The organism is Pseudomonas sp. H1_A03, assembly GCF_054685145.1.
Genome location: NZ_CP162829.1, coordinates 3,667,492 through 3,781,362, shown reverse-complemented (window position 1 = coordinate 3,781,362; position 113,871 = coordinate 3,667,492). Strand labels below are relative to the sequence as shown.

Sequence of the window (113,871 nt, the reverse complement as noted above, 5' to 3'; positions counted from 1 at the left end):
GGTGTTGAGGTCATGGCCGAACAGCGCCAGCTTCGGCGCAGAGATAGTCCCGGATGAGCCGTAGTTGTAGAACCAGGGGAATTTGACGAACAGCCACTCCAGGAAAAATTGCGCGGCCAGCGTGGTCACCATCAGGTAGAAGCCTTTGATCCGCGAGCTGGGCAAACCGAACAGCAGGCCAACCAAAGCGCTGATAACCCCACCGCCGAGCAAGGCCACCGGCAAGCCCAGCTCCGGCAAGCGCAGCAGGAACCCGTAGGTGGCGAACGCGCCGACAGCCATGAAACCGGCAGCGCCCACCGAGGTTTGCCCGGTGTAGCCGGTGAGCAGGTTCAGGCCCAACCCGGCCAACGACAGCACCAGAAACGGGATCAGAATCGCATTGAGCCAATAATCATTGCCCCACAGCGGCACCACGATAAACGCCAGCGCCAACAGGCCAATCAGGCCCCAGGGGATACGCCGCTGGATCAGCAACAGCGGCGCGGTTTCTTGAGCAACGGGGATCGACATGGTTTCAGACTCGCTCGATGGCGCGCTCGCCAAACAGGCCGGCGGGACGGATATACAGGAAGGCCAGGGCCAATACGTAGGCGAACCACGGCGTGATGCCGCCGCCGATCAGCGGGCCGATGTAGACCTCGGCGAGGTTCTCCGCCGCGCCGACAATCAGCCCGCCGACAATCGCCCCGCCAATCGAGGTAAAACCGCCAATGATCAACACTGGCAGGGCCTTGAGCACCACCAGCGACAGCGAAAACTGCACACCCTGGCGCGCGCCCCACAGCAGCCCGGCGATCAACCCGACAATCCCGGCCACGGCCCAAACGATCTGCCAGATGCGGTTAAGGTTGATGCCGATGGACAGCGCCGCCGTGGTGTCATCCGCCACCGCACGCAGCGACACGCCGATGCGGGTTTTGTTGAACAGCAGCGCCAATACCGTCACCAGCACCACAGCGGCAGCGGCGGCGATCAGGTCGAACTGGCTGAGCATCAGCGGGCCAACGAACAGCGGCACGTCGTCGATGCCCAGGTCCAGCGCGCGCACTTGCGAGCCCATCAAGCCTTGGGCCAGGCCTTCGATGATGAACGACAAGCCCAGCGTCGCCATGAACAGCGTGATCTGCGAGCGGTTCACCAGCGGCCGCAGCACCAGGCGCTCAATCAGCAAGGCGCCGACGATCATCACGATCACCGTGAGCAGCAATGCCAGGGCAAACGGCACGCCCTGCTCATGCAGGCTGACAAAGGTCAGCGCCGCAAACAGCAGCATTGAGCCCTGGGCGAAATTGAACACGCCGCTGGCTTTGTAGATCAGCACGAAGCCGATAGCGACCAGCGAATACAGGGTGCCGGCGAGCAGGCCGCCGAGCAGGGTTTCAAGGAAGAACGTCATCAGTGCACCGCTCCCAGGTAAGCCGCGATCACTTCGGGATTGGCCTGCACTTCGGCGGGCGTGCCGTCGCCGACCTTGCGCCCGTAGTCGAGCACCACCACATGGTCGGACAGGCCCATGACCACGCCCATGTCGTGTTCGATCAACACCACGGTGGTGCCGAGGTCCCGGTTGACGTCGGCGACGAAGCGCGCCATTTCGTGTTTTTCCTCGGCGTTCATCCCGGCCATGGGTTCGTCGAGCAGCAACAGGCTGGGGCCGGCGATCAGCGCCCGGCCCAGCTCCACGCGTTTTTGCAGGCCGTAGGACAGGTTGCCGACCAATACATCGCGATGGGCTTGCAGTTCGAGAAATTCGAGGATGCCTTGGGCACGCAGCCGGAACGCTTCGGCTTCTCGCCGCGCGCGGGGCAGCCCTAAAGCCTGCTCGATAACGCTGCTGCGCATATGCCGCGACAGGCCGGTGAGGATGTTGTCGAGCACGCTCATCTTCTTGAACAGCGCGTTGTTCTGGAAGGTGCGGCCAATGCCCCGCCGCGCGGCACCCAACGGATCGATGCGGTGGAAGTGCTGGTCTTCAAAGACAATCTCGCCGGCATCGAAGCGATAAACGCCATTGAGCACGTTGAGCAACGAGCTTTTACCGGCACCGTTGGGCCCGATCAGCGCGCAGATCTCGCCGCGCACTACGTCGAACGACAACGCATTGATCGCCTTGACGCCCTTGAACGACAGCGAGATATCCCGCACCTGGAGGATGGCTTGGCTCATGCGATGTCCCGTTTGAATTCATCCAGCCACGTCGGCTCGGCTGTGGATTTGAGGGGTTGCCAGATATAGGCCAGGCGCTGGAAGCCGAGCAGTTTGCGCACACGGTTTTTCAGCAGGCGACGCAGGCCACTTTGCGGGTGGGCGATGGCCCAGTCGCACAAGCGCCGACGCCAGGTCCCGTGGGGCGCGAGGCGGCGTTCAATCTCGTCGGCCAGGTACTGCAAACGTATGGGCGACAACAGCAAGCCGGTGGGAGCAATTTCACTGCGATCACGCCGCGCCGAGGCCTGGCTTTCCGGAAAGGCCAGGCCGTGACCGGTGTTGAGCCATTGTTCCAGCACCACGACCAGGCCCCCCTGCCAATGGGTGCCCTCTTCGCTCCACAGCGCGGCCTCGTCGGTGGCTTGCCACCACCGCGTAAGGTGCTGGGCCGGTTCGACCGGACCGAGCAGTTGGGTGAAATCCACTGGGTTGGCGGACTGCCAATGCCGCAGGTGTTGGCGGCCCGGCGCATAAGAATGGGTGGGGTGGATGCGCCACAGGTGTTGCTGCAGCGCCTCGGGCTCCAGGTCATCGTCCAGGGTCAAGACCTGCCCGCCGATGGCCTGCGCCGCGAGCGCCAGCAGCAGCAGGTTCGGCTCGAAAAACCCGCTGAGCGCCAGCCGCGACTGCTCGCTGAAACCCCGCTGGCGCAGGCCGTCGGCCAGGCGCTCCACGTCACGTAATGCATCGATCCAGCGCCTGGCATACCACTGGCCCTGGCGTTTGTGGCGCAGGGCGGTGTGCAACGGTGTGATCTGCGCCCAGTGATGCAGTTGTTCGAGCGCCTTGGACAGGTTGCCGAGCAGTTCGGCGGGCCATTCCAGGGTCAGCGGGCGTTTGAGTTCGTGCACGCTCATAGGCAGATGCTCCTATTGGGTGGTTAAGCGTGCGGTGGTCCGCTGGCTGAAATAGATCAAACAATGAAGATCAAAATGTGGGAGCGGGCTTGCTCGCGAATGCGGTAGGTCAGTCAACATCAATGCTGAATGTCAGTCCGCTTTCGCGAGCAAGTCGAGTCGTCGCACCGCCGCTCCCACATTCGTTTTGTGTACACCCGATAGATTGCGGTAGCCGGCGCCAGGGTGGTTCGCTCCGAGTCGTGGGCCGTCGCCGAACAGCTTCTCGCGCAACGTCCCTTGGGCATATTCGGTCTTATACACACCGCGCCTCTGCAACTCCGGCACCAGCAGGTCGACGGCGTCGATGAAGGTTTCGTGGGTCAGTGCATACGCCAGGTTGAAGCCGTCCACATCGGTTTCTTCGACCCATTCCTGCAGCAAGTCCGCCACGGTTTCCGGGCTGCCGACAAACAACGGGCCAAAGCCGCCGATGCCAACCCAATCAGCCAGTTCGTTCGGCGTCCAGACCTTGTCTGGGTCCGCCGTGGAAAATGCTTCCACCGCCGACTGAATCGCGTTGGTGTGCACATGCTTGAGCGGCTCATCCGGCTTGAACTGGCTGAAGTCGATACCGGTCCAGCCGGAGATCAGCGCCATCGCGCCCTCGTAGCTGACATAGGATTTGTAGTCGTCGAACTTGGCTTTTGCCTGTGCGTCCGTCTCGCCGACGATCACCGTCTGCAGGTTGAAGATCAGGATTTTCTTCGGATCACGCCCGGCTTCGGCGGCACGGCGACGGATATCGGCGACGGTCTTTTTCAGCAGCACTTTGGACGGCGCAGCCACAAATACACATTCCGCCTGTTCGGCGGCGAACTGCTTGCCACGGCTCGACGCACCCGCCTGGTACAGCACCGGCGTGCGCTGCGGCGAGGGTTCACACAGGTGAATGCCGGGCACCTGGAAGTGTTTGCCCACGTGGCGGATCTCGTGGATCTTGCTCGGGTCGCTGAATATCCGCCGCTCGCGGTCGCGCAGCACCGCGCCCTCCTCCCAACTGCCTTCCCAAAGCTTGTAGCAAACCTCGAGGTATTCCTCGGCATAGTCGTAGCGCGCGTCGTGTTCGGTCTGGGCTTTCTGGCCGAGGTTCTTGGCGCCGCTTTCCAGGTAAGAGGTGACGATGTTCCAGCCGATCCGGCCCTTGGTCAGGTGATCAAGTGTGGAGAGACGCCGGGCGAACGGATAAGGATGCTCGAACGACAACGAGGCGGTCAGGCCAAAACCCAAGTGTTCAGTGACCAGCGCCATCGGCGCGATCAGCGACAACGGGTCGTTGACCGGCACCTGGGTAGCCTGGCGAATCGCTGCGTCGCCATTGCCGTTGTACACGTCATAAATGCCCAACACGTCGGCGATAAACAGGCCGTCGAACTTGCCGCGCTCAAGGATTTTGGCGAGGTCGGTCCAGTATTCCAGGTCCTTGTACTGCCACGAGCGATCACGCGGATGCGCCCACAGGCCGGGGGATTGGTGGCCGACGCAGTTCATGTCGAAGGCATTCAAGCGGATTTCACGGGCCATCAAAGCACTCCGTTGAGGTGGTAGTTGCCAACGATTTGGTATTTGAGGCGCAACGGATCATCGAGTGTCGACGGCAGTGCGGTGCGATGGCCGGTGAGTTCAAACTCGGCGTTGCTGGCGGCAATCAGGGCTTCGGCAGCGGCGATCTGCGCTTCGGTGGCGGCAACCGGGCTCGGGTGAGTGTCGGCACGCTCCAGCAACGCGGCGGCGACATCGACGCGGATCTGCAAATCGCCGAAGCGGCTGATCACGTACGGGTCATCGCTTGTCTCGACGTGGTGGCGGGTAGTTTCAAGCAGTTGGCGCGCAAGATTCAGTACGGTCATAGGTCAGGCTCCTCAGTTCCAGGCGTGACGCGCAGGTTTCACGCCGTTGAGCACGAAGTTACCGATCAGGTGGTATTTCCAGCGGACCGGGTCATGCAGGGTGTGGGTGCGCGCGTTGCGCCAGAAGCGGTCAAGGTTGTGCTTGCCGGTGACCGAACGGGTTCCGGCCAGTTCGAAAAGCTTGCTGCTGGCGAGCAAGGCGGTTTCGGCCGACAGCACTTTGGCCTGGGCGACCACCAGCGAGGCGTGGGCCACGCTGTCTTCGCTGGGTTCGGCGAGTGCTTGGTCGACCGCCTTGCCGGCCTTGGCGAGAATCGCTTCGGTGCCGTGCACACGCCATTCGAGGTCGCCGATGGCGGCGATGGTGAACGGGTCTTGCCAGCCGTGATCCTGCTGGCTGTCGATCCACGGGCGCGCCTGGCGTGCGTAGATCTTGGCGTGTTCGAGAGCGCCCAGGGCAATGCCGGTGTCGACGGCGGCCTGGATAATCTGCGAGATCGGGCCGTTGGCGGTGGGCGTGTCGAAGGCCTGGTGGGCGGGGATCACCGCACTGCGCGGCACGGTGACGCCGTCGAGGGTCACACCGCCGCTGGCCGTGGTGCGCTGGCCGAAACCGTCCCAACTGTCGATCACGCTAAGACCCGGCGCATCACGTTCGACGAAGGCGATGAAGGCTTGATCGTTTTCGTTGTTGCCAACGGTGGGCACGATGTGGGCGAACAATGCACCGGTGCAGTAGAACTTCTCGCCATTGATTTGCGCGGTGTCGCCATGGAAGCGAATCTGCGTGTCAAAGGTGCCGGCATTTTTGCTCTTCGCTTCGGAGAAGGCGTTGCCGAAACGGTAGCCGGCCAGGACTTTGCCGAAATAATGACGCTTTTGTTCCTCGGTCGCGGTTTGCAGCAGGATGTCGACCACGCCCAGGTGGTTCTGTGGGATCTGGCCCAGTGAAGGGTCCGCGGCGGAAATCAGTTTGATCACCTCGGCCACGGTCACATAGGACACCTCGGCGCCGCCGTAGGCCTTGGGAATGGTGATACCCCACAGGCCACTGGCTGAAAACGCGTCGAGCTCAGCGATGGGCAGGCGACGCTCGCGGTCGCGCTCGCTGGCGTCGACGGCAAACCGTGCGGCCAGGCGCGTGGCAACCTCGATGGCTTCCGCGTCCGAGCGGATGATATGGGCAGGGTGTTGAGGGTGGGCAGACATGGGCCGACTCCAGGCTCCGATGGGATGCTGGAGTGATTGCAGGAGTCGTGCCTGAATTTAATCGCAAATAAAATCAGCGACTTGCTGTTAAATCAGCGCAGTAGAGCGCGTTTCAAACCAGCAAAGTGTGCATTTACTGTTGCCGGGCGAACAGTTAGATCACCACGGTCCGCACAAAGCACACCGCCACGTCACCCTCGTTGCGATAGCCGTGGGATTGGCGGCTGGCGAACATATAGAACTCACCCGCCACGACGTGTTTTTCTTCGTCGTCGAGGATCAGGGTCAGTGCGCCCTCATACACGAACAGCTGCACGCTCCAGCCATCCGGATCGGGCTCGGGACTGTAGCGATCACCGGGTTCCAGGCGCATCTCCCACAATTCCACTTCGCGCCGGGCATTGGCTTTGGCCAGTAGCACCGCCTTGCTGCCCGGAATCTCACCGGCCCACGCTAGCTCATTGATGCGGCTGTGGTCGGGCGCGTCCGGCGCCTGGATGAGGTCGCTGAAGGCCACGTTTAACGCTTCGGCCACGCGGTCGAGGGTGGACAGGCTAACATTCTTCTCCCCCGCCTCGATCGCCACCAGCATGCGCCGGCTGACTCCGGATTTTTCCGAAAGCGCGGTCTGGCTGAGGTCGGCGGCGTGGCGCAGGCGACGAACGTTCTGGCTGACGTGCTGCAGGACCGAGGCCCGTTGTGGATTTTCTTTGTGCACTATATTGCTCAATGGGTGGGTGTGCGCAGTATACTGCCCAGCGTGCGGCGCATTGTGCGTGCCGCGTTCTCACTGTGCAAGATCAGAGCCGCCATGACTACCTCGACCGCGTCCCCGCGTTTCAACCGCTTCAGCAAAGCCGAATGCATCCTGGTGGTGATCACCATGATCTGGGGCGGCACGTTTTTGCTGGTGCAGCACGCGATGACCGTCAGCGGGCCGATGTTTTTCGTAGGCCTGCGCTTTGCCGCTGCGGCCATTGTGGTGGGCTGCTTTTCCTTGCGTACCCTGCGTGACTTGACCTTGTTCGAATTGAAGGCCGGTGTGTTTATTGGGGTGGCGATCATGTTTGGCTACGGCCTGCAGACCATCGGTTTGCAGACCATCCTGAGCAGCCAGTCGGCGTTTATCACCGCGCTCTATGTGCCCTTCGTGCCACTGCTGCAATGGCTGGTGCTGGGCCGTCGCCCGGGGTTGATGCCGAGCATTGGCATCATGCTGGCGTTTGCCGGCTTGATGCTGCTGACGGGGCCGGCGGGGGCCTCGTTGAATTTCAGTCCCGGTGAAATCGCTACGCTCATCGGCGCCATCGCCATTGCGGCGGAAATCATCCTGATCAGTGCATTCGCGGGGCAAGTGGATGTGCGCCGGGTGACGGTTGTGCAACTGGCCACCGCTTCGCTGCTGTCGTTCCTGATGGTGGTGCCGATGGGCGAAGCGCTGCCGGGGTTTTCGTGGCTACTGCTGTTCAGCGCGGTGGGCCTGGGCTTGACCAGTGCGGTGATTCAGGTCGCGATGAATTGGGCGCAGCAGAGTGTTTCGCCAACGCGGGCGACGTTGATCTATGCCGGTGAGCCGGTGTGGGCGGGCGTGGTGGGGCGGATTGCCGGAGAACGCTTCCCGCCGATTGCGATGCTGGGGGCCGTGTTGATTGTGGCGGCGGTGATTGTGAGTGAGATGAAGACCAAGGGGCAGAAGGCCCTTGAATTGCGGGATGCTCGGGAACAGGAACAGCAGGGGTAAAGCCGAACCCTGTGGTGACTGGGAAATCGCTATCGCGGGCAAGCCCGGCTCCCACAGGGGTAAGCACTTCAAAGCCCACTCCCTCGAAACAATGCGTTATGGGAGTTTTCGGCCTACTTTGTAGGATCCTTACACATCTTGCCGTTTGGTGATCGCGAAAGCGGCACGTATGATGCATCCCAAACTCCCGCAGATTAGAAGCCTATGTCCCTGATAGTTCTACTGCTTCTGCCTTTTATTGGCAGCTGTCTGGCGGCCTTGCTGCCGCACAATGCACGTAACACCGAATCCCTGCTGGCAGGCCTGGTGGCGCTGGTTGGCACCATTCAAGTCGCCCTGCTCTACCCCCAGATCGCCCACGGTGGCGTGATCCGCGAAGAATTCATGTGGTTGCCCAGCCTTGGGCTGAACTTCGTGCTGCGCATGGATGGGTTTGCCTGGCTGTTCTCGATGCTGGTGCTCGGCATCGGCTCGCTGGTGTCGCTGTATGCGCGTTACTACATGTCGCCGGATGATCCGGTGCCGCGCTTTTTCGCGTTTTTCCTGGCCTTCATGGGCGCCATGCTCGGGCTGGTGATTTCCGGCAACCTGATCCAGATCGTGTTTTTCTGGGAACTGACCAGCCTGTTCTCGTTCCTGCTGATCGGCTATTGGCACCACCGTGCCGATGCCAGGCGCGGCGCGTATATGGCGCTGATGGTCACCGGCGCCGGCGGCTTGTGCCTGCTGGCGGGCGTGATGTTGCTGGGGCATATCGTCGGCAGCTATGACCTGGACCTGGTATTGGCGGCGGGCGATCAGATTCGCGCGCATTCGCTGTACCCGGTCATGCTGGCCCTGGTGTTGATCGGTGCCCTGAGCAAAAGCGCGCAGTTCCCGTTCCACTTCTGGCTGCCCCACGCGATGGCGGCTCCCACGCCGGTGTCGGCGTACCTGCATTCGGCGACGATGGTGAAAGCCGGCGTGTTCCTGCTGGCCCGCCTGTGGCCGTCGCTGTCCGGCAGCGAAGAATGGTTCTATATCGTCGGCGGCGCCGGCGCCCTCACCCTCCTCCTCGGCGCTTACTGCGCCATGTTCCAGAATGATCTCAAGGGCCTGCTGGCCTACTCCACCATCAGCCACCTCGGGCTGATCACCTTATTGCTGGGCCTTAACAGCCCGCTGGCCGCCGTCGCGGCGGTGTTCCATATTCTCAATCATGCGACCTTCAAGGCGTCGCTGTTCATGGCGGCGGGCATCATCGACCACGAAAGCGGCACGCGGGATATCCGCAAGCTCAGCGGGCTGGTGCGATTGATCCCGTTTACCGCGACCCTGGCGATGGTGGCCAGTGCGTCCATGGCCGGCGTGCCGTTACTCAATGGCTTCCTGTCCAAAGAGATGTTCTTCGCCGAAACCGTCTTTATCTCCTCGACTCAATGGGTGGAATTCGCCCTGCCGTTGATCGCGACCATCGCCGGTACGTTCAGCGTGGCCTATGCCCTGCGCTTTACCGTGGATGTGTTCTTCGGCCCGACCGCGACAGACCTGCCGCACATCCCTCACGAGCCGCCGCGCTGGATGCGCGCCCCGGTTGAGCTGCTGGTGTTTACTTGCCTGCTGGTGGGGATTTTCCCGGCCCAGGTCGTCGGCTCTATCCTCGCTGCCGCCGCCTTGCCCGTGGTGGGCGGTGTGCTGCCGGAGTACAGCCTCGCGATCTGGCACGGCTGGAACGCGCCGATGATCATGAGCCTGGTGGCCATGTCCGGGGGGGTGGTGCTTTACCTGCTACTGCGCAAGCAACTCAAGTTGGGCCGCTTCAAATACCCGCCCGTCATCAGCTACTTCAATGGCAAGCGCGGCTTTGAGCGCTGCCTGGTGGTGATGATGCGCGGCGTGCGCAAGATCGAAAAACGCATCAGCACCAAGCGCCTGCAGACCCAGCTGTTTCTGCTGGTGCTGGTGGCGGTCATCGGCGGCATGATCCCGATGATCAACAGTGGCCTCAGTTGGGGCGACCGGCCGAAAATCCCGGGCTCCATCGTGTTTGTGACCCTGTGGCTGCTGGCGATCGCCTGCGCCCTCGGTGCCGCCTGGCAAGCCAAGTATCACCGGCTGGCGGCCCTGACCATGGTCAGCGTGTGCGGCCTGATGACCTGCGTCACCTTTGTGTGGTTCTCGGCGCCGGACCTGGCGTTGACCCAACTGGTGGTCGAAGTGGTCACCACGGTGCTGATCCTGCTGGGGCTGCGCTGGTTGCCACGGCGGATCGAAGAAGTGTCGCCACTGCCCAGTTCGCTGCGCAAGGCACGCATCCGTCGTCTGCGTGACTTCCTATTGTCCACCGTTGTCGGCGGCGGCATGGCATTGCTGTCCTATGCGATGCTGACGCGCCAGACGCCCAACGATATCTCCTCGTTCTACCTGAGCCGCGCCCTGCCCGAAGGCGGCGGCAGCAATGTGGTCAATGTGATGCTGGTGGACTTCCGTGGCTTCGATACCCTCGGCGAAATCACTGTGCTCGGCGCCGTGGCGCTGACCGTGTACGCCCTGCTGCGGCGCTTCCGCCCGTCCAGGGAAAGCATGCAGCTGCCCGCGCAACAGCGCCAACTCGCGCCGGACGTGGCCACCGACCTGGTCAACCCGCGCCAGGCCAGCGATACCGCCCTGGGCTTCATGATGGTGCCGGCGGTGCTGGTGCGCCTGCTATTGCCGATTGCGCTGGTGGTGTCGTTCTACCTGTTCATGCGCGGCCATAACCAGCCGGGCGGCGGGTTTGTCGCCGGGTTGGTGATGTCGGTGGCGTTTATCCTGCAATACATGGTCGCCGGAACGCAGTGGGTGGAGGCGCAGATGAGCCTGCGGCCGATGCGCTGGATGGGCTTCGGCCTGCTCGCCGCGACCTTGACGGGCCTGGGCGCATTGTTTGCCGGGTACCCGTTCCTCACCACGCACACCTGGCATTTCAGCTTGCCGGTGCTGGGCGATATTCATGTCGCCAGCGCGCTGTTCTTCGACGTCGGCGTGTACGCCATGGTCGTCGGTTCGACGCTGCTGATGCTCACTGCCCTCGGTCACCAGTCGGTGCGAGCGCATAAACCGAGCAACCAGGCCAAGGTCGTTGCTGCAACAGAAGGAGCCGCCTGATGGAAGAAGTCATCGCAATTGCCATTGGAGTCCTGGCCGCTTCCGGCGTCTGGCTGATCCTGCGGCCACGGACGTTCCAGGTGGTGATGGGCCTGTGCCTGCTGTCGTATGGGGTCAACCTGTTCATTTTCAGCATGGGCAGCCTGTTTATCGGTAAAGAGCCGATCATCAAGGACGGCGTGCCGCAGGACCTGCTCAACTACACCGACCCGCTGCCCCAGGCGCTGGTGCTCACGGCGATCGTGATCAGCTTCGCCATGACCGCGCTGTTTCTGGTGGTGCTGCTGGCCTCGCGTGGCCTGACCGGTACTGACCATGTTGACGGCCGGGAGCCCAAGGAATGAATTGGGTCAACCAACTGATCGTCGCACCGATCCTGCTGCCATTGCTCACCGCCGCGCTGATGCTGATGCTGGGTGAAAAACGTCGCCCGCTGAAGGCGCAGATCAACCTGGTGTCGAGCATGCTTGGCCTGGGCGTTGCCATTCTGCTGCTGTACTGGACGCAAAAAGGCGGCCCCGGCTCGATCGGCGTGTACCTGCCGGGCAACTGGCAAGTGCCGTTTGGCATCGTGCTGGTGGTGGACCAACTGTCGGCGCTGATGCTGGTGCTCACCGGGATCATCGGCGTGAGCGCGCTGCTGTTCGCCATGGCCCGCTGGGACCGTGCGGGCACCAGTTTCCATGCACTGTTCCAGATCCAGATGATGGGGTTGTATGGTGCGTTTCTCACCGCCGACCTGTTCAACCTGTTCGTGTTCTTCGAAGTGTTGCTGGCGGCGTCTTACGGTTTGATGCTGCACGGTTCCGGCCGCGCGCGGGTGTCGTCGGGGCTGCATTACATCGCAATCAACCTGCTGGCGTCGTCGCTGTTTCTGATTGGCGCGGCGATGATCTATGGCGTCACCGGCACGCTGAACTTCGCCGACCTGGCGCTGAAAATCCCGCTGGTGCCGGAAGCCGATCGCGGCCTGCTGCATGCCGGTGCGGCGATCCTCGCCACCGCGTTCCTGGCCAAGGCCGGCATGTGGCCGCTGAACTTCTGGCTGGCCCCGGCCTACTCCTCGGCCAGTGCGCCGGTGGCGGCGATGTTTGCGATCATGACCAAGGTTGGCGTGTACACCGTGCTGCGCCTGTGCACCCTGCTGTTCTCCGGCCAGGCCGGTGCGTCAGCGCTGTTTGGCGGCGACTGGCTGGTGTATGGCGGCATGGCGACCATCATCTGCGCGGCGCTGGCGATGGTGGCGGCGCAGCGTCTAGAGCGCATGGCCAGCCTGAGCATTCTGGTGTCAGCCGGCATTCTGCTGTCGGCGGTAGGCTTCGCCCAGCCGAGCCTGACTGCTGGCGCGCTGTTCTATCTGGTCAGCTCCACCTTGGCGTTAAGCGCGCTGTTCCTGCTGGCTGAGCTGATCGAGCGTTCGCGTTCGGCCAACGATTTGCCGCTGGACGAAGAAATCGATGCGCTGCCCAAGGCCATGGAATCCCTGCATCCGCGCCCCGGCGTCAACCTGGATGATGAGCAGAAAGCCGTCGTCGGCCAGGTGATTCCGTGGACCATGGCGTTCCTCGGCTTGAGTTTTGTCGCCTGCGCGCTGCTGATTATCGGCATGCCGCCGTTGTCCGGGTTTATCGGCAAGCTCAGCTTGTTGAGTGCGCTGGTCAATCCGCTGGGCCTGGGCGTCAGTGTCGACGAGCCAATCCGTCCCGCTGCCTGGGGCCTTGTGGCGCTGTTGATCCTCTCCGGCCTGGCTTCGCTGATCGCCTTTGCGCGCCTGGGCATCCAGCGCTTCTGGACCCCCGAAGAGCGCCCCTCACCGCTGCTGCGTCGCTACGAGTGCGTGCCGATCTTCTTTCTGCTCGGCCTTAGCATCCTGCTGACCTTCAAGGCCGAACCGCTGATGCGCTACACCCAGGCCACCGCCGCCAGCCTGAACAACCCGGAACGCTACGTGATGGCCGTCATGGCAACACGTCCCGTCCCCAGCCCTGAAGCCAAGACAGCCGCGTTGGAGGTGCAGCCATGAAGCGCCTGTTCCCTGCCCCGTGGCTGTCCCTGGCCCTGTGGCTGCTGTGGCTGGTGCTGAACGTGTCACTCAGCGCTGGCAACCTGCTGCTGGGTGCCGCACTGGGCTTTCTTGCACCGCTGTTGATGGCACCGCTGCGCCCGCTGCCGATTCGCATCCGCCGCCCGGGTGTGATCATTCGCCTGTTTTTCCGGGTGGGTCGCGATGTAATCATCTCCAACCTGCAAGTGGCCTGGGGCGTATTGATCTGTGGTTCACGCCCGCCGCGTTCGCGCTTTATCAAGATCCCCCTGGACCTGCGCGACGCCAACGGCCTGGCCGCGCTGTCGATGATCACCACGGTGGTGCCCGGCACCATCTGGTCGGAACTGGCGCTGGACCGCAGCATCCTCCTGCTGCACGTGTTTGACCTCGAGGACGAAGCGTCGTTTATCGAGCACTTCAAGACCACCTACGAGCGGCCCCTGATGGAGATCTTCGAATGAGCGCCCTGCTCTCCAACGCGATCCTGTTCAGCCTGTTCCTGTTCTCCCTGGCCATGGTGCTGCCCCTGGTGCGCCTGTTCAAAGGCCCGTCGGCACAAGACCGGGTATTGGCGCTGGACTACCTGTACATCCTGGCCATGCTAATGATGCTGGTGCTGGGCATTCGTTATGCCAGTGACACCTACTTTGAAGCGGCGCTGCTGATTGCGCTGTTTGGCTTCGTGGGCTCGTTTGCCCTGGCGAAATTCCTGCTGCGTGGGGAGGTGATTGAATGATGCCGTTATGGATGGAAGCGGTGGTCGCGGTGCTGCTGGTGTTGAGCAGTGTGTTTGCATTGATTGGCGCGATTGGATTACTGCGGATGAAGGACTTTTTTCAACGCATGCACCCACCGGCACTGGCTTCGACATTAGGCGCGTGGTGTGTAGCATTGGCGTCGATTATCTACTTTTCGGTGCTCAAATCCGGGCCGGTGTTGCACGGGTGGTTGATTCCGATTTTGTTGTCGATCACGGTGCCGGTGACCACATTGCTATTGGCCCGCACCGGACTGTTCCGCAAGCGCATGGCCGGTGACGACGTCCCCGCCGAGGTCAGCAGCCGCCGCTGATCCCTCAAGTGGGCAGCGTAAAAATGTGGGAGCTGGCTGGCCTGCGATTGCGGTGGGTCAGTCAACATTTTCGGTGACTGACACGCCCTCATCGCAGGCAAGCCAGCTCCCACATTTGAATGGGTGCCAGGCGCGAGATCGGATGTGTGCCGGGGACGTCTTTCGGACATCAGGAAAAGGAATTCCCATTATGGATATCAAGTGTTCCGTGTTTATCGCCGCGAGCGTTGACGGTTTTATCGCCCGGCCAGATGGCGATATCGAGTGGCTGCACCGGCCGGAATATGAGCTGGCAGCGTTGAACGGCCTGACGTATGAAAGCTACATCGCGACGGTTGATGCGCTGGTGATGGGCCGCAAAACCCTGGAAAAAGTCCAGTCGTTTGCGGAGTGGCCCTATGAGGGTATGCCGGTCATCGCCCTTTCTCACCAGGCCGTAGAAATCCCGACGTATTTGCAGGGCAAGGTCGAGGTGATGTCCCTGGACCCAATCGCGCTGGTGGCACAGTTAGCCGAACGCGGCATGAAGCATCTCTATATCGATGGTGGCCAAACGATCCAGGCGTTTCTAGACTCAGGGCTGATCAACGAGCTGATCATTACGCGTATTCCGGTGCTGCTGGGGCAAGGGATTCCATTTTTCAGCCAGGTCGGCAACGAGCATGATCTTCGCCATATCGGCACGTATGTGTCGGAGAATGGATTTGTTCAGAGTCGGTACGAAGTCACTGACAAGCGCTGATGCTCAGGCATCAGCTCCCGGAAATTTCCGACAGCGTTCTAAGGTTGCCCCTCGGAAGATGACGCCCTAATCTTCGGTGGTCGCTGAAAACTCAGCGACCGGGTTTCGCAGCCCGGTTAAACTCTAGACGCACAGCGTCCACCTCAAGATAGCGGGCGCTTTTTTATGCCTGATGTTATGGCGGCTGTGCGCGGGATACCTTCGGGTATGCCGGGTGCCTAGAGTCCCGGTCTGCGAACCTGCGTACAGCTGCCACCCCGGTATCGTTTCGCAGCGATGGGTGGTGGCTCCAATACTCTAGGAGCTTCGTCATGATCAAAGACAGTCCGAATCCGCCGTCAGACTCAGCCGCGTTTCATACTGCGGCTCATCGAGCAATCAACCACTATCTGAACCCACCTGAGAAACCAGAGCCTTCTACTGAGGACCATAGTTTATTTACCGTACGCGAAGGATTAGACGTCGAGACGCTGCTGGTCAACGCGTCGGAGGATCTTGCCTCGGTTCAAGCGCTGGCAAGCCATTTGGCTTTTGAGATCGACGGCAATCCTCGCAGCGTGGCCTTGGGAATGTGTCGGATGCTGGAGGGGATCCAGCTAATGGTGGATAAAACACTAAGCCTCAAAGACCATCCAACTCACACATAAATCTGAAATTGAAGAGTTCGCAAAGTGGGCACGGTAAAAAATGTGGGAGCTGGCTTGCCTGCGATTACGGTGGGTCAGTCAACATCTTCGATGACTGACACTCCCTCATCGCAGCATAAGTATCTACACATCTTCAAAGTGAAATTGCGTAGCAGCTGTCGAGCCCTGGCGAGGCTGCGTCAGGGGTGTGTCAGACAGCCCGCAAACGCAGCCTCGCCGGGGCTCGACAGCTGCTACGCAGAGGGCTCCCTCAAGATGTGTAGATACCTATGCTCATCGCAGGCAAGCCAGCTCCCACAGTGGATCGAGTGAAACGTTAAACAGTGTGCAAAAAAACGCCCCGAACCAGTCGGGGCGTTTTTGTTCAGCGTTTACCGATCAGGCCTGATCAGCCAACCGCCACGTCGTCCCACCCTTGCCGTCTTCCAACACCACACCCATCGCGGTCAGTTGGTCACGGATACGGTCGGACTCCGCCCAGTCTTTATTGGTACGAGCAGCCAGACGCGCCTGGATCAGCGCATCCACTTCAGCCGCATCCACACGCCCTTCGGCGCCGGCTTGCAGGAAGTCATCGGCTTCCATCTGCAACACGCCCAGCACGCTGGCCAGCTCTTTCAAGCGTGCCGCTAGACCCGCCGCCGCGTCGAGATCGCTCTCGCGCAGGCGGTTGATCTCACGCACCATCTCGAACAACACGGCGCAGGCTTCCGGGGTGCCGAAGTCGTCGTTCATGACTTCGGTGAAGCGGGCCACAAAGGCTTCGCCGCCAGCCGGCGCCACGGCGGGCAGGCCTTTCAACGCGTGGTAGAAACGTTCCAGGGCGCCTTTGGCGTCCTTGAGGTTGTCTTCCGAGTAGTTGATGGCGCTGCGGTAATGGCTCGACACCAGCAGGTAACGCACGACTTCCGGGTGGTACTTTTCCAGCACGTCGCGAATGGTGAAGAAGTTGTTCAAGGACTTGGACATCTTCTCGCCATTGATGCGGATCATGCCGCAGTGCATCCAGGCGTTGGCGTAGGTCTTGCCGGTGGCGGCTTCGCTCTGGGCGATTTCGTTTTCGTGGTGCGGGAACTCGAGGTCGCTGCCGCCGCCATGAATGTCGAAAGTTTCGCCAAGGCAGCAGGTGGACATCACCGAGCATTCGATGTGCCAGCCCGGACGCCCGGCGCCCCACGGCGACTCCCAGCTCGGCTCGCCGGGCTTGGTGCCTTTCCACAGCACGAAGTCGAGCGGGTCTTGCTTGGCTTCGTCGACTTCGATGCGGGCGCCGATGCGCAGGTCTTCGATTTTCTTGCGCGACAGCTTGCCGTAACCCATGAACTTGGCGACGCGGTAGTACACGTCGCCATTGCCTGGGGCGTAGGCGTACCCCTTGTCGATCAGGGTCTGGATCATCGCGTGCATGCCCGGAATGTGGTCCGTGGCGCGCGGCTCCATGTCCGGCTTGAGGATGTTGAGGCGCGCCTCATCCTCGTGCATCGCGGCGATCATGCGCTCGGTCAGCGCGTCGAACGACTCGCCGTTTTCATTGGCGCGGTTGATGATCTTGTCGTCGATGTCGGTGATGTTGCGCACGTACGTCAAGTCGTAGCCGCTGAAACGCAACCAGCGGGTCACCAGGTCGAAGGCAACCATGCTGCGGCCGTGGCCGATGTGGCAGTAGTCGTACACGGTCATGCCGCACACGTACATGCGCACCTTGTTGCCATCCAGCGGTTTGAAGACTTCTTTGGTCTTGCTGAGTGTGTTGTAGATCGTTAGCACGACATTTCCTTCTTTCTACGCAAAGCCGCCAAAGGCTTCACTGGCCCCACGAATCACGCAAGGTCACGGTACGGTTGAATACCGGCTGACCGGGTTTCGAGTCCTTGATATCCGCGCAGAAGTAACCTTCGCGCTCGAACTGGAAACGGTCTTCCGGCTGTGCGTCGGCCAACGAGGGCTCCGCACGACAACCCGTGAGTACTTGCAGGGAGTCAGGGTTGATGTTGTCGAGGAAACTCGCGCTGTCTTCGGCCTTTTCAGGGTTCGGCGAGCGGAACAGACGATCGTACAAGCGCACTTCGCACTCGATGCTGGCAGCCGCCGGCACCCAGTGGACCACGCCCTTGACCTTGCGGCCTTCAGGGTTCTTGCCGAGGGTTTCCGGGTCGTACGAGCAACGCAGTTCGACGATGTTGCCATCGGCGTCCTTGATCGCTTCATCGGCACGGATCACGTAGCTGCCACGCAGGCGCACTTCGCCGTTTGGCTCCAGGCGCTTGTAGCCTTTTGGCGGTTCTTCCATGAAGTCATCGCGGTCGATGTAGATTTCACGGGCGAACGGCAGCTTGCGCACGCCGAGTTCTTCTTTTTGCGGATGACGCGGCAGTTCGAGGTGCTCGACTTTGTCTTCCGGGTAGTTGGTGATCACGACTTTCAACGGACGCAGCACACACATGGCGCGCGGGGCGTTCGCGTCGAGGTCCTGGCGGATGCTGAATTCGAGCATGCCGAAGTCAACCACGCCGTCGGAACGGTTGGTGCCGACCATGTCGCAGAAGTTGCGGATCGACGCAGGCGTGTAGCCACGACGGCGGAAGCCCGACAGCGTCGACATGCGCGGGTCATCCCAGCCATGCACGTGCTTTTCATCGACCAGTTGCTTGAGCTTGCGCTTGCTGGTGATGGTGTAGTTCAGGTTCAGGCGGCTGAATTCGTACTGACGCGGGTGCGCCGGTACCGGCAGGCTGTCGAGGAACCACTCATACAATGGGCGATGGCTTTCGAACTCCAGGGTGCAGATGGAGTGGGTGATGCCTTCGATGGCGTCGGACTGACCGTGGGTGAAGTCGTAGTTGGGGTAGATGCACCACTTGTCACCGGTCTGATGGTGATGGGCATGGCGGATGCGGTACATGATCGGGTCGCGCAGGTTCATGTTCGGCGAGGCCATGTCGATCTTGGCACGCAGTACGCGAGCGCCGTCCGGGAACTCACCGGCGCGCATGCGGGCGAACCAGTCGAGGTTCTCTTCCACCGAACGGTCGCGGAACGGGCTGTTCTTGCCCGGTTCGGTCAGGGTGCCACGGTATTCCTTGGCTTGCTCCGGGGTCAGGTCGTCAACGTAGGCCTTGCCGGCCTTGATCAGCTCGACCGCCCAGTCAAACAACTGGTCGAAATACTTGGACGCATAGCGCACTTCACCGGACCACTCGAAACCCAGCCACTTGATGTCGCTTTCGATGGCGTCGATGTATTCCTGGTCTTCCTTGGCCGGGTTGGTGTCGTCGAAACGCAGGTGCGTGACGCCACCGAACTCCTGGGCCAGGCCGAAGTTCACACAGATCGACTTGGCGTGACCGATGTGCAGGTAGCCGTTGGGCTCTGGCGGGAAGCGGGTGACGATCTGCGTGTGCTTGCCCGAATCCAGGTCCGCCTGGATGATCGGGCGCAGGAAATTGACCGGGACGGCAGGTCCGGCCTTGGCATTCGAGGTAGGGTCGACAGTGGGCTTGCTCATAGGATCCTTGAACAGACAAGTACGTGGCCGGGCTAGGCCGACAAAACAAAGGCGATATCATAGCCGATGCTGTCAAGCACCTGACAGAGAAGCACTGAAAACGGCTGCATTTATTGCATAGGCGGTAAAAAACCACCTCGAAATTCCTGCAAGGCACGCTAAACTGCGCGTCTTGGCCGCAATTTCGCCATACCGGTCGTGGTGCCCAGGCACCCAAACCCACGAATTCCCTGAAAAGAGTAGTGAACATGACTCAAGTCAAACTGACCACCAACCACGGTGACATCGTCATCGAGCTGAACGCCGAGAAAGCCCCGATCACGGTCGCCAACTTCATCGAGTACGTTAAAGCCGGCCACTACGAAAACACCGTTTTCCACCGTGTCATCGGCAACTTCATGGTCCAGGGCGGCGGTTTCGAACCTGGCATGAAAGAAAAGAAAGACAAGCGCCCAAGCATCCAGAACGAAGCGGACAACGGCCTTTCCAACGACAAGTACACCGTCGCCATGGCCCGCACCATGGAGCCGCATTCGGCCTCCGCGCAGTTCTTCATCAACGTGGCCGACAACGCGTTCCTGAACCACAGCGGCAAGAACGTGCAGGGCTGGGGCTACGCGGTATTCGGCAAAGTGACCGAAGGCCAGGACGTCGTTGACAAGATCAAAGGCGTGCAGACCACCAGCAAAGCAGGTCACCAGGACGTGCCGGTAGAAGACGTTATCGTCGAGAAAGCCGAGATCGTTGGGTGATATTGCTGATTTCAGACTTGCATCTGGAAGAGGAGCGCCCGGACATCACCCGGGCGTTTCTGGATCTGCTCCATGGCCGCGCCCGTGGCGCCCAGGCGTTGTACATTCTGGGGGACTTCTTTGAAGCCTGGATTGGCGACGATGGGATGACACCGTTCCAGCGCTCGATTTGCGCAGCCCTGCGCGAGCTAAGCGACAGCGGCACCCCGATTTTTATCATGCATGGCAATCGCGACTTCCTGATCGGCAAGGCGTTCTGCACAGCAGCCGGTACCACCTTGCTCAAGGACCCGAGTGTCGTGCAGCTCCATGGCGAACCTGTGCTGTTGATGCACGGCGACAGCCTGTGCACCCGCGACGTCGGCTATATGAAGCTGCGGCGCATCCTGCGTAACCCGATTGTGCTGTTTATCCTGCGCCACCTGCCGTTGCGCACCCGGCACAAGCTGGCGCGCAAGCTGCGCAGTGAAAGCCGTGCGCAGACGCGCATGAAGGCCAACGATATTGTGGATGTGACGCCCGAAGAAGTGCCGCGGGTGATGCAGCAATTTGGCGTGCGCACCCTGGTCCACGGCCATACTCACCGCCCCGCCATTCACAAGTTGCAGATTGGTGAACAGGCGGCCAAGCGTATTGTGCTGGGGGATTGGGATAAGCAAGGGTGGGCGTTGCAGGTGGATGAGCACGGGTTTCAATTGACGGCGTTTGATTTTGTGAACCCGCAATTGGCGTTGCCCGGCGCCTGAACCGACTGCACCTGGCTGGCTTTTTGTAGTGAGCGAGCTTGCCTCGCGCGGGCAAGCCCGCTCACTACAAAACGCCGAACTAGTGGCCTGAGGCTTCCGACCCAGCCTTGGCGCCAAACGGCGGCTTGGCCAACCACACCAGCAACATCAACCCCATGAACATCCACCCCAGCAACGTGAAGTAATCCACGGTGGACATCATGTACGCCTGGCTGGTGAGGATCTGGTCCAGTTGCGCATACGCCTTGTGACCTGCCCCACCCAGCGCCTGCAACGCATCGCGGGTCGCCGAGTCGTAGGTGGTCATGTTTTCGCTCATGTACGCATGGTGCTGGTCCGCCCGGCGAATCCAGATCCAGGTGGTCAGCGAGGCCGCAAAGCTGCCGCCCAGGGTCCGCAGGAACGTCGCCAGGCCCGCACCGTCGGCAATCTGGTTGGGCGGCAGGTCGGACATCAGGATGCTCAAGGTCGGCATGAAGAACAGCGCCACGCCGATGCCCATGAACAGCTGCACCATCGCGATGTGCGTGAAGTCCACCTCATTGGTGAAACCCGCACGCATAAAGCAGCTCAAGCCAATCGCCAGGAACGCCAGGCCTGCCAGCAGGCGCAGGTCGAACTTGTGCGCGTATTTGCCGACAAACGGCGACATCAGCACCGGCAGGATGCCGATCGGCGCCACCGCCAGGCCCGCCCACGTGGCCGTGTAGCCCATCTGGGTCTGCAACCATTGCGGCAGGATCAGGTTGATGCCGAAGAAGCCTGCGTAACCCAGGATCAACACGATGGTGCCGATGCGGAAGTTGCGGTAGGCGAACAGCCGCAGATTCACCACCGGGTGCTTGTCGGTCATCTCCCAGATGATGAACACCGCCAGGGCAATCACCGAAATCGCGGCACCAATGATGATGAAGTTGGATTCAAACCAATCCAGGTCATTGCCCTTGTCGAGGATGATCTGCAAGGCGCCAACCCCCACGATCAGGCTCAGCAGCCCCACGTAGTCCATGGGTTGGTAGCTGGTCTCCACCGGGCGTTTCTTCAGTTGCGAACGCACCACCATCACCGCAAAGATGCCGATGGGCACGTTGATAAAGAAGATCCACGGCCAGCTGTAGCTGTCGGTGATCCAGCCGCCGAGGATGGGACCGGCAATCGGCGCCACCACCGTGACCATCGCCAATAACGCCAGGGCCATGCCGCGCCTCGCCGGTGGGTAGACCGCGATCAGTAGCGTCTGCGTCATCGGGTACAGCGGCCCGGCCACCAGGCCTTGCACGACCCGAAAGGCGATCAGCTCGGGCATCGAGGTGGAAATACCACAGAGGAACGACGCCAGCACAAACAGCATCGTCGCCCACAAAAACAGCTTCACCTCGCCAAACCGGCGGCTCAGCCAACCGGTGAGTGGCAACGCGATGGCGTTGCTCACCGCAAACGAGGTGATGACCCAGGTGCCCTGCTCCGAACTCACGCCGAGGTTGCCGGAAATAGTCGGCAGCGCCACGTTGGCGATGGTGGTGTCGAGCACCTGCATAAAGGTCGCCAGCGACAGGCCAATAGTGGCCATCAACAGGCTGGGTGGCGTGAAGGAGGCGTTATTGCTCATCAGCGTTGCGCAGCCTTGGGCGCGGCGGTGCTGTTGTCATGGATCAACTGGTTGATCATGGCGTCCGCCTCGGCCAATTGGCGGTCATACACATTGGTGGTGAACGACGCCTTTTGCGGCGCCTGTTGCGCCAGGACCGGGCCGCTCTGGTCGTGCAGGTCCACATTGACCACGGTGCTCAAGCCCACGCGCAGCGGGTGTTTGGCCAACTCGTCGGCGTTGATGTGGATGCGCACCGGCACCCGTTGCACGATCTTGATCCAGTTACCGGTGGCGTTCTGCGCCGGCAGCAGGGCAAATGCGCTGCCGGTACCGGCGCCAAGGCTGTCCACGGTACCACTGTACTTTACGTCACTGCCGTAAATGTCCGACTCGATGTCCACCGGCTGGCCAATGCGCATATCGCGCAGTTGGGTTTCCTTGAAGTTGGCGTCGATCCACAGCTGGTTGAGTGGGATCACCGCCATCAACGCCGTGCCGGGTTGTACGCGCTGGCCCAGTTGCACGGTGCGCTTGGCCACGTAGCCGGTGACCGGGGCAATCAGGGTGCTGCGTGCATTGGTCAAGTACGCCTGGCGCAATTGCGCGGCGGCGGCCTGCACGTCCGGGTGGGACGAGATCACGGTGTCATCCACCAGCGCGTTGCTGGTCTTGAGTTGCTGCTCAAGGTTGGTCAGGGCGTTTTTCGCCGCCGTCAGGCTGTCACGGGCGTGGGACAGTTCTTCCTGGGAAATCGCCCCGCCCTGGGCCAGGGTTTTACGGCGGTTGAAGTTGTCCTGGGCCGTTTGCACATCGGCTTTCTGCGCATTGACCTGGGCCTTCATGCCGTCGACGTTGCTGTACAAACCACGCACCTGACGCACCGTGCGGGCCAGGTTGGCCTGGGCGCTTTGCAGGCCGACGGCCGCGTCGTTCGGGTCGAAGTTGATCAGCACCTGGCCTTCATGGACCAAATCGCCATCGTCGGCGCCGATGCTCACCACGGTACCGGTCACCAGCGGGGTGATTTCCACCACGTTGCCGTTCACATAGGCGTCGTCGGTGCTTTCGTTGAAGCGGCCGTAGAGCTCATACCAGCCCCACACGCCGACGATACCGAGGATGACGATCAGTGCCAGGCCGATCAGCATCACTTTGCGTTTGCGTGGGTTGTTGTCCTTGGTTTGTTCAGTTGCGGTGTTGCTGTCGGCAGTGGCCATGACAAATACCTCAAATTATTCCGAGCGGGTGGCTGGGGTGGTCGCGGCCACATTGTTGGCCTCGTATCCGCCACCCAGGGCCTGCATCAATTGAATCGACAGATCGATCTGCGCAGCATTCAGGCTCGCCAACTGACGCTGGGCCTGCAGCAACTGCTGCTCGATGCTGAGCACATCCAGGTAGTTACCGATGCCGGAGCTGTAGCGTTGAACGCCGGTGTCGTAGGACTGCTGGGCAATGTCCGCGGCGTGTTGCTGGGCCTGGATCTGCCGGCCGGTGTCGCGCAGTTGCGAAAGGGTGTTGCCGATATCACCGAGGGCTTGCACCAGGGTTTTGTTGTACTGGGCCACGGCCAGGTCGTAGTCGGCGTCGCGGGCATCCAGGTCGGCGCGCAGGCGGCCGCCGTCGAAGATCGGCAGCGAGATCGTCGGCGCGATATTGAAGAAGCGGCTGGCCGAACCAAACATCGCGTCCCCCAGCAACGACTCGGCCCCGGCGCTCGCGCTCAGGTTGAGGTTGGGGTAGAAGCGGGTTTTGCTCGCGTCGATATTCTTGCCCGCCGCCTCGACACGCCAGCGCGCGGCGATCAGGTCCGGGCGACGGCCCAGCAGTTCAGCCGGCAGCACTGAAGGCACGGCGACTGCGCTGGGCTTCAGCACGTTGGGACGGGCCAGCTCGTTGCCACGGTCCGGGCCTTTGCCGAGCAACACCCCCAGGGCGATTTTTGCGCTCTGCAGTTGTTTTTCCGCATCGATCAGTTGCGACTGGGAGCTGGCTTCCAGGCTTTCGGTTTGTTGGTACTGGTACTGGCTGTCAATGCCCGAGTCCAGGCGGCGTTTGCTCAGGTCAAGCATCTGCCGGGTGCGTTTGAGGTCGTCATTGGCCAGGTCACGCACGATATGCGCCTGGCCCAAGTCGCTGTAGGCCTTGGCGACGTTGGCGGCCAGGGTCAGGCGCGCGGCCTGTTGATCAACCTGGGCGGCGCGTGCCTCGCCCAGCGCGGCTTCCCAGGCAGCGCGCTGGCCGCCCCAGAGGTCGAAGTTGTAGTTGAAGCTGGCACCGATGTTGCGCACGGTCGAATAGGCATCGCCTTCGCCGCGAGGGTCCTGGTCTTTGGCCAGGCGCGAGCGGCTCACACCGGCGCTGGCATCCAGGGTCGGCATGCGCTCGGCATTGGCGGCGTAGGCGGCGGCTTCGGCCTGATGGGCACGGGCGCTGGCGACTTGCATGTCGGGGCTGTTTTGCAGGGCTTCCTGGATCAGGCCGTCGAGCTGCGGGTCGCCAAGGCTTTTCCACCAGTCGGCGCTGGGCCAGGCGGCACTCGACAAGGCCACGCCACTCAAGGACTTGCCGGTTTGCAGGGTATTGGCGTCAAGGCGCTTGCCCTGGGTGTCGAGGCCGCTGTAATTGGCGCAACCGGCCATGCTCATGGCCACCAGCACCAGGCAAAGGGCGCGTGTGTTCATTGGTTACCTACCCGCTGGATAGTGATCGGATCACCTGCAGCTATCAGAATTTTCTTGAGGATCTTTTCCAGGGTTTCCAACTCACCCGGCTCCAGTGCGCCGGCCAACTGGTTCAACGCATCGGCGCCGATGAACGGCAGCATGTCTGCCAGGCGCTGGCCGTCCGGGGTGAGCACCAGCTGCACTTGGCGTCGATCCAGCTCTGAACGCTTGCGGCCCAGGAGCCCCTTATGCTCCAGGCGGTCGAGCATGCGCGTCATTGAACCGCTGTCCAGAGACAGGTGGCGGCACAGCTCAGCCGGGGTGTCGACGCCAAACTGAGCCATGATGATCAACACCTTGAACTGCGCGGCGGTGATGCCGTGGGGTTCCATGTGGGTGTCGATGATGCGGTCTTTGAGGATTGCGGCACGCCCAAGCAAAAGCCCGAGGTGGCAGTTGTGGAAGTTATCCGGGGTGAAGTGTTTCATCGGAAGTCACCTTATTACTGCCTAGGCAGTGAATGTGTGACGAGATATTACTGCTTAGGCAGCGAATGTCAAATGGAATAGTTAGCTTGCTTTGTAATTACGCGACGAGTGGTTTGGAAGGCAGACACAATGTGGGAGCCAGCGCACACATAAGCCAGCTCCCACCGTTTTGAACAGTGCCGGGTTTTAGAAATCGCGTTTGTAGAAGATATCCAACGAACTGGCCACACCACTCGCCACCTCCAGGTACACCTTCTTGCTCAACAAATAGCGCAAGGCGATGGTACTGGCCGGTTCGAACACCCCTACCCCGTAACGCAGGCTGAGCTTTTCGGTGATTTTGCCGCTGGCGACCACGGCGGTGTTGTTGCCGCTGCCCTGGGTATCCAGGTCGAAATCCTGGATGCCCAACTTGGTGGCAAGGTCCGAGGTCACCCCGGCGCTGCCCATCAACCCCAGGCCCAACGCCGCCTGGGCAAGCATGTTGTTGTCTTCACCGGTGGAGCTCAGCGGACGGCCCAGCACCAGGTAGGACAGCGCCTGTTCCTGGCTCATGGCCGGTTCGGAGAAGATTTGCGTGGTGGGCTGCTCGGCGCTGCCGCTCAGGCGGATACCGGCGATGACATCGTCGGTCTTGCGGATCGCTTCGACATCGAGATACGGCTGGTCCAACGGACCGGCGAACAGCAGCCGTGCACGCCGCACATCGAGCCGCTGCCCGTAGGCGCGGTAGCGGCCATCGTTGAGCCACAGCTCGCCACGGGTGTCGAGGTTGTCGCCGATGTGCACCTGGCCCTGCACCTTGGCGGTGAGGCCAAAGCCCGAGAAGTTGAGCTTGTCTTCACCCACCACCACGTTGATGTCCATGGCCATCGCCATCGGCGGCTTGCCCTCTTCGGTCTGGCTGCCCACGATCACGGTGTCATCCGAGACCTTCACGGTGGACGGTGGCAACTCGCGCACGATGATATCGCCTCGCGGGATGTGCACGTTGCCGGCGACGGCGAGCTTGTCATTCTTGAGGGTGATTTTCAGGTCGGGCGCCACTTCCAGCACGGCATAAGGTTCAACCGTGACCGGTAACTGCGAGCCTTGCAGGCTGAGGTCCACCACCAGGGCCTGGCCCCAGTCGATCTGCCCTTTGAGGCTGCCCTGCCCGGCTTTGCCGCTGCGCCAGCCGCCGTTGAGCTGCACGCTTTCACCGGCGATCAGCGCCTGCACGTTCAGGCCTTCCAGACTAATGGGCAGTTCCGGACCGGAAATCTCACCGCCCACCAGGTTCACGCTGCCGTTGACCAGAGGTGCCAACAAGCCACCGGAGATGCGCCCGTTGCCATTGAGCTTGCCGCTGAGGGTTTCCACCATCGGCACAAACGGCCGCGCCACCGCGAGGTCCAGGCCGGCAAGGGTGAACGTGCCCGTGATCGGTTTGTTCTTCGGCAACGGGTTGATCTGCGCTTGCACCATCAGCTCGCCGAGCTTGCCGCCACGGAAGTCCAGCTGGGTGTCGATACGCTTGGGGTTGAGCGTGGTTTCCAGCTTCAGCGTGTCATAGGGGAAATCCAGCCACTGGTCCTTGTCCTTGACGCGCAAGGTGCCACCGCTGGCGTCAACCGAAACCACGCCTTTGGGGCCGCTGTCCGGCAGATCGAGCTGCAGGTCGGCGTTGAGCTTGCCCTTCCAGGCGAAATCCTTGGGCAAAAACGCCGCCAGGCTGTCGATGGGAAATTGCTTGAGGTGGTAGCGCAACTTTGGCTCGGGCATCAGCCGCTGGTCTTCGCCGCACAGGCTGGCAGGGCCGGAGACCCAGCAGTGTGCGGCAAACGTCAGCTTGCCATCGGCCATGCGTTCGATCTTCGCTGGTGCTTGCAGCTTCCAGTCCTGGCCGCCCGCTTGCACATCACCACTGGCGAGGCGCCCGCGCCAATTGCCTTTGTCGAGGTTGCCATCCAACGCCAGGGCCAGCTTGACCAAGGGGCCGGCCAGGTCCAGTTGGACCTTCTGGTTCTTGATATCGCCCTGGGCGCTGGCCGTCAGGGTGCCGACCTGAGTGTCACCGCTTTGAATGCCGCTGCCCTTGAGGTCGATCCTGGCGCGCTGGGCGTTATCGAGGCTGGCGTCGAGGGTAAGACTTTGCAGGCGATTGTCGGCGAACGCCAATTGCTGGCCTTTGAGGCCGAGCTTGCCTTGGGGGGCCTTGAGGCTGCCGGCCACGTCGAGTCGGCCATTAACCTGCCCGCGCAACTGCGGCCACAGCTGGGCCAGGCGCGCCAGCTTGATATCGATCTGCCCAGCCAGGCGTTGTTGCAGGCTGCCGCTGCCGTTGATGCGGTTGTCGCCCAGGCGGATATCCAGGTTGGCCAGGGTCCACTGCTCGCCCGCGCCTTCGGCCTTGGCCGCCAGCACGGCAGTTTGCCCGCGCAGGCGACCCTTGAGGTCGAGGTCGGCATTCAGCTTGAGCTGCTCGTTCTTGAACTCGCCCTTGCTGCGCAGGGGGCCGGCCAGGGTGCCGGGCAGTTCAGCAACCCAGTACGCCGGGTTCAGGGCCGACAGGTCGAGCGCGGTGTCCCAGGCGATGCCGTCAGCGAATTGCAGGTTCAAGTGGCCTTCGGCCTTGCCTTGGCCGGCGGTGAGTTTCAGCTCGGGCAGGAAGACTTGCTTGAGGTCGCCACTGAACGGCGTGACCACATTGAACTTGCCCGCCGGGCCGTCGAGGTCGGCCTTGAGGTTGCCCAGGTAGTTACCGTCTTTGTAGGAGACCTCACCGTTAAAGGTACGCAGTGCGACTTGCGGCTCGTCGATAACCGGATAGAGACGATGCCAAGGGAAGTCCAGCCAGTCGATCCTGGCGTCGGCGCTGAAGCCTTGTTGCCAATCCAGTTGGGCCGTCAGCTTGAGGCTTTGCTTGTCTCCGGCATTCAGGTCCAGGCCGGCGATCTGCGCGCCCTTGGCGTCAACCCGGCCTTGCAGCAGCACATCCACCGGGCCTTTTTCCGCAGGGAGCACGGCCTTGCCCAACAATTGGTAGCCGCGCTGCAAGTCACCTTTAGCGGTGAGATCGAGTTTGTTGAGTTGCAAGGTGTCCGGTAGATCGGCGCTGGGCTTGAAACCGTCGGCGGTGATGTGCAATTGGGCCGGGAGGTTTTCTGCCAAGGGTTGCAGTTCGCCCGTGAGCTTGGCTGGCAGATAGCCGCTGCTGTCTGCATCAAGCTTGAGCGTCTTTAACAAATCCCCATCAATCTTCAACGCCACCGCCCAAGGTGCACCACCTGGCGCATACGGCAGGCTTACATTCCCAGTCGCGGTCAGCGGCCAATCGCCGGTGGGTTGCAGCAAACCGGCCAGGTCCAGTACCAGATCATCGCGTTGCAGGTGCACAGAGTCGATCTGCAGGCCGGCAGCCGTCCAATGCGCCGCCAATTGCAGGCCCTTGAGTTCTTCGCTGCCGTTGAACAGCAGGCGACCGACGCGAACGTCGCCCAACTGGATCGCTACCGGCAGTTTCAGGTCGGGTAACTGGATCGGACCGCTGCTTTCCTCAGTGCCCGGCGGAAATTGCAGGCTGACCTGGTCCACGTCCAACCGATTGATGCACACCGTCATGCGCAACAGGCAGGCGGGCGACCAATCCACGGTCGGTGCCTGGAGTTCGACGCGGCTGCTGTCTTGCTGCCACAGCAGATGGTCGGCGCTCCACTGGCCGCCCAAATGCCCCTGGAAATTCTCTACGCTCAAACCCGGTACGCGGGCCAACGCCCAGCGGCTGCCGGCCTGGGTGCCGAGTAACGCCCACAGCGCCAATAACAGCACGGCGAGGATGGCAACCACGGCCAGCCCCGCTCTTTTCACACCACGCATCACAGCTCAGGCCCCATGGAAAAGTGCAATCGAACGCCGCCCGGATCTTCGAGGGCGTGGGCCAGGTCAAGGCGGATCGGGCCGACCGGCGAGACCCAGCGGATACCGACGCCGACGCCGGTTTTCAGGCTGGGCAGGTCCAGGGAATTGAACGAGTTGCCCTGGTCGATAAACGTCGCGATCCGCCATTTCTCGGCGATGGAATATTGATACTCGGCGCTGAGGGCAACCATGTAGCGGCCACCGATGCGGTCGCCGCGGTCGTTCTCGGGCGACAGCGTCTGGTACTCATAACCGCGCACGCTCTGGTCACCACCGGCAAAAAAGCGCAACGACGGCGGCACCGATTTGTAACCGTTGGTGGCACTGCCGCCGACCTGGGCGCGGGCCAGAAAGCGGTGGTTGTCCCACAAGGTGGTCAGGCCCTTGACCATGGCCGTGCCGTAAAGCAGGTTGGTGTCGGAGCCCAAGCCCTCTTTGGCGACCTTGGTGTCGAATTGCAGGCGGTAGCCGTGGTGCGGGTCAATGCGGTTGTCGCTGCGCAGGTAGGAGTAGCTGATCCCCGGCATCACCAGGTTACTCAAGCCGGAGTCGTTGCCCAGGCGATATTCTTCACGCTGATACTTGAGCGAGATCACCCGGGTCCAGCCGCTGGGCAACTTGCTATGCCACTCGGGGCCAAGGGTGAGCAATTTACTCACGGTGTCGGTGTTGGCGATTTCTTCGTTCTGATAGCCACCGGCGAAGCGCAGTTTGTCGGTGAGAGGGGGGTCGAGCGGAATGTCGTACCACAGGCCGACGTTCTGTCGCGGCGCCGACAGCTCGGCTTCCCAGCCATAGCTATGGCCCTGGGGGTTGACCCAGTGACGGGTCCAGTTGGCTTTGCCGCGCGGGCCAACGTCGGTGGAAAAACCAAGGCCCAGCCCCATGGTGCGGGGCTTGCGGGTCTCCAGGCGCACAGCCACCGGGATGATGTCATCCGTCGAGGCGGCCGGCGCAGCGTCCACGCGCACGCCTTCGAAAAAGCCGCTGGCTTGCAGGTTCTGGTTGAGTTCGGCGATCAATTCGGAATCGTAGGGCGTGCCGCTTTTGAACGGCACCATGCGTTGCAGCAGCTCTTCGTCAAACGGCGTGTCGCCGGCAAAGCTCACCTTGCCCAAGGTGTAGCGCGGGCCGCTGTCATAGATGAGTTCAATATCGGCGACGCCCGCCTGCGGGTCCACCGACAGCTTCTGTTTGGTAAAACGCCCGCTGAAGAAACCGTAGCGCGAGGCCTGGTTCTGGATCAGCCGCTTGGCATCTTCGTAATGGCCGTGGTTGAGCACGGCGCCGGATTTGAGGTCGTCGCTGACGGGCACGCGAAAGGCCTTGAGGTCTGCGGCTTGGCCGTCGACCCGTATGGTCACGTCTCGCAAATGCACCGGCTCGCCGGGGTCGATGGTGAGGATCAGGCGCGGGTTCTTGCCGCCCTTCACATCACTTTCGATCTGTGGCTGATAGAAGCCCAGGGCCTGGGCTGCTTTTCGCGCCTGCTCCTCGGCGCCACGGCTGAACCGCAGCAAGGCCTCTTCATCACGATCGCCCACCCCGCCGATGTAGCCTTCGATGTTGGCTTTCAACGCATCGTTTGAGGGCTTGATCCGCACGTCCAGTTCGCTTTGCGCCAACGCGCCGCAGCTTGTGAACAGCAGAATCAAGCCGCTGGTAAATCTTCCTGGAAACTTCATAGGCGCGGATGCTACACGAGCTGGAGAGCACTTTAGAACTCGGAAAATTCTGAAAAATTCTGCATCAAGCCGTTGCAGCATGTGACGACTGCGGGTTGGGATGAAAAAACACGTGCTCCACGACAGGTCCTACAGCGACTTCACCGATCTCTTCATACCCCTGGCGCTTATAGAAATCCAAGTAGCGCGAATTGCCGGTGTCCAGCACCACACCGGATGAGTGCGGGTCGTCGGCACACCAGTTGTGCACCGCCTCAAGCAACTGCTCGCCGTAGTGTTTGCCCTGGAATTGCGGGTGAATACCCAGCAGCGGCAGCACATGCACCGACTCGCTTGGCAGGCACGCCAGCACCGCATGGTGGTAGTCGAGGTAACGCCGCGTGCCGCGCACGCCGGTGCTCAGCCACATACGGATTTGCCAGGCCCAGCTCTCGGTAATCCCCAGGCGCCGCTGCGGGGGAGCGATCAGGGCGATGCCGATGAGCCGGTCATTGACGAACAGGCCGATGGCCGGAAGCTTCTGGAAGAAATGCTGCTTGACCAGTTCGCGCACGGTGGCGCGCACTCGCTGCTCATAACCTGAACGTTCCGCTTCAAAGATATAGGCAAATGTTGGCTCATGCCGATAGGCCTGGTACAGCAGGGAACGGGCCTCACGGGAATAGCCGCTGTTGAGCAAGCGGATTTCGCCAATGGCGGTCGAAGTGTCTGGCATACAGTGAATCTCCCTGGGCACCGCTCAGAAGGCGGCGTTCTTATGGGTACGAACCCACGCAGCACGAGTCGTTCCCAGACATTAGCAGCGCAACTGCCCTACCGCCACGCTGGCCCCCGTCCGACTTGTCGGCTAGCATCGCCCTTTTGCCAGGACTGGACTGCCGACCATGAAAATCGTCTCCTTCAATATCAACGGGCTGCGCGCCCGCCCTCATCAGCTGGCGGCGCTGATCGAGAAGCACCAGCCGGATGTGATCGGCCTGCAGGAAACCAAAGTCCACGACGACCAGTTCCCGTTGGCCGAAGTGCAAGCTCTTGGCTATCACGTGTACTACCACGGGCAAAAAGGCCATTACGGTGTGGCGCTGCTCTCGCGCCTGCCGGCGTTGAGCCTGCACAAGGGTTTTGCCACCGACGAAGAAGACGCCCAGCGCCGGTTTATCTGGGGCACCTTCGCCGACGAAAACGGCCAACCGGTCACCATCATGAATGGCTACTTCCCTCAAGGCGAAAGCCGCGACCACCCGACCAAGTTCCCGGCCAAGCAACGCTTCTATGAAGACTTGCAACAGTTGCTGGAAAGCCAGTTCCGCAATGACCAGGCGCTGGTAGTGATGGGCGACGTGAATATTTCCCCGGAAGACTGCGACATCGGCATCGGCGCCGACAACGCCAAGCGCTGGCTCAAGACCGGCAAGTGCAGTTTCCTGCCCGAAGAACGCGAATGGATGGCCCGCCTGAAGAACTGGGGCCTGGTCGACAGCTTCCGCCACCTCAACCCGGACGTGGCCGACCGCTTCAGCTGGTTCGACTACCGCAGCCGTGGGTTTGAAGATGAGCCCAAGCGCGGGCTGCGCATCGACGTGATCCTGGCGTCCAATGGCTTGCTGCCAAGGGTCAAGGATGCGGGCGTGGATTACGATCTGCGCGGGCTGGAGAAGCCGTCCGACCATGCGCCGATCTGGCTTGAATTGAGCTGACACCCCCCTTCAACGTGGGAGCTGGCTTGCCTGCTCCCACAACTGGACCCCTGGCTTATCAGTCATATTTCTGCAACCGGCCTGACTTATTCTCGCGGCACTCCCTTTGGCTTAAGAAGGTGCCGGCATGATGCTGCGCGTTCTGTTTCTGCTGGCACTCTTTCCTCTCTACGCTGCTTCCGCCCCCCTACCCGCTCCCGATCAAGGCCCTGCATTACGCATCCAGGGTTCCAATACCATTGGCGCGGCGCTGGGGCCCGCGCTGGCCAAGGGGTTGATGGAACATCAGGGCCTGCAGGCGGTGCGCATTGAACCGGCGCAAGGTGCCAATGAACAGCGCGTGACCGGCAAGACGCGCCAAGGCAAGACCGTGTCGATCGAGGTCGCTGCCCACGGCTCCAGCACCGGTTTCATGGCGCTGAAAAAAGCCACGGCCGACCTGGCAGCCTCGTCCCGTCCGATCAAGGACAGCGAACTGGTCGACCTCGAACCCCTCGGCGACCTGAAAAGCCCCGAAGCCGAACAGGTGATCGCCATCGACGGGCTGGCCATCATCCTCAACCCGCGAAACCCGTTGAACACCCTGAATACCGAGCAACTGGCGCAGATCTTCAATGGCGAAATCAGCACGTGGGAAGCATTAGGCGGCATCGGCGGGCCGATTCATTTGTATGCGCGCGATGATCAGTCCGGCACCTACGACACCTTCAAGGAACTGGTGCTGCGCTTGCGTGGCAAGCCGCTCGGCGCAGGTGCCAAACGCTTCGAGTCCAGCGAACAGCTGTCCGACGCGGTCAGCCAGGACCCTCAGGGCATCGGTTTTATCGGCCTGCCTTATGTGCGTCAGGCGAAGGCGGTGGCGATTGTGGATGGCGACTCGCACCCCATGTTGCCGCTGAACAGCCTGATTGCCACCGAGGATTACCCGCTGTCGCGACGGTTGTTTTTCTACCTGCCGCCATCGGGTCATAACCCGTGGGCCAAGGCACTGGTGGACTTTACCCAGAGCAGCAAGGGCCAGGCGATTGTGGCGGCCAACGGGTTTATCGCGCAGCAGGTACAGGCGATCGCCGTCGAGCCGCGCGCGTCGATGCCCGAGGACTATCAGGCCATCGCGCGTGACGCTCAGCGTTTGACCGTGAATTTTCGCTTCGAAGAAGGCAGTGCCAGCCTGGACAACAAGGCGCGCCAGGATTTGCAACGGGTGGTGGCGTATCTGAAAAGCCACGACAAGCTGGATAAGCAGGTGACATTGGTGGGGTTTGGTGATGCCAAGAATGACCCGCAACGGGCGGCGTTGTTATCTAAGTTGAGGGCGATGGCGGTGCGTCGGGAGCTGGTGAAGAACGGTGTGGTATTGCGCGATATTCGTGGGTTTGGGGCACAGATGCCGGTGGCCGCAAATACGGCGGATGAAGGCAGGATCAAGAATCGGCGGGTGGAGGTTTGGGTGTACTGAACCTTGGGTTTTGGGTTGTTCAGACTGGCCTCATCGCGGGCAAGCCCGGCTCCCACATTAGACCGTGTTCTCCTTAAAAACTCGGTCTAATGTGGGAGCCGGGCTTGCTCGCGAATGCAGGCGACGCGGTGTTACTGCCCGCTGCGCATCAACTCTTTAGGCACATACTTGCCAATCTCAAACTTGCCAATCGCGGCGCGGTGCACTTCATCCGGCCCATCCGCCAATCGCAGCGTACGTTGCATGGCGTACATATAGGCCAGCGGGAAGTCGTTGGAGACGCCCGCGCCGCCGTGGATCTGGATCGCACGGTCAATCACCTTCAATGCCACATTCGGCGCGACCACTTTGATCTGGGCGATTTCACTTTTCGCGACCTTGTTGCCCACAGTGTCCATCATGTACGCCGCCTTCAAGGTCAGCAGGCGCGCCATGTCGATCTCCATGCGTGAGTCGGCGATCTTGTCGATATTGCCGCCCAAACGGGCCAGCGGCTTGCCGAACGCGGTGCGGCTGACGGAGCGTTTGCACATCAACTCCAGTGCACGCTCAGCCATGCCGACGGAGCGCATGCAGTGGTGGATACGGCCTGGGCCAAGGCGGCCTTGGGCAATCTCAAAACCACGGCCTTCGCCGAGCAGCACGTTTTCATAGGGCACGCGCACATTGTCGAACAGCACTTCAGCATGCCCATGGGGCGCGTCGTCGTAGCCGAACACTGGCAGCGGGCGCACGATCTTCACGCCGGGGGTGTCCACCGGCACCAGGATCATCGAGTGCTGCTGATGGCGCGGCGCATCCGGGTTGCTCAGGCCCATGAAGATCAGGATCTTGCAGCGCGGGTCGCAGGCGCCGGAGGTCCACCATTTCTTGCCGTTGATCACCCATTCGTCGCCCTGGCGCTCGGCGCGGGCAGCCATGTTGGTGGCGTCCGAAGACGCTACGTCCGGTTCGGTCATGGCGAAGGCTGAGCGAATTTCACCACGCAGCAGCGGCGCCAACCAGCGTTGTTTTTGCGCTTCGTTGGCGTAGCGCACCAACACTTCCATATTGCCGGTATCAGGGGCGGAGCAGTTGAACGGCTCCGGGCCCAACAGTGAGCGACCCATGATTTCGGCCAGCGGCGCGTATTCAAGGTTGGTGAGGCCAGCGCCCAGTTCGGATTCCGGCAGGAACAGGTTCCACAGGCCTTCGGCTTTGGCGCGGGCTTTCAGCTCTTCCATGATTGCCGTGGGCTGCCAGCGATCACCTTCGCTGACCTGGCGTTCGAACACCGGCTCGGCCGGGTAAACGTAAGCATCCATGAATGCAGTGACGCGTTCACGCAGTTCCTGAACCTTGGGCGAATAGGCGAAATCCATGAGCAGCTCCCTTCTCTGAGAGGTTGTTTAGGTCATGCAATCGATGCTAGAACAGCGTTGATAATTTACCTAGCCTATTCTCGGCGTGTATTAACATTCATCACCGATATATGATCGGCCTATCGGCACCCTAACAATAAGAGCGCAACCCAATGAATCTGAGCAAGGTCGACCTCAACCTGTTTATCGTCTTTGACGCGATCTACACCGAAGCCAACCTGACCCGCGCCGGGCAGATTGTCGGCATCACCCAACCGGCGGTGTCCAACGCTCTGGCACGCCTGCGCGAGACCTTCAACGACCCGCTGTTCGTGCGTACTGCCCAAGGCATGGTGCCCACGCCGATGGCGCAGAACATCATCGGCCCCGTGCGTAATGCATTGTCGTTGCTGCGGGTGTCGGTGCAGGAAAGCCGGATTTTCAACCCGCAGCAGGCGGCCAAGACCTACCGCATCAGCATGACCGACCTCACCGAGGCGGTGATTCTGCCGCCGCTGTTCCAGCGCTTGCGCCGCCTGGCGCCGACGGTGGTGATCGAGAGTTTCCTGTCCAAACGCCGCGAGACCACCAAGGAATTGGCCGCCGGGCGCCTGGACTTTGCCGTGGATGCGCCGCTCAACACCGACCCGCAGGTGCGCCACGTCAAGCTGATGGAAGACCGCTATGTGTGCGCCATGCGCAAGGGTCATCCCATGGCTGGCAAAGACAAGCTGACGCTGGATGACTACCTGGCGCTGACCCACATCCATATCTCCAGCCGCCGCAACGGCTTGGGCCACGTTGACCTGGCACTGGGCAAAATGGGCATCCAGCGCAAGATCGCCCTGCGCTCCCAGCACTACCTGATGGCCTCGCAAGTGTTGCAGCAGACCGACATGGTCATGACCGTGCCCGAACGCTTCGCCCGCCGCCACGAACTGCACTGGTTCAACCTTCCGGTCAACGATGTGCCGCCGGTCGAAACCCACCTGTACTGGCACGAAAGCACCGATCAAGACCCGGCGAACCGTTGGATGCGCGAGCAGATGATCGAGTTGTGCCAGCAGGTGACGGCCCATGAGAAGAAGTTGGATGGAAAACAATCCTGACTGTAGTGAGCGGGCTTGCCCCGCGCTGGGTGGCGAAGCCGCCCTAGACGAGACACCACCGAGTCCCAGATACACCCAGGTCGCCCGGTTTGGGGCGGCTTCGCCACCCAGCGCGGGGCAAGCCCGCTCACTACAAGAGCGCGCCCCTTGACGTTAACGTCAAGCAGCCATTAGCTTAGCGCCCAAGACATCTTCTCGGGCACACCCATGAGCACGACCTACAGCATCTCCGACCTCGCCCGCGAGCTCGACATCACCACACGCGCCATTCGCTTCTACGAAGAACAAGGCCTGCTGGCCCCGGAACGCCGGGGCCAGGAGCGCATCTACTCGGCGCGCGACAAGGTCAGCCTCAAGCTGATCCTGCGTGGCAAGCGCATCGGTTTTTCCCTGGCCGAATGCCGCGAACTGATCGAGCTCTACGACCCCTCCGGCGGCAACCACATCCAACTCAACAGCATGCTGGCCAAGATCGCCGAGCGCCGTGAACAGTTGGAACAGCAACTGCTGGATATCGAACAAATGAAGCTGGAGCTGGACACCGCCGAAGAGCGCTGCACCCAGGCCCTGGCCCACACCATGAGCCAGGTTGGCCATTGATCAGAAGGTAACTGCCATGTCCCTCCCCTTACACGTACGCCTGGTGGAAGTCGGCCCGCGCGACGGTTTGCAGAACGAAGCCCAACCCATCAGCGTGGCGGACAAGGTTCAACTGGTGGACGCCCTCAGCGCTGCGGGCTTGAGCTATATCGAGGTCGGCAGTTTTGTATCGCCCAAATGGGTGCCGCAGATGGCCGGTTCTGCCGAGGTGTTTGCACAGATTCAGCGTAAAGCTGGCGTGACCTATGGTGCCCTGGCGCCGAACCTGCGTGGTTTTGAAGACGCGTTGGCGGCCGGCGTCAAGGAAGTAGCGGTGTTTGCGGCGGCGTCCGAGGCGTTCTCCCAGCGCAATATCAACTGCTCCATCAACGAAAGCCTGGAACGCTTCGCGCCGATCATGGCCGCGGCCAAGCAACATGGGATCAGCGTGCGTGGTTATGTCTCGTGCGTGCTGGGTTGCCCGTATGAGGGCGAGATAGCGCCGGAACAGGTGGCGATGGTCGCACGCGAGTTGTATGCCATGGGCTGCTATGAAGTGTCCCTGGGCGACACCATCGGCACTGGTACGGCGGGCGCGACGCGGCGATTGTTCGAGGTGGTCGGCGCCCAGGTGCCACGAGAAAAGTTGGCCGGGCACTTCCATGACACCTATGGCCAGGCCGTTGCGAATATCTACGCCAGCCTGTTGGAAGGGATCACCGTGTTCGACAGCTCTATCGCGGGCCTTGGCGGCTGCCCCTATGCCAAAGGCGCCAGCGGTAACGTTGCCACCGAAGATGTGGTGTACCTGCTCAACGGATTGGGCATCGAGACCGGTATAGACCTGGAGGCGTTGATTCGTGCGGGCCAGCAAATCAGCAACGTGCTGGGCCGACCGACAGGGTCGCGCGTGGCCAAGGCACGCAACGCCAGTTGAGTAGCGTAGCCGTGACAATGTGTTACCGCACACCTACACAACGAGTAACACGGGAACATATTTTGTCGTATTTGCCGTAGGCCACCTTCCACAAAAAAAATCAAACCATTGATTTTAAAGGGATTTACAAAGTTGGCACGGCTTCTGCTATCTCTATGGCATAACAAGAATAAAAAGCGCCAAACCTAATAAAAATAAGACGAAACGACTCTGACATAACAAAAACAACACGGCAGAGACGCAGCTAACAGATTTTTTTGGAGAAGATGTGCTTTGCAGGGTACGGCGTGCCGAAACCCGCAACCGGTTAGAGAAAAATAAAACTACCTCAGGTAGCTACCCACTGGTTGGATCGATAACGAAGAAGCAGATCAGCGCTCAAAAAAATACGTTTGCTCTTGACCCCGAATGGGGGTCGCCAAAAACAGCGGTAAAGGGTAACGGTTGCCAAAAACAACAATAGACCGCCCCTCAATAATAAAAAAAGAGCACGCAACGACAAATTAAAGGGGACCCTAGGGTCCCCTTTGTGCTTTCTGCACCGTGCGATTACAGGGCGGTCCCACCTGAGGCCGCGAAGTTGTTGAACACTCGCCGCGTCAAGGTGTGCAGCGTTCGTTGTTCCAGCGCCTGCCGCTCAGCCCCTAGCTGCTTGAGTTCACGCTCAAAAAACACGCTTTGCATCGAACCGTTCACCAGGATTTGATCCCTGCGCATACTCAACAGGCGCGCCAACCGGTCGACTGCCTCATCATGTTTTGTCTGCCACAGTGCTTTTGTGGCTGGATCTACAGCGGCGTCTTGCTCGCCTTGCAAATCCGAAATATCGAACAGCGCAGTGCTCTTTTCGTCTATCAGAACCAGGTCCGGCTTCATTAACGCCTCAAGTTCCTGAGGGTATCGGGTGCGCAGGTGCTTATCCCAGAACAGGCGCCCGATAAAAAAGTCCGCCTCTTTAGCCGCATTGCGCATTTCTCTTTGCACCTCTGCGCCCGCATTATCGATATCCGTTTGACTCACAGCGGCCTGTTGCGCAAACAACATGTCCCGGGATTGGACCGGCAAATCCAGCGATACCGCAAGCCGGGTGCGATAAGCCAGAATGACTTCAACCTGCTCGGTAAACCCGGGTCCTCTCGCCGCGACATCCCGTTCGGCAATGGCGTCTACCAACGCTAGACGAAACAACTTTCTGCCCGTGGATACCAAGGCGCCCTCTTCGCTCTCAACGCCTGCCAACTCGAGTGCCCTCGCCCCCAGCAATTCACTCTCAAGATTCATGAATTCGACCGAACTGCCGTCGCCACAGGTGACTCGATCATCGGCAGCTGCAAATAACGACGCTCGGATAGCCTGGCTTTCGCTTGCGGCCTCGAGCATGTTCCACACGCGCTGCGCCAGTACCGGGCGCGTCACATCACTGCTGAATTCCGCGCTGCGAGTAGTATCGGACACCACGGTAAAAAAAGCGGCTGACTCAGGATGGGCCCTGAGTTCGTCCCAGATCCCGCCGCGCCGGGCTGATTCGCTGGCCGACAACGCTCCCAGCCACAAGCCGCGCGCTTCGTCGACCGTGATGTGCTCCCCCAAATGCGCCGCGTTGAAAGGCTCACCCAGCCGCGCCAGGGTAGCCGCCGACAATGGATTGTCGTGCACGATGATGCGGTCCGGATGCTGATAAGCGTATTCAGGTAACGTCGTGATCCGATTGGTGTGCAGATCGACGCGGGCCAGTTGAGGTAGTTGTTCGGCGCCGATAGGAAAGGTCTCCGTGCCGGTATCCGAAAGATAAAGCTGGTTCAAATTGCGCAGGCGGCGTAGGTCGGCCTGCCATCCCAGGCGACGATTATCGCTGAGATTCAGAATCTTCAGGCTCTGCATTCTCTCCAGACGCAGGCGGCTCGATTCGGTCAGCTGGATATCGTTTCCACTCAAATAGAGTTTAGTCAGCCCGGACCCGCCATTAGCGAAATCTGGCAGTTGCGTCAGGTTGTTCTCTCGCATGTCCAGCCAGCGCAAGCCGCCGAATGCGTTCAGAAAAGGCAGTGAGCTGTCTGAAAGCGCCATTCGACGTAGAACCAGACTGCCCACGTGATCCATATTTGCGGTTATCGCAGGCAATTCGCCAATCACTTCATGCGACAAGTCCAGTACATGGCCGATCGGCGTCTGATCCCCAGCCAATGCCTGCGCAGAACTTCTACGCCAGGCAGCCTTGATGGTGCCCGACACTCTGCGCCTGGCGCTTGCATAACCCGATCCGCCCTCCTGCTGCCAACGGGCCAGCGCCGTGTCCAAGTCTGCAAGCTCAGCTTCGAGTTGGGTCAACTTCGCCAGAAGTACTGCGTCGCCAGCGCCTTGAAGGTCGAGCATGACCTCGACCTCTGCCATGGACTTCGACGGGTACAGCGACATTGCTTTCATCGTACAAACAGACGGACGCTCGCCAGCGCCGCCCACCGGGCTGAGTGGATACCCTATGCGCCCGTCAGCCAGACGCATGGGTGATTTGAAACCGGGTTTGATTGTTTTCAAGCCAAGTGCGCGCCGGCTCGCCAGCTCGCTCAGCGGCTGTTGCGCAATCTGCATCTTCAAGCGTTGGGCAGCCCTATTGAATTCGGCCCACCCTGTGAACTTGCCACTGCTTGCCATCCAGAGCGCGTTAAAGAACGCGCCTTCATCACTGCGCCAGTACTCTGCTTTTTCCGGGCCGCTGCAGAGTTTCCACTCCTTCAGGTCGGTATGGATAAGACGCAGTTGCCTGGGCGCGCTCGTATCGCCCACCCGGTCCAGCAGAGGACCATCGTAAGCGCCCTCGCGTAGCTCAACAGACACCCCTTCCAGAAGTCCGGGCAGCGAGGCCATCTTGTGCAAGGCCAGCCGTACGACGTCCAACGTGAATTGGTTGTCGAACAGAAGATCAGCGTGTGCCCGCATGACTCGCGCCTTCTGCCAGTAAACACGCGCTTCCTCGGCCAGGCGTAAAGGCAAACGTGACCCGGCCTGCATGCTTGTCAGTTCCTGACTAGTGGCATGGCTGACTATTTCTTCGGCGGCCAGTTTAGGCAGACCCGGAAAGTCGCGCTGGATCAGTTTTACATTCGCGTCACTGGATACATCACCGGCTGATATCTCCCGGTTGAACAGCTTGACTTTGGTGCTATAGGCCGCCTCAAGCAAGCAATCCCGGTACCTCACCACCCTCGCATAATGTGTACGCAAATACTGCATCAGCGGATCAGTATCTCCATCGTCACGTTCTTCGATCGCGGAGGACGAAGTCTCGGATGAAACGTCTCGGGTCCTTAGGAACAGCGTTGATACAGCCTCTTGCGTCATCTTTTTTTCGCCCAATAAGTGGCGAATTTCGGGCTCCGTCAACTGCTCCCTGAATGACGAAAAGAGGCGGCCACTTTTCAGTTCCTCATGCCCAAGCGTGACGACCGAGGACGAATCACTCGGAACAGCTGAACACCACACCTGATTGCCCTCAGCATCCAGCGCCACCAACACGCGCGACTCGGGCCACATCCCACACTCGAGCAACAACTGGACTTGTGTGAACCAATCGACCTGGCTAAAAAACCAAGGGTCTGAGTGGCTCAACCGATCAATAAATGACTGGTATTTAGCGGCGCATTCAAACCGCCGCAGCATATCTTTGAGGAGTGGCGCAGGCGGCCGGTGCTCGATGAACACCCGACGCAACTCGTCATCTGTGACGCCACTGATCGCCCTCGCCTGCTCGAGCTGACTATCGCTAAGGTGATCGACCGTATGCCCCATGCGACGCAACAGGGTTTGGCGATCCCACGTCAACGGTTGTTCGAACTCATGCACCCAAGCACCTTCGCCGTTATGTCGCACACGTGGCGCATAGCGGGTATCACCCTCAGGGTGCACAAACCTGAATTCGTTATCGGTACCGCTGGCTTTGACCTTGTAATGACCCCCCCCCTTTGCCGGCAAGTAGAGACCTGCTTCGTGCACATAGAGCCCTAGCGCGTTTGGCCGTTGTCCGTCGGGCAACGCAATTTGATGCAGATATGACCTCGGCTGGAAATCATACAAACGCGGTCGCCCTCCGAGTTCCACATGCACCAGCCGCTTGATGAACGCCGTATTTTTCGCTGTCTCCAACACTTTGGGCAGCGCCAGCCCCGCCAGATTGAAACCCACCGCCGAAAAATGTGCCCAAACCGCTTGGGCATCGTCCTGGGACCAGGCATCAATCCCTTCACCTACCTCGTAGAGCACTTGCGCGGCGGCAACGACCAGCATCACCTCTCCCAGGAAAGGCACCACGAAAGAGGCAAGATTGAGAATATCCAGCGCTTTGCTGCCGAACGACCAGAGCCAGGCTTTGTAAACCCGATCGTCGACATCCTGGGTGGACACCACACTGGTGCGGGCATTGCTCATGATCAGCCGTATGCGCTGCATCGCGCAGTCCATCCAGACGTCTCGCCACGGCGACGCATAGGTTCCCTGACGATGGATCCGGCTTTTTTGCGCCGGGGCAAAATCCTGATCGTGGGCGTATACCGCCCCCGGATCCAGCAGTGTCTTCAACTGTGTAAAAAAACCATCCTGATCGGCAAGTGGCACGAACTGGCTGAAGAATGTGCGGTATTCGACATGACACAAACGCGTCGTCAGCTCGTCGGTAAAGGCCGCAACATGGTCATAGACCTTGAGTGGATGGAGTGGATCGCCGGGAATGTATACCAGGCATGGTCGGGGCACGAGCTCTGCACTCCTCACATTTGTCCGCCACACCACCGGACCGATGACCAGGATGTTCTCGATCACAAAATTGAGTAACCGCAACGGCGAAACCTTCACCACTTCGCCGTCCCATTTGCGGTCTGCCTGATCTATTAACAGATCGTTGATCAACTGGTGGTGAGCAGCGCCGATGTCCCCCTTCATCAAGGCAATCTCAGCGGCCAGTTTCAACTGGTTCCGATGGCTGGTAATCAGGCTGCTGTAAAGCTTGCCAATTCCCGCCGGCGTGGTGGTGGTCCGAATATGATTGTTGAGAAAGGTGCGCACGTACTCGTAGTAGGAGCTCCCCAGATCGAGTTCCCGACACAGTTTGGCGAACTCATGAGGCTTGATACGCACTGGGAGTGACTGGACGTTACCTGGCGAATGAAGCTTGTCGCTTGGATATTGGTAAAAGTTGTAATAGGTGATCAAGTGGCAGTCCTGGCAAACCGGATCACTTGCCTCTTGCGAGGTGAAGTTGTTCAGCGCAGCCTCCAGCAAGCTGATGCCTTTGTAAAAATAGAATTGCGGGGCCAATGTGCTGGCGTGGGAAATCGAGACTTCTCTGGGGGCGGACTCGCATTCCAGCTGGGTCAGCTTGCGGGCATAAAACGCTTTTCTGGTATCCAACCTCTGCCCGAACGTTTTCTCGATCGCTGCCACCAACAACGGCTCGGCGTACTCTGCCGGTCCCTTCAGTTCACTGAACATCTGATCGAGTTGGTTCAAGGACGTCCTGCTGCGTGAGTGGATCGTGCTCATGCGATCGCGCGCAGCCGCCGGGGCCTTTTTGTACCAATCCGGGATGTTCAGTGCCAACGAGGCCAGTTCGGTTTTGCGCTGATCCAGCGCATCGGTGTACCAGTCAGGTGTGTTGTCCTTGATAAGCCGTCCATGTGGACTGTGCTCGTCCTGAAGAGGGCGCGTCGGGGGATCAATCGTGCGGTGTGTCATCGGTATGGCCGTCAAGTGGCGAAGTCGTGCGCCACTTTAGGCACCGCGCTGGCGCGCGCAGCAGTAGACATGCACCCCGCTTCAGGCGTCGTCGCGCAACTCCTCGATGCTGATCTCGCGCATGCGGAATTTCTGAACCTTGCCCGTGACCGTCATTGGAAACTCCTCCACGATCTTGAAATGCTTGGGCGTCTTGAAATGCGCGATGCGCCCCTTGCACCAGGTGTGCAGTTCCAATTCATTGGCCACATGGCCTGGATGAAACTTGACCCAGGCCACGATGGCTTCACCGTAACGCTCATCCGGAATACCGATCACTTGCACATCCGCCACCGCCGGATGGGTGAAGAAAAACTCCTCCAACTCACGCGGGTACACGTTCTCTCCACCGCGAATGATCATGTCCTTGTTGCGCCCGGCGATGCACACGTAGCCGTGGGCGTCCATGCTCGCCAGGTCGCCGGTGTGCATCCAGCCGGCGTCATCAATGGCTTCGCGGGTGGCGTCGGGGTTGTTCCAGTAGCCAAGCATCACGCTGTAGCCACGGGTGCATAACTCGCCGATTTCACCGCGCGCGACGGTATTGCCGTCAGCGTCGATGATCTTGTTTTCCAGCTGCGGCTGGGTGCGGCCGACCGTGGTGACGCGACGCTCCAGGTCATCATCCGCGCCGGTTTGCAGGGACACCGGGCTGGTTTCGGTCATGCCGTAGGCAATCTGCACCTCACTCATGTGCATCTCGTTGATGACCCGGCGCATCACTTCGATGGGGCACGTCGCACCGGCCATGATGCCGGTGCGCAAGGTAGACAGCTCGAAGTCGCCGAGACGTGGGTGATCGAGCATGCTGATAAACATGGTCGGCACGCCGTACAAGCCGGTGGCGCGCTCTTCGGCGACGGCAGTGAGGGTCAGCAGCGGGTCGAAGCCGTCATTGGGGTAGATCATGGTGGTGCCGTGGGTGATGCAGCCCAGGTTGCCCATCACCATGCCAAAGCAGTGATACAGCGGCACCGGGATCACCAGGCGATCCTGCGCGGTTAAACCCAGGCTTTCGCCGACCATATAGCCGTTATTGAGGATATTGTGATGACTGAGGGTCGCGCCCTTGGGGAAGCCGGTGGTGCCGGAGGTGTACTGGATATTCACGGCTTGGTCGAAGTGCAGGCTGGCCTGGCGGTTGTGCAATTGTTCGGGCGCGATGCCAGCGCCGAGCGCGGCCAACTGCGACCAGGGCAGGAATCCCGTGGGCGGACTGGGGTCGAGGCTGATGATGCCGCGCAGCTCGGGCTTCAATTCCTGGAGCATCGCGTGGTAATCGGACGTCTTGAACGACCCGGCGCATACCAGCCACTGGCAACCGGACTGCTTGAGCACGTACTCCAATTCACTGCTGCGGTACGCCGGATTGATATTGACCAGAATCACACCCAACTTGGCACTGGCGATCTGGCTGATACACCACTCGGCGCAATTGGGTGCCCAGATACCCAGGCGATCACCGATCTGCATGCCCAGTGCGAGGAATGCGCGGGCATGTAAATCCACGGCGTGGGCCAGTTGCTGCCAGGTGTAGCGCTGCTGTTGATGGCGCACCACCAGAGCCTCGCCATCGGGAAACTGTGCAACGGTGCGATCAAAGGCCTGGCCAATCGTCATGGCCAGCAAGGTCTTGTCCTGAACGCCACGGCTGTAGCTCTGATTCGATTGATCCATAACGACCCCTGTTGTCTTTTTTGTAGGTTGACGTAAACGTAAACTACGATTGACAGCGCCTTAACGCAAGCTTACGTTAACGTAAAGGTGAGCGCCCTTCCCTGGCGCGCCATCCACACAAAAACAAAGCTCACATTAAGGTGCCTGTCCATGAGTTACCCGTCCCTGAACTTCGCCCTCGGTGAAACCATCGACATGCTGCGCGACCAGGTGCAGTCGTTCGTGGGCAAGGAAATCGCGCCCCGTGCGGCACAGATCGATATCGACAACCTGTTCCCCGCCGACCTGTGGCGCAAGTTCGGCGACATGGGCCTGCTAGGCATTACTGTGCCGGAAGAGTACGGCGGCGCCGGCCTGGGTTACCTGGCGCACGTGGTGGCCATGGAAGAAATCAGCCGCGGTTCGGCGTCGGTGGCCTTGTCCTATGGCGCGCACTCCAACCTGTGCGTGAACCAGATCAACCGCAACGGCAGCCATGAACAAAAACTCAAGTACCTGCCCAAACTCATCAGCGGCGAACACGTCGGCGCGTTAGCCATGAGTGAGCCGAACGCCGGCTCCGATGTGGTCTCGATGAAACTGCGCGCGGACAAGCACGGCGATCATTACGTGCTCAACGGCAGCAAGACCTGGATCACCAACGGCCCCGACGCCAGCACCTACGTGATCTACGCCAAGACCGACCTGGAAAAAGGTGCCCACGGCATCACCGCGTTTATCGTCGAGCGCGATTGGAAAGGCTTCAGCCGCAGCAACAAGTTCGACAAGCTGGGCATGCGCGGCTCCAACACCTGCGAACTGTTTTTCGATGACGTGGAAGTGCCCGAAGAGAACATCCTCGGTGTACTCAATGGCGGCGTGAAAGTGCTGATGAGCGGCCTGGACTACGAACGCGTGGTGCTCTCCGGTGGCCCCACCGGGATCATGCAGGCCTGCATGGACCTCATCGTGCCTTACATCCACGACCGCAAGCAGTTTGGCCAGAGCATCGGCGAATTCCAACTGATCCAGGGCAAGGTCGCCGACATGTACACCCAACTCAACGCCAGCCGCGCCTATCTCTACGCGGTAGCCCAAGCCTGCGAACGTGGCGAAACCACGCGCAAGGATGCGGCCGGGGTGATCCTCTACAGCGCCGAACGCGCCACACAAATGGCCCTCGATGCGATCCAGATTCTCGGTGGCAACGGCTACATCAACGAATTCCCTGCCGGGCGGCTGTTGCGCGATGCCAAGCTGTACGAAATCGGCGCCGGTACCAGTGAGATCCGCCGGATGCTGATCGGTCGCGAACTCTTCAACGAAACCCGCTGAAGGAGCGCACCATGGCCACCTTGCACACCCAGCTCAACCCACGCTCGGCGGAGTTCGCCGCCAACAGCGCGGCGATGCGCCAACAGGTCGACGCCCTGCACAGCCTGCTCGCCGATGTGCAGCAAGGCGGCGGCGCCAAGGCTCAGGAGCGGCACACGTCGCGCGGCAAATTGCTGCCACGCGAGCGCATCAACCGTCTTCTCGACCCAGGCTCGCCGTTTCTTGAGCTCAGCCAATTGGCCGCTTATCAGGTGTATGGCGAAGATGTGCCCGCCGCTGGCGTGATTGCCGGGATCGGCCGCGTGGAAGGCGTCGAATGCATGATCGTCGCCAATGATGCCACCGTGAAAGGTGGCTCCTACTACCCCCTCACTGTAAAAAAGCACCTGCGTGCACAGACTATCGCCGAGCAGAATCGCCTGCCGTGCATTTACCTGGTGGACTCCGGCGGCGCCAACCTGCCACGTCAGGATGAAGTGTTTCCGGACCGCGAGCACTTCGGGCGGATCTTCTTCAACCAAGCCAATATGAGTGCCCAAGGCATCCCGCAGATTGCCGTGGTGATGGGCTCATGCACCGCCGGCGGTGCTTATGTGCCGGCGATGGCGGACGAGGCAATCATGGTGCGCAACCAGGCGACGATATTCCTCGCCGGACCGCCTTTAGTGAAGGCTGCCACCGGTGAAGTCGTCAGCGCCGAAGACCTCGGCGGTGCCGATGTGCACTGCAAGATCTCTGGTGTGGCCGACCACTACGCCGACAGCGATGAACACGCCCTGGCGCTGGCCCGACGCAGCGTGTCCAACCTCAACTGGCGTAAGCAGGGCGAACTGTTGCAGCGCCCGCCCGTAGCACCGCTGTACAGCTGCGAAGAGCTCTACGGTGTGATTCCGGCCGACGCCAAGCAACCCTTTGACGTGCGCGAAGTGATCGCACGGCTGGTCGACGGCTCAGTGTTCGATGAGTTCAAAGCATTGTTTGGTACCACGCTGGTGTGCGGCTTTGCGCACCTGCACGGCTACCCGATGGCGATCCTGGCCAACAACGGGATTCTGTTTGCCGAAGCAGCGCAAAAAGGCGCGCACTTTATCGAGTTGGCCTGTCAGCGCGGCATTCCCCTGCTGTTCCTGCAGAACATCACCGGCTTTATGGTCGGGCAGAAATACGAAGCTGGCGGCATTGCCAAACACGGCGCCAAGCTGGTCACCGCAGTGGCCTGCGCCAAGGTGCCGAAGTTCACAGTGATCATCGGTGGCAGCTTTGGTGCCGGTAACTATGGTATGTGCGGCCGTGCCTATGACCCGCGTTTCTTGTGGATGTGGCCGAATGCACGCATTGGCGTGATGGGGGCCGAACAGGCGGCCGGCGTGCTGGTGCAGGTTAAACGTGAGCAGGCTGAACGCGCGGGCGTTGCTTTCAGCGCCGAAGAAGAAGCCGCGATCAAGCAGCCAATCCTCGACCAGTACGAAAGCCAGGGCCACCCCTACTATTCCAGCGCGCGCCTGTGGGACGACGGTGTCATCGACCCGTTGCAGACCCGTGACGTGCTGGCCCTGGCCTTGTCCGCCTCGCTGAACGCCCCCATCGAGCCGAGCCGCTTCGGCGTGTTTCGCATGTAAATGGAGCTGCACCCATGAGCGATTTCAATACCCTCGAACTGATCACCGACAGCCGTGGCTTTGCCACGCTGTGGCTCAGTCGTGAAGCCAAGAACAACGCGTTCAACGCCGAGATGATCCGCGAACTGATCATCGCCCTCGACCAGGTGCAAGGCGATCCGTCCTTGCGCTTTTTAGTCCTGCGCGGACGCGGCAAGCACTTCAGTGCCGGCGCAGACCTGGCCTGGATGCAGCAATCGGCCGAACTGGATTACCACACCAACCTGGACGACGCCCGCGAACTGGCGGAGCTGATGTACAACCTGGCCAAGCTGAAAATCCCGACACTGGCGGTGGTACAAGGCGCGGCCTACGGCGGCGCACTGGGCCTGATCAGTTGCTGCGACATGGCGATTGGCGCGGACGATGCGCAGTTCTGCCTGTCGGAAGTGCGCATTGGTTTGGCACCGGCGGTGATCAGCCCGTTTGTGGTGCAGGCCATTGGTGAACGCGCGGCGCGGCGCTATGCGCTGACCGCCGAACGCTTCGGCGGCCAGCGTGCACGGGAGATCGGTTTGTTGGCGGAGAGCTACCCAATCGACACGCTGGACCAGCAGGTGGAACAGTGGGTCGCCAACCTGCTGCAAAACAGCCCGGCGGCGATGCGTGCCAGCAAAGACTTGCTGCGCGAAGTCGGCAACGGCGCCCTCACTCCGGCCCTGCGTCGCTATTGCGAAAATGCGATTGCGCGCATTCGCGTCAGCGCCGAGGGCCAGGAAGGTTTGCGCGCCTTCCTGCAAAAACGTCCACCGAGCTGGCAGCCACAGGAGCCGCGTTCATGAGCCCACTCACGACCCTGCTGGTCGCCAATCGTGGCGAGATCGCTTGCCGCGTGATGCGCACCGCCAAGGCCATGGGCCTGAAAACCGTGGCCGTACACAGCGCCACCGACCGCGATGCACGCCACAGCCGTGAGGCCGATATCCGTGTCGACCTGGGCGGTAGCAAAGCCACCGACAGTTACCTGCAAATCGATAAACTGATCGCCGCCGCCCAGGCCAGTGGTGCCCAGGCAATTCATCCGGGCTATGGTTTTCTGTCGGAGAACGCCGGGTTTGCCCGTGCGATCGAAGCCGCCGGCTTGATCTTCCTCGGGCCGCCCGCCTCGGCCATCGACGCCATGGGCAGCAAATCGGCCGCCAAGGCGCTGATGGAAACCGCCGGCGTGCCGCTGGTACCGGGTTATCACGGCGAGGCCCAGGACCTGGAAACCTTCCGCGCGGCCTGCGAGCGTATCGGCTATCCGGTGCTGCTCAAGGCCACGGCCGGTGGCGGTGGCAAAGGCATGAAGGTGGTCGAGGATGTCAGCCAATTGGCCGAAGCCCTCGCCTCTGCACAGCGTGAGGCGCTGTCGTCCTTCGGCAACGGGCAGATGCTGGTGGAAAAATACCTGCTCAAGCCGCGTCACGTGGAGATCCAGGTGTTTGCCGATCAGCATGGGCACTGCCTGTACCTCAATGAACGCGATTGTTCGATCCAGCGGCGCCACCAAAAGGTTGTCGAGGAGGCGCCGGCACCTGGGTTGACTGCTGAACAACGCAAGGCTATGGGCGAAGCCGCCGTGCGTGCGGCCCAGGCCATCGGGTATGTCGGCGCAGGTACCGTGGAGTTTTTGCTGGACGCTCGCGGTGAGTTTTTCTTCATGGAGATGAACACGCGGCTGCAGGTGGAGCATCCGGTGACCGAGGCGATTACCGGCCTCGACCTGGTGGCCTGGCAGATTCGTGTCGCCCAGGGCGAGGCGCTGCCTATCACTCAGGAACAGGTGCCGCTGATCGGCCATGCGATCGAAGTACGACTGTATGCCGAGGACCCGGCCAATGATTTCCTGCCCGCCACCGGGCACCTGACGCTGTACCGCGAATCCGCGCCGGGCGCTGGCCGCCGCGTGGACAGCGGTGTCGAGCAAGGCGATAGCGTGTCGCCCTACTACGACCCGATGCTGGGCAAGCTGATTGCCTGGGGCGAGGACCGTGAACAGGCGCGCCTGCGCTTGCTGGGCATGCTGGATGAGTTTGCCGTGGGTGGCCTGAAGACCAACCTGGGCTTTTTGCGGCGCATTATCGGGCATCCGGCGTTTGCGGCAGCCGAGTTGGATACCGGCTTTATTCCGCGCTATCAGGATGAGTTGCTGCCGATACCTGGCGAACTGAGCAATGAGTTCTGGCAGGCAGCGGGCGCGGCGTTCATACAGACCTTGCCGGCCGGTGACGGGCCTTGGGCAGATAAGCGAGGCTTTCGTACCGGTTTACCTGCCGAGGTTTCGCTGCATTTGAGCTGCAATGGTCAGGATCGGCTGGTGACACTGGCTGCCGATACCGCGCAAATGCGCGGCGAACAGTTGTTGATCGAGCACCAGGGCGTGCGCCGTAGCCATCTGGCTGTACGCCACGACCGTACGGTGTACCTGCGTTGGGACGGCGAGATGCATACCGTCAGCCTGTTTGACCCGATTGCAGCGGTCGACGCCAGCGGCGCTCATCAAGGTGGCCTTACGGCGCCGATGAACGGCAGCATAGTGCGCGTGCTGGTGCAGATCGGGGACAACGTGGAGGCCGGCACGCAACTGGTGGTACTGGAGGCAATGAAGATGGAACACAGCATCCGCGCGCCCGAGGCTGGAGTGGTCAAGGCGCTGTTCTGCCAGGAAGGCGAAATGGTTGCCGAAGGTTGCGCGTTGGTGGAGCTGGAAACAGCGGGCTAGAACTTTGCCGTGGCCTGCACAACGACGCCGAGAATGCGGCAATCGCCGGTGAACTGCCGTTTCGGATAAGTGGGATTGAGCGGTACCAGATAGAGCTGGCCGCTCTCTTCAAGCAACTGACGGAAGGTCGCCTGGGGGCTCTCGGCCCATTGGGCGACCACCAGCTTGCCGGGCTCGGCGGCAATGGCCGGATCGACCAGAATCATCATGCCCGCACTCACGCTGAGCCCGCTGGGTGCCGTCATGGCATCGCCTGTAACCGGCAGCCAAAAGGCATCGCCGTGGGCATGATAATCCGTCAACTCGAAACGGGCGGTGCCATAAGGCGTTCGCTCTTCGCGGATTTCGCACAGCCCTTTCCAATCGCTGACCGGATAGCGGAAATACGGGTTGTAGTTTTTCTCCAGTGGCACTTCATCGGCCCGCTCGCGAATGTCCAGCGCGACCTCCAGATACCCCAGGCCCAACGCCGCCAATACCCGGTTCATGTCCGCCAGGCTGGGTGCACGGCGCTTGTTGAGCCAATGGCCCACGCCGCCCTGGGACATGCCCAAGCGTTCAGCCAACTCACCTTGCGTGACCTTGCGGTCTTCCATGTTGGCCTTGACCAACGCGATCCAGTTATCCATGGGGCTGACAATACGTCACGTAGTTTTCAGGGCAATAAACAGTTTGTAGTAATCCATAAAACGACATAAATACGATACGTACTATCATCGGACATAAGGTTTTCGACATCCACCCAGAGTACCGCCCCTTATGACGACAAGCCCGCTTATCCTGCCTGAAATCCCGGAAGACAACGAATTGCACGATCTGCGCAGCAGCGGTGCCGCCAAGCGTGCGTTGGACTTTTACTTGAAAGAAGATATGTCGGCATCAACCCCTGACGAGGCCTTGTTCGCCATCAATCCAGGCATCAGCCAGGAGGAAGCCCTGGTGCACGCCTCGGAGCTGTTGCGCAGCGCCGCGGCAACGGCCTATGAATCAGCGAGCAGCCATCAGGGCAGTCATCGTGACATGGCGTTTTCAGTGGTGTATTTGATCGATATGGCGAAGGCGATGGTGGAGCGATCATTGCAGGTGCCAGAGGCTCAAGCGAACAAATAACTGGCGCTTAGAAAAAATATTTCTATCCCACGGATAAAAACATTTGACTTGCAAATGATAATGATTATTATTGGACCTAGCTGATCGCGAGATCAGTCGATAGACCAAGGGACCTTAGGTCGGACTCTTGGAATATCTCCTCATCAGGCTAATCACGGTTTTTGACCCGGCTCTTTGGCCGGGTCTTTTTTTTGCCAGTTTCCCTGGCGTGGCTTCAGGCTAATGAAGACTGTGTGCTACTTGATGGTGCGCATGGTAGCAAAAGACCATCGCCAAAAGAAAGCCAGCGGGTAGCTCCAGCCCACATCTTTGCGAATTAGCGCTTGAGAATCAATCTCATAGATTCTAAGCTGCCGCGGCGTCAAGGACGACGCCCCCTCCCTCTCGCAACAATTTTGCATCCGGTCTTTACCAGACTCCTGTGTAATATAGCCGCCACAACACTCATACTCAGGCAACCAGACTATGACCGTGGCCTTGACCTCCATCAAAATCAGCACCGACTTCGACAGTGGCAATATCCAGGTACTGGATGCCCACGATGCCTATCAGTTGTTGCTGGCAATCAAACCCGATACCTGCAGCGCGCATTACCAGTGGTTCCACTTCAAGGCCGAAGGCATGCATGTGGGCCACACCCATACCTTTCGCCTGAGCAACGCGGGACAGTCCTCCTACCCCAACGCATGGAGCGGCTACAACGCCGTGGCGTCCTACGACCACATCAATTGGTTTAGGGTACCTTCGCGATTTGATGGGGAAATCCTGCATATCAGCCTCGAGACCCGCGAAAAACATGCCTGGTTCGCCTATTTCGAACCCTATAGCCGCGAGCGTCATGACTGGCTGATCGAACAGGCCCTGAACCGCACGGGCACCCAATTGCTGGCCACCGGTAAAAGTGTTGAAGGCCGTGATATCCAACTGCTACGGCGGGGTAAAGGGGGCGAAGGCCGGCGCAACATCTGGATCATCGCTCAACAGCACCCCGGCGAGCACATGGCCGAATGGTTTATGGAAGGCATCATCGAACGCCTGCAACAGGACGGCGACGATGAGATGAAAAAGCTGCTGAAAGTCGCCGACCTGTACCTCGTGCCCAACATGAACCCGGACGGCGCCTTCCACGGCCACCTGCGCACCAACGCCATGGGCCAGGACCTCAACCGCGCCTGGCAGAGCGCCAGCCAAGAGAACAGCCCGGAAGTACTGTTCGTGCAGCAACAAATGGAAAAGTACGGCGTTGACCTGTTCCTCGATATCCACGGCGACGAGGAAATCCCCTACGTCTTCACCGCTGGCTGTGAAGGCAACCCCGGCTATACCCCGCGCATCGAAACGCTGGAAGAACATTTCCGCAGCCACTTGAGTGGCCTGACCCGCGACTTCCAGACCACCTTCGGCTACACCCGCGACCTGCCGGGAGAAGCCAACATGAGCCTGGCCTGCAACGCGGTAGGCGAGCAATACGACTGCCTGTCCCTGACCCTTGAAATGCCCTTCAAGGACAACGACGACGCCCCCAACCCGCACACCGGTTGGTCAGGTAAACGCTCGATGCAGTTGGGCAAGGATGTATTGAGCACCGTGGCCTATATCGTCGACGAGCTGCGTTAAACCGACTCGGCGGGCACCCGCCGACAATCCTCGGGCCCCAGCAAGCGTCCATCCGCGGAGCGCAATTCCAGCGCTCGCAGCGGCTCACCCTGGGCGCGGTCTACCATCACCGAATGCGCCTCGCCTGCCCCGTAGAAAAACCCTTCCCCCCACTGCCGTAACCCGATGATCACGTTGAACAGGCCTTGACCCTTTTCCGTGAGGGCGTACTCCTGATACGCACTACCATCCGACGCCGGCACGACCTCCAGCACGCCATGGGCCACCAGGCTGCGCAAGCGCGCGGACAAAATATTCTTGGCCATCCCCAAGCTGCGCTGGAATTCACCAAAGCGACGGCTGCCATCAAACGCGTCGCGAATGATCAGCAACGACCAGCCATCGCCTATGGCATCCAACGAACGCGCCACCGGGCATTCGGCATTTTCAAAACGGGTGAGCTTGACCATCAGGCTGCCTGAACTCGACTAACAATGTAGTTGCAATATAAAACTGGAATCCTTACCGTACAACTGGTTTCATTTTAAAACCAGAAAAGGATAAGCCGCATGTCGTCATCCCCCTTGAGCGGCGCCGTGGTATCGCTGTTCGCCATCGCCTGTGGCCTGTCGGTGGCCAACGTCTACTACGCACAGCCGCTGCTCGACGCCATGGCCGAGACCTTTGCCATGGACCACGCCACCGTTGGCATCATCATCGCCCTCACCCAGATAGGTTATGGCGTAGGACTGTTGCTGCTGGTGCCTCTCGGGGATCTACTCAACCGACGCAAACTGATCGTCACCCAATTGCTGCTTTCCACGCTCGCCGTGCTGGTGGTGGCGTTGTCTTCCAACAGTTTCTGGCTGCTGGCCGGCATGGCGCTCACCGGGCTGCTGGCCGTTATCGCCCAGGTGCTGGTGGCATTGGCGGCCCATCTGGCGTCGCCTGAACAGCGCGGGCACGTGGTCGGACTGGTTACCAGCGGTATCGTGGTCGGGTTGCTGCTGGCGCGCTCGGTTTCAGGCGCCATGGCTGACCTCGCGGGTTGGCGTTCGGTGTACCTGCTATCGGCGGGCCTGACGTTATTGATGGCGATCCTACTGTGGCGAGTGCTGCCACGCACCGAGCAACCGCAGGCGACCGGCACCTATGGCGCGTTGATCCGCTCGGTTTTCAGCTTGTTCAAAGAGGAAAAAGTCTTGCGTGACCGCGCCGTGCTGGCGATGCTGATTTTCGCCGCCGGCACCGTTCTGTGGACGCCATTGGTACTGCCCTTGAGCGCCCCACCGCTGTCGCTTTCGCACACGCAGATCGGCCTCTTCGGGCTCGCCGGTGCCGCCGGAGCCCTGGGTGCTGCGCACGCCGGACGCCTGGCCGACAAGGGCTTCGCCCAATGGGTCAGCGGCACGGCACTGCTGCTCATGCTGCTCTCCTGGGTTGCCATCGGTTTTACCCAATCGTCGCTGTGGGCATTGTCGCTGGGGGTGATTGTATTCGACCTGGGCTTGCAGGCCGTGCACGTCACCAGCCAAAGCCTGATCTATGCGGTACGCCCCGATGCACAGAGTCGGCTGGTGGCGGGTTACATGGTGTTTTACTCAGTGGGCAGTGCGGTGGGATCGGTCAGTGCCACGGCGATGTATGCCTGGGCCGGGTGGATCGGGGTGTGCGGCCTGGGCGCGGCGATCAACCTGCTGGCGTTGATCTACTGGCTGGCCACACTGCCCCCGAAACCGGTCTCAGTCTTTACTGCCGGTCATGCTTTGCAGCACGCCGTCACGGCGAATCAGCCCATGGAACAGCGCCGCCGCCAGGTGCAACAACACGGTGAGGAATAGCAGATAGGCCAGGAACCCATGCGCCTTGCGCAGCACCGCAAACAAAGGCGCATTTGCCCCCACCAGCGCCGGCAACTGCACTGAACTGCTGAGCATCACCGGGTCGCCCGCCGCCGAAATCATCGCCCAGCCCAGCAGCGGCAACACCAGCATCAAGGCATACAGCACCACGTGAGACGCCTTGGCCGCCAACACTTGCCACAGCGGCAAGTCGGCGGGCAACGGCGGTTGGCGCGTGGAGAAGCGCACCACCAGCCGCACGATCACCAGCGCCAGAATCGCGATCCCCAGCGGCTTGTGCAGGTGGATCAACCATTCATGCCGCTCCGAGACCGAGGCCGCCAGGCCCGCCCCGATAAACAGCATGGCGATGACCATCAGCGCCATCAACCAGTGCAGCAGGCGCGCCAGGGGAGCGAAAAACCGTGGTTGAGCATTCATGGCTTCGACTCCTGAGGGGCACTGTGCAACGGGCTGACTTCACCGGCGCGGCGCAGGTACGAGCTGGCGTACGCCGCCGAACGTGCCGCCAGCAAAGGATCATTGGAGGCTTCGATGCCGCTGGGCAGAATCAGCGGGTCGAAGTTGATGTCGCGGCAATCGCCATCGGCCTGAGCCTGGCTGCTTTGCAGCACCAGGGTGCCGGCGTTGATGACTTTATGCTCGCCGGTCCAGGCTTTGCTTGCATCGTCCAAAGGATCGCCGGGGTTGGCCAGGGTCATGTTCAACTGCCAGCGCAGCGGCCCGACAGCGAGGCGCTGTACCAAGTCCTTTTCCAGGAAATCGCTGCCGGCAGGCGCAGTATCACCCGCTGCATCCTGACTCTGCGGCACTACGCCCCAACGCACGGCCTGGCGCTTGCCATCGGCCCCCACCAGGTAGAACGCGTTGATGCCGTTGTAGGTTTCGGTCGCGTAACTGGCCGAAGGCTTGGCGGTCTTGACCCACGCCAGGAACGGTGCAGTCTCGGGATGGGCGGCAAAGAACGCCGGCATGCCCGCCGGGTCCGGTTTGCCGGTGGAAGGCTGCGGCGCACCGGCCTTGAGCAGTTGGTAGAACGCCTCAGGCGTGCCCACCGGGAACACCGGCATGCTGTTCATGCCGGTGCGCCACTGCTGGCCGTTGGCCTGGCTGAATTGCACGGCAAAACTGCGGATCGGCACACTGCTGTCCGGTGCATAGGGGTTGCCGCTGGGCAACGCAAATCGGCCAATCAGTGGGGTCTTGGCCTCGTTGAACACCTGGGCGCTGGAATAGGCACGCGCCTCGGGGCTGCTCTCGAAATACCCGGCCACGCACACGCCCTTGGCATGGTTACGCCGGAAGCCAGGGTGGACACCGTTGTTGGTTTCCAGGGCATTGACCAGGGTTTTCGGACGCAGGCGCTGTGGGTCGAGGGTGCCATTGACGTAGGCAAATGCCCCCGCCACAACCGCAACCACAGCTCCGATCCCCGCCAGGCGCGCGATCAGGCTCGCCGTGCTCAAGGGGGGACGGGGCGGTGATGAGTGATCTACCATGAAGAAACTCCAGGGCCCAAGGCCGTAGGGGTGAACATAAGGTCGGAGCATTAAGACGAACGCCGATCGGCTCTATTCCCTGGCCTTGGATTTATTTCCCCGCAAGGGGGAATAACCTTCATCGCCGCACGTCTCTCTAGTCCCAGCGTAGTGAACAGCCAGCTCCCCATGCATGAACTCGACGAACCGTTACGTGAACTCATCCCCAGGCTGCGGCGTTTTGCCGTGTCCCTGACGCGTAACGCCAGCAGCGCCGACGACTTGGTACAGTCAACCCTGGAGCGGGCGATCATCAGTTGGGCCGACAAACGCGTCGAAGGCGACTTGCGCGCCTGGCTGTTCTCGATTCTCTATCGGCAGTTCCTCGACGCCCATCGCCGCACCCGGCGCTACGCTCGCATGCTCGAATTTTTCACCGGACGCGACGATGCGCAGCCGTCGGTCGAACGTACGGTGATCGCCCAGTCAACCCTGCAAGCCTTCGATCAACTCAACACCGAGCAGCGCGCCCTGCTGCTGTGGGTCTCGGTCGAAGGCTTGAGCTACAAGGAGGTCGCCGAAATCCTCGATGTGCCCATCGGCACCGTGATGTCGCGCCTGTCCCGGGCACGCCAAGCCCTGCGTCAACTCAGTGATGGCGAAATTGCCAGCCCTTCCCTGCGGATACTCAAATGATCAGCCTGCCTCCCAGCGAACGCGATTTGCATGCCTACGTCGATCACCAACTGCTGGAAAGTGATCGCCGTGTCCTGGAAACCTATCTGGCGGCCCATCCGGACGTCGCAGCCCAGGTCCACGCCTGGCAGCACGACGCGCAATTGCTGCGCGCCGCGTTGGGCGGTGCCCTGCAACAGCCGGCTAACCCGGACCTGGACCCGGCACTGATTCGCCAGCGCATCAAGCGCCAATCGCGCCGCCATTTCGCTACGGCAGCCATGCTATTGATCGCCGTCAGCCTCGGTGGCCTGGGTGGCTGGCACGCCCGTGAAGCCACTCAGCCTCCCCTGTTGCCGATGGCCGATGCGATGCAAGCCTTCCGCCTGTTTGCGCAGGACGGCATCATGCCCGCCGACTACAAAGTCCAGGGCAACGGCACGATGCAGGCTTGGCTCGACCGCTACTTCAACCAGGCCCACCGCCTGCCCGACTTGAGCGCGTCCGGGTTCACGCCGGTCAGCGGACGCTTGCTCACCACGGAACAAGGCGCCGCCGCCATGGTGCTCTACGAAGACCCGCAAGGGCGGCGCATCAGTTTCTACATCCGCCCGCCGGGCCCGGATAACGGTTTCCTGCCCAGTGGCAGCCGCCGCGCCGATGGCTTGCAGGCCCAATACTGGTCCGGTGCCGGATACAACTACGCGGTGGTCAGCCCCGTGGACCAGCCTACCCCGCAGATGCTGAAGTTCTAGAAGCCCACGTCCAGCATTGGTCAAATCGCGGCGGGCGCCCTAAAGTAAGCGAACACTGAAATACAGAGTGACTTGCATTGGCCGTGCTTCCCCTTATCCGTCGCCTCCTCGGTAAAAGAACCGACAGCCTCGACGACTCACCCATCCCTGCATTTTTTCAGCAAAAAGCCGAGCAACAGGGCTTTACCCTGAGCACCGGTCAAACCCGCGCCATTGCTGCGCTGGCCCGTGAAACCCAGCACCTGCTGGCCGGCCAGCCCACCCGCAGCCTGTATTTGCACGGGCCGGTGGGGCGCGGCAAAAGCTGGCTGCTGGATGGTTTTTTTCAGGCGTTGCCGATTACCGAGAAGCAACGTGTGCACTTCCATGACTTTTTTGCCCAACTGCATCGCGGCATGTTCAAGCATCGCGGGCAAGACGATGCCCTGGCCTTGACCCTGGATGAACTGCTGACGGACTGCCGGGTGCTGTGTTTCGACGAATTCCACGTCCACGACATCGGCGATGCCATGCTGATATCGCGGCTGTTCAAGGCGCTGTTCGGACGCGGTGTGCTGGTGCTGGTAACGTCCAACTATGCGCCGCAAGACTTGCTACCCAACCCCCTGTATCACGAGCGTTTCAAGCCGGTGATCGACCTGATCGCCGCGCGTATGGAGGTGCTGGAAGTCAGCTCGCCCCAGGATTTTCGCAGCCTGCCCCAGACTCGGAGCGCGCAACGCTTTACCAGCGGTCACTATGTCTGGCCGGGGACCGCGAGCCAGCGCGAAGCACTCGGTTTGCCTCCTGTAAACTGCACGCCTCAGCCCTTGCCCGTCGGCACTCGAACCTTGATATGTCGCCGCCATACAGGCCGCTCCATTGCCTTCACCTTCAACGACCTGTGCGAACAGTTGACGGCAGTGATGGACTACTTGCTGCTGTGCCAGGACTACGATTACTGGGTCATCGACGGCTTGCCACCACTGGCGGAGTGCCCGATTGCCGTGCAGCAGCGATTCATCAACCTGGTGGACGTACTCTACGACCGGGACAAGCAACTGATTCTGATCGGCGAGCAGCCCCTCAACATTGCCTTGGGTGGCCAAGCCATCGACCTCGCCCGCACCGCCAGCCGTCTCGGACAATTGCAACAGGCCAGCCCGCAACGCTCGCGCGACCCGGTATCATGAACGCCATTCACGCCCCCTTGCCGAGTGACTGCGCCGTTCATGAATACCCTCGCCCAACTCAAGGCCGGCCAACTGGCCGGTATCACACGGCTGGACCTGTCCTGCGGACTGGCCGAATTCCCCCAGGAAATTTTCGAACTGGCCGACTCGCTGGAGATCCTCAACCTCAGCGGTAACGCCCTGAGCAGCCTGCCCGACGACCTGCACCGCCTGCCTCACCTGCGCGTGCTGTTTTGCTCGAATAACCTCTTTACTGAACTGCCAGCCTGCCTGGGCGAGTGCACCAGACTGAGCATGATCGGCTTCAAGGCCAACCAGATCCGCCACGTGCCTGCCGCCGCGTTACCGCCGTTGTTGCGCTGGCTGATCCTGACCGATAACCAGATCAGCGAGCTGCCTGACGAGTTGGGCGAACGGCCATTGCTGCAAAAACTGATGCTGGCCGGCAACCGACTGACGCACCTGCCGGAAAGCCTGACCCACTGCCACAACCTCGAATTGCTGCGTATCGCCTCCAACCGCTTCACCCAGCTGCCGGAATGGCTACTGGCCCTGCCAAGCCTGACCTGGCTGGCCTATGCCGGTAACCCGGTGGAAATGGCGATGGAGGTGGCAGGTGATGACGCCACACCACATATTCCCTGGTCCGAACTGGAACTGGCCGAAGTCCTCGGCGAAGGCGCTTCCGGCGTTATCCGCAAAGCGCTGTGGAAACCGTCAGGCAAACCCGTCGCGGTCAAACTCTATAAAGGCACCATCACCAGCGACGGCTCACCGCTGCACGAAATGCAGGCCTGCATTGCTGCCGGGCTGCACCCCAACCTGATCAAGGTTGAAGGCCGCGTTATCGGCCACCCCGATGACCAGGCCGCACTGGTGATGGACCTGATCGACCCGAGCTACCGCAACCTTGCAGCCCTGCCGAGCCTGGCCTCGTGCACCCGGGATATCTACGAACCGGGCGTGCGCTTTAGCGTTGAAGTGGCCTTGCGCATGGCGCGGGGTATCGCCTCGGTGGGCGCGCATTTGCACCGGCATGGCATTACCCATGGCGATCTGTATGGCCACAACATTTTGTGGAATGAAGCCGGGGATTGTTTGCTCGGGGACTTTGGCGCAGCGTCGTTCCATGCCACGGCGGACACCGTGGAAACCAGAGCGCTGCAACGGATTGAAGTGCGCGCGTTCGGGGTGTTGCTGGGGGAGTTGTTGGAGCGGGTTGAGTCGGGAGTGAACGCGCAGTGGAGGGAGCTGCAAAGAAAGTGCTGTCAACCAGAGGTGATGGCACGGCCTGGCTTCGAGGAAATCGAAGCGCTGCTGAACCAGGGCTAAAACCCAATCCAACTGTGGGAGCTGGCTTGCCTGCGATGAGGTCGTGTCATTCACCTTTCCAGTGACTGATACACCGCCATCGCAGGCAAGCCAGCTCCCACATTTTTTACCGCGTTTTAGCCAGCCAGGCCGACGAACATATCCTGCACGTCATCATGGTTGTCCAGGCCTTCCAGGAAGGCTTCGACTTCAGCCATCTGCTCGGCGCTCAAACCGCTCACCGGGTTTTTCGAGAGGTAACCCAGCTTGGCCGACAACACGGTAAAGCCCTGCTCCGGCAGCGCCTTCTGTACAGCATCCAGGTCGGTGGTTTCGGTGATGAACAGGGTGGTGCCCTCTTCCTCGCCGTCTTCGAAATCCTGGGCCCCGGCTTCAATCGCGGCCATTTCCGGATCGGCGTCCGGGCTGTCCGGCGAGGCTTCGATCAGGCCGACGTGGTTGAAGTCCCAAGCCACGGAGCCGGAGGCGCCCAGTTGGCCCTTGCGGAACGCCACACGGATTTCAGCCACCGTGCGGTTGATGTTGTCGGTCACGCACTCGACGATCAGCGGCACCTGGTGCGGCGCGAACCCTTCGTAGGTCACACGGTGGTATTGCACGGTCTCGCCGAGCAGACCGGCACCTTTCTTGATGGCGCGTTCCAGGGTTTCCTTGGGCATCGAGGCCTTTTTGGCCTGTTCCACCACCAGACGCAGGTGGGCGTTGGTCGCGGTGTCGGCGCCGTTGCGGGCGGCGATGGTGATTTCTTTCACCAGCTTGCCGAAGATCTTGCCCTTGGCATTGGATGCCGCTTCTTTATGTTTGACTTTCCACTGTGCGCCCATGACTCACTCTCTTTTCGTCCATCGCGCCGAAACGTCTACTGGCCGGCGCTTTGGGGGCAGAGTTTATAGCGCAAGAACGCATCGTTCCACCAAAAAACCGTCAGGGTGCCAACTCGAAAAATGCCTGGATCAAGCGCAATGAGCGCCGCCGCTCCATGCAACCAAGCATGTGGCGATTCAGCAGCCCTTCGCCCTGGATCGGCACGGCGCACACGCGCGGGTCCGGGCTGACTTCCATCGACGACACCACGCCTACGCCCAACTCGGCAGCAACGGCCTCGGTCACCGCCTCACGGCTGTCGAGTTCCAGCAGCACCTTGGGCTGTAGACCGGCAGCCAGGCAGGCGTCATCAAAGGTGCGCCGGGTGATGGAGCTGGGCTCGCGCAGCACCATGATCACGTCGTTAAGCTGACCCAGGCGGATACCCTTGGGCAGCGTCGCCCAGGGGTGACTGACAGGCACCAGCGCGCAGATCCGCGACTCGCTCAAAGGTTGCAAATGCAGGCCATTGCGCGGTTCGACCTCGGTAAGTACCGCCACATCCGCATGCTCGGACAACAACGCGGCCAGGGTTTCCTGAGCGTTGCCCAAGCGCAGGTTGACGGTAATCCCAGGGTAACGCGCGCGCAGGCTGGCGATCATCGGCATCACCAGATGCGGGCCGTCCGCCGCCACTTCCAGGCGCCCGGTGAGCAATTGCTGGTTGGCCTCCAGCATCGCCTGCGCTTCATCTACCAGGCCGAAGATCGCCCGCGTGATCGCCGCCAGGCGCGCGCCCTCCTCCGTCACCTCTACCCGACGTGCGGTACGCCGCAGCAACGGGATCTGGTAGTGCTCTTCCAGCGCCTTGATATGCCCGGTTACCGCGGGTTGGCTGATGAACAGCCGCGCCGCCGCACGGGTAAAACTGCCCTCGCGGGCCACGGCATCGAATGCGCGCAATTGAAACAGAGTCATAGCTATCGGCCTCACTGATAGCTCGCATAACAACAAACAATTTGATTGATGACAAGCCAAACTGCAATTTAGTCGCCGTAGCTTCAGCCCCCGATGCCTTGCGAGAATTCGAAATGACCACCGCGCCGATCCTGCTGACCCCTGGCCCCCTGACCACCTCCGCCCGGACCCGTCAGGCAATGATGGTGGACTGGGGTTCATGGGATGACCGTTTCAACCAGCTCACCGCCAGTGCGTGCGAACACTTGCTGGCGATTCTCAACGGCGCCGACACTCACCATTGCGTGCCCTTGCAAGGCAGCGGCACGTTCGCCGTCGAAGCCGCCATCGGCACCCTCGTACCGCGCAATGGCAAGGTGCTGGTGCTGATCAACGGCGCCTATGGCAAGCGCCTGGCCAGGATCTGCGACGTGCTCGGCCGCGATTTCAGCACCTTTGAAACCGCCGAAGACGAACCGACCACCGCCGCCGACGTCGACCGCCTGCTGCAGGCCGACAAGGCCATCACCCACGTCGCGCTGATCCACTGCGAAACCAGCACCGGCATTCTCAACCCACTGCCGGAAATCGCCCAGGTCATTAAAAACCACGGCAAGCGCTTGATCATCGACGCCATGAGCTCCTTTGGTGCGCTGCCGATCAACGCCCATGAAGTGCCGTTCGACGCACTGATTGCCGCCTCCGGCAAATGCCTGGAAGGCGTACCGGGGATGGGGTTTGTCTTCGCCGAAAAAACCGCGTTGGCCGCGGCCCAAGGTAACTGCCACTCCCTGGCGATGGACCTGTTTGACCAGCACAGCTACATGGCCAAGACCGGCCAATGGCGTTTCACCCCGCCGACCCACGTGGTCGCCGCCCTGCACGAAGCGCTGCTGCAATACGTTGAAGAAGGCGGCCTGCCCGCGCGCCATCGACGCTATGCACGCAACTGCCAGGTGCTGCTGGATGGCATGGCCGAACTGGGCCTGCGCAGCTTCCTGCCGGCGGCGATCCAGGCGCCGATCATCGTCACCTTCCATGCTCCGCAAGACCCGCACTATCAATTCAAGGATTTTTACGAGCGGGTCAAGGCGAAGGGTTTCATCCTGTATCCGGGCAAGTTGACCCAGGTGGAAACCTTTCGCGTGGGCTGCATCGGCCATGTCGACGCCACCGACATGCACGCCGCCGTCACCGCCATTGCCGAGGCACTGCAAGCCATGGGCATCACCCTTTCTTCCTTCGGAGCACACGCATGAACTACCAGAACCCCAATGCCCTGCAAGCTGTGATCCTCGACTGGGCCGGCACCGTGGTCGATTTCGGCTCCTTCGCACCCACGCAGATTTTTGTCGAAGCCTTTGCCGAGTTCGATGTGCAAGTCTCCATCGAAGAAGCCCGCGGCCCGATGGGCATGGGCAAGTGGGATCACATCCGCACCCTCTGCGACCAGCCGCAGGTCGCCGAGCGCTACCGCAAGGCGTTCGGCCGCACGCCGACCGATGACGACGTAACCGCCATCTACCAACGCTTCATGCCGTTGCAGATCGAGAAGATCGCCGAACACTCGGCGCTGATTCCCGGTGCCCTCGACACCATCGCACGCCTGCGCGTGCAAGGCATAAAGATCGGTTCCTGCTCCGGCTACCCCAAACAAGTGATGGATAAAGTCGTCGCCCTGGCGGCCACCAACGGTTATATCGCCGACCATGTAGTCGCGACCGATGAAGTGCCCAACGGCCGCCCATGGCCGGCCCAGGCGCTGGCGAATGTGATCGCGCTGGGCATCGATGATGTGGCAGCGTGCGTGAAAGTCGACGACACCGTGCCCGGCATCCTCGAAGGCCGCCGCGCCGGGATGTGGACCGTGGCCCTGACCTGCTCCGGCAACGCACTGGGATTGACCTACGCGCAGTTCCGCGCCCTTGACACCGCCACCCTGGCCAGCGAGCGCAAGCGCGTCGAAGCGATGTTCGAAGGCTCGCGCCCGCACTACCTGATCGACACCATCAACGACCTGCCTTCGGTGATCGCCGACATCAATGCGCGCCTGGCCCGTGGGGAAATGCCGCAGAGCCACTGATAGAGGTCAAAACAACGGCATTTGCGTGGGGCAAAACGCTCAAAATCGGCTTACAGTTAACGCACTGCGTCACCAAAGAACGCAATGTTGTTCCGTGAATAAACTGTACCTGATAAGTGAGGAACCCAGCGATGCCGTGGAAAAACTCCGATACGCGCTACAGCACCATGTCGATCGCGTTGCACTGGTTGATGGTGGTGCTGCTGGCGGTGGTCTACGCCTGCATTGAACTGCGTGGCCAGTTTCCGAAAGGCAGCGGTGCGCGAACGTTGATCGTCGAAATGCACTTTATGTTTGGCCTTACCGTGTTTGTGCTGGTGTGGCTGCGGTTGTTTGCGCGCAGCCTGGGGGTTGCCCCCAAGATCGTGCCGGCACCGCCGCAATGGCAGAGCCTGCTGGCGACGCTGATGCATGTCGCGCTGTACGCGCTAATGATCGGCATGCCGATTGCCGGCTGGCTGATTGTGAGTGCCGAGGGGCATTCGGTGATGTTCTATGGCATGGAGTTGCCGCCGTTGATTGGCGAGAACAAGGACCTCGCCAAGCGGATTGAAGGCTGGCATGTCTGGTTCGGCAAGGTCGGTTATTGGCTGATCGGGCTGCATGCACTGGCGGGGATTGCCCACCATTACGTCCTGCGGGACAACACGGCGTTGCGGATGATGCCGGGGCGGTTTGCCAAGAAAACTGCTGAATGATGGAACGCGATTACGGCATGGGTAGCGTGCTGCGTCGTGCCTGTGACGGTCTGGCAGTCAAATAGGTTGGATCGAGGGTAACCGGTTCAAATGTGGGAGCTGGCTTGCCTGCGAATGCGGTAGGCCAGGTACAGATATGCCAATTGACACCCCTCTTCGCGAGCAAGCCCGCTCCCACAGGGGTTCTGTGTCAGGCATTGAACCCTCGGCGGCCTTGCAGGCCGCCGGTGTGCACGAAGATCAGGCGGGTGCCGGAAGTAAAGCGCCCTGCTTCGATCTGCGCCTTCAAGGCCAGTAACGCCTTGCCGGTGTAGAGCGGCTCCAATGGCAAGCCGCAGGCCCGCTCTGTGGTTTCGATAAACTCGAGCAGCAGCGGATCGACCTTGGCAAAGCCACCTCGGCTGGCGTCCACCAGCTCATACCCACCTTGAACGATAGACTCCACGTTCTGCGCCACACCGTGATCATCCGGCACCGCCATGGCGCCGTGCACCGTGTGTGCACCCGCCTCCGCCAGCACCAGACCGGCCAACGTGGTGCCAGTGCCTGCAGCTAACCACCAAGCGTCGTAACCGGCCCAACCCAACGCGGGCAATTGCGCCCGCACCTGCTCGACCAACACGGAGCAACCCGATGCACCCGCAATACCACCGCCGCCTTCAGGCACGGGATGCAGATGGGGATACTGCTCACGCCACGGCAGCCAAAAGTCCGGTTCATGGCGCGCGCGATAACCGCCATACCCCAGCCAATGCAATTGCATGCCAAATGCCTTCAAGTCGAGGACAGTAGGGGTGTCTTGTGGATGCCCGCGCAGCAGGCCTACGGTGGGGAAGTCAAAGCGCTTGCCGGCGGCGGCTAACGCGTGCAAATGGTTGGAGTAAGCGCCGCCCAGGCTGATGATGCCGCGGGCGTTTTGCGCCTGCGCTAAATGCCCGCTGAGCTTGAACCATTTGTTGCCACTGATCAGCGGGTCGATACAATCCAGGCGCAACACGGCCAGCTCGACACCTTGCAGCCAATCCAGCTGCAAGGGTTCAAGCGGTGCGCGGGGAAGCCAATCGAAGGGGCCCATCGGGACATCTGTATGAAAAACGGGGCGGTAGTCTAACACCGCCCCGTTTGGGTTCTTACAGTTCGGCAGCGAGGCGTGAACCCTGATTGATAGCGCGCTTGGCATCCAGCTCGGCCGCCACATCGGCGCCGCCGATCAGGTGCACGGTCTGGCCCGCCGCGACCAGGCCGTCCTGCAGTTCGCGCAGCGGGTCCTGGCCGGCGCAGATGACGATATTGTCCACCGCCAGCACTTGGGGTTCACCCTCGGCGCCAATGCGGATATGCAGGCCTTCATCGTCGATTTTCAAATACTCGACGCTGTTGAGCATCTGCACCTGCTTGTTCTTCAAACCGGTACGGTGGATCCAGCCGGTAGTCTTGCCCAGGCCGTCGCCCACCTTGGAAGTCTTGCGTTGCAGCAAGAACACTTCACGCGCCGGCGCATGGGGTTGCGGTTTGATACCGGCAACACCACCGCGGGCTTGCAGCTGGGTGTCGATGCCCCACTCTTTCCAGAACGCTTCGCGGTCCAGGCTGGTGGACACACCTTGGTGCACGAGGAATTCCGAGACATCGAAACCGATACCACCGGCGCCGATCACCGCTACGCGCTTGCCTACCGGTTTGCGTTCGAGGATCACATCCAGGTAGCTCAGCACCTTGGCACTCTCGACCCCCGGGATCGCCGGGGTACGCGGCGCGATGCCGGTGGCCAGGATGATCTCGTCATAACCACCCGCCGCCAGTTGCGCCACGTCCACACGGGTATTGAGGCAAAGCTCCACGTGGGTGGTCTGCAATTTGCGCTTGAAGTAGCGCAGGGTTTCGAAGAACTCCTCCTTGCCCGGCACGCGCTTGGCGATATTGAACTGGCCGCCGATCTCGCTGGCGGAGTCAAACAGCGTCACCTGATGGCCGCGCTCCGCAGCCACCGTTGCCGCCGCCAGACCGGCAGGACCGGCACCCACCACGGCGATCTTCTTGATTTGCTTCACGGGCAGGTAGTTGAGCTCAGTCTCATAGCACGCGCGCGGGTTGACCAAACAGGTGGTCAGCTTGCCGCCGAAGGTGTGATCCAGGCAGGCCTGATTGCAGCCGATACAGGTGTTGATTTCATCGGCACGGCCAGCGGCAGCCTTGTTGACGAATTCCGGGTCGGCCAGGAATGGGCGTGCCATGGACACCATGTCGGCATCGCCCTCGGCGAGGATCTGCTCGGCGATTTCCGGGGTGTTGATGCGGTTGGTAGTAATCAGCGGAATCTGCACCGCACCGCGCAGTTTGGCGGTGACTTTGCTGAACGCGCCGCGCGGCACCTTGGTGGCGATGGTCGGGATACGCGCTTCGTGCCAGCCAATCCCGGTGTTGATAAGGGTCGCACCGGCGCCTTCGATGGCCTTGGCCAACTGCACGATTTCTTCCCAGGTGCTGCCGCCCTCCACCAGATCGAGCATCGACAGGCGGAAGATAATGATGAAATTCGGGCCCACGGCCTCACGCACACGGCGCACGATATCCACCGCCAGGCGCATGCGGTTTTCGTAGCTACCGCCCCAGCGGTCGGTGCGATGGTTGGTGTGGGCGGCGAGGAACTGGTTAATGAAGTAGCCTTCGGACCCCATGATTTCCACACCGTCGTACTCGGCGACCTGGGCCAGCAACGAACAGGTGACAAAATCCTGGATCTGCTTTTCGATGCCTTCTTCGTCCAGCTCCTTGGGCTTGAACGGGTTGATCGGCGCCTGGATCGCGCTCGGTGCAACTTGTTTAGGGCTGTAGGCATAACGACCGGCATGGAGGATCTGCATGCAGATCTTGCCGCCCGCCTCATGCACGGCTTTGGTCACGATCTTGTGTTTTTGCGCTTCTTCGTCGGTGGTCAGCTTGGCCGCGCCGGCGTACACCCCGCCTTCGTCATTCGGGCCAATGCCGCCGGTGACCATCAGGCCAACGCCGCCACGGGCGCGCTCGGCAAAATAAGCGGCCATGCGTTCGAAACCGCCGGGTTTTTCTTCAAGGCCCGTGTGCATCGAGCCCATCAGGGTACGGTTACGCAAGGTGGTAAAACCCAGGTCCAACGGGGCCAGCAGGTGCGGGTAGGCAATAGCGGTCATGGTCAAGCTCCACAACGGATCATCACGGGGGCGTGGCGGGCTCATGCGGTCCGCCATCGGTTTATGTCCCACAGACTAAGAGCCGATGGACGCCCGCTCAATGACTGAAACTGACAAGTTATTGATCCAAATGCACAGCGCCCCTTGGCAAGCCGGCCCATGGGCCCTACCCTAGTCGGCGAACCCTGCCATGGGTTTTCACTTGTGATGAGATTATTTGCACTTAAAAATGAAAACCACGTGCCTTGCGAACTCCGGTTTAGAAGATGAAACCAGGGGCAACACCGCAAAAAGGGTGCAATAGTGCCTAAGATATCTTCCACAATAGCTGCTATGCCCAGTTGTCTATACGGCCGGATGTGCAGTAGATCATTTGCTCGTCAAAACCCTGAAGTGCGTCCCGAGCACGGTGGCCCGGAAAAAAAGTGTCACCGGTTACTCAATCGGGGGGTTCGAAGGCGCCAGCGACAGCTTTTATTTATTTCCGACAGACTTTATTTCGTACCTTCACTTCGATCGCTCATAGAGAACTCACAATGGTGCTTTCCCGCAAAACATAATGTTAGTAATGTCGATTTGAACGTCGTAAGAATGCAAATGGGAGATCGCCAATCACCCTTCAAAAATCGCAAGCCGCTTTCTCGTTGCAGACACGATGACACACTGGTGCTGTCCAGGGGTTTCAATGGGAATGGACTCTTCAATGATTTTAGAAAATTAAAGCTGTCTCAAGAAAATTATGGCCGTCGCAGGAGTCAACGAGGGTCACCCACCTCGGCTCCTGTCACGCCTCTGATTCTAACTTCCCACGACCTTCCTGCCTGTCTTGGCGAGCGCCTGATAACGCGAATTCAGAACGACGAATCTTTACGTTCGCATGCTAAACGAAACCCGTTCATCCAAAATCTTGTTCTCGACAAAAAAGTTGCAGAAAGTTTATCACGCTGTAATTGGAGCTCTAGGCAGGTAAAATTAATTTTTGATCATCTCGGCTGGCACGGATGCTTTGGCTTTCAACAGACTACTTCGTCAACATACTAACCATCCCTTGAAAGCTGCTTTTAAGTCAAGATTCAACCATTCATTTTCAGCTCGTGATTACTTATTCATATACGAGAAGCTCGACAGAGCGTCGGAGCAGAGCGCTTACTTCCCTGCCTGCGCCGACGAGGTTCGCCAAAATCTGGGATACACGTATTGGCGTCGCTTTCTTCCTGAGGTTAAAGTGTGGGCTAAGCACAATGTTGAATTGCTGAAGAAATGTCAGTTTTGCGACAAGCCCTTTGCAGAGAGGGGCATGCCGTGAGCGTCATGTGGGCAGGGTGCTCCGGACGCCACCTAGGCGAGGTAAGGCACGTGATGAACCTCGACCCGGGCGCACTGCGTTTGGCACAATTCCTCGTTAAGCTCTGTCGGGCGAATCAGCTTATTTACATAGATGCAGCAGCGGCAGTTATTGAGCAGGAGCTAATCAATAATCGCGCGACCAATCTTGCCGCTCAGAAGGACTTCGCGAATGTGGCTAAGTTTCAGCACTATATTGAACTCTGCCGTCTGGACGATATGGACGAAATGTCGAGACTACCCGAAAACAGAAAGCCCAAGTGAGAGATGCAATCGGGCGGATTGTGATGGCGCTTTATACTTGATATGGCCCTAACTCTTTGTCAATGCTACACGGCTTCTGCGGACTGAGCGGTATCGCGGAACATGTTTTGGATGCGTCGTGCCTGTCTAAGGTATACGAGGGCGCCGAAGAAGCAGCCCTCGCACAGATGCACTTCGTACTGCGCACCCTCGTATGACGCGCCGTAACCTCAGTAGGCCAATAGAACCCCGTACTCGACGTTGCCGCTGTCTAGGCGCATGGAGCAATCGCACACGTCGGTCGCAACGTACGTCGGTGACTACGCCGCCCCCCATGCGGCTCGTGATTTTCATCGGGCAGGCCCTCATCTTCTCGTTTTATGAGATTTGTGAGCCGTGCTCGACTTGACGCCTGAGGCACGACCGGTCAACGGCTGTCGGGTGGGGAGGAGCCACGCCTTGGTTTGCTCTTAGTGCGCTTTCGAGGTTTGCGTTCAGCAGCGGCGAGCACTCTGTCTGGCGCGAGCGCGAGCAGGGCCTTTGGTGCTATCCCGCCAAGCGTCGAATTTTCGGACTGAAACCATGCAGCTATTGACCATGCGTTCATCCTGGCGCTCAGGATTGAGAGCGTCTTATGAAGGCTTTCGATTGGCCGGTAGCCGTTCGTGCCATCCAACCCATAAATAGGGAAGAAATCGACTTTGCCAGGCCGTAGTGAAAAATCCGCCCATCAGCGAGCATCTGATCGGGATCAACGACCACCTCGTGACTGCTGGCGGATGCCAGCTGAAGCCACTGCCCTCGTGAAATCCAGTCCCCGCTCTCGAAGATCCCGGAGCGGATGGTGCCTTGAGCTACACCCTTGTCCAGAAGCGATCGAGGGATTGATTCTGCCGGGAGGAAGCAGTCGATGATGATATCGAGCACCTTTTGTGAATAATCTGCGAGGCGCCACTCAAAGAGCTCGTTGAACATCTGTAAGCCGGCTAAATAGGCCTCGATTGTGCTATCTGAATTGGCTTCAATCGAGATAGTGGCATGCAGAGCTACACTGCCTTCTGATGTACCTGAGGGAGCATGAGGCTCGCGCTGGGTACGAATATGTGCGAATGGTACCGTCATGTTCATCTCCCGGATGGAGCTGTGTGGGCCTTTGCCTGAGTTATGCCGCTTATTGCCAACTGTGGGAAAGAGCCTATCCGCGAGATCACTGGCGTGCCGAGCGTACAAAGCCACTGTGCCTGCCGCTGGCTTCTGACCCGGTACGAATGCACCCACTCGTCCTTGGGTAATTTTCAGTATATTCAGAAATTGTTGACTCACCCTGCCGGCGTCGAAGTGCTCGACCAGCGGCCACGACGGTACAGAAATGCTACTCCAGATTTCGACCACTAGTTCATGTAGCCGTCAGGGCCGAGATGCCGCAGCATCAATTCGACCAGCGAGGTAGAAAATGAAGGGGCGCCGTAAAGTCAGAACAGATAAGTGGCTGATGCAAGATCAGTTCATCAAAGCTGCCAGGGCCACCCTGGCTTCTAAACCCAATGTTGGGCGTTTTATCAACGCTGCGGCACAAGCGGAGGTTGACGAACCTATTGGGATACTCGCTGGCAGTCGAAGGGCTGCTGAGGGATCGTCAAAACGTCATGACGATCAGAAATGACCGCTGCCTCTCTAAGTCCCGTCATTTCTCCGCAACCACAGCCCTAACCAGTCAGAGCTCCCAGCGCGGCGCGAGATATTGGGATCAACCGCTCACCAACCGCGGGCACGCTTGAATATACGTTAAGGCCGCGTCGGTTCGGGTTGCGACAGTTTTGCGTTTCCTCCACGAGAGGCTATAGGCCGCGAAACACGGTACCCTTCCGCAAAATTTTAATTCTCTAAATTCATCGAGGTTGGAAACGTCCGAGCGGCCCGGATGCACGCCTGCACCGGCTGCGACAATTGCATCTGGTCGCCCATCAGGACGATGTTTCGCACAGCCACGCCCATCGCGACCGAATTCGCCACACTTACCCGAGGAGATTTTGCCCTGGCGCTTGAGCACTTTGCCGAGCATGAACCAGAGCCGAGCTGGTTTTTCTACTTGACCGAAGGTGCTCATTGTTCCCACTGGCTATACATCCTCCACCTCATGCAAATCCTAGCAATCCTGCACGTAAACGTGCGCCAGCATGTAGCGCTCAACCTTACCGTTCAAAGCGCTCGCCCTGCTGTACGGCTATGTCGGGGCAATTCCTGTTGTACTGGCGGAATGCAGATCGCACAAGCTGGCGGCCGAACCTGAATTGTGAGACCACTATTCAAGATCGTCCCCTTGGTTGGGATTACTGGGGTCGGAGATGGAATTGAAGTTAATGGCCGCAGGAATGCCAGACGTCCTCGCCATGGCACCTGCCGATGCGTTGAAGCGAGCTCGTCAGTAATACCGCCGGCATCTCTTTGCACTTACCGGATGGCGCGAGCTTAATACATCGCGGCCGACAGGCCGTGATTGATCAAGGCGATCAGGGTGCGCGGCGCCAGTACCGGTGAGAAAAATTCGCATCGGCTACCGCCCCGGTGGCGGTCTCACTCACGCCGCCACTCACCAAACGGCGCGTGTCCATCGATGTAGCGGGTGGCTGACTGAACGTCGCGCCAGCCCACATAATCCATCAGTGCCTTGGTCCCCCAGGCATTGCGGCTGGCCCACGTGGCGAACCCGCGGCGCAGCGAATGGCTGCTGTAGCGTTCGCCGTCGAGACCGTTGCGGGCGAACGCCAGGCGTAACAGACGTGAGATGCTGTTCGGGTTCAGCCCCGTCGCCCGGATATGGCCCCAGCGATCGATCGCCCGGAACACCGGCCCCTGTTCGAAACCGCTCTGCGCCAGCCAATCCTCATAAGCCTGAACCGGACACAAGCGTTTCAACGCCGGCAAGGTGAAGGTCCGGCCACGATGACTGCGATCGGTCTTGCCGCTGCCCAGGAACAGCTCCAGCCCCTGCCCGGCGTCCAGCCGAACATGCTCCACCTGCAAGCGACACAGGTCGTCCGCGCGAAAAGCGCGCCAGAAGCCCATCAGGACCAGGGCCTGATCGCGATAGGCGCGCAGGCGAACACTTGCGTCTTCGCTGTTCCGCTGCGCCTGTAAAGCCTCGATACAAGCCTCCAGCGCATTGAGTTGCAGCGCGCGGGCCTGCTTGACCGGCTGCGGGTGCTCGGCCTGGATCCCGCGCAGGACGTCGCGCACCTGCGGCAGCTTAGTAGGATCGACAAAGCCGTGTTGTTGGTGCCACTGGGCCAGGGCGGCCAGGTGGGTGCGCAGCGTGCCGACCGACAGCTGCTCGGCGTGCCCTGCCAGATAACGCACCACGCTATCACCGGACGCCGGCAGCAGTCCGCCCCACTCCTGTTCATAATGTTCGAGCGCTCGCTGGTAGCGACGCTCGGTGCTCGCTCGGCGCGCCGCCTTGAGATAACGGTCAGTTGCAGAACTCATCTCGCACTTCTCATTGCATACCGCCGCGTGGGCATGAAAGGCGAAAACCGCTTATCACGTTTGAGAATTCAGGATTCTCGAACCCCAGTCTGTCCGATTTCTAGGTGTGGGCGTCACGGTTGTACACGTGTACATCCATACTGCTTGAACGGTACGAAAAAATCGGAGCAAGCCATGGCCCGTTCTGGAATCAACAAAGCGCAGGTTCAGTGCGCGCGCGATGCCTTGCTGGCGCGCGGCTTGGCACCGAGCATTGAGGCGGTGCGGACCGAACTGGGTCACACCGGCTCTAAGACCACCATAAATCGCTACCTGCGTGAGCTGGCGGACGCCGAGCCGCAGCCGCCACGGGTAAGCCTATCCGAGGAACTACAAGCATTCATTCAGAGTGTAGCTGCACGGCTGGCCCGCGAGGCACAGGATAGTGTGGCCGCGGATCGCGCCCGCCTCGAGCGCCAACAGGCGGCCTATCAGCAACAGCGCGCAGTGGACAGTGCGCGCTTTGAGCAATTGCAAATCGCTCATACCGCCCAAGGCGACGAATACCGCGTATTGAGTCAGCGCGAGGTGGAACTCAATAGCCAATTACAGCGCATTGAAGGTGAACGGCAGCGTCTGGAGGAAGCCTGCCGGCAACAGGTACAACTGCTCGAGGAGCGGCTAGGGCAAATCCGATCACTGGAAATGAAGCACCAGCAGGCCCGGGAGGCCATGAGTCACTACCGCGAGCAGCATCAGATCCAGCGTCAGGAAGAGCTGCAACGTCATGCTGAACAGATGGGCCAAGCTCAGATAGAGATGCGTGGTCTGCGCGAGCAACTGACGGTGCGCCAAGAAGAACTGACCCAGTTATATCGGGATCTTGAGCGCACGAATAGTGCGCACGGACACCTCCAACAACAGTTGCGTCAGCTCGAACGTCAAGTGGCCCTCACCCAGCAGCAACGGGTCAGCCAAGATGCCGCTCTGGCCAAGTCTCGCCAGGACGGCGAAACCATGGCGAGTGATCTCGCAGCCCAGCACGAGAAGGCAAAGTATTACCTGTTGGCGCATCGTCAAGATCAGCGGCTGATTCGTGCTCAGGCCAAGCAAATAAACCGTCTGCAGGCTTTCATGCACCTGGCCCAGATTGACCACCCGGGCCCATGAAGGTTTTGAGAAGGGCCATCAGAAGCTGCTCAGCAAGGGGCTATTACAGGTAGCGTACAGAGTAATCTCAGAGAGGCTCAGTGCCACGGATCTTCGAGCTCTCCCCTTCCGCGCATATTCTGATGCAATGTTTGATCGCCAGTCGGCGCAAGCGTGTGCAGTTATTCGCGCTATCGTTATTCTCCTCCTTCCCCGCCCGCTTAATCGACAGAAGTGGAGCACCTCTGCGAAGTAACATCATTAATTCACCCTTCCACGAACCTAGCCAATCAATGAAGACACCGGGCAAATCTCAGCGGAAGACTCCATGAGCTTTTGGATCTACCCCTGCTATTGCTTGCGTAGCTTCACGCCGGAATACTGATGACCGTGCTCGCCAATTTCGCCGATGCGCGCCTGACCCGCATATACAAATCGGCCGGTTTGTCGACGGAAGTGCCCTCCGCCGCCGAACGCAAGGCATCTACGGTGCAAGAACAAGAGCGCTCGCCCAAGTACCACAGCCACACGATACAGTCGTCGGTCCAACCAGATACCCATCCTTGGCGGATAAGACATTCACCTAAACGGATTTGCCCCTGCAGCAGGTAGTCAAAGGACTGTTCACTGTCCAGCCAATATTTGATATCTCCCAACAGCCCTTGATCCACCAGGATCTTGACTGCGCTCCAGAGCGGCACTGCCAGCTTTCTGTCTGAAGGCCGTAGGCACATCAATTCGCAACAAGCCGCGAAGTTCTTGCGTAACCAGCTTCTTTCAAATAGCCATTGTGGAGACTGAGACCGTAGAATCGCCAAGAGTGGAGCTAGGTTATGCCAGTCTGGACAACTGCAGAGCAGAGCGAGCGAGTTCGAGCGAAATATCTCCAGCCCCTCGCCGTCCATGCGCGTGCCGCTGACGATCTCCTCAATGGATCTCTGCCCGCACGAAGGCTTCAACAGCGACCACAGCGATGAATCGAAAACTGCTCGCAGTCCCGAAAATCGCTCATACAGCAGAGTTCGAGAAGGCTCAGAGGCGACGGCCCCGATGAACCGGCGTCTCCACAACCTGAGTAGTTCAGGAGGGGTTGCCTCACCAGGGAGAACGGTCCTGTCCAATGTAGCCTCACAGCCAGCCACTTCCCGAGAATCGCTAGCGCAGCCATACGCCTCGGCGACCGAAATCGAGAACGCGATCGCACGCGCGCGTCTGATCTCGGAGGTATGCAGACGGCTATCCCTCATGAGCAGCCTCCTCTTAGAAACAGGATGGTTAGGCGACTACATCCGCTTGCGATCCGTCCAGCATGTAGCAGCACTACAAATAATGTAGTCCGGCTACACCGCTCTGCAAGCGAGGCCGATACCAGAAAATTTTCAATGGGGCAGATAACACATGCGAATATTTATATATTTATTAACTAATTGATTTTGTTGAAAACAATATCATCTTAATTGATAGATTTTGCATTCTCGATGGTCTGGAGTTCGGCGTAACCATCAGCGACGATAATGTCCAGCACGGGTTAAAAGTTCCCCAATATTCACGCCGATGAAAGTGGCTAGTGCCGGCAACTTCAGCGTCGCGTGGACCGTGGGACGACTTGGCACGTCTCGTGGCCAATGCGTCGGACGTGAAATATGCACGGGCCGCTAGAGCCATGCTGAGGAGTAACCACCATTCATCGGCGTCACGAAATGGCGCCACAACCGGAGCACACGTCAAGCGGGCTCAACAAAGCATAGCGTCAGACGTGAGCATGCTCGCACTAACACCGATAACGACTGGGGCTGCGCTTAAGCATCCCTACCGACGGAGGTCGTGGACATGACGATGCCACATGAGCGCACCAGAACTGTAGTCCAGACGGGGGAATTCTTGGCCGAGCTAGCGCAGGACCAGGCACTTCCCTACCGAGTCCGGCAAAACGCAAAATTCCTGCTGCGTCATTACCCGAGCCGTTTCGTCGTTCTCCTGGCGGGCAGGCTTGAAGAGGAAGGCGGATCGATTCTGGAAATTGCTGGACCGATTTTCAGCTCATCTCTGGAAGCCCCGCCACTAAAAGCAGTGCAATCTGTGATCAATGACGTGACAGCAGTCATTACCTTCAAAGCCCCGGGCAGAGTCATGCAGAAAATTTCAGTCAGGATCACGGACGGGCTCGGCCAGGCGACTCTCGACATCTTGGAACAGGTCATTGACGAGGCCAGGTGCCTGATGTCCCAAGGATCAATTTACAAGACGCCGGAGTCCTCCCTGGCGTTATGGGAGCGTGTAGCGTTGGCGCAAGCACAGATCAATCTGCTGAATAATGGTGACTGGATATCCGACCGCGAGCTGGGCACTTTGGCTGAGCTGCCATCGGAAACTGTCCATCTTCAGGTGGAGAAGTGGAAATCCTCCGGACTGATTTTCTATCTGCGTCATTTGGGCACTGATTATTTCCCTAGATACGTTCTCGATGCCAAGAACTCCTATCGACCTCTCACGGGACTTGCTCCGGTGATCACGGCGCTGATCCCTATCGAGGATAACTGGCGATTGGCCTTCTGGTTCGACACGCCCTGTAGCGCACTCGGTGGTCAGCGCCCTAAAGACCGCATTCAAATTGCCCCGCAGGACGTATTGAAAGCCGCAAAAGCAAAGCGATCGGACAGCGTGCCGGATTGAAGCGGCCAAACTACCTGGCAGCGATCATTCAGGCGCCAAGGCAGTTCATGGGTATGGGAGAGAATTATTCAGGCTTGAAATGCGGTAAGCAACACAAGGAGTGTGGCGGTTACGCCCTCTGAGAGAACTACATGTGGCGGTGAACAGGCCGATTGTTGGACGGCAACGTATTAAAGATGACTGATCTAGGATCAGGAGAATGGTCATGGGCAAGCCAATCGAAGTCAGGAAAGTCGCAGCAAAAAATGGCTATGGCAAACACCTGCTATTTTTTCCTTCACGAAAAACTCACTCGCAGGTCATCTGCCACAGCGTTTTAGAGGCCGATTACTGCGTCTTTCTTGAATACGATCCAAACGTTGTCAGCTACTGCAAGCCTGAGCCGCTGCTGGTCACGGTGAACGGTCGCGAGCGCAAGTATCAGCCAGACTTTTGCATTGAAACCGTGGATCAGACTACCTATACCGAAGTGAAGGTCGATTTCAACGAGCTTTCCACACGGGTCAGATCGAAACTGCAGGCTGCTAAATCTTCGATCGAGGCGCTAGGGAGTGAGCTGATATTCGCAGATATAGACAGTATCCGAGCGGGGACGAAGCTGAGAAATCTGAAGTTCCTATACTTCCACTCCTTCAATGTATCCGCGGACGAATTCGGCGGCTGCCAGCGGCTCCTGTCTGTATTGGACTATCCCGTGTCCCTGCGGGCTCTCCTAAGCCACCCTGCCGAAGTACGTGAACGTGCAATTTATCGAGCGATGTTCGAGCGGTTGGTGGAATACGACCTAGGTGAGCGTCTGACGCTGGACTCGTGCATCGTTGGAGAGCGGCATGCCCTTTAGCAACCCCAAGCCCGGGGCGCAGTACAGGCTGGATGGACAAGTCTACGAGATCATCAGCATCAATGATGACGATATCGCGATGTGCTCGCTCATTCATAAGTACCGCCGATTCATCACACGGATACATTTTGCAGATATGGAGCTGAAGGGCAGACTGGTGCTGCATCGACAGGCCGCCATTGATATCGGTCCCTGCGCTCGATGGACCTCACTGCCTGAACATGAGCAGCAACGAGCTACGCGCAATCGAGCCTATGTGGATGCCTGCCTGACTGAACTGGGTGGCAGCCTTCCTCAGGAAGCCGCAAAAGAGATGATTGCGCAAGTCGCAGCCCGGATCGGCGATCAACATCCACCGGGGGTGTCCAGCGTATGGCGGTGGAAAAGGCGCTATCTCGTCGGTGACCTAGAACCAATTGCTCTCGCTCGACAAAAACCCAGACGACGGCGCAAGAGGCTAGCGGCTGGGGCCGAGGAGTTAATCGACCATTACATCGACACGGTGTACCTCAAACCTGAGCGGCCATCGCTGACACACGCCTACAAGCTGCTTCTGGGTCACATCCTCCACGACAACAAGGAACGCCTTCGCTCCGGAGGCAACCCCCAGAAGCCTCCCTCATACGCCACTTTTCGTCGCAGGGCGCTCGCGATGGATCGTTACTACGTCACATCACGAAGAGAGGGCAAGAAGGCTGCCAGGCGGTTGAACAAGGCTAGCGGGAAGCTGTTCATTGATGATGACCCTTACGCTTGCACCGTTTTTGACAGCCATGATCTCAATGTCATGGTCAAGGATAAAAAGACCGGAACGGTGGGCCGCGCGGTCCTGTCGGCGCATCTGGTTCCGGCCACCAGGGAAGTTTCGGGTTGGGATATCTCGCTCGGAACACCCAGTGCAGAAAAGATGATGCGCGCCACCATCCGGGCAATTCTTGCTAACGGCAAAATGGCCGGCATCGTGTCTGATCACGGTTCGGAAATTTTGAACGTGTGGGGGATTACCACCTTCGACAAACTGGGCATCGATCCGGACTTCGTTCCGGTGGGAGAACCAGACGCTAAATTGATCGAGCGGTTTAACGGTACCGTTAGCGTCGGCTTTTCAAACAACTTGCCGGGCACCACAAAATCCTCGCCGACCGAACGCGGGGATTATGCCTCTGAAGAATACGCCTGCTTGGATCTTGAACAGCTTCGTACATCCTTCGAAATGTGGTTGAAGGCGTATCACAACACTTGGCAGGACGACCTATGCGCGAGCCCTGCGCTGAAAAAAGAACAGCTAAGCACCAGCGCCCTGCCTGCCGAGCGCTATGACGAAGAAGAGCTCAAGCAACACTGCCTGAGCCGATGGGAGTACCGGCTCACGGGTGGCCGTGTCGTCAGCCATCATCTTTCTTGGCACGGCGTAGGCTTGCCCGAAATCAGGCAGCGGCTCAAAAAAATCAGAAAGCGATCGTGCGCTACAACCCCTGCGACTTGGGGAAAGTCTGGGTCGCCCATCCAGACACACCCGAGGACTGGCGCGAGGCGATCGCCGACAGGCCCGAGTATCAAAATGACCTTACTTTGGGTGATCACGAGTTGGTCGTGGCAAAACTGCTGGCGGAGAAGAAAGCTTTTAATACCGACGATGCATTGATTGCCTTGTATGAACTGGCCGACTACATAGAGGACTGCAAAAAAGCCACCAATAAGAAACACAAAACCACCGCATCATCGTCTGTCTTTACTGAGTCGGATGAACGATCAAATACCACAGACATCCGCCAGCCTCGTGACGCCGCTGGACTGAAGGATGAAGAGGATTTTGAGAGCGTATACACCCAACGAGGGGATACCGGTGATGATCCCTGAAACCAGGACTAAGCTGAAAATGTTGGCTAGCCTCACTATCCTACATCCCGGGTACAGTGCAGCACTCGAGACTATCCATCGTGCCATTGATCTAGGCGAAGCAATTGGGGATAGCTGCGGGTCAATCCTGCTGGGGGATCCAGGAACTGGTAAAAGCCGGATTTGCGACCAGCTTATATCAGAATATCCCCGGAAGCATTTTGTCGACCTGGACGGCGACAAGCAGAGAATCATACCGGTTTTTTACTGCAGGGTGCCTAACGACTCTACGGTCAAATCGCTCATGACTAGCGCGCTCAGGGAATTTAGCGACCACAGGGAGTATCGGTCTCACGAAGCTCTTGAGCATTGCCTCTTGCATAATCTCAAGAGTTGCCAGACTCAGTTGGTGATAATGGATGAATGGCAGCACCTCTATCGGACTGAAACGGACAGAGCCATAAAATATGCGGCCGAGTTCGCCAAAACGCTTATGGACGCTTTTGGCCGACCTATTTTATTCGTTGGCGAACAACGGTATGAATATGCCTTCAACTGCCATAGCGCTTTAGCCGATCGCTGCCCCTATAGAGCACACCTCTACCCTTTTACCCTAGCAACACTAGAAAGCCAAAAAATATTTACAAAAATTATCAGGGCCTATGAGCGACTCCTAAGACGAGAGCTAGGGTTTGAAGAGGTGCCGGAGATGACTGACGAAAAGTTGGTCCTCGCATTCTATACAGCCACTGGCGGAAACTTTCGCGGACTCTTCAACATCCTCAAAGAATCCGTCATAACAGCTTTGCGCCGGGACAATAGCATTTTCTCCATGGACGACTTGATCGTTGGATGCGGCGCGGTCGAGGTCAAATCACGGCTTACAACTAAGAACTCTTTTACACTAGGCATTGGCGAGCTTAAAAAAATTATCGCACAAAAGTCCAAAGGTAAGATGCAATGAATCAGCTGAACTATTATCCTTTGCCCAAACCTCAAGAAAGCGCTATATCGCTGATTTTCCGTTGTGCAGCGGGTAATGGTATTTCAACGGCGCACCTGCTTGTGGAAGCGAGCACGGATGGGCGAGCCGTTAAAAAGGCGCGCGCACTGTGGCAAGGCTTTGGCCCATGTGAGCTCCTAACAAGTTATGACGGCCTCTCTAGTGAGGAGGCGGAAGCAATCAGATCATGCTTCTACAGATCCGTACGTCACGATAAGTATCCTTATGTGGAAGTAGCAGGTATAGCCTTCCCATCGCCCCTACTGAGACAGCATCTTGCGCTCTGTCCTGGCTGTGCAAGGGATGGCTACCTGAACCATATGCACATATTTACCTTCAATGAAACCTGTCCAGCTCATGGTGAGCGCTACATAACTCAATGTCCTAATTGCAAAAAACCATTAAACTGGCCCGAACTCAGCGACTATATCTGCCCATGCAAGTTCGATCTGAGAGAAACACCGACAACCGAATTCAACACTCAAACGTCGAGGCTCATCAGCAACGCCGTAGAAGCAAAAAATGAGCATTTCTTTACTCTGCTATTAGCAGCGATCGCTGCCATGCGATTCTTGCATACCGTTGATAATCGTCCTTTGATCATAGATCACTGCGCACGAATAGCCACCGGAAACAAAACCCTATTCTTCCGAGAAATGGATAGAATTCAAGAACATTTTCCCAGCTTGCACAGACGAGCCATTCTGGCGCCGCTCATCCTGAGTGACAATGTGATACTCGGCGAGTATGCCATGGAGTATTTGTTCCGGAGTTCCCAAACTCAGCCTATGAGCCATCCATTTCAGTGCCTATGTGGGCAGTTAAGTTACACTGGAAAGGAGCTGAGCTTTATCCTAAACACCCACAACATTGTTCAAACGAAGGGGCGGGATTTGTCGCTGAATGCTGTGGCCCTTGCCGAAAATGAACCGGCGTCTCAGCAACGCTACCAATGCCATGAATTGTGCAAACTTCTTCATAGCCAGAGGGATCTTCAGTGGGATAATGAGGACCTCCCTGGCGAACCAGGTGAAAGCTTTGATCTGCTCGGTTTAAAGTCGGCTGCAGTTTTCTTGGACACCACCACAAGCATTGTTCGCGCGCTCATCACTTCAGGACTACTGAAAGGTCATTCAGTATCTCATCCCAATGGATGGAGGACTTCACTAGAGTCTCTGCAGAAGTTCGGCCAAAAATACGCGCTGAGATCTGAAATAGTACGCAGGAGTGGTCTCGAAGGTGGGAGCCTGAAAAAGTTACTTACGGGACTTGCCCCCATGTCAATCAACATCACTCGATTTGGAAGCAGGCTACTGATTTACCAGCGAAAGCACCTTTCAGAAGAAATGAGATTGCGACTGGATAAAAAAGACCTCGCTTTTTTGCAGCCGCTGCTACCTGCGGATGGCTTGTTGTCATTTAAAACAGTGGAAAAAAATCTCAATCTCGATACTAAGGATGTCAGGGAACTTCGGGAAGCTGGGATTTTATTGACGGCTCCCTGTATTGGCAACAGGGGGGCGAGAAGCGAACGCTGCACTGCTGAGGGAGTACAGCTCGCAACCGAATGGCGCAAACAGCATCTGTCCGTATCTGAGTTATCAAAAATAACTGGATATAGTACGCGAACTATTCACATGAGATATCTGGATACCGGTGCGATTCCGTTCATTAAGCTTAATGCCTATTTCATGCACGTCGATTCTGCAAAAATTATCGAAAAGCACTTAAACTTGTATATTACTTGGAGCGATCTCTGCTCGATGACGGAAATGGGGGTAGGAGCTTTAAATTCGTTCCTCGAAAAAAAATTACTTATTCCGCTGACACCAGAGCACGCAGATGCTGTCAAGGGACTGATCCTTTTCAAAGCCAATGAGGCCAAGCAGTTTGTTACGGAACATTGTAACAAGAAATTCAGGGAGGTTCGGAGACCCACTCCTCGTTATGTTACCGCGAGACGTCCTGACTTTAAGACCTCTCTGAGTACCCCTGAGCAGCTCGATGTAATCGTTCGCACCTGCTGCTTCTCCCTCCGCTCATAACGTACTGGAAAGGGCTAAGAACGTGCCCTACGGTTCTTGATCATTATCAGTAAGGGACCGGCAAACCCACCTTCCGACCCCGGCCAACCAATAAGGGCAATTGTGTCCGCGTAATTTTATGCGGACACAACTACCCTTAATGTCAGGATCGCCATGCGCCAACGTAATTCCTACACAAAATCCTTCAAGGCCCAAGTCGTCCAGGAATGCCTGCAACCTGGCGTTTCCGTGGCAGCCATCGCGATGAGTCATGGTATCAACGCTAATGTCGTGCGCCGTTGGCTACCGCTTTACCGCGATCAGCCGGTCGCCACCTTGCCAGCGTTCATTCCTTTGAAAGTCGAATCGAAACCAGTAGCTCAAGCGTCGGCGATCATTGAATTACCGATTGGCCAGCAAACGCTTACGGTGAAGTGGCCAATTTACGATCCCGAAGGATGCGCCCGACTCATTCGAGGGCTCACCCAATGATCCGCATCGATGCCATCTGGCTCTCCACCGAACCCATGGACATGCGTGCTGGCACCGACACGGCGTTGGCCACCCAGTATTGCAAAAATGGGGGTGACCATAGATTTTATTGCCTGAGTTTCACTGCAGCCAGGGCAGCCTTTGGGAGCACTAGCTGTTAGGGGAGCGAAGCTGGGCTCCAGCGATTGGGTAGCGGTTGTCTCATATGCTTGTGGCAAGCCACCTAAGGGCGACCTACCAGCGGCCAGATGTCAGCTATCGTTTGAACTCGACTGAGTTTTAGGGGCATCAACACTCGGCTGTTTTTTTGCGATTTCTGACTTTGTCTCTGCGGACTTTTGAGCGGCCAGATAGGCCTGCTGCTGTTCCAAATTTCGTTGTATCAAACGGTCAGCACCGCCTTCAGCGAGCGCGCTAGTGGCACTGATGCTGAGCAGTGAAATAATGGCAAGCTTGCGAAGGTTCATTTTGCATCTCTCTGATAATGGTCATGGAAGCTACTGCTGCCACGCTTCCGTTTGCCATTCTCAGAGGTCGGGATTAACCAGCGATTAATGGGTCCAGTGCTTTCGAATCAATAGCGTGAAAACTTGTGCTACCAGTTAGGCGCCTTTCCGAGACTTGACACCTCCCGCTGCTTTTTCGTTTCCGACCCACCACACCCATTGCTCCGATCTGGGAGTGCTGTGTGAGCCGATTCAATTCCAAAAAACATGCCCCACGGAATCGAGCGCATGGAGTATCTACAGCGCCTGCTCGACAAGATCGACAGGTTCGAATTTTTGATTGCGGGCCTCATTGGGGCCGTAGTTGCGAGCTGGTGGCACAAGGACGACTTGCCCGACTGGCGCGCCTGGATGGTGTTCTTGGTTACGGGTGCTGCCTGCTCGCTGTACCTGACGAGCATGGTCAGCGCCTACCTGAGTGTCACCGAGCCCAAGATCGTCGCCGGGATTGGTTTCCTCCTTGGCATGTTCGGAGGCTCGCTACTGGCAGCAATCAACCGAGCAATCAAAGCCGCTGACCTCTGGGTGCTTTACTTTGAGCAACGTCGCCTGCAGCGTCATGCAGGCTTCTTCACCCTGCTGATTTTCGGCGTCGGTGCGGTGGTGGCGGGGCAGTATTCCGGCTGGAACCTGGGCCTGTCCCAAGGCTTCGGCGGCATGTTTCTGGCCTTGCTGATCATTGCCGTATGTACCTGTTTCGTTACTCGGCGGTGAAGCATCGAGTAATCTCCTATGAGCCCTGGAGCGCTACATCACGTTTGTGCTGCAAACGGCGGGTCAGCATTGCAAGCGTCACGGCCAACGCACCGCATGAGCAGATAACCAGCGCCATTGGCAACGCCGTACCATCGTGAAGCACACCCACCAGCGCGGCCGCTGCTGCCGCCACACTGAACTGCAGGCAACCGAGCAATGCCGACGCGCTGCCCGCACGCGCCCATTGCCCGTTCATGGCGCAGGCTGAGGCATTGGGGGTGATGGAGCCCAGGCAGGCAATGCAGACAAACAAGGGCACCAGCAGGGGCCAGAGCTGTTCGGTGCGCAGACCGGCAATCGCCAACAATGCCAGTGCAGCAGCGAGGTACATCCAGATAACCCGCGACAGCAGGAACGCAGGCCCCTTTTTGCCCACCAACCGGGCATTGAGCTGCGAGACCAGAATGAAACCCGCCGCATTGGTACCGAACAGCCAGCCATAGTGCTCAGGCGGCACTCCGTAGAGCTTGATGAACACGAACGGCGAACCGGCGATGTAAGAAAACATCCCAGCCATGGCGATCCCGCCAGTGAGCGCGTGGCCTAGAAAAATACGATCGCCCAACAAGCGGCGGTACTGCGTCAGTGCGCCTGATAAAGGCTGGCGAGGATGAGTGGCGGGCATGCTTTCCGGCAGGCCCAGCGCCACGGCTATTGAAGCCAGCGCACTGAACGCCGTCAGGCTGATGAAGATCGACTGCCACCCATAGAGGTTGACCAGCAAGCCGCCGAGCATGGGCGCCAGAATCGGCGCCAAGCCCATAACCAGCATTAATTGCGAGAATACTTTGGCCGACTGAACGGCATCGCACCTGTCGCTGACAATGGCTCGGGCAATCACCATCCCCGCACAGCCGCCGAGCGCCTGAACGAAGCGCGCGCCGATCAGCCATTCCAGATTCGGCGCGAAGGCACACGCCAGCGATGCGAGGGTGAACAGCGAAGCCCCGAACAGCAGCGGGACACGTCGGCCGAAGCGATCCGCCACCGCCCCGTAAGCCAGTTGACCGATGGACAAGCCCAGAAAATATGACGCCAGGGTCAACTGGACATGCTTCTCGTCAGTGCCAAACGCGAGGGCAATGGCAGGGAAGCCAGGCAGATAAAAGTCGACGGCCAAGGGGCCGAAGGCGCTCAAGGCACCGAGAATAATGATCGCGCGCAGGTTCATCAGACATCCAGACGATATTCAGAGCAGAGGGGGTACCCAACCCCGCAAAGCCCAGACATGGTATGCACTTAAGTTTAAGTGGACACCAGTTCTAGCCTTTTAAGCGGGTATTTCATGCAGCCAACACGCTATTCCGACTCCAACTCCTTCAAAGCCCAGGTCATTCAGGAGTGTGCCCAATCCAGCGAAATGGAGCTGGATACCGATCAACTCCCGGCACTGGTAGATGACTTGGCCGGACGCATACCATTATCAAGCTCTCCGACACGATATAACTTTAACCTAGGACGGAGACTGAATAGCCGTAAGCGGGCGGCGAACACACCTACCGAACTCCAGCATTAAGGGCGATGGTGTCCGCGTATTTTTTAGCGAACGCGATCACCCTTATCGCTAGGATTTCCATGCGCCAACGTAGCTCTTATCCCAAACCGTTCAAAGCCCAGGTCGTCCAGAAAGCGCAATGCGGCAATCGCAGTGTCTCGACCATCCGGGGTGTGACCGAAATCCTTGACTGAGCAGGCCGCGGATTCCGCGCAGATCAGCAGTCAGCTCAACGCACGGGCCAATCTACAGATGAAGTTGATCGACCAATTCCGCATATAACAAACGGCCGTTGCAGTGAGTGACTCAGGGACGGTAATTTGGCGAACAGTGCATGGTACTCAGCCGCGAAATGGCTGAGTGTCGTCTTGATGGTGATGCCAGGCTGGTTCATATGGCTGGCAATTTTTTCTTATCAGCTAACACGTAGCAGTAAGTCTAATGCAATAGTTGAATCGGCAAATCAATTCGGCTGAGCTTCTCCAAATAGCCTCTGTGCCAAGCCTGGTCAGCATCCGCTGACCAGGAAATGCAACTAAAGCCTGCTTGCTCCCCGTTGCAGTGGGTCGGTCGATAGATGGGCCGACCGACACACCGTGATCCCGGATACTCCGGTACTCACCTGCCCTACCGCGCTCAGTCCTCGAGCGCACGAACGCGCTGCATGCGCTGTTGTTCTACCGGTGCAGCGGCTACCTGGAGCTCAAAGTCGAAATCAATCTGCGCAAAGCGACCTTGCACACCCAACTCCCGCGCCAGCTGTGGATCATCGCTAAAGCGGATTTCGGCGATTAGCTCATCGCGTGTCGCATACGCAAAGTCGTCGTGCAGGTAGGGGTCATCCGACAGATTGATCTGCGTGGTCAGGTGACGATAACCCGGGGCCGAGATAAAGAAATGGATATGCGCCGGCCGCTGCCCATGACGCCCAAGTTGATCAAGCAACTGCTGAGTCGGTCCGGTCGGCGGGCAGCCATAGCCGGACGGCACGATGCTGCGAAAACGGTAATTGCCCTGGGCATCAGTCTCGATGCGCCTGCGCAGATTGAACGCCGATTGGCTGCTGTCGAACCAGGAATACGTGCCGCCGGTGTTGGCCTGCCACACATCGACAATCGCGCCAGCCAGGGGATTGCCGTCGGTGTCGCGCACCTGACCACGCATGAACAGAGGCACAGCGGCATCGGTCCCATCATCGAGCCGTGCTTCGTACTTCGACAGCGGCGCACCGGCCACGTACAGCGGGCCTTCGATAGTACGCGGGGTGCCGCCGGTCTTGCCGGCCTCGACATCGGCGGCGTCCATCAACATGTCCAGGTAATGCTCCAGGCCCAGCCCGGCGACGAGCAGCCCGGCTTCCTGGTTCTTGCCCAGTTCATTGAGGTAGTTGACCGCCTTCCAGAATTCTTCGGGGGTCACCTCCAGGTCTTCGATGATGTTCACTGTGTCGCGCAGAATCCGGTACACCAACGCCTTGGTGCGCGGGTTGCCGACATCGTTAAGGTTGCCGCTCGCCTCTTCAAGGAACTGTTGAGCGTGGTCGGTCTGTGACAGTCGGATGGACATGGTGCGTTCCTCATCTTGTAATTATTGGGTGAATAACAGGCTTAGCGGTCATCTTCATGGATCGACGAAGGGTGCCGGCACAAGGCATTCACTTCGATGGACATATAAGGGAAGAGCGGCAGATGCATCAGCAGGTCGTGCAGGTCTTGCACGCTGTCGACATCAAACACGCTGTAGTTGGCGTAATGTCCGGCGATACGCCACAGGTGGCGCCATTTGCCCTCCTGTTGCAGACGCTGTGCCAGGGCTTTCTCATCGGCCTTGAGGTTGGCCGCGTGCTCGGGGCTCATGTCCAGGGGCAGGTTCACGGTCATTTTTACATGGAACAACATGGCAAGTGCCTCTCAGTGTTTGTCACGACGGAAGAACGCCAGACGCTCCTCATCGAGGGTGAGTCCCAAACCCGGGGCGGTTGAGACATGCAGGTGGAAATCCCGATACACCAGCGGTTCGGCAAGAATGTCCTCGGTCAGCAGCAGCGGGCCGAACAGCTCGGTGTCCCACGCCAGCGTGTTCAGCGTGAGGAAGGCATGCGCCGAAGCCAAGGTGCCGATACCGCCCTCGAGCATCGTGCCGCCGTACAGGGCGATACCCGCCGCCTCTGCTATCGCCGCCGTGCGCAACACCGCACGGGGTCCGCCGTTCTTGGCGATTTTGAGGGCGAACACCGACGCCGCACCTTCACGGGCCAGGTTGAAGGCATCCTCGACACATTCGATGGACTCATCCGCCATGATCGGCGCCGGGCTCGACAGGTTGAGCCGCGCCATACCGCCACGGTTATAGCGAGAAATCGGTTGCTCGATCAGGTCGATACCGTTGTCGCCCAGCACTTTGCACGCGCGCAATGCCACCGCTTCGTCCCACGCCTGGTTAACGTCAACGCGCACACTGGCGCGGTCGCCCAGGGCCTTTTTGATTGCGATCACATGGGCCAGGTCGTGGTCGACTTCACCGGCGCCGATCTTCAATTTGAAGATGCGGTGGCGGCGCAGGTCGAGCATCTTCTGGGCCTCGGCAATGTCCTTTTCGGTGTTGCCGCTGGCCAGGGTCCAGGCCACCGGCAACGCATCGCGCACACGGCCGCCGAGCAGTTCGCTGACCGGCAGGTTCAAGCGTTTGCCCAGCGCATCGAGCAAGGCGCTTTCGACACCGGACTTGGCAAAGGTGTTGCCGCGAATGCTGCGCTCCAGGCGCAACATGGCCGCATTGATATTGCTGGCGTCCTGGCCGATCAGCAGCGGCGCAAAATGGCGATCGATGTTGACCTTGATGCTGTCGGGGCTTTCATTGCCGTAGCTCAGGCCGCCAATGGTGGTGGATTCGCCGATGCCCTCGATGCCATCGGCGCAGCGCACGCGGATGACCACCAGGGTCTGGTTCTGCATCGTGTGCATCGCCAGCTTGTGCGGGCGAATGGTGGGAAGGTCGACGATGATGGTCTCGATCGACTCTATGGCGCAAATGGGCATGGCGATACCTGTTGAGTTCTTTTTAGATTTGATCCGATTCTGTTCCCTATTTTTAAAGGCATCCAATATAGAATGGGTCTCGAACAATACCCCTAGGGTATGAATGGAGTGATTATGGAACTGCGTCACTTGCGCTATTTCCAGGTACTGGGGGCAACCCTGAACTTCACCCGCGCCGCCGAACGCCTGCACATTGCCCAGCCGCCGTTGAGCCGGCAGATACAGCAACTGGAAGATGAGCTGGGGGTGATTCTGCTCGAACGCGGCCGGCCTCTGCGGCTGACTGAGGCCGGGCGGTTTTTCTATGAGCACGCCAATGTGCTGCTGGAACAACTGAACACGGTGTGCGCCAACACCCGGCGCATCGGCCAGGGCGAGAAGACCTGGCTGGGCATCGGCTTTGCGCCTTCGACCCTGTACGGCGTGTTGCCGGAACTGATTCGGCGGTTGCGCACCCACGAGGCGCTGGAGCTGGAATTGGGGCTGTCGGAGATGACCACCCTGCAGCAGGTCGAAGCCCTCAAGGCCGGACGCATCGACGTGGGCTTCGGGCGGATCCGCATCGATGACACAGCCATCGTCCAGCGCGTCCTGGTGGAGGACCGTCTGGTGGCGGTACTGCCCGCCGGCCACCCGTTGCTCGCCGCGCCCGCTACCCTTGCGCAATTGTCCGCCGAGCCGTTTGTGCTGTACCCCGGCAACCCGCGCCCCAGTTATGCCGACCACGTGATCGCGCTGTTCGACGCCCACGGCCTGAGCCTCAAGGTGGCGCAATGGACCAACGAACTGCAGACCGCCATCGGCCTGGTCGGCGCGGGCATGGGCGTAACTCTGGTGCCGGCCTCGGTACAGGTGCTGCACCGCGCGGACATCGGCTACACGCCGGTTGTGGAAGCCACCGCGACCTCGCCGATCATTCTGAGCCGGCGGGTGAATGACCAGTCGCCGGGGCTTACACATTGCCTGCATTTGGTGGAAGAGTTGATCTGAGTTCCTCTGGCCGGGTTTGACTGAACCCGGCTGCCGTTCGCCCCTCCAGCGAACGTGGCATTCAGCAAGCCTTGGAGGCTTCACCCAGGCGGTGATAGGCGCGGTTGAAATAGACCAGGCCCTCGTCCGCACCGCTCTGGCGAATGGTCTGCACCTCGCAGTAGAAAATACTGTGGGAACCCACTTCGTGGACCTGCGCGATCCGGCAGTCGAAGTTCACCAGCGCTTCGAGCATCACCGGCGCGCCGCTTTCCAGGGTGGTCCACCCCGTCACGGCAAAGCGCTCATCCATGCTCAGCGTGCGGTCGGCGAAAGCACCGGACAGGTGCTGATGATCGCCGCACAGGGTGTTCACACACACCACGCCATTGCGCTTGAAATGCTCGTTGGAATGAGAGGAACGGTTCATGCACACCAACAGCGTGGGCGGTGAGTCGGTCACGCTGCAGACCGCCGACGCGGTAAAGCCGAACCGTCCTGCGGCGCCATCGGTGGTGATGACCGACACGGCACCGCCCAGCATGGCCATTGCATTGCGAAAGCTGCCTACATCTATCATGGTCGTTCCCCTTAGATATCCAGCACGAGTTTTTTGGATTTGGCTCGTGAACAGCACACTAGAATTTGGTCATTGCCGGCCTTTTCATCGTCCGTGAGGTACACGTCGCGATGGTCCGGCTCGCCTTCGAGTACGTCGCACAGGCAGGTCCCACACACGCCCTGCTCGCAGGAAATCTCGATCTTGATGCCCACCTGCGCCAGCGCGGCGAGAATGCTCTGCCCTTCGGCCACCTGTACGGTCTTGCCGCTGCGAGCGGCCACCACTTCAAAGCTGCCACCCGAGCTGTCCACGTCCACCTGGAAATATTCCTTGTGGATGTGCGACTCGCTGTAGCCCTGCTCGCGAGCGCCCTGGATCACCCAGTCCATGAAGCCTGCGGGGCCGCAGGTATACAGGTGCACGCCGGCCTCGCCCTTGCCGAGCACCGTGGCCAGGTCGAGCTTCTGCTCCGGCCCTTCGTCATCGAAGTGGGTGAACACCTGCGCGGCAAACGGTGCGCTGGTCAGCTCCGCGAGAAACGCACTGCGCCCACGCTCACGTGCGCAGTAGTGCAGCTCGAAGGTCTGGCCGGTCGCGTGCAACGCATAAGCCATGGCGATCATCGGCGTGACACCGATACCGCCACCCAGCAGCACCGAACGCCGCGCCTCGGGTGCCAGCGGAAACAGGTTGCGCGGTACGCTGATCTGCACCTCGCGGCCTTCGAGCAGGGTGTCGTGCACCCCGACCGAACCGCCGCGCGAGGCCGGATCCTTGAGCACGCCCAGGCGATAAAGGCTCGGGTCGGCAGGGTTGCTGCACAACGAGTACTGGCGCACCAGCCCCGGCCCGATATGGATATCGACGTGCGCACCGGCATCGAACAGCGGCAACGGCGCGCCGTCACGACGGGTCAGGTCCAGGACGACAACGCCGTCCCCTTGCAGCTCGCGCTTGCGCACGACTACGTCCAACAGTTCTTCAGTCATGGCCGTTATTCCATGGAGTTCGCAAAGGCCGCCGTGGCGGCCGCTATCAGTCAGCGCATGAACAGGCCGCCGTTCACGTCCCAGGTCGCCCCGGTGGTGAAATAGGCTTCGGGCCGTGCCAACTGCACAATCAAGTCACCGAGAAAGTCCGCATCGCCCAGGCGCTGCACCGGAATATTGGCCAGCAGGCCCGGCAGGCGTTCGGCCGGAATCGCCGCGCGCACCGCCGCCGATTCGATAGGGCCTGGGGCGATGGCGTTGACCGTGACCCCGCGTGCGGCAAATTCCTTGGCGAAGATCTTGGTCAGCGTGACGATGCCGCCCTTGCTCGCGGCATAATGCGCGCCGGTCGCGGTACCGCCGTTCTGCCCGGCCAGGGAGGCCATGTTGATGATGCGTCCATAACCGGTTTCGGCCATGTGTGAGCCCAGCACTTGGCAGCCGAGGAACACGCTGCGCAGGTTCAGGCCGACCACGGCGTCGAATTCCTCGGGGCTGATCTGCATCAGCGGCGTGGTTTTGGTCACGGCAGCGTTATTGACCACCACGTGCAGGGCGCCGAAACGCGCCAGCACCTGCTCCAGGCCCGCTTCGAAATCGGTCTTGCTGCCGGCATCCAGTTGCAGCGCCAGCGTGTGCTCGCCGGCCGGGTCCAACTGTTTGGCGCAGGCTTGTGCGGCGGCAAGGTTGAGGTCGGTGACCACCACCGAGTACCCCGCCCGGAGCAGGCTGGCGCAGAAATGCTGCCCCAGGCCCTGGCCCGCGCCGGTCACCAATGCGATCTGGCTCATGTCGGCGCTCCTTAAAGGATGTAGCCGATACCGGCGAGGGCATCGTCACTGTTGATAAGGCTGATCACTTTGCGCTGGATCTTGAAGCTCCCCTCGCTGCGGATCAGTTCATAGGTGAGGTCGGCGCTGTAGAACTTCAGGCTTTCCTTGCGGAACTCACGGATGTTCTGCGCGCAGCGCACCGTTACCTGCGTGCCGTCATCGGCCAATACCCGGAACCGCGACTGCATGCGCACGGTGCGCGGTTGCGGGCTGGTGGAGATCGATTCGCCGCCGGTCAGGCGCTGCACCCGCAACTCACGCATATGATGGTCGTCGTAGGCGTAGTTGAGGGTATTTTCGAAGTCGGTTTCCCTGGGGTCGATGGGAATGATGTAAGTGCCCTTCTCGGTCCACATCTTCAACCAGCCCTCGTACTCACCGTGGTCGAGCATGTCGCCTTCCTGCCAGATGAAAGCGGTCACTTCTTGCAGTAATTGCAGGTTCATAAGGTTCTCCACGGATCAGGCCGACATCATCTTCTTCCACTGCTGGTACCCGGCGCGCATGCCGGTCTCGGCACTCACATCGGACACCCGCCCGTCTGCGCTGGCCTGCTCGCCGGGCAGGCCGCGGTTGAGCATGATCCACAGGTCTTCACCGGCGTTGGCGCCCTTCTGTACCCGTTCCCAGGCCTCGGAGTCGTCCGGCGTGCCGAAGCCCATCGGGCCCTGGAAGTGTTCATGCAGGCGCAGGCGGTAACGGTTGGCCGCCGCCGGGCCGCCGTCCATGGTGATGACCGAGTGGTGGATTTCGGTCTCGGTCACCGAGATCGGTTGCAGCACCCGGAAAAACGCCATCGAGCAGGCGACGTTGGGGAACAGGTTGAGGTTGAAACCGGTGCCGCCCACCGCACGCACGATGCGGCGCACCTGTTGCTCTTCGATGCCTTCGTCACGCAGCTCGGCCGCCAGCCCTTCGAAGCGCTCGGGGATCGGTTTGTCCAGGTCGGCCTCGAGGTCGACCAGGTCAGGAATCATCACCATCACGCTGTGTCCGTTGCCCAGGTCCTCGACATAACCGGGGCCCTTGACGAAGTCGAACAGCTCAAGGGTCTGCTCATCCACCGACGACAGAAAGCTCTTGTGCACCAACGGGAAGTGGTAGGCGTCGGTGGTGTTTTCCAGCTGGATTTTCCAGTTGCCCGGGAAGCGGAAACGGTGCTCGCCCGGGACCTTGATGCCATAGCCGGCGCCCTGTTTCATGAACAGGTCCATCCATTTTTTCGCGGCGCCGAGGTAGTCTTCCAGCGGCTCGATGTCGTCCTTGAAGGTGGCGAAGATCATGCCGGCATAACTTTCGATGCGCAGGCTGACCAGCGGCAGCTCGGACTTGTCGATGCAATCGCCGTAGCTTTCCGGGTGCGGAATACCGCGCAACGAGCCATCGAGCGCATAGCCCCAGCCGTGGTACGGGCAGACGAAGCTGTTGGTCTTGCCTTTCTTGTGTTCACACACGGTGGCGCCACGGTGGCGGCAGCGGTTGAGCAGCACGTGCACGTCTTTCTTGCGGTCACGCACCACGATCACCGGCTGCTTGCCGATATAGGTGGTCTTGTAGCTGCCGTTGTCGGGAATCTCGCTGGCGTGGGCGACCCAGATCCAGGTGCTGTAGAAAATCTTTTCCAGCTCGGCGTCGAACAATTGTGCGTCGGTGTACATCGAGGTGTGGACGCGGTCGGCCTGCACCAGGTCGGCGGGGTCGACGTCAAGGTTTACAGCGGGAATCAGCTTGCTCATGGGAATGTCCTCGTCGGCATCAAGTGCGCTGAATAATCAGCTCGCGCCCAACCCGGGCTTCAACCTTGGTGTAGCGCCACAGCTTGTAAGGGCCATCGCCCACCGGCGTGGTACGAAACAGGTTGCAGGCGGCATGCACGGTCTCGATGTCCGGCACGTCGGCCAGCAGGTAAGTGGTCCACGGGAAGCCATCGGAAGGCCCGACCATGCTCTGGTCGTCATCCATGTTGCCCAGCACCTTGACGCCGGCGAGGTCGTGGATACCGTTCCACATTGCACTGAACGCTGCCCACACCTGCAATTGCTCATCGCGCGCGGCATCGAAAAAATTCTGGTTGATGCCCATGCAGAACAGCACGCGCAAGGTCTTTTTATCGCTCATTTTATTTCCTCGACGGTTAGAGGTAGCCAGGCAAAGGCTGTTTGCCGAAGAATATGGCTCCGGCGTTTTGATAGGTGATGTCGCCCATGAATGCGTGCTGGGTCACCACTTGGGCGTCGTTGACACAGCGCGCCAGCGGGCTGTCGTTGTACACGCCGCTCATGCCCGAGAGCATCTGCGCGGTCCGCGCCACATCGGCGGCGACACGGGTGGCATGGGTCGACGACAACCGCAGCAGGTTGGTCGCGGCCACGGGCACCGCATCGCCGGCCAGCACGTAATCCCAGGCGCGGTCGATGGATTCGTAGAAGAACGCACGCGCGGCACGCAGCTCGGCTTCCGCCCGGGCAATGTCGACCTGGGCCAGGGGCCGATCGGCAATCGCCGGGGCGCCGGTCACCGAGACACGCCCGCTGGCCATGTCAGCCAGGGCATCGAGTGCGGCACGCGCCACGCCGAGGCCAACCACCGAGAGCACCTGGGTGGCGAATGACAGCGATGGGTAGCGGAAGAACGGTTCGTCCAGGTTGGGCAGGCCGCCGCGCACGAAGGTCCACGCCTCGCTGACCCGCACATTGTCGGCGACCAGGTCGTGGCTGCCGGTACCCAGCAGGCCGACGGTGTCCCAGGTTTCGTCGATGCGGATCGCACTGCGCGGCATGACTGCAATGCGCGGCAGGCCGAAGGTGTCGCCGCTTTTCGGGGCGATGCCGACACCGACGATGTCAGAGCCCAGGGAACCGCTGGAGTACTTCCAGCGACCACTGACCACAAAACCGCCCTCGACCACTTCAGCCGGTTGCGGCGGAAAGATGCCGCCGGCGAATACCACGTCCGGGCCGTTGGCATACACCTTGGCGATGCTCTCAAGTGGCAATGCCGCGAGGTAGACCGGGCTCATGCCGAAACTGGCAACCCAACCGGCGGAACCATCGGCCTGGGCAATGCGCTCTATCACCTGGCAGAACTCGGCGGGCGAACATTCCAGGCCACCAAAGCGCTTGGGCACCAGTGCCCGGTAAACGCCGTGCTGTTTGAAGGCCTCGATCACGTCCTGGGAAATACGACGCTGACGGTCGAACTCACCGGTGCGGGCACGTTCACGCACATCGACCAGCAAGGCGTCGAAGGCGGGACCACTGGCAAGCGAGCTCACCGTCTCAACCGCTGGTTTTTTAAGCGAGTGCATAGGATTGACTCCGTTGTCAGGAACGGTATTGGGCTGGGCGGGAAGTCGGCGTCGAGGGGGTGCGCGGGACGGAACGAGGGCGATGGATCGGCATAGTGATTACCTTTGTTTTTGTGGGTGCCGTTGGGGTGAATTTGAGCTTTATTACGTGAATTGTCAATTGATTTGTCACGTTTAAAAACAACACTAATCACGTATTAATTTACGTAAATATTGAATGAAATCAATATAACTCATTGTTTTAAATAGAATTATTGTCAATGAATTCAGAATTTTTTTAAAAAAATAAAAATGTAGGAGCGAGTTTGCTCGCGAAAAACCTCAACGATGACGTGTACCACCTGGATAAACGCGGTGTCCGAGAGTTCTTCGCGAGCAAGCTCGCTCCTACAGGGGGTGCTCTGTGCAATTTTTTCAGCGCAGCGGCGAGAACGGCGCCGGCAGATAGACCGTGGAGTGCATCTGCAACAGCTGCGGCGCGGAGTTTTCCGGCGGCCAGGCGCCTTCGGCCACGGCACGGGTGCGCACTTCAAGGCGCTGCTCCAGCGAGCTGTAGGGCCAGATGTGCAGGTAGCGCGGAATCTTCCCGCTGGTGGCGTAGAACGCTCCATACACCTGGGAATAATCCGGCCCGGTGCGCCGATCCACGGCCTTGCCCCAACCGCGCAACGTTGGCATCAGCCCACTGGGCACGAGGTTGTATTCGCGCAACTCATAGAACGGGCCATGAACGCCGGGCGGCAGCGGTTCGACAAAGGCGAAGGCGCTGTAGTCATCCACCTGTTGCTCAAGCAGAAATTCACCAATCGCAAAGCCATCGGACGCCACCAGATAGCGCTGGCGTTCACGTTCACGACACTCGCCATCGTCGAACCCGCGCAGCACCGCGATACGGTTCTGCGAGCCGATTTCCGAGACCCAACAGCCCATCAAATGCACGCCCTCGCCCGTCTCGCGCAAGCTCTGCTCCAGACGCGGCAAGGCTTGCGGCACGGTGCGTACCCGTAAAGTGAAGGTCAACAGTTCGAAGTGTTTCATGGCAGTCTCCAGCGCTACGCGCACGGCACGACCGCCCTTGCCGGGCAGTCCTGGAAATAAAAAAGGGTGGGGTTAATCAGTGCGCGTTATCGCTCACTGAGCGGCAGGCTTGGGTACCGGCAGCTCGGCGTCGCTGTTCCATGCCAGCACCGGGCGACTGAACAGGTTTTCGGTCTGGAAATGCGCCATGCGCCACTGCCCGTCTTCCTCGGCAAAGCGCACGCTCAGGCGCGCAGCGTTGAGATGGGAGGCGCCGCTGGCGAAGGTGGAAGTCTGCAGCATCACCCAACTGCCGCGCACGGCGTCGTCCCGCACCTCAATCAGCTCGCTGGTGAGAAAGTGCACGTTGAGGGCAAAGTGCGCCGGGGCTTTCATGTAGCCGGCGAACATCGCGGCAATGGCTGCGCGCCCGCGATAACCGCCGAAGCTCTGGGCGTACTTGGCGCCCTTGCCCTCCCACACCGCATCCTCGGTGAACAGGCCCGCCAGTTCGTCAAGCGGCGTGCGGGCATCCAGGGCGTCACACAACACCATGTAGCGGTTCATGCAGGCACGGACGCTGTCCTGGACCTCAAAGCGGCGCAGGCGTTGTTCCAGGTCTGCGCGGGGAATGGTTGTACTCATCTCACACCTCATGTCCGGCGTACAGGCGTTCAAGCAGGCGGCCAGCGATGGCCAGCAGTCGTTCATCGGCGCCCTTGGCCGCCACCAGTTGCAGGCCTACCGGCAAGCCTTCGGCGCTGGCCAACGGAATGCTCAACGCCGGGTGCCCCGACAGGTTGAACGGGCGCACGAAAGCGGTCATGCCCAGAACTGCCTGAGTGTCGGTCGCTTCGGCCAGGGTCAAGGGAAAGTCCGGCATGGTTGGCAGCACCAGCACGTCGACCTGCTGCAGTGCGGCATCGACTTCGGCGCTGAACTGCGCGCGCACCTGCTCGGCCTGCGCCAGTGCCGCAGGCGTGGTGTTACCGGCGGCCGCCAGGCGCGCGGCGATGTCGGCGCCGACCTTGCCGGTTTCCAGCAAGTGCCCGCAGGCATCGAAGGTCTCGCGGTTTATCACCACCATGCCGGCCTCATAGGCCGCCTTGAGGCTCGGCAATGTGAGGGTTTCGGTGGGCAGCCGGCTGTCGGCGATGGCAGCGTCGATCACGCGCTGTACCGCTGCGCTGGCCTGCACGCTCACAATGCCCAGGCGCGGCGCGGCCGGTGCAGCTACGGGCTGGAAAGTAGGGTCGATCGCCTGCATAGCCGTGACCAGCATCGGCAGGCTCGCGGCAAACGGGCCGACGCAATCAAGGCTACTGTGCGTTGGCATCACGCCACGGCGGCTGATCCGGCCGAACGTCGGTTTAAAACCGAACACGCCACAACAGCAAGCGGGAATACGTACCGAGCCGCCCGTGTCCGTGCCCAGGGAAAAATCCGCCAGCCCGGCGGCCACGGCGGCGGCTGAACCGCTGGAGGATCCGCCTGGAATACGCCCGGGGAAACGCGGGTTCGGCGCGGTGCCGGCCCAGTGATTGATCCCTGTGGTGCCAAAGGCCAGCTCGTGCAGGCTGGTCTTGGCCACCAGGCGGCAGCCCTTGTCCAGCAGGGCCTGCACCACATCGGCGTGGGCACTGGCCGGCGCCGCGTCGTCCAGTGCGTGGCTCGATGCCCGGGTAGGCAGGCCGGCGATATCGAGGGTGTCCTTGACCATTACGGTCGGCCCATCGCCGCCAAGGGAAAGCTGTTCAATCACCAGGGTCATGTCACGTTACCTTCAGTACGAATTGCGGAATGGGGGCGCCCGATGCGCCCTTTCCTTTTTTCACACTCACCGAATATTACGTGAATTGTCAATTATATTTCTGAATGTCGGCCTGGATCGCACGGTTCAATAACCGTGCCCAATTCACGAGAAAAGTCTATGATTGCTCGCCTCCCTCGACATGAGCACATCATGAGCCCACCAAAAAAACACGCAGGCCGCTACGACCCCGGCAGTGAAGACTTTCACAAAGAAGATTTCCCGTTCTACTGGCTCGCAATGGTGCATGGCCGCTACAGCCAGTACATGGAAAAGGCCCTGAAGAAAATCGGCCTGGACATCCCGCGCTGGCGGGTGCTGTTCATCCTCAAGGAGAACGGCCAGTCGAGTATTTCCGAAATCTCCACCCACGCCATCGCCAAGCTTTCGACCATCACCAAAACGGTGTATCGCATGAAGGAAGACGGCCTGGTGGACACCGCGCCCTGCGAGGACGACGGCCGCGTCACTCAGGTGCGCATCACCGCGCAGGGGCGCGAAGCGATTGAACGCATCCAAGTGGCCACCGGTGATGTGTTCAAGCGCAGTTTCAACGGCATGACCGAAGCACAGATCCAGCGCCTGAACCGCATGCTCGAAACGGTGTTCGACAACCTCGGCGAACCCTAGGCCGGCGGCAACACAGCCTGTCACGCATAACCAACTTTCTGGCAGGCTCGAACAAGCAGCCAGGCTGTGTATCGGCTTTTAATGCAGAGGTCTTTCGAGCGCCCATCGGGCGCGACGAACCCTTCATTGGAGCGCCGCCATGCACATTGCCGTATTGCCCTCAGTCGTTGCTTTCCTGGGCCGTGACCATTCCAATTTCATCGATGGCGCCGTGCACACCAGCGCGTCGACACAACGCATCGGCATCGTCGACCCCGGTACCGGCGAGACCGTCGCGCAGTTGCGTGACGCCCAGGCCGAAGATGTGAACCTGGCAGTCGACAGCGCGGCCAGAGCCTTCAAGGGCGCCTGGGCACAGGTCACGCCCTACCAGCGCGGCGTCCTGCTCAACCGCCTGGCCGATCTGATCGAGGCCAACGGCGAAGAACTGGCACAACTGGAAACCGTGAGTTCCGGCAAATCGATCAACCTGTCGCGGCATATCGAGGTGGGCCAGAGCGCGGTGTTCCTGCGTTACTTCGCCGGCTGGGCCACCAAAATCGGCGGCCAGACCATGACCCCGTCGTTTCCCTCCATGGACGGCGAGCACTACAGCGCCTACACCCTGCGCGAGCCGGTGGGCGTGGTGGCAGCCATCGTGCCTTGGAACTTCTCGTTGATGATCGGCGTGTGGAAACTCGGCGCCGCGCTGACCACCGGCTGCACCGTCGTGCTCAAACCCAGCGAATACACGCCGCTGTCCCTGCTGCGCCTGGCGGAACTGGCGATCGAGGCCGGGATTCCGGCTGGCGTAATCAACGTGGTCAACGGCCGCGGCCAGGTCGGTCAGCAACTGATCGCACACCCGCAGGTACGCAAGGTGTCGTTCACCGGCTCGGTGCCCACCGGCATTGCCGTGGGCAAGGCCGCCATGGGCGCCGACCTGACCCGCGTGACCCTGGAACTGGGCGGCAAGAACGCCGCCGCGCTGCTGGCCGACGCCAACGTGGATGACGCTGTGGCTCGCTTCGTGCAAGCGGCTTATGTGCACCAGGGCCAGGTGTGCGCATCACCCGAGCGCTTGTTCGTGCACCGCTCAATCGTCGAGCAAGTGACGCAAAAGATGGCGGCGATGCTGTCGCAGATGGTCATCGGTTCGCCCCTGGATGAACACGCCCAGTTCGGCCCACTGTCGAACAAGCCGCACTTCGACAAAATCCTCGGCTTTTTCGAGCGTGCCCTGCAGAGCAACCAGGTGGCATGCGGCGCGCGGGCCGTGGACCGCGCCGGTTACTACGTGGAGCCGACGCTGATCGTGGCCACCGGCAAGGACGACCCACTGCTGCACGAGGAAACCTTCGGCCCGGTGGTGTGTGTATTGGCGTTCGATGATGAAGAAGAATTGGTCGAGCTGATGAACGAGAGCCCGTTCGGCCTCACCGCCAGTATCTGGACCAACGACCTGTCCAAGGCCTTGCGCCTGATCCCGCAAATCGAAGCGGGCACGGTGTGGGTCAACATGCACACCTTCGTCGACCCCAGCGTGCCGTTTGGCGGGATGAAGGCATCGGGTGTCGGGCGTGAGTTCGGCAGTGCGTTTATCGACGATTACACCGAGCTGAAATCGGTAATCATCCGCTACTGAACACGCTCTCTGTAGGAGCGAGCTTGCTCGCGAAAAACGTCAACGATAACGCGTGTTTCCTGGCTGAACGCGGCGCCTGTGAATTCTTCGCAGCATTCTAGATGAGAAATGGGTGAGAGCTGGCTTGCCTGCGATAGCGGGCGGCCAGGCAACACTGCATCAATTGAACCACCGCATTCGCGAGCAAGCCCGCTCCCACAGTGGTTTTGTGCTAGATGAGAAAATGGCGAACGCCCACCCTGACTGAACAGCATTAGGGCAATCCGTGGTTCAGTGCCCAAGGCTTCGATAGCGACTCGGGGTCATCCCGGTCTGCTTCTTGAACGTCTTGGAAAAGTGCGCCGAATCAGTAAACCCCCAATAGCTGCCGATATCGGTGATCGAGCGTTGCGCGCAAACCGGATCGCGCAGGTCCTGCGCCGCCTTCAACAGCCGCTCACGCAGGATATAGCGACAGACACTGTCGCCGCTGGCTTCGAACAGCCTGTAAAGCTGGCGGCTGGAAGTGCCCAGTTCCTCGGCCAGCGACGCCGGCGAAAGCCTCGGTGAGTCAAGCCGCTGCCGGATGACGGATTGCACTTCATGCAACTGCCAGCCCGGGGAGTCGGCGCCGACTTGATACTCCAGCACCGATTCAAGCAAGGCCACCAACGCCCTCTGCACGCCATCGCCATCCTGCGGGCAAGACCATTGGGCCAACTCGCCGCCAGCGACCTGCCGCACCAGCGTACAAAGCAGTTGACCACAGACACCGGTGGTCGACAGCTTGCCGAAGCGGCTACGCTCCAGGCCCTTGAACAACTCACGCGGCAGAGGGATCGACACGTGGGAAAACAAGCCGTTGGGGGTCATTTTCACCGCGCCGGAAAAGTCCAGCAACGCCAGGTCACCATGGCGCAGGTCGACCACTCGGTCCCCGAGTTCGATGGCCATTGAGCCTTGCTGTTGCAGCACAAGGAAACAACGCCCCGAGGAATCACGCTCGCCTGAGCGGGCAGCCTTGGCAATCACACTGGCATTGCTGCGAATGTGCGCCACCGCCGTACTGCCCATCAGTGTTTGTTGCATTTCACCGATGAAAAGGCTCTGGCAGTGGTCATAGCGCGTGTCGAAACGACCGCAGGCCGCGTGCACACGCTCGTTCCAGGCCGACAAGGCTTGACCGTTCATGGGTAACCTCCCTGCTCGCTTGCGTCACACACCCGGCATAACGGCGGCGCATGAGACCTGGACACGATTGAACGCCAACCGAGCCCGCAACACCGCCACCCCATAGATGACCAGGACCGCCACCGAACAGGCCCCGGAGAACACCAACACCGCCCAGTAGCCAAACGCCTCGATCAGGAACCCACCCGCGGCCGGCCCGAACGCCGCACCCAGAGACAGGCACAACGCGCCCAGCGCGACGAGCTTGCCCGACAGGTCGAATTCGGCCATGACGCCAAAGGTGTAGGCCAGCACGAAGCTGATCGAGAACAGAAAGCAGATAACCCCGGTCACGTAGCTCGTCAGCGAGGAGAATTGCGCCAGGGCCACCAGGCCCAGCAACTCCGCGAGGATGACCGCCGCCACCGGCAGGAAGCGTCCCATTTTCAGGCCGATCGCCGAGGCGATGAAGCCCCCGCCGGCATTGATTAAAAAGCCCAGCGCCAGGACCAGCCCGATCGTATCCGAGGTCAAGCCGGTCTTTTTGCCCATCAGTTCCAGGAACGCCCACACCGACATAATGCCGGTCAGGAACACCAGGCTGGCCAACAGACTCAACCACACAATGGCGCGGCTTTCAGTGCTGGCTATCCGCACGGCGGCCTCGGACGCATCCAGTTGGCGTTCGCTGCGGCGCGGTACCCAGGGCAGCGGCAGGATTCCCATCGCCACCATGGCCAGGGCGATGGTTATCAACATACCTTCAAAGCCCCACGCCGGCGCCACCGCTACCGGCAGCACGATCAGCAGGAGAGCCCCCGGCACGGTCTCGATACCCAGCTTGAACCCGAACGCACGCTCAGGCTGGGAGCTGTCACCGAAAATCGTCATGGCCAGGGCATACAACGCTCCTGTGCCGGCGCCCGCCAGGGCCATTATCAGCAGCAGCATTTCATAGGACGGGTCGCGCATAACCGTCAGCACCGCGCCCACCACCACAGCCGACGACAGCGCCGAAATGAGCCGCCAGCTGAGCCGGTGGATCCACAGCAGGGACGCCAGCCCGAACGCGCCAAACCCCAGGTTCATGGCCATCGCTAGGTTGCCCAACTGGTGCTCGCCAAGCCCGAAACGTTCGGCAAGCGCACCAAACAGTACGGGGAGCACATTCAATAACAAGGCCCCCGCGCCGGAGACCAGCCCTGCACACACATAGACGGAAGTTCTATCGATCGGATTTATTTTTATAGTTTTCATGTATGTATCCTGGTTTTTGAACAGAGGTTCACATTTGCTTGACGACGGTCCTCACGGCGACCGCCCGGGCAGGCAGGCGGAGGGTCACCCCATAAGCAACCAACGCGCCCAACCCGCAACACCCCACCACCAGGCACATCGGCCATGCGGTGCCATCAGCCAAATGGCTGACCCACAGACTGGCCAGCGCCCCGGTAGCGAATTGCACCGAAATCCCCAGCGCCACGCTCGCGCCGGCCTGGCGTGGAAACAGCGTCATCAGGCTGGCCATGCAGTTGGCGCCGATCAAACCGGTCACACCCATGTACAGCACCATGCAACACACGATGCTCGCCAGCCCGCCCCATCCGGTATAGCCGACCAGCATCATCGCCAGCCCTGCCCCGCTCGCCAGTACCGTGCCCACCCCGAGCATGCGTTGCGGTCCGAAACGGCCCACCCAACGGGCGTTGATGAAGGTCACCAGGATGATGCCGAGGATGTTCAGGGCGAACAATGCGCTGAACACCCGTGGCGAGACGTCGAAGTACACCACGTAGACAAAAGGCGACGCGGTGATAAAGGCGAACATGCCGCCAAACCCCAAGGCCATGCACAGGATCAGCGCCACTGCCCTGGGTTGCCGGGCAATGGCAAGGTACGCCGCGAAGGCCGCCGGCACGGACGCACCGCGCTGCTGCACGGGCAAACTTTCCTTCAGGGTCAAGGCAACCAGCAACAGGCACAGGCTGGACAGGATGAACAACGCCGCGAAGATGGTGCGCCAGCCCTGGATCAGCACCAGCCAGGTGCCGATCATCGGCGCGACCAGGGTCGCCATCATCGTCAGCACGTGCATCCACGACAGCACTTTGGCCGCCTCCACCAGGCCGACCAGATCCCTGGCGACGGCACGGGCCAGCACCAGCGCGCCCGCGCCACCCAAAGCCTGGAAAAAGCGCCAGGCAATCAGTTGCTCGACGCTGCCGGCAAACAGGCAGCCCAGGGTCGCTGCCACGTACAACACCAGGCTGCCGAGCAGCAACGGGCGCCGGCCATAGCGGTCGGACAATGGCCCGTAGCACAGCATGCCCAGGCACAGCCCGGCAAGAAACGCGCTGATGGTGTGCTGCACTTGCGCGGTGCTGGTCCCCAGGTCCTCGGCGATTTGCGGAAAGCTGGGCAGGTAAGTGTCAATCGAAAACGGCCCGAAGGCCGTCAGCGATGAAAGCAGCACGATCAAGCGGGCCCGCGGTTTCATCGAGCAGCAATCGCAAGGCTGTCAAGGAACGCGATGACCAGCCGGTTGAACGTCTCGCCCTGGTCGTCATGCACATAGTGGCTGGCGTCCGCGACTTCGGCGGTGCGCACCAGAGCATTGCTGTCGCGCATGGCTTGCAGCGTCGCCGCCGGCAAGAAATCCGAGCGCGTGCCGCGAATGAACAGAGTCGGGCAATCCAGGGCGCGCACCGCCGGCCACAGGTCGGTCGGCTCGATACTCAGGCGCGCCTCGGCGATGCCTTGCTGATCGTGACGCCAGGTAATCACGCCGGCACTTTCCTTCATCGAGTGTGCCAGCCGGGAAGCCAGGCCCTGCTCCGACAAGCCGGGGCGTGAGGTCTGCCAGAACGCGCGGGCGGCGTCCCAATTGTCGAATTGCAGTGGGGTCTGGTTCATCTCGCGGCGAATGCGCGCGGCGCCGTCACCCTGGATCGAGGAGCCGGGGCCGATGTCTTCGATGATAAGGCCCAACAGGCGGCCCGGGTTTTGCCGTGCGTATTCCAGGGCGTTGGCGCCGCCCAGCGAGTGCCCGAGCAAGACGAAGCGCTGCAGACCGGCGTGGGCGACGAAGTCCTGCAGGTCGTCCACATAGGACTGCGTGTGGTAGCTGGCGGACGGCGCCCAATCGCTCAGGCCGCGACCGCGCTGGTCCAGGGCGTACACGCAGAAGCCCGGGCCGAGCGCCGCAACCAGCGACTCCCAGGTCTGTGCGTAGGCACGCAAGCCGTGCAGCAGGACCAGAGGCACGCCGCTCGGGTTGCCCCAGCGCAGGACATGCAGGTTCAGGCCTGAACGGTTGGTGAAGAAACTACTGACTGAGTGCATAACTTCGCTCCGCTAATCTGCGTAGGAGCGAGCTTGCTCGCGAAAAACTCAAGTGCGCCGCGGTCATACAGACTGCCTGCGTTTTCGTTGACGTTCTTCGCGAGCAAGCTCGCTCCTACAGGGGCATGGGCCTGGATCGGATCAGAAACGATCGAAGCGATACGGGCTCGGATCAATGATCGGGGTGTGCCCGCTGACAATATCGGCCGCCAACTGGCCGGCCGCCGGCGAGGTGCCGAAACCGTGCCCGGAGAAACCGGTGGCCACGGTCAGGCCTGGGATCTGCGCGACCGGGCCGATCACCGGGTTGGAGTCCGGGGTCACGTCGATCGTGCCGGCCCAGGCCTGGGCTATTTTGGCTTGCTCGAACACCGGCCAGGCCGCGATGAGGTTGTTCATCGCGTCGTTATTGAGCTGCGGGTTGGCGGCCGGGTCCTGCACGCGCACGCGTTCGAACGGGCTGACACTGTCGGCCGACCAGCGTCGGGACAAGGCCAGGTCCTTGAAAAAATACCGCCCCAGCGACACATTCAACACACTACGCTGCGCACGGAATTGAGGCATGTATTGCTTGGCCAGCAACAGGTGGTCCAAGGTCAGGAAGGCGTCCAGCTTGCCGCGCTGGGTGATGATGAAACCGCCGTCCTTGTGTTTGCGAAAGGAAAAGTCCGGAGCGCCCACGGCAATTTCAGTGGGGCCTTGCATGGGATGGGTACGCAACACCGAACAGGTCAAGGCCAGGGTCGGCAAGGACACACCGAGGTTGCCCAGGAAGCGCCGCGACCACATGCCACCGGCCAGCAACACCTGGTCGCAGCGGATCTCGCCCTTTTCCGTGACCACGCCGCTGACCTTGCCGGCGGACATCTGCAGCGTACGCACCGCGCACTGTTCGATGATAACCACGCCCAGGGCCATGGCGGCCTTGGCAATCGCGCTGCTGGCCAGGGTCGGTTCGGCACGCGCATCGGACGGCGTATAGATCCCGCCGGCCCACGCGCCCGCCCCGCCCGGTACCCGCTGCGCGATCTCGCTATTGCTCAGCAAGCGCGAATCCAGGGACAGGTGCTCGACCGATTTGAGCCAGCCTTCATGCATCGCCATTTGCGCTTCGTTACGCGCGACGAACATGATGCCCTCTTGCCGGTAGCCCACGTCCGCGCCCACCCGCTCGGGCATCTGCGCCCATAAGCGATCTGCGGCCAGGGCCAGCGGAATATCATAGGCGTGGCGGCTGGTCTTGCGCACCCAGCCAAGGTTGCGTGAGGACTGTTCGCCAGCGATACGGCCTTTTTCCAGCACCACCACCGGGATGTTGCGTTCGGCCAGAGTCAGCGCAGCCGTCAGGCCGATGATTCCGCCGCCAATGATGACGACGGAGGTGGCGGTGGGACATTCGGTGCAGGTATTCACGGGCGCAATAGTCGGGGCCATGGTCAAGACTCGCAAAACAATAAAGGTCGGCCGCGCGGGCGCACGGCTGCGTAGCGGATTACTGCGTCAGGCGAATCACTTCGACCTGCGCCTTGGAGGCGTTGCGGTAAGCCGTCACTTCCAGTTCAACCTTGTAGACCGTCGAGCCCAACGGCGGGCACGTCACGGTACTGGCCGGGTCGACGCCGCGAAACTTCTCGCCGATCAGGGCCATCACCGTCGGCACGTCCTTGGGGTCCTGGATGAACACCCGCGAACACACCACATCGGCCAGGCTGGCATCCACGGCAGCCAGGGCGCTTTCGATGTTGGCGAACACCTGGTGCGTCTGCTCCAGGATATCTTCGGGGATCAGTTTGGTCTGCGGATTACGGCCGGCGGTATTGGACACATAGATCCAGTTGTCCACCACCACCAGGCGCGAATAGCTGGCCTGGTCTTCAAACGGCGAACCGGTCTTGAGCTTGATGATTTTTGTCATGTCGAAGGCCTCGTCAGTTGGGTAAGGAATGGCTCAGCGCAGTACCGGGGTTTCCCACAGGTTCAATTTCACGCCGATGCCTTTTTCGATGGCATTGCGGTACACCACGGTGCCCCACGCCACGTCTTCAACCGGCATGCCGCCGACCGACATGATGATGATCTCTTCATCGTTGCGGCGGCCCTGGGCATCGCCGGCGACTATCTTGCCAATGTCTTCGAGCTCATCGGCCTGCATCTTGCCTTCGGCAATCATGTCCATGAAGCGCACGCCGATTACCGGCACGCAGTGGTGCGCAGGCTTGGGCAGCTCTTCGAACCAGGCTTCGTACAGACCGGTGTTATCGAGCACTTTGCGTACGTCGCCGAGCTCCATGCCTTCATCAAGCGAGCAGGACGCCGGCATTGCCATGAAGCACCCTGGCTTGACCCACTCGCGCTTCACAATTGGGTAGATCGAGGGGTCGCCGGTCTCACCGGAGCTACAATAAGTAACAAGGTCGGAATCACGGACCACTTCTTCGAGGCTGTCGACCACGTTGATCGTGGTGATCTGCGGGTAGGTTTCCTTCACCCAGCCCAGGAAGTCATTCAGGCTTTTCTCACCCCGCCCCTTGATCTTCAAGGTGTCGATCTGCGGGCACACGGCGATAAACGCGGCGAGCGTGGTCTTGCCCATCACGCCCGGGCCGAGCAGACCGACCACTTTCGAGTCCTTGCGGGCCAGGTGGCGCGCGCCAACACCGGGTATCGCACCGGTGCGATACGCCGACAACAGGTTGGCCGACATATGCGCCAACGGGGCGCCGGTGTCAGGGTCATTGAGGGTGAACATCAGGATCGAACGGGGCAGGCCTTTGTCGCGGTTGGCGATGTTGGAGCCATACCATTTGACGCCCGCGGTGCAGAAGCTGCCGCCCAGATAGGCCGGCATCGCCATCATGCGGCGGTCGGCTGTCGGCTTGGGCATGTTCGGGAACGGCGAATCCTTCGGGAACACCACCATTGCGCCGTGGGAATCGTTGTTCGGCCCGGCCATGCGGTAGTCGCCGCTGTAGAGCAGGCCGAACATTTCCTCCATGGTATTAACACAGGCGAGCATGTCAGTGACGCCAGCCCGAATCATGTCCTGCTCGGACAAGTAGATGAAGTCTATGTTTGTAGTACTGGACATTATTATTCTCGACTGAAAGGGATATCGCAGCGGTAGGCGCTGCTCCCACGCTATCGAGGTCGAGTATCGGCGTGCGGTGGGTGACGGTATTGTAAATTTCGGACATCAAGTTTCGAGCGGGCCCTCGGAGTTGGCGTGAAAAATGCGTGAATATTCCCGCATATATCCACCTGAAGGTCCGGTCATGCTCAACCTGTGTTCACCGACCCTGCGGCAGCACACTGCTTACGAACAACCCTGGTTCGTACTCAACTCATCTCGGTATTCGGTCATGCCCTCCGAACACCCGGCGATTTCGCATTTCTACGCCTTCGATGTCGTCCACTCGGCTGACCTGCTGGCGGTGCCGGACGGCTGCGTGGACATCGTGTTCGACTGCGACGCAACGCGTCCCAGCGTGAGGATCTGCGGCACCCCGCTGGAGGCCCAGCGGGTCGAACTGCTGCAGGGCCATCATTATTTCGGCGTGCGCTTTGCGCCGGGGGTGATTCCGGGCTTCATCAATGTGATGGCCGAGGACCTGACCGAACAGGAATGGGACCTGCTGCAAGTGTCGGCGTTCGCCCAGCGCATTTTCGAAAGCATCGTCAACGCCCCGTTGCTGCAGGACCAGATCAAGCTGTTCAACGACTATCTCGCCCCGCGCCTGATGGGCCGTACCTCGAAGCTCACCGCGATGGTCATCCAGCAGACGCTGGCCCATCGCGGCGACCTGCGCATCCAGCACCTGGAAGACCTCAGCGGCTACACCAGCCGTACCATTCACCGCCAGTTCAGCCAGGACACCGGCCTCTCGCCCAAGACGTTCTGCCGGATCATTCGCTGCCAGGCGGCGCTGGAAAGCCTGAATACCCGGCACGATGTATCGTTCTCGGAACTGGCCCTGGACCTGGGCTTTTCCGATCAGTCGCACTTCCTGCGCGACTTCAAGAAGCTGGTCAGTACGACACCCTGCGATTACCAGCGCAAAATGCTGCAGAGCGCCTACAACGAGCGCATCCGCTTCGCCTGAGCGCCCGCCCCCGGGCTGCGAAAAATTAATTCACCTCTCCATCAATTCTCCACAAACCCTTCGCTGAACGTGCATGCTTGCGGTGCATCATTCACGCCGTTGCTGGAAAACAGTGCATGTTTAGCGCATTGACCCGCAACACCGCACATCGAACGAGCAGACCATGACTGAATCACTCCTCGCATCGCCCGCCAACCAGGCGCTGGTGCTGATCGCCGAAGACGAGCCGGAAATCGCCGATATCCTCACGGCCTACCTCAAGCGCGCCGGTTTTCGCACCGCGCATGCGCAGGACGGACGGCGCGCGCTGGAACTGCATCAACAGCTCAAGCCCGACCTGGTGCTGCTCGACGTGATGATGCCCAAGCTGGACGGCTGGATGGTGCTGGCGGAATTGCGTCATCGCGGCAATACACCGGTAATCATGCTGACGGCACACGACCAGGACATGGACAAGCTGATGGGCCTGCGCATCGGCGCGGACGATTACATCGTCAAACCCTTCAACCCGGCGGAAGTCATCGCCAGGATCCAGGCGGTGCTGCGCCGTTGCGGTGACCGCGGCGCCGGCCACAGCGTGGTGCGCGTCGACGCCTTTGAAATCGACATCGACAGCCATGAAGTGAACGTCTACATCGGCACGCGAAAACAGCCGTTGCACCTCACGGTGACCGAATTCAACCTGCTCGCACAGCTGGCCAAGGCACCGCGCCGCGTGTTCAGCCGTGCCGAACTGCTGGTGCTCTGCTCGCCGGAGAGCGACAGCCTGGAACGTACCGTCGACAGCCATATCAGCAAGTTGCGCCGCAAGATCGAAGACCTCGGCCTGCACGGCGTACCAACCAGCATCCGTGGCGTCGGCTACCGGTTCGGGAGCCAGGCATGAGAGTGCCCAACAGTTTGAGCCGGCAGATCATTTTGTCGATGTCGGCTGTGGTCCTGTGCGTGATTGCGCTCGCGGTCGTGGGCTCCTATGTGTTCTACGCCGTGCTCTGGAGCCTGTCGCCGCCCACGCAGCTGGAATTGGAAGCGGATGAATGGCTGCCCAGTGGCGTGGAATGGCTGTGGATGAGCCTGATTACCTGCGTCAGCCTGAGCTTGGGCGTGGCGATGGCGGTCAAGTTGTCCAAGCGCATTCTGATGCCGCTCAATTCGGTGGCAACGAGCCTGCGCAGCCTGGCTGCCGGCGACCTGGATGCACGCGCCGTGGCGCCCGATCTTTCCCTGGGCGAAGCCGCTCTGTTGGTGGATGACTTTAATAGCATGGCGAATCGACTCAAACACATGGCCGAGGAGCAAGCCTTCTGGAATGCCGCCATTGCCCATGAACTGCGCACCCCGCTGACGATCCTGCGCGGCCGCCTGCAGGGGTTGGCCGAGGGCGTTTTCGAGCCGGACACCGCGCAGTTCTACAGCCTGCTCGGCCAGGTCGAAGGCTTGACCCGCCTGGTCGAAGACCTGCGCGTGGTAGGCATGGGCGATAACGGCCACCTGGTCCTGGCACTCAGTGAGGTGGAACTGGCCGACGCACTGGAAGCCGAAGCGCGGCTGTTCGAGCCGAGCTTGAACAGCGCCGGCTTTAGCCTGCAGCTGAACCTGCGCAAGGGCCCCGTCTACTGCGACCCCGGTCGCATCCGCCAGGGCTTGCTGGCGCTGCTCGACAATATTCGCCGGCATGCCACGCCGGGCACTGTCAGCATTGAATTGGGCAGTGACGAGCGCGGTCACTTCCTGAGGGTCGCGGATGAAGGTCCGGGGATCGATGCGGCGTTCGCCGAGCATATTTTCGAGGCGTTCCAGCGTGGCGAGAGTTCACGCTCGCGCGCCCAGGGCGGCAGTGGACTGGGTCTTGCGGTGGTGCGCGCGATAGCCATCGCCCACGGCGGCGCGGTGACGTGTCGAACATTGATAAACAGCGGCACATTGTTTGAACTCAGTTGGCCCGCAGCATCACGTTTCACTGCCCAGACCTGATACCCGCTGAAACAAACCCGCTGTATATGAATACCCACCAAGGTGATGGCATGCGTTTGTGTATTGGCCTGTTCAAGCGGGCAAGAAAATACCGCCACTTTGCCTTACTGGACACACACGGACGTTGTATTGCTTTCATGAGTTGCGAAAGGATTCCCGCCAGGGGCGAATGGATGGAAGTCAGTGAAGTCAATCTCGCCTGGCTCAGCCAAACGCTGCCAGGCCATGAGCGCCGGGACAGAGAATAGCCGCATTGTCGCCTGCTTGGCTCTGATGTTTAACGTTCTCACGTGGATAACTGTTATGCCGACACAGCATTCAGCTCGCAACGCTATCGACCTTAAACAACTGGAAGCGTCACTTTCGCTCTACAAGTTTAAATTGAGAAAGTTGCAACGCTTCTGGATTCCCCTGCAGAAGTACGCCCCGCAAAGTGTCTTGGCGTTATGGTTAATCGGCGTGTGCGTTTCATTAGTGACACTGTCGTACTACCACTGGCTGGTCATCGCCCCGGCTATTTGTATATTGATTACCGCGGAAATCATTGTCGAAGAAGTCCAGATTGATCTGTTACTGATGACCGACGAAGTGCGTTACCTGCTCGACGTCACCCGTGACATTTATCAACGCAACACGTACCCCACAGGCGCCCCATGCCAGCCGTAACGCCGCCGATTCTGCTCGAAGAAAGTAAAAAGCTGGGGCAGCAATCCGCCAGCCAGACCCTCAAGGCTATCGCCAGGGCCTACCCCGGCAAACTGTCCGGCACCTTGTCGCTGGTCGCGCTGGAAAACGCCTTGCTGCTGGCCTATCCGCTGTTCGCCGGGTTTGCCGTCGACTCGATCATTCGTGGCGATGCCGGCAGTGCCGTGTGGTACGCCGCCGTCGTGCTCGGTTTCTGGGTGGTCGGCGCGGCCCGCCGGGCCCTGGATACGCGCACCTTCACGCGCATCTACGCCGACCTTGCGGTACCGGTGATTCTCAACCAGCGCCTGCAACGCCACAGCACCTCCAGGGCAGCGGCGCGCGTGGTGCTGGCGCGGGATTTCGTCGATTTTTTCGAAAAGCACGTACCAACCATCGCCACCGCACTGGTGTCGATCGTCGGCGCGGCGGCGATGCTGCTGGTGATCGAGCCCTGGGTCGGCCTGGCGTGCCTGCTCGCGCTGTTGCTGTGCGTCACGTTCATGCCTGGCTTTGCGCGGCGCAACCAGCGCTTGCACGAGCGCTTGAACAATCGCCTGGAAAAAGAGATCGGCCTGGTGGAAAAAGTCGGCGCACACACCCTGCGCCGTCACTATCACCTGCTGTCGCGCCTGCGCATCGGCTTATCCGACCGCGAGGCCATTGCCTTCCTGTCCATTGGCCTGCTGGCGGCGCTGCTGTTCGTCGTCGCGATTACGCAACTGGCCCTGGCACCGCAGATAAAAGCCGGGCACATCTACGCGGTGATGACCTATTTGTGGACCTTCGTCAGTTGCCTGGACGAAGCGCCCTCGATGATCGATCAACTGGCGCGGCTCAAGGACATCGGCAAACGCGTGGACCCCGGCCTGGACCGATAACTCACGCCGAACCCACATTTGGATTGCAGTGCATCAGATCCTTGGAGCATCAGCAAGACGCCCTGCGCGTTTCCGAAGGCGACTCGCCAAACAGCTCGCGATAATGCGTCGCGAAGTGGCTCAGGTGGAAAAAACCCATGGCCACAGCAATCTCGCCGACGTTTTTTTCGCTCGCGGACGTCGCGATCAGTCGACGGCGCACCGCATTCAGGCGCAAATTGCGCAAGTACTCGACCGGGCGCATGTCGGTCACCGCCTGGAAACTGTTCTGCAAGGTCCTGCGGCTCACGCGCAGTTGCTCGCACAGGTCAAGAATGCTCAACGGGGTAT

101 protein-coding genes and 1 pseudogene (2 of these 102 cut by a window edge) are annotated in these 113,871 nt (G+C 60.1%); 48 read left to right on the top strand and 54 right to left on the bottom strand.

The annotated features are described in order from the left end of the window. The 8 genes from AB4O35_RS17500 to AB4O35_RS17465 form a co-directional block, all read right to left on the bottom strand. Positions 1-513: the beginning of a branched-chain amino acid ABC transporter permease gene (locus AB4O35_RS17500; RefSeq protein ID WP_065873435.1), read on the bottom strand. 537 nt of this gene lie to the left of the window's left edge; 513 of the gene's 1,050 nt are visible here — the first part of the coding sequence; it begins with the start codon at positions 511-513; the stop codon falls past the left edge of the window. Positions 514-517: 4 nt separating this feature from the next. Further along, positions 518-1,399 (bottom strand): branched-chain amino acid ABC transporter permease, encoded by an 882-nt coding sequence (locus tag AB4O35_RS17495; RefSeq protein WP_065873436.1) that lies wholly within the window; start codon positions 1,397-1,399, stop codon positions 518-520. Continuing rightward, positions 1,399-2,169 carry an ABC transporter ATP-binding protein gene (locus AB4O35_RS17490; protein WP_065873437.1) on the bottom strand — a complete coding sequence of 257 codons (771 nt, stop codon included), beginning with the start codon at positions 2,167-2,169 and terminating at the stop codon, positions 1,399-1,401. The genes AB4O35_RS17495 and AB4O35_RS17490 overlap by 1 nt, the downstream gene beginning before the upstream one ends. Continuing rightward, positions 2,166-3,068 (bottom strand): AMP-binding protein, encoded by a 903-nt coding sequence (locus AB4O35_RS17485; protein WP_065946325.1) that lies wholly within the window; start codon positions 3,066-3,068, stop codon positions 2,166-2,168. The genes AB4O35_RS17490 and AB4O35_RS17485 overlap by 4 nt, the downstream gene beginning before the upstream one ends. Positions 3,069-3,200: 132 nt before the next feature. Then, positions 3,201-4,631 (bottom strand): LLM class flavin-dependent oxidoreductase, encoded by a 1,431-nt coding sequence (locus AB4O35_RS17480; RefSeq protein WP_065873439.1) that lies wholly within the window; start codon positions 4,629-4,631, stop codon positions 3,201-3,203. Further along, positions 4,631-4,957: an acyl-CoA dehydrogenase gene (locus tag AB4O35_RS17475; protein ID WP_065873440.1), complete on the bottom strand. Its 327-nt coding sequence runs from the start codon at positions 4,955-4,957 to the stop codon at positions 4,631-4,633. The genes AB4O35_RS17480 and AB4O35_RS17475 overlap by 1 nt, the downstream gene beginning before the upstream one ends. A 12-nt stretch (positions 4,958-4,969) precedes the next feature. Next, positions 4,970-6,166, bottom strand: coding sequence for an SfnB family sulfur acquisition oxidoreductase (locus AB4O35_RS17470; RefSeq protein ID WP_065873441.1), 1,197 nt, complete (start codon positions 6,164-6,166; stop codon positions 4,970-4,972). 154 nt (positions 6,167-6,320) lie between these two features. Further along, positions 6,321-6,884 (bottom strand): helix-turn-helix domain-containing protein, encoded by a 564-nt coding sequence (locus AB4O35_RS17465; RefSeq protein WP_065873442.1) that lies wholly within the window; start codon positions 6,882-6,884, stop codon positions 6,321-6,323. Positions 6,885-6,938: 54 nt separating this feature from the next. Between AB4O35_RS17465 and AB4O35_RS17460 the strand changes: the two genes are divergently transcribed. The 9 genes from AB4O35_RS17460 (at position 6,939) to AB4O35_RS17420 (ending at position 15,540) form a co-directional block, all read left to right on the top strand. Beyond that, positions 6,939-7,907, top strand: coding sequence for a DMT family transporter (locus AB4O35_RS17460; protein WP_371905586.1), 969 nt, complete (start codon positions 6,939-6,941; stop codon positions 7,905-7,907). 204 nt (positions 7,908-8,111) lie between these two features. Then, positions 8,112-11,033, top strand: a complete 2,922-nt coding sequence (locus AB4O35_RS17455) for a monovalent cation/H+ antiporter subunit A (RefSeq protein WP_065890749.1) — start codon at positions 8,112-8,114, stop codon at positions 11,031-11,033. Then, the gene (locus tag AB4O35_RS17450) at positions 11,033-11,377 is read left to right on the top strand and encodes a Na+/H+ antiporter subunit C (RefSeq protein WP_003192163.1); all 345 of its coding nucleotides are present in this window, start codon (positions 11,033-11,035) and stop codon (positions 11,375-11,377) included. The genes AB4O35_RS17455 and AB4O35_RS17450 overlap by 1 nt, the downstream gene beginning before the upstream one ends. Continuing rightward, the gene (locus AB4O35_RS17445) at positions 11,374-13,056 is read left to right on the top strand and encodes a monovalent cation/H+ antiporter subunit D (protein ID WP_065946327.1); all 1,683 of its coding nucleotides are present in this window, start codon (positions 11,374-11,376) and stop codon (positions 13,054-13,056) included. The genes AB4O35_RS17450 and AB4O35_RS17445 overlap by 4 nt, the downstream gene beginning before the upstream one ends. Beyond that, the gene (locus AB4O35_RS17440; RefSeq protein WP_065881838.1) at positions 13,053-13,541 is read left to right on the top strand and encodes a Na+/H+ antiporter subunit E; all 489 of its coding nucleotides are present in this window, start codon (positions 13,053-13,055) and stop codon (positions 13,539-13,541) included. Before AB4O35_RS17445 ends, AB4O35_RS17440 begins: the two co-directional genes overlap by 4 nt. Further along, positions 13,538-13,816 carry a K+/H+ antiporter subunit F gene (locus tag AB4O35_RS17435; RefSeq protein WP_065946328.1) on the top strand — a complete coding sequence of 93 codons (279 nt, stop codon included), beginning with the start codon at positions 13,538-13,540 and terminating at the stop codon, positions 13,814-13,816. Before AB4O35_RS17440 ends, AB4O35_RS17435 begins: the two co-directional genes overlap by 4 nt. Next, positions 13,813-14,151 (top strand): Na+/H+ antiporter subunit G, encoded by a 339-nt coding sequence (locus AB4O35_RS17430; RefSeq protein ID WP_065881836.1) that lies wholly within the window; start codon positions 13,813-13,815, stop codon positions 14,149-14,151. Before AB4O35_RS17435 ends, AB4O35_RS17430 begins: the two co-directional genes overlap by 4 nt. 190 nt (positions 14,152-14,341) lie before the next feature. Then, positions 14,342-14,893: a dihydrofolate reductase family protein gene (locus AB4O35_RS17425; RefSeq protein WP_065946329.1), complete on the top strand. Its 552-nt coding sequence runs from the start codon at positions 14,342-14,344 to the stop codon at positions 14,891-14,893. A gap of 311 nt (positions 14,894-15,204) precedes the next feature. After that, entirely contained in the window at positions 15,205-15,540 is a 336-nt protein-coding gene (locus AB4O35_RS17420) for a DUF6124 family protein (protein WP_065873447.1), read from the top strand. A 378-nt stretch (positions 15,541-15,918) separates the two neighbouring features. Here the strand turns inward: AB4O35_RS17420 and cysS are convergent, their stop codons facing one another. Continuing rightward, positions 15,919-17,307 carry a cysteine--tRNA ligase gene (gene cysS, locus AB4O35_RS17415; RefSeq protein ID WP_065873448.1) on the bottom strand — a complete coding sequence of 463 codons (1,389 nt, stop codon included), beginning with the start codon at positions 17,305-17,307 and terminating at the stop codon, positions 15,919-15,921. Positions 17,308-17,344: 37 nt separating this feature from the next. After that, positions 17,345-19,045 (bottom strand): glutamine--tRNA ligase/YqeY domain fusion protein, encoded by a 1,701-nt coding sequence (locus AB4O35_RS17410; RefSeq protein WP_065881835.1) that lies wholly within the window; start codon positions 19,043-19,045, stop codon positions 17,345-17,347. A gap of 248 nt (positions 19,046-19,293) precedes the next feature. On the opposite strand from AB4O35_RS17410, the gene AB4O35_RS17405 reads away from it, so the two are divergent. Continuing rightward, positions 19,294-19,797 carry a peptidylprolyl isomerase gene (locus AB4O35_RS17405; RefSeq protein ID WP_065873450.1) on the top strand — a complete coding sequence of 168 codons (504 nt, stop codon included), beginning with the start codon at positions 19,294-19,296 and terminating at the stop codon, positions 19,795-19,797. After that, entirely contained in the window at positions 19,794-20,543 is a 750-nt protein-coding gene (gene lpxH, locus AB4O35_RS17400) for a UDP-2,3-diacylglucosamine diphosphatase (protein WP_065946330.1), read from the top strand. Before AB4O35_RS17405 ends, lpxH begins: the two co-directional genes overlap by 4 nt. Positions 20,544-20,622: 79 nt before the next feature. Here lpxH and AB4O35_RS17395 read toward each other — a convergent pair whose 3' ends face one another. The 7 genes from AB4O35_RS17395 to AB4O35_RS17365 all read right to left on the bottom strand — a co-directional run bounded on the left by AB4O35_RS17395 (position 20,623) and on the right by AB4O35_RS17365 (position 31,588). Then, on the bottom strand, positions 20,623-22,152 hold the full coding sequence (locus AB4O35_RS17395; RefSeq protein WP_065946331.1) for a DHA2 family efflux MFS transporter permease subunit: 1,530 nt from the start codon (positions 22,150-22,152) through the stop codon (positions 20,623-20,625). After that, on the bottom strand, positions 22,152-23,351 hold the full coding sequence (locus tag AB4O35_RS17390) for an HlyD family secretion protein (protein ID WP_065873453.1): 1,200 nt from the start codon (positions 23,349-23,351) through the stop codon (positions 22,152-22,154). Before AB4O35_RS17390 ends, AB4O35_RS17395 begins: the two co-directional genes overlap by 1 nt. Before the next feature lie 15 nt (positions 23,352-23,366). Next, positions 23,367-24,818, bottom strand: a complete 1,452-nt coding sequence (locus AB4O35_RS17385; protein WP_065946332.1) for an efflux transporter outer membrane subunit — start codon at positions 24,816-24,818, stop codon at positions 23,367-23,369. After that, positions 24,815-25,288 carry a MarR family winged helix-turn-helix transcriptional regulator gene (locus AB4O35_RS17380; RefSeq protein WP_065881829.1) on the bottom strand — a complete coding sequence of 158 codons (474 nt, stop codon included), beginning with the start codon at positions 25,286-25,288 and terminating at the stop codon, positions 24,815-24,817. The genes AB4O35_RS17385 and AB4O35_RS17380 overlap by 4 nt, the downstream gene beginning before the upstream one ends. 186 nt (positions 25,289-25,474) lie before the next feature. Further along, positions 25,475-29,146, bottom strand: a complete 3,672-nt coding sequence (locus AB4O35_RS17375) for a translocation/assembly module TamB domain-containing protein (RefSeq protein WP_460149146.1) — start codon at positions 29,144-29,146, stop codon at positions 25,475-25,477. After that, entirely contained in the window at positions 29,146-30,873 is a 1,728-nt protein-coding gene (locus AB4O35_RS17370) for an autotransporter assembly complex protein TamA (protein ID WP_065881825.1), read from the bottom strand. Before AB4O35_RS17370 ends, AB4O35_RS17375 begins: the two co-directional genes overlap by 1 nt. A 64-nt stretch (positions 30,874-30,937) precedes the next feature. Then, positions 30,938-31,588 carry a GNAT family N-acetyltransferase gene (locus AB4O35_RS17365; RefSeq protein ID WP_065873458.1) on the bottom strand — a complete coding sequence of 217 codons (651 nt, stop codon included), beginning with the start codon at positions 31,586-31,588 and terminating at the stop codon, positions 30,938-30,940. A gap of 169 nt (positions 31,589-31,757) precedes the next feature. On the opposite strand from AB4O35_RS17365, the gene xthA reads away from it, so the two are divergent. Together xthA and AB4O35_RS17355 are read left to right on the top strand one after the other, a co-directional pair. Next, positions 31,758-32,570 carry an exodeoxyribonuclease III gene (xthA, locus tag AB4O35_RS17360; protein ID WP_065873459.1) on the top strand — a complete coding sequence of 271 codons (813 nt, stop codon included), beginning with the start codon at positions 31,758-31,760 and terminating at the stop codon, positions 32,568-32,570. A gap of 127 nt (positions 32,571-32,697) precedes the next feature. After that, positions 32,698-34,029: a substrate-binding domain-containing protein gene (locus AB4O35_RS17355; RefSeq protein WP_065881823.1), complete on the top strand. Its 1,332-nt coding sequence runs from the start codon at positions 32,698-32,700 to the stop codon at positions 34,027-34,029. A 131-nt stretch (positions 34,030-34,160) separates the two neighbouring features. Here AB4O35_RS17355 and AB4O35_RS17350 read toward each other — a convergent pair whose 3' ends face one another. Continuing rightward, positions 34,161-35,390, bottom strand: coding sequence for an acyl-CoA dehydrogenase (locus AB4O35_RS17350; protein ID WP_065873461.1), 1,230 nt, complete (start codon positions 35,388-35,390; stop codon positions 34,161-34,163). 152 nt (positions 35,391-35,542) lie between these two features. On the opposite strand from AB4O35_RS17350, the gene AB4O35_RS17345 reads away from it, so the two are divergent. The 3 genes from AB4O35_RS17345 (at position 35,543) to AB4O35_RS17335 (ending at position 37,994) form a co-directional block, all read left to right on the top strand. Continuing rightward, positions 35,543-36,478, top strand: a complete 936-nt coding sequence (locus AB4O35_RS17345; RefSeq protein ID WP_065946334.1) for a LysR family transcriptional regulator — start codon at positions 35,543-35,545, stop codon at positions 36,476-36,478. 207 nt (positions 36,479-36,685) lie between these two features. Continuing rightward, complete coding sequence (locus tag AB4O35_RS17340) at positions 36,686-37,078, top strand: MerR family transcriptional regulator (protein WP_065881821.1); 393 nt, start codon at positions 36,686-36,688, stop codon at positions 37,076-37,078. A 16-nt stretch (positions 37,079-37,094) separates the two neighbouring features. Further along, positions 37,095-37,994, top strand: a complete 900-nt coding sequence (locus tag AB4O35_RS17335; protein WP_065882050.1) for a hydroxymethylglutaryl-CoA lyase — start codon at positions 37,095-37,097, stop codon at positions 37,992-37,994. A gap of 549 nt (positions 37,995-38,543) precedes the next feature. Here AB4O35_RS17335 and AB4O35_RS17330 read toward each other — a convergent pair. After that, positions 38,544-43,718, bottom strand: a complete 5,175-nt coding sequence (locus AB4O35_RS17330) for an NEL-type E3 ubiquitin ligase domain-containing protein (RefSeq protein WP_460149144.1) — start codon at positions 43,716-43,718, stop codon at positions 38,544-38,546. Between the two features lie 81 nt (positions 43,719-43,799). Beyond that, positions 43,800-45,434: an AMP-binding protein gene (locus tag AB4O35_RS17325; protein WP_065873464.1), complete on the bottom strand. Its 1,635-nt coding sequence runs from the start codon at positions 45,432-45,434 to the stop codon at positions 43,800-43,802. A gap of 150 nt (positions 45,435-45,584) precedes the next feature. Between AB4O35_RS17325 and AB4O35_RS17320 the strand changes: the two genes are divergently transcribed. From AB4O35_RS17320 to AB4O35_RS17305, 4 genes are read left to right on the top strand one after another with little or no spacing between them, the layout of a single operon-like run. Further along, positions 45,585-46,748: an isovaleryl-CoA dehydrogenase gene (locus tag AB4O35_RS17320; RefSeq protein ID WP_065910974.1), complete on the top strand. Its 1,164-nt coding sequence runs from the start codon at positions 45,585-45,587 to the stop codon at positions 46,746-46,748. Positions 46,749-46,759: 11 nt separating this feature from the next. Beyond that, positions 46,760-48,367, top strand: a complete 1,608-nt coding sequence (locus AB4O35_RS17315; protein WP_065946336.1) for a carboxyl transferase domain-containing protein — start codon at positions 46,760-46,762, stop codon at positions 48,365-48,367. Between the two features lie 14 nt (positions 48,368-48,381). Next, positions 48,382-49,188, top strand: coding sequence for a gamma-carboxygeranoyl-CoA hydratase (locus AB4O35_RS17310; protein ID WP_065873467.1), 807 nt, complete (start codon positions 48,382-48,384; stop codon positions 49,186-49,188). Further along, positions 49,185-51,110 carry an acetyl/propionyl/methylcrotonyl-CoA carboxylase subunit alpha gene (locus AB4O35_RS17305; protein WP_065881811.1) on the top strand — a complete coding sequence of 642 codons (1,926 nt, stop codon included), beginning with the start codon at positions 49,185-49,187 and terminating at the stop codon, positions 51,108-51,110. The genes AB4O35_RS17310 and AB4O35_RS17305 overlap by 4 nt, the downstream gene beginning before the upstream one ends. Here AB4O35_RS17305 and AB4O35_RS17300 read toward each other — a convergent pair. Further along, complete coding sequence (locus AB4O35_RS17300; protein WP_065881809.1) at positions 51,107-51,739, bottom strand: LexA family protein; 633 nt, start codon at positions 51,737-51,739, stop codon at positions 51,107-51,109. The two genes, AB4O35_RS17305 and AB4O35_RS17300, sit on opposite strands and share 4 nt — an antisense overlap. Before the next feature lie 130 nt (positions 51,740-51,869). Between AB4O35_RS17300 and AB4O35_RS17295 the strand changes: the two genes are divergently transcribed. Together AB4O35_RS17295 and AB4O35_RS17290 are read left to right on the top strand one after the other, a co-directional pair. Then, entirely contained in the window at positions 51,870-52,220 is a 351-nt protein-coding gene (locus tag AB4O35_RS17295; protein WP_065910971.1) for a DUF6124 family protein, read from the top strand. A 465-nt stretch (positions 52,221-52,685) separates the two neighbouring features. Further along, a complete protein-coding gene (locus AB4O35_RS17290; RefSeq protein ID WP_065890736.1) occupies positions 52,686-53,837 on the top strand; it encodes a M14 family metallopeptidase in 1,152 nt (383 codons plus the stop codon). Here the strand turns inward: AB4O35_RS17290 and AB4O35_RS17285 are convergent. Beyond that, positions 53,834-54,286 (bottom strand): winged helix-turn-helix transcriptional regulator, encoded by a 453-nt coding sequence (locus AB4O35_RS17285; protein WP_065890735.1) that lies wholly within the window; start codon positions 54,284-54,286, stop codon positions 53,834-53,836. The two genes, AB4O35_RS17290 and AB4O35_RS17285, sit on opposite strands and share 4 nt — an antisense overlap. A gap of 99 nt (positions 54,287-54,385) precedes the next feature. Here AB4O35_RS17285 and AB4O35_RS17280 point away from each other — a divergent pair, with 99 nt between their 5' ends. Continuing rightward, a complete protein-coding gene (locus AB4O35_RS17280) occupies positions 54,386-55,657 on the top strand; it encodes an MFS transporter (RefSeq protein ID WP_065881805.1) in 1,272 nt (423 codons plus the stop codon). Here AB4O35_RS17280 and AB4O35_RS17275 read toward each other — a convergent pair. After that, complete coding sequence (locus AB4O35_RS17275; protein ID WP_083207197.1) at positions 55,559-56,098, bottom strand: cytochrome b; 540 nt, start codon at positions 56,096-56,098, stop codon at positions 55,559-55,561. The two genes, AB4O35_RS17280 and AB4O35_RS17275, sit on opposite strands and share 99 nt — an antisense overlap. Further along, positions 56,095-57,177, bottom strand: a complete 1,083-nt coding sequence (locus AB4O35_RS17270; RefSeq protein WP_065873475.1) for a catalase family peroxidase — start codon at positions 57,175-57,177, stop codon at positions 56,095-56,097. The genes AB4O35_RS17275 and AB4O35_RS17270 overlap by 4 nt, the downstream gene beginning before the upstream one ends. A gap of 168 nt (positions 57,178-57,345) precedes the next feature. On the opposite strand from AB4O35_RS17270, the gene AB4O35_RS17265 reads away from it, so the two are divergent. From AB4O35_RS17265 to AB4O35_RS17250, 4 genes are all read left to right on the top strand, one after another. After that, positions 57,346-57,852 (top strand): sigma-70 family RNA polymerase sigma factor, encoded by a 507-nt coding sequence (locus tag AB4O35_RS17265; protein ID WP_049712599.1) that lies wholly within the window; start codon positions 57,346-57,348, stop codon positions 57,850-57,852. Further along, entirely contained in the window at positions 57,849-58,586 is a 738-nt protein-coding gene (locus tag AB4O35_RS17260; RefSeq protein WP_065873476.1) for an anti-sigma factor family protein, read from the top strand. Before AB4O35_RS17265 ends, AB4O35_RS17260 begins: the two co-directional genes overlap by 4 nt. 77 nt (positions 58,587-58,663) lie before the next feature. Continuing rightward, a complete protein-coding gene (zapE, locus tag AB4O35_RS17255; protein WP_065946338.1) occupies positions 58,664-59,758 on the top strand; it encodes a cell division protein ZapE in 1,095 nt (364 codons plus the stop codon). 39 nt (positions 59,759-59,797) lie between these two features. Further along, positions 59,798-61,090 (top strand): protein kinase, encoded by a 1,293-nt coding sequence (locus tag AB4O35_RS17250; protein WP_065946339.1) that lies wholly within the window; start codon positions 59,798-59,800, stop codon positions 61,088-61,090. 116 nt (positions 61,091-61,206) lie between these two features. Here AB4O35_RS17250 and AB4O35_RS17245 read toward each other — a convergent pair whose 3' ends face one another. Both AB4O35_RS17245 and AB4O35_RS17240 read right to left on the bottom strand, forming a co-directional pair. After that, positions 61,207-61,914: a YebC/PmpR family DNA-binding transcriptional regulator gene (locus AB4O35_RS17245; protein ID WP_049712595.1), complete on the bottom strand. Its 708-nt coding sequence runs from the start codon at positions 61,912-61,914 to the stop codon at positions 61,207-61,209. A gap of 100 nt (positions 61,915-62,014) precedes the next feature. After that, positions 62,015-62,872 (bottom strand): LysR substrate-binding domain-containing protein, encoded by an 858-nt coding sequence (locus tag AB4O35_RS17240; RefSeq protein WP_065946340.1) that lies wholly within the window; start codon positions 62,870-62,872, stop codon positions 62,015-62,017. Between the two features lie 113 nt (positions 62,873-62,985). On the opposite strand from AB4O35_RS17240, the gene AB4O35_RS17235 reads away from it, so the two are divergent. From AB4O35_RS17235 to AB4O35_RS17225, 3 genes are all read left to right on the top strand, one after another. Further along, positions 62,986-64,110, top strand: coding sequence for a 2-aminoethylphosphonate--pyruvate transaminase (locus tag AB4O35_RS17235; RefSeq protein ID WP_065890731.1), 1,125 nt, complete (start codon positions 62,986-62,988; stop codon positions 64,108-64,110). Then, positions 64,107-64,934, top strand: coding sequence for a phosphonoacetaldehyde hydrolase (phnX, locus tag AB4O35_RS17230; protein ID WP_065873481.1), 828 nt, complete (start codon positions 64,107-64,109; stop codon positions 64,932-64,934). Before AB4O35_RS17235 ends, phnX begins: the two co-directional genes overlap by 4 nt. Positions 64,935-65,065: 131 nt before the next feature. After that, positions 65,066-65,632, top strand: a complete 567-nt coding sequence (locus AB4O35_RS17225; protein WP_065946341.1) for a cytochrome b — start codon at positions 65,066-65,068, stop codon at positions 65,630-65,632. Positions 65,633-65,822: 190 nt separating this feature from the next. Here AB4O35_RS17225 and AB4O35_RS17220 read toward each other — a convergent pair whose 3' ends face one another. Both AB4O35_RS17220 and AB4O35_RS17215 read right to left on the bottom strand, forming a co-directional pair. Beyond that, entirely contained in the window at positions 65,823-66,707 is an 885-nt protein-coding gene (locus AB4O35_RS17220) for a 1-aminocyclopropane-1-carboxylate deaminase/D-cysteine desulfhydrase (RefSeq protein ID WP_065873483.1), read from the bottom strand. 55 nt (positions 66,708-66,762) lie between these two features. Then, on the bottom strand, positions 66,763-68,802 hold the full coding sequence (locus AB4O35_RS17215) for an NADPH-dependent 2,4-dienoyl-CoA reductase (protein ID WP_065946351.1): 2,040 nt from the start codon (positions 68,800-68,802) through the stop codon (positions 66,763-66,765). A 1,356-nt stretch (positions 68,803-70,158) separates the two neighbouring features. On the opposite strand from AB4O35_RS17215, the gene AB4O35_RS17210 reads away from it, so the two are divergent. Continuing rightward, on the top strand, positions 70,159-70,410 hold the full coding sequence (locus AB4O35_RS17210; RefSeq protein WP_139114557.1) for a hypothetical protein: 252 nt from the start codon (positions 70,159-70,161) through the stop codon (positions 70,408-70,410). A 594-nt stretch (positions 70,411-71,004) separates the two neighbouring features. On the opposite strand, the gene AB4O35_RS17205 is transcribed toward AB4O35_RS17210, so the two are convergent. Together AB4O35_RS17205 and AB4O35_RS17200 are read right to left on the bottom strand one after the other, a co-directional pair. Continuing rightward, positions 71,005-71,511: a hypothetical protein gene (locus tag AB4O35_RS17205; RefSeq protein WP_175403065.1), complete on the bottom strand. Its 507-nt coding sequence runs from the start codon at positions 71,509-71,511 to the stop codon at positions 71,005-71,007. A 1,452-nt stretch (positions 71,512-72,963) separates the two neighbouring features. After that, positions 72,964-73,875 (bottom strand): site-specific integrase, encoded by a 912-nt coding sequence (locus AB4O35_RS17200; RefSeq protein ID WP_065873485.1) that lies wholly within the window; start codon positions 73,873-73,875, stop codon positions 72,964-72,966. A gap of 174 nt (positions 73,876-74,049) precedes the next feature. Here AB4O35_RS17200 and AB4O35_RS17195 point away from each other — a divergent pair, with 174 nt between their 5' ends. Next, positions 74,050-75,024: a DNA-binding protein gene (locus AB4O35_RS17195; RefSeq protein WP_065873486.1), complete on the top strand. Its 975-nt coding sequence runs from the start codon at positions 74,050-74,052 to the stop codon at positions 75,022-75,024. Positions 75,025-75,371: 347 nt separating this feature from the next. Here the strand turns inward: AB4O35_RS17195 and AB4O35_RS17190 are convergent, their stop codons facing one another. Continuing rightward, a complete protein-coding gene (locus AB4O35_RS17190) occupies positions 75,372-75,704 on the bottom strand; it encodes a hypothetical protein (protein ID WP_139113208.1) in 333 nt (110 codons plus the stop codon). Positions 75,705-76,833: 1,129 nt separating this feature from the next. Between AB4O35_RS17190 and AB4O35_RS17185 the strand changes: the two genes are divergently transcribed. The 7 genes from AB4O35_RS17185 (at position 76,834) to tnpA (ending at position 83,875) form a co-directional block, all read left to right on the top strand. Then, positions 76,834-77,676, top strand: a complete 843-nt coding sequence (locus AB4O35_RS17185; RefSeq protein ID WP_065873488.1) for a BPSL0761 family protein — start codon at positions 76,834-76,836, stop codon at positions 77,674-77,676. Positions 77,677-77,881: 205 nt separating this feature from the next. Further along, entirely contained in the window at positions 77,882-78,517 is a 636-nt protein-coding gene (locus tag AB4O35_RS17180) for a hypothetical protein (protein WP_065873489.1), read from the top strand. Continuing rightward, entirely contained in the window at positions 78,507-80,162 is a 1,656-nt protein-coding gene (locus AB4O35_RS17175; protein ID WP_460149138.1) for a hypothetical protein, read from the top strand. The genes AB4O35_RS17180 and AB4O35_RS17175 overlap by 11 nt, the downstream gene beginning before the upstream one ends. Then, positions 80,111-80,377, top strand: coding sequence for a hypothetical protein (locus tag AB4O35_RS17170; protein WP_460149137.1), 267 nt, complete (start codon positions 80,111-80,113; stop codon positions 80,375-80,377). Before AB4O35_RS17175 ends, AB4O35_RS17170 begins: the two co-directional genes overlap by 52 nt. Further along, positions 80,367-81,320 carry a TniB family NTP-binding protein gene (locus AB4O35_RS17165; RefSeq protein ID WP_065873491.1) on the top strand — a complete coding sequence of 318 codons (954 nt, stop codon included), beginning with the start codon at positions 80,367-80,369 and terminating at the stop codon, positions 81,318-81,320. The genes AB4O35_RS17170 and AB4O35_RS17165 overlap by 11 nt, the downstream gene beginning before the upstream one ends. Then, on the top strand, positions 81,317-83,404 hold the full coding sequence (locus tag AB4O35_RS17160; RefSeq protein ID WP_460149135.1) for a TniQ family protein: 2,088 nt from the start codon (positions 81,317-81,319) through the stop codon (positions 83,402-83,404). The genes AB4O35_RS17165 and AB4O35_RS17160 overlap by 4 nt, the downstream gene beginning before the upstream one ends. A gap of 153 nt (positions 83,405-83,557) precedes the next feature. Next, entirely contained in the window at positions 83,558-83,875 is a 318-nt protein-coding gene (tnpA, locus tag AB4O35_RS17155; RefSeq protein WP_065873493.1) for an IS66-like element accessory protein TnpA, read from the top strand. A 251-nt stretch (positions 83,876-84,126) separates the two neighbouring features. On the opposite strand, the gene AB4O35_RS17150 is transcribed toward tnpA, so the two are convergent. Further along, on the bottom strand, positions 84,127-84,342 hold the full coding sequence (locus AB4O35_RS17150) for a hypothetical protein (RefSeq protein ID WP_065873494.1): 216 nt from the start codon (positions 84,340-84,342) through the stop codon (positions 84,127-84,129). A gap of 267 nt (positions 84,343-84,609) precedes the next feature. Here AB4O35_RS17150 and AB4O35_RS17145 point away from each other — a divergent pair. Continuing rightward, a pseudogene (locus tag AB4O35_RS17145) lies at positions 84,610-84,912 on the top strand (MFS transporter); the annotation flags it as partial. Positions 84,913-85,111: 199 nt separating this feature from the next. Here the strand turns inward: AB4O35_RS17145 and AB4O35_RS17140 are convergent. From AB4O35_RS17140 to AB4O35_RS17125, 4 genes are all read right to left on the bottom strand, one after another. Continuing rightward, positions 85,112-86,308 carry a multidrug effflux MFS transporter gene (locus AB4O35_RS17140; protein ID WP_056858451.1) on the bottom strand — a complete coding sequence of 399 codons (1,197 nt, stop codon included), beginning with the start codon at positions 86,306-86,308 and terminating at the stop codon, positions 85,112-85,114. A 960-nt stretch (positions 86,309-87,268) separates the two neighbouring features. Next, a complete protein-coding gene (catA, locus tag AB4O35_RS17135) occupies positions 87,269-88,198 on the bottom strand; it encodes a catechol 1,2-dioxygenase (protein ID WP_065873495.1) in 930 nt (309 codons plus the stop codon). Between the two features lie 41 nt (positions 88,199-88,239). Next, the gene (gene catC, locus AB4O35_RS17130) at positions 88,240-88,530 is read right to left on the bottom strand and encodes a muconolactone Delta-isomerase (RefSeq protein WP_065873496.1); all 291 of its coding nucleotides are present in this window, start codon (positions 88,528-88,530) and stop codon (positions 88,240-88,242) included. 12 nt (positions 88,531-88,542) lie between these two features. Beyond that, the gene (locus tag AB4O35_RS17125; protein WP_065873497.1) at positions 88,543-89,670 is read right to left on the bottom strand and encodes a muconate cycloisomerase family protein; all 1,128 of its coding nucleotides are present in this window, start codon (positions 89,668-89,670) and stop codon (positions 88,543-88,545) included. Positions 89,671-89,784: 114 nt separating this feature from the next. Between AB4O35_RS17125 and AB4O35_RS17120 the strand changes: the two genes are divergently transcribed. Then, complete coding sequence (locus AB4O35_RS17120; protein ID WP_065873498.1) at positions 89,785-90,660, top strand: LysR family transcriptional regulator; 876 nt, start codon at positions 89,785-89,787, stop codon at positions 90,658-90,660. A 61-nt stretch (positions 90,661-90,721) separates the two neighbouring features. Here the strand turns inward: AB4O35_RS17120 and AB4O35_RS17115 are convergent, their stop codons facing one another. The 10 genes from AB4O35_RS17115 to AB4O35_RS17070 form a co-directional block, all read right to left on the bottom strand. Beyond that, entirely contained in the window at positions 90,722-91,219 is a 498-nt protein-coding gene (locus AB4O35_RS17115; protein WP_003232688.1) for a flavin reductase, read from the bottom strand. 11 nt (positions 91,220-91,230) lie between these two features. Next, a complete protein-coding gene (locus AB4O35_RS17110) occupies positions 91,231-92,190 on the bottom strand; it encodes a PDR/VanB family oxidoreductase (RefSeq protein WP_065873499.1) in 960 nt (319 codons plus the stop codon). Between the two features lie 50 nt (positions 92,191-92,240). Continuing rightward, on the bottom strand, positions 92,241-92,981 hold the full coding sequence (locus tag AB4O35_RS17105) for an SDR family NAD(P)-dependent oxidoreductase (RefSeq protein ID WP_065873500.1): 741 nt from the start codon (positions 92,979-92,981) through the stop codon (positions 92,241-92,243). A gap of 11 nt (positions 92,982-92,992) precedes the next feature. Beyond that, entirely contained in the window at positions 92,993-93,469 is a 477-nt protein-coding gene (locus tag AB4O35_RS17100; RefSeq protein WP_003232693.1) for an aromatic-ring-hydroxylating dioxygenase subunit beta, read from the bottom strand. A 15-nt stretch (positions 93,470-93,484) separates the two neighbouring features. Next, the gene (locus tag AB4O35_RS17095; RefSeq protein WP_065873501.1) at positions 93,485-94,759 is read right to left on the bottom strand and encodes an aromatic ring-hydroxylating oxygenase subunit alpha; all 1,275 of its coding nucleotides are present in this window, start codon (positions 94,757-94,759) and stop codon (positions 93,485-93,487) included. A gap of 19 nt (positions 94,760-94,778) precedes the next feature. After that, positions 94,779-95,141 (bottom strand): hypothetical protein, encoded by a 363-nt coding sequence (locus AB4O35_RS17090; RefSeq protein WP_003232696.1) that lies wholly within the window; start codon positions 95,139-95,141, stop codon positions 94,779-94,781. Positions 95,142-95,157: 16 nt separating this feature from the next. Next, positions 95,158-96,330, bottom strand: coding sequence for an indole-3-acetate monooxygenase (gene iacA / locus AB4O35_RS17085; protein ID WP_065873502.1), 1,173 nt, complete (start codon positions 96,328-96,330; stop codon positions 95,158-95,160). Between the two features lie 414 nt (positions 96,331-96,744). Next, positions 96,745-97,368, bottom strand: a complete 624-nt coding sequence (locus AB4O35_RS17080; protein ID WP_065873503.1) for an NIPSNAP family protein — start codon at positions 97,366-97,368, stop codon at positions 96,745-96,747. A gap of 93 nt (positions 97,369-97,461) precedes the next feature. Then, positions 97,462-97,992, bottom strand: a complete 531-nt coding sequence (locus AB4O35_RS17075; protein ID WP_065873504.1) for a nuclear transport factor 2 family protein — start codon at positions 97,990-97,992, stop codon at positions 97,462-97,464. Between the two features lies 1 nt (position 97,993). After that, positions 97,994-99,118 (bottom strand): amidase, encoded by a 1,125-nt coding sequence (locus tag AB4O35_RS17070; protein WP_065873505.1) that lies wholly within the window; start codon positions 99,116-99,118, stop codon positions 97,994-97,996. Positions 99,119-99,310: 192 nt separating this feature from the next. Between AB4O35_RS17070 and AB4O35_RS17065 the strand changes: the two genes are divergently transcribed. Together AB4O35_RS17065 and AB4O35_RS17060 are read left to right on the top strand one after the other, a co-directional pair. Then, a complete protein-coding gene (locus tag AB4O35_RS17065; protein WP_065873506.1) occupies positions 99,311-99,787 on the top strand; it encodes a MarR family winged helix-turn-helix transcriptional regulator in 477 nt (158 codons plus the stop codon). Positions 99,788-99,926: 139 nt separating this feature from the next. After that, complete coding sequence (locus AB4O35_RS17060) at positions 99,927-101,411, top strand: aldehyde dehydrogenase family protein (protein WP_065873507.1); 1,485 nt, start codon at positions 99,927-99,929, stop codon at positions 101,409-101,411. 270 nt (positions 101,412-101,681) lie between these two features. On the opposite strand, the gene feaR is transcribed toward AB4O35_RS17060, so the two are convergent. The 7 genes from feaR to AB4O35_RS17025 all read right to left on the bottom strand — a co-directional run bounded on the left by feaR (position 101,682) and on the right by AB4O35_RS17025 (position 108,990). After that, positions 101,682-102,581 (bottom strand): transcriptional regulator FeaR, encoded by a 900-nt coding sequence (gene feaR, locus AB4O35_RS17055; protein WP_056858435.1) that lies wholly within the window; start codon positions 102,579-102,581, stop codon positions 101,682-101,684. A 24-nt stretch (positions 102,582-102,605) separates the two neighbouring features. Then, complete coding sequence (locus AB4O35_RS17050; protein WP_256548051.1) at positions 102,606-103,817, bottom strand: MFS transporter; 1,212 nt, start codon at positions 103,815-103,817, stop codon at positions 102,606-102,608. A gap of 28 nt (positions 103,818-103,845) precedes the next feature. Next, on the bottom strand, positions 103,846-105,057 hold the full coding sequence (locus AB4O35_RS17045) for a multidrug effflux MFS transporter (protein ID WP_065873508.1): 1,212 nt from the start codon (positions 105,055-105,057) through the stop codon (positions 103,846-103,848). Continuing rightward, the gene (locus AB4O35_RS17040; RefSeq protein WP_056858433.1) at positions 105,054-105,902 is read right to left on the bottom strand and encodes an alpha/beta fold hydrolase; all 849 of its coding nucleotides are present in this window, start codon (positions 105,900-105,902) and stop codon (positions 105,054-105,056) included. Before AB4O35_RS17040 ends, AB4O35_RS17045 begins: the two co-directional genes overlap by 4 nt. Positions 105,903-106,043: 141 nt before the next feature. Next, positions 106,044-107,336 carry an NAD(P)/FAD-dependent oxidoreductase gene (locus tag AB4O35_RS17035; protein WP_056858432.1) on the bottom strand — a complete coding sequence of 431 codons (1,293 nt, stop codon included), beginning with the start codon at positions 107,334-107,336 and terminating at the stop codon, positions 106,044-106,046. A gap of 58 nt (positions 107,337-107,394) precedes the next feature. Continuing rightward, positions 107,395-107,817, bottom strand: coding sequence for a RidA family protein (locus tag AB4O35_RS17030; protein ID WP_056858431.1), 423 nt, complete (start codon positions 107,815-107,817; stop codon positions 107,395-107,397). 33 nt (positions 107,818-107,850) lie between these two features. Next, entirely contained in the window at positions 107,851-108,990 is a 1,140-nt protein-coding gene (locus AB4O35_RS17025; RefSeq protein WP_056858430.1) for a tyramine oxidase subunit B, read from the bottom strand. A 184-nt stretch (positions 108,991-109,174) separates the two neighbouring features. Between AB4O35_RS17025 and AB4O35_RS17020 the strand changes: the two genes are divergently transcribed. The 5 genes from AB4O35_RS17020 to AB4O35_RS17000 all read left to right on the top strand — a co-directional run bounded on the left by AB4O35_RS17020 (position 109,175) and on the right by AB4O35_RS17000 (position 113,541). Next, entirely contained in the window at positions 109,175-110,002 is an 828-nt protein-coding gene (locus AB4O35_RS17020) for an AraC family transcriptional regulator (RefSeq protein ID WP_056858429.1), read from the top strand. Between the two features lie 163 nt (positions 110,003-110,165). Beyond that, entirely contained in the window at positions 110,166-110,888 is a 723-nt protein-coding gene (locus tag AB4O35_RS17015) for a response regulator (RefSeq protein ID WP_065873509.1), read from the top strand. Continuing rightward, entirely contained in the window at positions 110,885-111,976 is a 1,092-nt protein-coding gene (locus AB4O35_RS17010) for an ATP-binding protein (RefSeq protein WP_056858427.1), read from the top strand. The genes AB4O35_RS17015 and AB4O35_RS17010 overlap by 4 nt, the downstream gene beginning before the upstream one ends. Before the next feature lie 183 nt (positions 111,977-112,159). Next, positions 112,160-112,642: a hypothetical protein gene (locus AB4O35_RS17005; protein ID WP_329606454.1), complete on the top strand. Its 483-nt coding sequence runs from the start codon at positions 112,160-112,162 to the stop codon at positions 112,640-112,642. Beyond that, on the top strand, positions 112,630-113,541 hold the full coding sequence (locus AB4O35_RS17000; protein ID WP_056858426.1) for an ABC transporter six-transmembrane domain-containing protein: 912 nt from the start codon (positions 112,630-112,632) through the stop codon (positions 113,539-113,541). Before AB4O35_RS17005 ends, AB4O35_RS17000 begins: the two co-directional genes overlap by 13 nt. Positions 113,542-113,590: 49 nt before the next feature. On the opposite strand, the gene AB4O35_RS16995 is transcribed toward AB4O35_RS17000, so the two are convergent. Next, positions 113,591-113,871 carry the end of a helix-turn-helix domain-containing protein gene (locus tag AB4O35_RS16995; protein WP_065882047.1) on the bottom strand. The gene runs 661 nt beyond the window's last position, so 281 of the gene's 942 nt are visible here — the last part of the coding sequence; its start codon lies off the right edge, out of view — the gene reads right to left on this strand; the stop codon is at positions 113,591-113,593.

Excerpts from the sequence above, each read along its gene's own strand:
- AB4O35_RS17495 (WP_065873436.1), bottom strand. The coding sequence starts at position 1,399 with ATGACGTTCTTCCTTGAAACCCTGCTCGGCGGCCTGCTCGCCGGCACC.
- AB4O35_RS17490 (WP_065873437.1), bottom strand. The coding sequence starts at position 2,169 with ATGAGCCAAGCCATCCTCCAGGTGCGGGATATCTCGCTGTCGTTCAAG.
- AB4O35_RS17485 (WP_065946325.1), bottom strand. The coding sequence starts at position 3,068 with ATGAGCGTGCACGAACTCAAACGCCCGCTGACCCTGGAATGGCCCGCC.
- AB4O35_RS17480 (WP_065873439.1), bottom strand. The coding sequence starts at position 4,631 with ATGGCCCGTGAAATCCGCTTGAATGCCTTCGACATGAACTGCGTCGGC.
- AB4O35_RS17475 (WP_065873440.1), bottom strand. The coding sequence starts at position 4,957 with ATGACCGTACTGAATCTTGCGCGCCAACTGCTTGAAACTACCCGCCAC.
- AB4O35_RS17470 (WP_065873441.1), bottom strand. The coding sequence starts at position 6,166 with ATGTCTGCCCACCCTCAACACCCTGCCCATATCATCCGCTCGGACGCG.
- AB4O35_RS17455 (WP_065890749.1), top strand. The coding sequence starts at position 8,112 with ATGTCCCTGATAGTTCTACTGCTTCTGCCTTTTATTGGCAGCTGTCTG.
- AB4O35_RS17450 (WP_003192163.1), top strand. The coding sequence starts at position 11,033 with ATGGAAGAAGTCATCGCAATTGCCATTGGAGTCCTGGCCGCTTCCGGC.
- AB4O35_RS17445 (WP_065946327.1), top strand. The coding sequence starts at position 11,374 with ATGAATTGGGTCAACCAACTGATCGTCGCACCGATCCTGCTGCCATTG.
- AB4O35_RS17440 (WP_065881838.1), top strand. The coding sequence starts at position 13,053 with ATGAAGCGCCTGTTCCCTGCCCCGTGGCTGTCCCTGGCCCTGTGGCTG.
- AB4O35_RS17435 (WP_065946328.1), top strand. The coding sequence starts at position 13,538 with ATGAGCGCCCTGCTCTCCAACGCGATCCTGTTCAGCCTGTTCCTGTTC.
- AB4O35_RS17430 (WP_065881836.1), top strand. The coding sequence starts at position 13,813 with ATGATGCCGTTATGGATGGAAGCGGTGGTCGCGGTGCTGCTGGTGTTG.
- AB4O35_RS17425 (WP_065946329.1), top strand. The coding sequence starts at position 14,342 with ATGGATATCAAGTGTTCCGTGTTTATCGCCGCGAGCGTTGACGGTTTT.
- AB4O35_RS17420 (WP_065873447.1), top strand. The coding sequence starts at position 15,205 with ATGATCAAAGACAGTCCGAATCCGCCGTCAGACTCAGCCGCGTTTCAT.
- AB4O35_RS17410 (WP_065881835.1), bottom strand. The coding sequence starts at position 19,045 with ATGAGCAAGCCCACTGTCGACCCTACCTCGAATGCCAAGGCCGGACCT.
- AB4O35_RS17405 (WP_065873450.1), top strand. The coding sequence starts at position 19,294 with ATGACTCAAGTCAAACTGACCACCAACCACGGTGACATCGTCATCGAG.
- AB4O35_RS17395 (WP_065946331.1), bottom strand. The coding sequence starts at position 22,152 with ATGAGCAATAACGCCTCCTTCACGCCACCCAGCCTGTTGATGGCCACT.
- AB4O35_RS17390 (WP_065873453.1), bottom strand. The coding sequence starts at position 23,351 with ATGGCCACTGCCGACAGCAACACCGCAACTGAACAAACCAAGGACAAC.
- AB4O35_RS17385 (WP_065946332.1), bottom strand. The coding sequence starts at position 24,818 with ATGAACACACGCGCCCTTTGCCTGGTGCTGGTGGCCATGAGCATGGCC.
- AB4O35_RS17380 (WP_065881829.1), bottom strand. The coding sequence starts at position 25,288 with ATGAAACACTTCACCCCGGATAACTTCCACAACTGCCACCTCGGGCTT.
- AB4O35_RS17375 (WP_460149146.1), bottom strand. The coding sequence starts at position 29,146 with ATGCGTGGTGTGAAAAGAGCGGGGCTGGCCGTGGTTGCCATCCTCGCC.
- AB4O35_RS17370 (WP_065881825.1), bottom strand. The coding sequence starts at position 30,873 with ATGAAGTTTCCAGGAAGATTTACCAGCGGCTTGATTCTGCTGTTCACA.
- AB4O35_RS17365 (WP_065873458.1), bottom strand. The coding sequence starts at position 31,588 with ATGCCAGACACTTCGACCGCCATTGGCGAAATCCGCTTGCTCAACAGC.
- xthA (WP_065873459.1), top strand. The coding sequence starts at position 31,758 with ATGAAAATCGTCTCCTTCAATATCAACGGGCTGCGCGCCCGCCCTCAT.
- AB4O35_RS17355 (WP_065881823.1), top strand. The coding sequence starts at position 32,698 with ATGATGCTGCGCGTTCTGTTTCTGCTGGCACTCTTTCCTCTCTACGCT.
- AB4O35_RS17350 (WP_065873461.1), bottom strand. The coding sequence starts at position 35,390 with ATGGATTTCGCCTATTCGCCCAAGGTTCAGGAACTGCGTGAACGCGTC.
- AB4O35_RS17345 (WP_065946334.1), top strand. The coding sequence starts at position 35,543 with ATGAATCTGAGCAAGGTCGACCTCAACCTGTTTATCGTCTTTGACGCG.
- AB4O35_RS17340 (WP_065881821.1), top strand. The coding sequence starts at position 36,686 with ATGAGCACGACCTACAGCATCTCCGACCTCGCCCGCGAGCTCGACATC.
- AB4O35_RS17335 (WP_065882050.1), top strand. The coding sequence starts at position 37,095 with ATGTCCCTCCCCTTACACGTACGCCTGGTGGAAGTCGGCCCGCGCGAC.
- AB4O35_RS17330 (WP_460149144.1), bottom strand. The coding sequence starts at position 43,718 with ATGACACACCGCACGATTGATCCCCCGACGCGCCCTCTTCAGGACGAG.
- AB4O35_RS17325 (WP_065873464.1), bottom strand. The coding sequence starts at position 45,434 with ATGGATCAATCGAATCAGAGCTACAGCCGTGGCGTTCAGGACAAGACC.
- AB4O35_RS17320 (WP_065910974.1), top strand. The coding sequence starts at position 45,585 with ATGAGTTACCCGTCCCTGAACTTCGCCCTCGGTGAAACCATCGACATG.
- AB4O35_RS17315 (WP_065946336.1), top strand. The coding sequence starts at position 46,760 with ATGGCCACCTTGCACACCCAGCTCAACCCACGCTCGGCGGAGTTCGCC.
- AB4O35_RS17310 (WP_065873467.1), top strand. The coding sequence starts at position 48,382 with ATGAGCGATTTCAATACCCTCGAACTGATCACCGACAGCCGTGGCTTT.
- AB4O35_RS17305 (WP_065881811.1), top strand. The coding sequence starts at position 49,185 with ATGAGCCCACTCACGACCCTGCTGGTCGCCAATCGTGGCGAGATCGCT.
- AB4O35_RS17300 (WP_065881809.1), bottom strand. The coding sequence starts at position 51,739 with ATGGATAACTGGATCGCGTTGGTCAAGGCCAACATGGAAGACCGCAAG.
- AB4O35_RS17295 (WP_065910971.1), top strand. The coding sequence starts at position 51,870 with ATGACGACAAGCCCGCTTATCCTGCCTGAAATCCCGGAAGACAACGAA.
- AB4O35_RS17290 (WP_065890736.1), top strand. The coding sequence starts at position 52,686 with ATGACCGTGGCCTTGACCTCCATCAAAATCAGCACCGACTTCGACAGT.
- AB4O35_RS17285 (WP_065890735.1), bottom strand. The coding sequence starts at position 54,286 with ATGGTCAAGCTCACCCGTTTTGAAAATGCCGAATGCCCGGTGGCGCGT.
- AB4O35_RS17280 (WP_065881805.1), top strand. The coding sequence starts at position 54,386 with ATGTCGTCATCCCCCTTGAGCGGCGCCGTGGTATCGCTGTTCGCCATC.
- AB4O35_RS17275 (WP_083207197.1), bottom strand. The coding sequence starts at position 56,098 with ATGAATGCTCAACCACGGTTTTTCGCTCCCCTGGCGCGCCTGCTGCAC.
- AB4O35_RS17270 (WP_065873475.1), bottom strand. The coding sequence starts at position 57,177 with ATGGTAGATCACTCATCACCGCCCCGTCCCCCCTTGAGCACGGCGAGC.
- AB4O35_RS17265 (WP_049712599.1), top strand. The coding sequence starts at position 57,346 with ATGCATGAACTCGACGAACCGTTACGTGAACTCATCCCCAGGCTGCGG.
- AB4O35_RS17260 (WP_065873476.1), top strand. The coding sequence starts at position 57,849 with ATGATCAGCCTGCCTCCCAGCGAACGCGATTTGCATGCCTACGTCGAT.
- AB4O35_RS17250 (WP_065946339.1), top strand. The coding sequence starts at position 59,798 with ATGAATACCCTCGCCCAACTCAAGGCCGGCCAACTGGCCGGTATCACA.
- AB4O35_RS17245 (WP_049712595.1), bottom strand. The coding sequence starts at position 61,914 with ATGGGCGCACAGTGGAAAGTCAAACATAAAGAAGCGGCATCCAATGCC.
- AB4O35_RS17240 (WP_065946340.1), bottom strand. The coding sequence starts at position 62,872 with ATGACTCTGTTTCAATTGCGCGCATTCGATGCCGTGGCCCGCGAGGGC.
- AB4O35_RS17235 (WP_065890731.1), top strand. The coding sequence starts at position 62,986 with ATGACCACCGCGCCGATCCTGCTGACCCCTGGCCCCCTGACCACCTCC.
- phnX (WP_065873481.1), top strand. The coding sequence starts at position 64,107 with ATGAACTACCAGAACCCCAATGCCCTGCAAGCTGTGATCCTCGACTGG.
- AB4O35_RS17225 (WP_065946341.1), top strand. The coding sequence starts at position 65,066 with ATGCCGTGGAAAAACTCCGATACGCGCTACAGCACCATGTCGATCGCG.
- AB4O35_RS17220 (WP_065873483.1), bottom strand. The coding sequence starts at position 66,707 with ATGGGCCCCTTCGATTGGCTTCCCCGCGCACCGCTTGAACCCTTGCAG.
- AB4O35_RS17215 (WP_065946351.1), bottom strand. The coding sequence starts at position 68,802 with ATGACCGCTATTGCCTACCCGCACCTGCTGGCCCCGTTGGACCTGGGT.
- AB4O35_RS17205 (WP_175403065.1), bottom strand. The coding sequence starts at position 71,511 with ATGACGGTACCATTCGCACATATTCGTACCCAGCGCGAGCCTCATGCT.
- AB4O35_RS17200 (WP_065873485.1), bottom strand. The coding sequence starts at position 73,875 with ATGAGTTCTGCAACTGACCGTTATCTCAAGGCGGCGCGCCGAGCGAGC.
- AB4O35_RS17195 (WP_065873486.1), top strand. The coding sequence starts at position 74,050 with ATGGCCCGTTCTGGAATCAACAAAGCGCAGGTTCAGTGCGCGCGCGAT.
- AB4O35_RS17185 (WP_065873488.1), top strand. The coding sequence starts at position 76,834 with ATGACGATGCCACATGAGCGCACCAGAACTGTAGTCCAGACGGGGGAA.
- AB4O35_RS17180 (WP_065873489.1), top strand. The coding sequence starts at position 77,882 with ATGGGCAAGCCAATCGAAGTCAGGAAAGTCGCAGCAAAAAATGGCTAT.
- AB4O35_RS17175 (WP_460149138.1), top strand. The coding sequence starts at position 78,507 with ATGCCCTTTAGCAACCCCAAGCCCGGGGCGCAGTACAGGCTGGATGGA.
- AB4O35_RS17165 (WP_065873491.1), top strand. The coding sequence starts at position 80,367 with ATGATCCCTGAAACCAGGACTAAGCTGAAAATGTTGGCTAGCCTCACT.
- AB4O35_RS17160 (WP_460149135.1), top strand. The coding sequence starts at position 81,317 with ATGAATCAGCTGAACTATTATCCTTTGCCCAAACCTCAAGAAAGCGCT.
- tnpA (WP_065873493.1), top strand. The coding sequence starts at position 83,558 with ATGCGCCAACGTAATTCCTACACAAAATCCTTCAAGGCCCAAGTCGTC.
- AB4O35_RS17150 (WP_065873494.1), bottom strand. The coding sequence starts at position 84,342 with ATGAACCTTCGCAAGCTTGCCATTATTTCACTGCTCAGCATCAGTGCC.
- AB4O35_RS17140 (WP_056858451.1), bottom strand. The coding sequence starts at position 86,308 with ATGAACCTGCGCGCGATCATTATTCTCGGTGCCTTGAGCGCCTTCGGC.
- catA (WP_065873495.1), bottom strand. The coding sequence starts at position 88,198 with ATGTCCATCCGACTGTCACAGACCGACCACGCTCAACAGTTCCTTGAA.
- catC (WP_065873496.1), bottom strand. The coding sequence starts at position 88,530 with ATGTTGTTCCATGTAAAAATGACCGTGAACCTGCCCCTGGACATGAGC.
- AB4O35_RS17125 (WP_065873497.1), bottom strand. The coding sequence starts at position 89,670 with ATGCCCATTTGCGCCATAGAGTCGATCGAGACCATCATCGTCGACCTT.
- AB4O35_RS17120 (WP_065873498.1), top strand. The coding sequence starts at position 89,785 with ATGGAACTGCGTCACTTGCGCTATTTCCAGGTACTGGGGGCAACCCTG.
- AB4O35_RS17115 (WP_003232688.1), bottom strand. The coding sequence starts at position 91,219 with ATGATAGATGTAGGCAGCTTTCGCAATGCAATGGCCATGCTGGGCGGT.
- AB4O35_RS17110 (WP_065873499.1), bottom strand. The coding sequence starts at position 92,190 with ATGACTGAAGAACTGTTGGACGTAGTCGTGCGCAAGCGCGAGCTGCAA.
- AB4O35_RS17105 (WP_065873500.1), bottom strand. The coding sequence starts at position 92,981 with ATGAGCCAGATCGCATTGGTGACCGGCGCGGGCCAGGGCCTGGGGCAG.
- AB4O35_RS17100 (WP_003232693.1), bottom strand. The coding sequence starts at position 93,469 with ATGAACCTGCAATTACTGCAAGAAGTGACCGCTTTCATCTGGCAGGAA.
- AB4O35_RS17095 (WP_065873501.1), bottom strand. The coding sequence starts at position 94,759 with ATGAGCAAGCTGATTCCCGCTGTAAACCTTGACGTCGACCCCGCCGAC.
- AB4O35_RS17090 (WP_003232696.1), bottom strand. The coding sequence starts at position 95,141 with ATGAGCGATAAAAAGACCTTGCGCGTGCTGTTCTGCATGGGCATCAAC.
- iacA (WP_065873502.1), bottom strand. The coding sequence starts at position 96,330 with ATGCACTCGCTTAAAAAACCAGCGGTTGAGACGGTGAGCTCGCTTGCC.
- AB4O35_RS17080 (WP_065873503.1), bottom strand. The coding sequence starts at position 97,368 with ATGAAACACTTCGAACTGTTGACCTTCACTTTACGGGTACGCACCGTG.
- AB4O35_RS17075 (WP_065873504.1), bottom strand. The coding sequence starts at position 97,992 with ATGAGTACAACCATTCCCCGCGCAGACCTGGAACAACGCCTGCGCCGC.
- AB4O35_RS17070 (WP_065873505.1), bottom strand. The coding sequence starts at position 99,118 with ATGACCCTGGTGATTGAACAGCTTTCCCTTGGCGGCGATGGGCCGACC.
- AB4O35_RS17065 (WP_065873506.1), top strand. The coding sequence starts at position 99,311 with ATGAGCCCACCAAAAAAACACGCAGGCCGCTACGACCCCGGCAGTGAA.
- AB4O35_RS17060 (WP_065873507.1), top strand. The coding sequence starts at position 99,927 with ATGCACATTGCCGTATTGCCCTCAGTCGTTGCTTTCCTGGGCCGTGAC.
- feaR (WP_056858435.1), bottom strand. The coding sequence starts at position 102,581 with ATGAACGGTCAAGCCTTGTCGGCCTGGAACGAGCGTGTGCACGCGGCC.
- AB4O35_RS17050 (WP_256548051.1), bottom strand. The coding sequence starts at position 103,817 with ATGAAAACTATAAAAATAAATCCGATCGATAGAACTTCCGTCTATGTG.
- AB4O35_RS17045 (WP_065873508.1), bottom strand. The coding sequence starts at position 105,057 with ATGAAACCGCGGGCCCGCTTGATCGTGCTGCTTTCATCGCTGACGGCC.
- AB4O35_RS17040 (WP_056858433.1), bottom strand. The coding sequence starts at position 105,902 with ATGCACTCAGTCAGTAGTTTCTTCACCAACCGTTCAGGCCTGAACCTG.
- AB4O35_RS17035 (WP_056858432.1), bottom strand. The coding sequence starts at position 107,336 with ATGGCCCCGACTATTGCGCCCGTGAATACCTGCACCGAATGTCCCACC.
- AB4O35_RS17030 (WP_056858431.1), bottom strand. The coding sequence starts at position 107,817 with ATGACAAAAATCATCAAGCTCAAGACCGGTTCGCCGTTTGAAGACCAG.
- AB4O35_RS17025 (WP_056858430.1), bottom strand. The coding sequence starts at position 108,990 with ATGTCCAGTACTACAAACATAGACTTCATCTACTTGTCCGAGCAGGAC.
- AB4O35_RS17020 (WP_056858429.1), top strand. The coding sequence starts at position 109,175 with ATGCTCAACCTGTGTTCACCGACCCTGCGGCAGCACACTGCTTACGAA.
- AB4O35_RS17015 (WP_065873509.1), top strand. The coding sequence starts at position 110,166 with ATGACTGAATCACTCCTCGCATCGCCCGCCAACCAGGCGCTGGTGCTG.
- AB4O35_RS17010 (WP_056858427.1), top strand. The coding sequence starts at position 110,885 with ATGAGAGTGCCCAACAGTTTGAGCCGGCAGATCATTTTGTCGATGTCG.
- AB4O35_RS17000 (WP_056858426.1), top strand. The coding sequence starts at position 112,630 with ATGCCAGCCGTAACGCCGCCGATTCTGCTCGAAGAAAGTAAAAAGCTG.